The organism is Pseudoalteromonas luteoviolacea (assembly GCF_001750165.1).
In the GTDB taxonomy this organism is placed as follows: Bacteria; Pseudomonadota; Gammaproteobacteria; order Enterobacterales; family Alteromonadaceae; genus Pseudoalteromonas; species Pseudoalteromonas luteoviolacea_G.
In genome coordinates this window covers 760,687-876,029 of sequence record NZ_CP015411.1, presented here as the reverse complement: position 1 = coordinate 876,029, position 115,343 = coordinate 760,687, and the positions used below count along the sequence as shown (strand labels likewise).

Here is a 115,343-nt window from a genome sequence, read left to right as displayed (position 1 = left end):
AGCGCAAAAGCTCTGACACTAACCCAACAAGGTATCAGCGAAAACAAACAACAGCAGTATGCGCTTGAGCAAGAAGGCACGCAGCTTAACCGCCGTAAACACAAGTTACAAAAGCTGCTTGCCGCACAGTTAAAAAGTGCCTATGTTACTGGCAGCCATGACTATTCTAAAATGCTGCTCAACCAACAAAAAACCGCAGCACTTGAGCGCACAATTAGCTACTACGACTACTTTAACAAAGCAAGGATACAACAGTTAGAAGATCTAAAAATGGTCTTTGTTAAGCTAGAAGAAAACCAGCAAGCGCTGGTCAAGTCGCAGCAACAACTCATTGCACTCCTTGAGCAACAGCAGATCAGACAAAATGATTTACAGCTTGCGCAAAAGCAGCGTCAAACACATTTAGGCAAGCTGAATGATAAACTGCTAAAAACACAGTCAGCCATTGCTTACTTAGAAGAAAACGAAACCACCTTAAAAACCACCTTAGAAGCCCTCGCTGAAGTACAATCACCTTCAGAAGAAGTATTTATTGCCAAATTAGACGGTCTGCAACGGCTCAAAGGAAAATTGGCATGGCCACTCAAAGGCAAAATCAAAAAACAATTTGGCCAACGTAAGCACGTGGGTATGAATTGGAAAGGCGTTATGATTGCCGGTAAAACAGGCACTGAAGTCAACAGTGTCGCGCCAGGTCATGTTGTATATGCTGATTGGCTAAACGGTTTTGGTTGGGTCATTGTGCTTGATCATGGTAAGGGGTTTATGAGCCTATATGGCCATGCGCAAACTTTGCTAAAAGATGTGGGTGACCATGTAAATCCAGGTGATGCAATTGCGTTAGTTGGACAAAGCGGCGGACAACAAAATCCTGGGCTATACTTTGAAATACGGCATAAAGGAAGCGCTGTGAATCCAGTTAAATGGTGCAGATCAAGTTAAATGAATAACCTATGCTGCCCCGTCACTAGGAGCAGCATATGAAATTTTTTGTCTCTATTTCCCCGCCCTGTAACCTAAAGCGCGCGATGACCTGCCTATGCGCATTATTTCTTATATCACTGTTCTTTCATGTTCAAGCTAAGCAAATTAGTCATGCACATATGGAAGAGATCCTCTATCACATTCAAACGTATTATGTAGAAGAAGTACCTACCTCGCACATTAAACAACATAATTTCAATGAATTGTTTGAGCAATTAGATCCCTATTCAAAATATTTAAATGAACACGAATTGGAAACTTTATTCAGTGCAACCAATGGTCGCTACACGGGTATTGGTATTGAAGTTGAAGAAATAGAAAATCGTATTGTCATCGTCGATACATTGCCGGGTTCACCTGCTGAGCAAGCTGGTATTGAGGGGGGTGATAAACTCGTCGCGGTGAACACCCATGATGTCACCAATAAAAGTATCTCTGAAGTTTCCAAATTATTACGAGAAGCAAAGCTGTCGATTATTCATATAACTGTAGAACGCGAGGAAGCACATGTAACACTCGCTCTTAGACGGCAAGAGATCACCCTTGAGAGTGTCACCAGTAAATTACTCAAAGGAGACATCGGGTATATTTCCATCTCATCATTTAATAACCACAGTTATCATGACGTCGCCAGACACATTAATATGCTGTTTGCACATAGTGGGCTCACGCTAAAAGGCCTAGTGATTGATTTAAGAGATAATCCAGGCGGCACACTGAATAGCGCGGTGGCTATTTCAGATTTATTTTTACAAAGTGGCGTCATAGTAACTACCAAAGGGCGCTTTTTTGACGCTAATCAAAAGTTTTACGCAGTACAAGGGGATATATTGAATGGCGCTCCCATCATGGTTCTAATCAATAGTCAGTCAGCATCCGCTGCCGAAATTTTAGCTGGCGCATTGCAAGACAATAAGCGTGCTCTAATTTTAGGACAAGGGTCATTTGGTAAAGGCTCGGTGCAATCCCTGATCCCCATAGGAAATGGCACGAGTGCGCTAAAGCTCACTACAGCACGCTACTATACTCCATCAGGGCAGTCTATTGAGGGCACAGGCATAAAGCCTGATATTGAGTACAGTAAAAACACGCTCTCAAGTCTAAATAAAACAGCTATAATGAGCACAGATAAAGCTGATAAGGACTTGTATGCTCGGCTTGAAAAACACTGGCAGGCTGCTCGCCAATTGGTGGTAAAACAGCAACCTACAGTAAATTAAAAGATCATAAAGGCGCTTTTATCAGTATACAAAACATGCTAGCTTAAATGATAAAAGCGTCGTTATATAAACGGCTCATATAACACATAATAAAATTATAATTTAACTCGTGCGCTTAAAAAAAATTGCTTTGATGATATTGTGGTTATTTGCATTTGCTTGCAATGCGAAGCAGATTGCCATAGTCATTGATGACATCGGAAATCACCAAAGAGACCTGGAGTTGCTCAACTTACCTGGTGAGGTCACTTATGCGCTACTCCCTCACACGCCCTTTTCGCAGCATTTTGCTTATCAAGCAGCTTTAAAAAAGAAAGAGTTGATCCTGCACATCCCAATGCAGTCACTGGATAACAAGGCTCTCGGTCCTGGTGGCTTAACACTCGATATGCAAAAGTGGCAGCTACAAAAAACACTTGGCCATGCGCTCTCTAGCCTCCCCCATGTTAAAGGTGTAAACAACCACATGGGCTCAGCCTTGACACAGCATGATGAACCGATGAAGTGGACGATGGAGGTACTTAAAAAGCGCTCGCTATACTTCTTAGACAGCCGTACTACGCCTTATAGCCAAGCACAGACAATGGCAAACTTATATGGTGTAAATAATATTGCTAGACATGTTTTTATAGATAATGAACTTGAAAGTTCGCAGTTAGAAATACAATTAAACCAGCTCAAGACCATTGCAACTGAGCAAGGATATGCCATAGGCATTGCTCACCCATATCCACAAACACAGCAGTTTTTGACGCATGCTTTGCGCGAATTACAACTCCAAGGGTTTGAGCTCGTAACGCTTTCAACGCTCGTAGAAAATAAATATGTACGCTTGGCTGCATTGCAAAAACCTGCACCTCATACACGTAAGCGACATGAATAGACAGGGACTTTATTGATCCAGACACAGGAAAACCAGAGCATTTTCAGTTATACCTACTAATAAGCTTCACTGATAGGAAAAGACTATGCTGCACACTGTTGAACAGTTAATGACTCCAGATCCATTGGCAGTTAAAACGTCACATACATTACACGATGCGCACAACTTAATGCGGGAGAAAAACATTCGACATATCCCAGTGATTGATGACGATGGTCATTTAGTCGGCATGTTAACGCAGAAGATAATGATCGCTAAAGTGATGAAAATTTTAGCAACCTATGGGAATTTAGCCTTAGAACGAAAAGAAAAACAAGAAAAGGTCTGTGATGTCATGGCGGAAGATTTCGCCAGTGTAACACCACAACAAAACCTCAATGAAGTGGTTACTTACTTTGTTGATAACCGCCACGGTTGCATGCCTGTGGTAGATGATAACAATAAACTGTTAGGAATATTAACTTCATCAGATTTTGTGCGTCTTGCCGCTGCACTGCTTTCCTAAAGTCTACTTTATAGTAAAAAAGCCTCTGTGTTAGAGGCTTTTTCAAATTCAATTACGCTTTGGCAATTAATGTGCGAGCAACTGTTCGCATACCCATTGTTGTGGCGCCAGATGCCCACTGCGAACCCGCATTATTCTGAAAGCTTGCCGCAAGGTCAATGTGCACCCAACCTTTACCTTCATTAGGCACAAAACGAGATAGGAAACCTGCTGCATTAGAAGCACCACCAAAACCACCGCCTTTTTGAGCACGACTATTGGCTGTATCTGCGTATGCTGAAGGACAATTATTCTGGTGCCACTTTTCAAGTGGTAGTGGCCACCCTGCCTCAAATTCTTCGCTGGCAAATTGCTGCACTTCACTCACCAGCTCTTTGTCTAGACCAAATAATGCATTGTACTCTTGACCAACTGCCATCAGTGCAGCACCTGTCAATGTTGCAGCATCAATGATCAACGGAGCCCCCGTTTCGCCTGCCGCCATTAGGCCATCTGCCAGTACTAAACGACCTTCCGCATCCGTGTTAACAATCTCAACGGTCGTACCGTTTTTATATGTTAAAATATCACCCAGTTTGTATGCATGGCCTGAGATCAGGTTTTCTGCACAACATAAGAACAACTTAATACGCTTATCAATACCACGTTGGATTGCCAATGCAAGACCAGCTGTTACTGTCGCAGCACCGCCCATATCACATTTCATTGTCAACATGCCTTCACTTGGCTTAATCGAGTAGCCACCGGAATCAAATGTAATGCCTTTGCCCACTAATGCCGCGCTCACAGGCGCATCTTCGTCACCTGTTGGGTTGAAGTCTAGCTCAAGGAGAACAGGTGCTCTCTCGCTACCACGACCAACTTCATGGATACCAATCCATTGATGCTCCAATAATGCTTCACCTTTGATAATTTGATAACTCACATGCTCTGGCGCCAAAGACTGAATAAACTCAGCCGCTTTACCTGCAAGGCTCTCTGGATAAATGTCTTCTGCAGTACCATTGATCATTTGGCGCATCCAAGTCGCAGCCTGCTTTAATGCTTGTAGTTCATTTAAATCTGATTGTGCATTTTCCACAAAAGTGACTGGATCTAGTTGCTTTGGACTAACAAAACCTTGGTAAAATGCCCATTGAGACTCTGTACACCACGCCTCACCATTTAACGCTACCGCGGGGATCCCCTGTTGTGCTAGGCTACGAGCCGCTTTTTGAATATGCTTAAGGGTTTCTTGTTCGGTTAAATGAATGGTTGCACCCAGCTCATCAAAAGACAGCGATGCATTATTGCCCCAATGTGTTGCTGGAGCCTGTTCACTTAAGCGAACAATAAATTTATCAGACATGTAGGTTTTCACTCTTACGCTTGTATTTGCTATTGAGTGTACACTAGCACTTTCTTAGCCCCAAAACGAATGCGACTAAACTATGAAATTTTCATCCCAACTTCAAAGTGCCACCTTGCTAAAGCGTTATAAACGATTTTTAGTCGACCTACGTAGTAATGATGGTAAAGAGTTCACGGTGCACTGTGCTAACACAGGTAAAATGACTGGCTGTGCAGAAAGCGGTTTTAAAGCCTACTACTCCACCAGCGACAATGAAAAACGTAAGTATCCACACTCACTAGAACTCACACAAGATAGCCAAGGCCACCTTATCTGCGTCAACACAGCTATGGCAAACAAGGTGGCCTATGAAGCAATTGAACATAACAGTATTCAACAACTGAGTGGCTACAAGGCCATCAGCAGTGAAGTAAAATATGGCAACGAGAATAGCCGCATTGATATCTTGCTCTCAAGCGACGATAAGCCTGAATGCTATGTCGAAGTAAAGTCCGTCACGCTTCTTGAAGAGGGAAAAGGGTACTTTCCTGATGCGGAAACTGTACGAGGTCAAAAGCATCTTAGAGAATTGATCCATATAAAACATCAAGGTAAGCGTGCCGTGCTATTATTTATAGTTATGCATAACGGCATTGACTCAGTTCAAGCGGCTGCGCATATTGACAAAAAATATGCTCAATTGTTGGCACAAGCGAGAACAGAAGGGGTGGAAATATATGCATATAAAGCACATGTGACACCCGAAGAAGTGAAAGTAATTGAGCAAGTATCTGTATTTGATACTTGAAAAAAAAAACTTCACCCTCATATATCTGCCGTTAAAAACCTCATCCCAACGGCTTGTTTTATAACAGGGACAATGCAAAAAGTGTTTGCTAAGGGTTGAAGATTTTGCTATTTATAGCCGCCGGCGTTAGCTGGGGTTGTTTATTAAGGATTTAGGAGAATGCTATGCCAGACCAGAAAAAACTAGGGTTATTGGCTCAGGCCGGTTTAGAACCTTACCAAGAAAAGCCGGGCGAAGAATACATGGGCGAGGCACAGCTAGCTCATTTTAAAAGAATATTAGAAGCGTGGCGCAACGACCTTCGTAATGAAGTCGATCGCACCATGACCCACATGCAAGATGAAGCGGCAAATTTCCCTGATCCCGTTGACCGTGCAGCGCAAGAAGAAGAGTTTTCACTTGAATTGCGTACACGTGACCGTGAGCGTAAGCTGATCAAGAAAATTGAAAAGACACTACAGTTAATCGAAGAAGACGACTTTGGTTTTTGTAATTCATGTGGCATCGAGATTGGTATCCGCCGCTTGGAAGCACGTCCAACTGCAGATTTGTGTGTTGACTGTAAAACGCTTGCTGAGATCAAAGAAAAGCAACAAGGTCGAGGTTAATCCGAGTATTAAACCTGTGCAATCGATAGGTTAAACTCATCAGTTATGCAGACCCCAAAGACATCATACCCAGAGCAAACGAACTTACCCGCTCTGGGTACACCACCCATTTATCGCGGACGTTTTGCTCCATCCCCTTCTGGCTCACTTCACTTTGGCTCTTTGATAGCGGCACTTGCAAGTTACATTGATGCAAAGGCGCACCATGGTCAATGGTTAGTCCGGATGGAAGATATCGATACCCCTCGTGTAGTTCTGGGGGCAGCAGATGAAATCCTGACAACACTAGAAGCCTATGGTTTGTTTTGGGACGAAAAAGTCGTCTATCAAAGCCAAAGACATCACTTGTACCAAGAGGTACTAGCAGAGCTCACATCTGCTGGAAATGTATATCCCTGTATCTGTACACGCAAGCAAATCAAACAACGGGGAGGTTTTTATGATAACCACTGCCGTAATTTGCAAAATCCGGTTGAGTCCAATGCGCTGCGTGTTAGGCAGAATTACCCTATTAATCAATTTAAAGATGGCTTACTGGGCAAGGTTTCAATACCTGAACAAATTGCGCAAGAAGATTATATTGTTAAACGTCGTGATGGATTATATGCCTATCAACTTGTGGTCGTTGTCGATGATATTGAGCAACAGATCAGCCATGTTGTTCGCGGTGCAGACTTACTAGAACCGACAGCAAGGCAGTTAAGTTTATTTAAACAGTTGCATCATACGCCTCCAAAATATTTACACGTACCACTGGCTGTCGCTGAACCTGGATTTAAACTGTCCAAACAAAACCATGCGCCCGCAATAGACAACAAAGCACCGCTACCAGCGCTCAAAGCTGCACTCTCATTTTTAGGCTTTGATAGTACTGAACTTAGTCACATAGACACCGTTGTAGATTTACTCAGTTGGGCAACCACTGTTTATCTGCAAACGAATCTACCTCAACATAGAGAGATTCAAGTGAATCAACTCAACGCGTCGGAATATCAATTTCAACCGTTATAAAAAAGTATACGTGCCACATTTTGACACCACACAGAAGTTTTCACCGCAATACAAACAACGCCATTAATTATCCGCAACACATTTGTTATTGCTATCAAGAAAATAAACGACTGGACTTTGCGATAATTCATATCGTTCGATTTGGTTGAAAATTTAATCGCTAATTCACCTTTGAAACTTCAATTTTAAGGCGTTTGAGTATATGATAGCGAGCCTTATTAATTCGCCTACGCTTTAGAAAAAATAAAGCAGTAAGCGAGATGAAAATATCAGTATAAATGATGCTACGGGTGGGGACTCAAAGTAGTTAGGAGAGTGGTTATTATTTCTAAAATATTCAAATTGTGTAGGCAAATTGTTGGTGCCAAGCAAACTTCGGGGACAGTCGAGGCAAAGTCAACGCCTCAAATCATCCCTCGCAGTGAGCACAACATCTCACGTAAACAATTTAGCCCCAATGCAATCAAAGTATTATATCGATTAAAAGACGGCGGCTATGACGCATATCTGGTCGGTGGTTGTATTCGGGATATTTTGTTAGGGATTGAACCAAAAGATTTTGATGTTGTAACAAATGCAACACCAGAGGAAGTAAAACGCCTATTTAGAAATTGTCGCCTAATTGGACGTCGATTCAGACTTGCCCACATTGTATTCGGACGTGAAGTCATCGAAGTTGCAACTATGCGCGGCCATCATCAATCGAGCCAAGGCGATGATCCAACCAGCAAAGCCAGTGAACAGGGCCAATTATTGCGTGATAATGTTTACGGCACAATTGAAGAAGATGCGCAGCGCCGCGACTTTTCAATCAATGCTTTGTACTACTCCGTCAATGACTTCGGCGTGCGTGATTTTGCCGGTGGCATCGAAGCCATCAAAGCCAGACGTATTGAGCTGATTGGAGACCCTGAAACACGCTATCGTGAAGATCCAGTCAGAATGCTGCGTGCAGTGCGCTTTGCAACAAAGCTTGACATGGAAATCGCACCGGCGACATTGACCCCCATTTCTGAGCTAGCTCCTTTACTTGGTAATATTCCGCCAGCAAGGCTATTTGAGGAGACCCTCAAGCTGTTCTTAGGTGGCAAAGCCGAAGCAAACTTCCTCATGCTCAGAGAGCTGGGACTGTTCAAACAACTTTTCCCAACCCTTGAAGAGATCCTTGAGCAAGACGAAAGCGAATTTGAAAGACGCTTTGTGCAACAAATGTTCGCCAATACTGATGCGCGCATTAACAACAACAAAAAAGTCACACCTGCGTTCATCTATGCTGCGCTGCTTTGGTTCCCATTGCGTAAGCGCGCCGCTCTACTGGAGCAACAAGGTGTGACTGAGTACGATGCATTCATGCAAGCGATTAGTCAGGTGCTCAGCGAAAATGCGCAAAGAGTCGCGGTACCAAAACGCTTTACGTTAGGTGCGAGAGATATATGGCACATTCAGCAACGTTTAGATAGACGCAGTGGACAACGTGCATATCGATTAAGCCTGCAACCTAAATTTAAAGCGTCATATGATTTCTTATTATTGCGTGTTGAGAGTGGTGAGTCTGATCAGCAACAACTGGCTGATTGGTGGACTGAATATCTCAAGCAAGATGTCAGCGGGCAAAAAGACATGGTGAAAAACCTGGGTCAAAAAGATCGCCCGAAGCGCAGATATCGTAATAAACCTCGTAGAAAGCCAAAACAAGATTCATGAATATAGTGTACATCGGGCTTGGGGCTAACTTAGTTGATCCTCAAGCACAACTCATTAAGGCGACCAATGCCTTAAGCACACATCCAGCGATTAAGTCGCTAGTTGTGTCTAGCTTTTACAGCTCAAAACCCATGGGCCCGCAAGATCAACCTGATTATGTAAATGCAGTTGCGAGATTTGAAACTGCATTAGAACCTGAAGCATTGTTAGACCAACTACAGGATATTGAACTACGTCAAGGTAGAGTGCGTAAAGACGAACGTTGGGGACCAAGAACCTTGGATTTAGATATTTTATTGTTTAACAATGAAACTATCTCCACTCCTCGTTTAACCGTGCCGCATTATGGTCTTTGTGATCGAGAGTTTGTTGTATTTCCCCTGTTGGAATTAGCACCTCAATTGGTACTCCCTAATGGCAGTACACTCAAGCAGATTGCGGATAAATTACCAAAAAATGGCCTAACTACTCTACCTAGCAAAGAAATAAAGGAGATACTTTAATGGCTAAAGTTTCAGTTTCAACCTTAGCAAAGAAAAAACAGCAAGGTGAAAAAATCACAGCGTTAACGGCTTATGATGCCAGCTTTGCGAAGCTTTTTTACGATAATGGCGTTGATGTCGTTTTAGTTGGTGATTCACTAGGCATGGTATTACAAGGCGGTGATGACACGCTGGCAGTGACAACAGATGATATTGCCTATCACACTCGCAGTGTCAGAGCTGGCACCAAAGAGTTATTTGTGATTGCTGATATGCCTTTTATGAGTTACTCCAACCCTGCGCAAGCTTGCGAAAATGCAGCTACTCTAATGCGCAGCGGCGCAAATATGGTCAAGCTAGAAGGCGGCACATGGCTTGTTGACTCGATCAAGCTACTGACTCAACAAGGCATTCCTGTTTGCGGTCATCTAGGTCTCACGCCACAGTCTGTTCATGTATTTGGCGGATTTAAAATACAAGGGCGCGAGGAAGAGCAAGCACTGCAAATGATTGCAGATGCTCAAGCGTTAGAGGCAGCTGGCGCTCAAATGCTAGTAATTGAATGTATTCCTTCTAGTCTGGCAAAACGAATTACTGACGCTGTAAATATCCCTGTCATTGGTATTGGTGCGGGTAAAGAAGTAGATGGTCAGATCTTAGTTATGCATGACCTGGTTGGCATATCTGCAGGTTATATCCCTAAATTCTCAAAGAACTACTTAGCCGAAACCGGAAACATGCCCGATGCGGTTAAAAAGTTTTGTGACGATGTTAAATCCGGCGCATTCCCAGGCAAAGATCACGAGTTTAATTAATGCAATCCATCACTGAAATAAAGTCATTACGAAGCCAAATAAAAGCTTGGCGTCAACAGGATCTCAGTATCGCATTTGTACCAACTATGGGCAATTTGCATCAAGGGCACTTTTCACTCGTTGAAAAGGCAAAAACCCTCGCAGACAAAGTTGTTGTCAGCATTTTTGTTAATCCGATGCAGTTTGGTCAAAATGAAGACTTAGATAGTTATCCTCGTACTCTAGTTCAAGATAAGCAAGGGCTTGCTGAATTGGGCACTGATATCGTTTTTACCCCCAGTGTAGAAACCATTTACCCGAATGGACTGGCAACACAAAGCTTTGTTGACGTGCCAGGTGTGTCTGAAGGCTATTGTGGCGGCAGTCGCAGTGGCCATTTCCGCGGTGTTGCCACGGTTGTTACCAAGTTATTTAACCTAGTACAACCTGACTTTGCCTGCTTTGGTGAAAAAGACTACCAGCAACTTCAAGTCATCAAGACCATGGTTCATGATTTATCAATGCCCATTGAAATCATTGGCGTGCCGACTCAAAGAGAAGTTTCTGGACTGGCGATGAGCTCACGTAACGGATATTTATCAGAGCAAGAAAAAGACATTGCAAAAGTCCTATATCAAGTTCTATCAAAAACAGCTCAGGCGCTTAAAGCGGGTGAGCGTGATTTTGATGCACTTGAAGCGCAAGCAAAAACAGCACTTGAACAAGCAGGCCTCAAACCTGATTATTTCTCTGTTGCGCACAGGTTCACATTACAGTCGCCAACACAAGGTGACAAAGACTTTGTCATTCTGGCGGCTGCATTTTTAGGTAAGGTTAGGCTGATAGACAATATACAAGTCGGTCAATAACTTTACTACAGCGCTCATTATGGGCGCTTTTTACTGCCTAATCTCTTCCACTGCCCCCATGACCAAAATCTATCATGAATACTTAACACGCAGCATTTTGTAAAAGTATGCTAAATTTAATCTGTATAAAAGATTAAAATAAGACACATTACTCTCTATCTGCTGACGAATAGGAACGACTATGAGATTTGCGCTGCCCCTTTTATTGCTTAGCTTAGTTGCTTGTAGTAATCAACAAAATTCACCGGAACTCAATCAGTGTGCTCAACAAAACTTCCAATGCGAACAGAACTGCTCAATGAGCTCGACAGAGCAAACGATGACAAGACAGATATGCAGTGGCGAATGCATTGAACGATACAATGCTTGTAAAGCACAAGCGGAAGAGCTAACAAAAATGCGCAGTGCTCGGTATTAAATTAACGACTCCAATTTAAATGAGCCATTATTAACAAAAAAGCCGCTCACTGAGCGGCCTTTTACCTCTATTCTTTAAGCTTAAAGCAGGCCTAGCTTCTTAAGTTCGCGGTTCGCCATCTTGCTTGTTAGCGGCACATAACCGTCTTTTTCTACAATCTTCTGACCTTCTTTAGAAAGTACCATCTTCAAAAATTCAGCTTCGATTGGAGAAAGTGGTTTGTTCGGATGCTTATTCACATAAACATAGAGAAAACGTGATAATGGATACTTACCAGTTGCAACGTTTTCTAATGTTGCATCTACAAAATTGTCGCCTTTTTTCGCTAACGGAACGGTACGAACACCTGACGTCTTGTAACCAATACCAGAATAACCAATTGCGTTTACGGATGAAGAGATTGACTGTACAACAGAGGCAGAACCAGGCTGCTCATTTACGTTATTTCTGAAGTCACCCTTACACAGTGCTTTTTTCTTAAAGTAACCATACGTGCCAGACACAGAGTTACGGCCGTAAAGCTGAATATCTTTAGCAGCCCAAGGACCATTTAGACCCACATCGCTCCAACGATCAACTTGCTTGTCACCACCGCATTTACGAGTTGAAGAGAAAATTGAATCAACTTGATCAATACGTAGGCCTTTGATTGGGTTGTCTTTATGAACAAATACAGCAAGCGCATCGATCGCTACACGCACTTCTGTCGGCTTATAGCCATAGCGCTTTTCAAACGCTTCAACTTCTTTCGACTTCATCTTACGGCTCATTGGGCCGAAGTTTGCTGTCGCTTCTGTTAAAGCTGGCGGAGCAGTAGAAGAGCCAGCCGCTTGAATTTGAATATTTACGTTAGGGTAAATACGCTTGTACTCCTCAGCCCAAAACGTCATCATGTTTGCTAGCGTATCTGAACCCACAGATGAAAAGTTACCTGAGATACCGCTGGTCTTATTGTACTCTTGTAAGTTTTTATCAAGCGCTGATACTTGCGTTGATACCAATGTTGTCACAGCCACACCCATTGCGGCAACTAAGCTTTTAAATTTCATTGGGGTCACTCCGATTGTTCGTCCCATTTGATTACCTGATGCTCATTGTGCGCTCAGTTAATTACAATAAAATTACCCTTAAATGACACTTTTATGACTTTCTTGCATTGTCATAAAAATGCGTTTTTCCTTCGGAAAGGAGAATGAAAAGCACGATCCCTCTCCCAACGTACTGCTGATTTCCAGATGAGAGTCATGGCGACTAAGCACATGTTTTGTGATTGCCAACCCCAAGCCTGAGCCACCTGTTTTTCTACTTCTCGCTTTATCAACCCGATAGAAGCGTTCAGTTAAACGATTGATATGCTCGGGCGCAATACCATCCCCATTGTCAGTCACAGAAAACGCTGGACGCTCACCTTCCAAATACCACTTAACCAAAATCTTTCCATTGGGCTTAGTATAGTGAACTGCATTAAACACTAAATTTGAAAACGCGCTTCGCAATTCATCAATACACCCTTTGATGTCCAAAGTTTCATCTACATCAAACTCAATTTCATGATACTTATCTTGATTGAGTGAAAGCGCTTCGGTTCGGATCAATTGCAGCATATTTGGCACATTCACCGCTTTATCATTACCCTGATCCCTGTCGCCTTCAATGCGCGATAAAGACAGTAGCTGGTTCACTAAACTGTCCATACGCTTACACTGCTCAATCATGGTTAAATGTGCTTTTTGCCACATCGCCGGCGGCGGCATATTGTCACCTTCCATCATCTCCAGATAGCCGGTCACCACAGTCAAAGGTGTACGCAACTCATGAGACACATTGGCAACAAAGTCTTTGCGCATCTGCTCAAGTTTTTTAAGCCTTGAAATGTCACGCACTACCATCATCAGCTGCTCAGCATAAGGCATGACGCGAAACTCTAAAACCCGCTCATCATTGTGTCCGCTTTCCAACTCTAATGGATCCGTGAAGTCATGATCTTGCATATATTTCACAAACTTGGGATCACGGATCAAATTATCTAAACGTTGGCCATGATCTGTCGGCCATTGCAAACCTAAGATTTTAAGTGCCAACTGATTACACCAAATAATACTGAGATCCTGTTGCATTACGATCACCGCATCAGGCACCGCCTCTGCGCCCTCCCGAAAACGGCGGATCAACGCCGCAAGTTCATTGCGCTTTTTACGATTACGGTGCTGAAGGTGATAGATCCCTTCGAAAATTTGCTCCCACGCGCCAGATCCTTCAGGTGGATTAAAGCTACGTTGATTAATCAACCAATCACTCAATTTATATAACTGCTTAAAATGCCAAAATAACAGCACCGTTGCGCCTAGGAATAACATGACAAAAGGCGCACCAAGCAGAATACCAATTAGGGTAAGCGGCAGAAAATACAAAAACAGGCGTTTTAATAACGCCTGTTTATCAATCACTCTATACATATAAAATGATCCTAAAGATTAAGCGCTAGGATAACGCTACCACAGCGCATAAATTAATGCTTTATACTTTACTAGAAAAACGATAGCCCGCACCACGAACAGTTTGGACTAACCTATCGTGACCAAGTGGTGCAATCGCTTTTCTTAGGCGACGAATATGTACATCAACCGTGCGGTCTTCTACATACACATTGGTGCCCCATACATGATCTAGCAACTGTTCTCGACTATAAACACGCTCAGGGTGAGTCATGAAAAAGTGCAACAGCCTAAACTCGGTTGGCCCCATTTCTAGTTCGTTACCTGCAGAGGTAACACGGTGTGAAATTGGATCCAATCTTAAACCATGTACCTCTATCGCTTCTTCTAGCGATGTCGGAGATACACGGCGCATTACCGCCTTAATCCTCGCCATAAGCTCCTTTGGAGAAAAAGGCTTAGTCACGTAGTCATCTGCACCTACTTCTAATCCTTTAACTTTGTCTTCCTCTTCACCACGAGCTGTTAGCATGATGATGGGGATCTGACGAGTATACTCACTTTGCTTAAACTTTTTCGCAATTTGGATACCACTACCGCCAGGTAACATCCAATCTAGGAGCACCATATCTGGGTATGGCTCTACCATGGCTGCAATCGCTGAATCATAGTCTTCCGCTTCAATTGCTTGAAAGCCATTTTGTTCTAACACAAACACCAACATTTCTCTGATTGGTGCTTCGTCATCAACTACTAGTACTCTACGTGACATTCCCATTTATCTCTTACGTTACCGAAGTCGGTTTCATTATTATGACTAAGTATGACAGTTTTATGAAAGTTTACCTGATAATATAACGTTAATTCATTTATCAGGAACATAGTTTCAATAAGTTAGATACAATTTGTTCCTATTTTATCTGCATTTAACGCCACTTAGCATCGAATAATGGTGTTTTTTTCGCAACAAATATTTAGATTAAAAAATTATGAAGATCGTGTAATTTCACAGGGGATCATAATTTTCCTAAGTCCACCGTGCAGAGATCACTTTCTTACCTAGTAGATCCTTCGAGGATCAGATCTATACGTACTTAAAAGGTAAGTGCTTATATTAATGAACACTAAGTGATTGATCTTTTGAAAATATGCCGGACAGAATGCATTAAAAAATACACATCATTGCGATCAAGTGCCGTCTTAGTTGGTAAAAAGTTGATCCCATAGATAGGCTGTTAGTAATTTAATGATCCGGTCGTTGTCGGTTAGTAAAATAACGATCCTGCTGACTGATCAATCACGTTAACGACTACCGCGGTAGAGATTACCTACACACCTAATTGCAAAAAAAAAGCCCCTTATGGGGTAATGCCGATCAGTTAAGAAATATTTTAATGATCAGTTGACTGATCTTTTCAAGGCTTCAAAATCCGATATCAGTATACTGGTATCGGATTTTTTAATGGAATTGTCAGAAGCACTTGCACGTACATCTATCTCTCGTCTCACTGAATTTAAAAGCTTGGCTGATGTTTTATTATACAAGCCTGTTTAGATTCCAATGGTGTAGCAACATTGCGTAAACGCAAGCTCCCAATGGATGCCATGATTTGGGCAGTCATTGGTATGTCCTTGTTCCGAACTGAATCCGTTCGTCAACTAATTAATAAGTTAGACATCGTCTTGCCTCAAGACGTGGACTATGTCGCCCGAAGTGCCGTCACTCAAGCTAGAAAAAAGCTAGGTAGCAATGTAGTACAAGATGTTTTTTACCGTACAGCCCAAACTTGGCATGAACGTGCGGAGCATCCACATTGGAATGGACTTAATATTTACGGTGTTGATGGTGTAGTTTGGCGAACGCCTGATAGCGCAGCAAACAGTGCGACCTTTGCTCGAACGGCCAATAAAGCCAGCTATGCTGGTTATCCGCAAGTCAGAATGGTCTGTTTAATGGAGTTAAGCAGTCATCTCATATTGGGGAGTGCCTTTGATAGTGTAAGTGAAAACGAGATGAACCTAGCGAGCAGGCTCATTAACCATATTCCAAATAACAGCTTGACGCTATTCGATAAGGGGTTTTATTCACTTGGCTTGCTACATGAATGGGAGCAAAAAGGGAGTAACACGCATTGGCTGCTCCCCCTCAAGAAAGGGACCCAGTATGAAGTGATTGATAGCTTAGGGAAGCAAGATAAGCTGGTTCGTTTGACAACGACGCCGCAGGCTAAGAAGAAGCGCCCTGACTTACCCGACTCTATAACCGTGAGATTATTGACAAGGCGAGTGAAAGGAAAAGAAGTGAGTGTACTCACATCAATGACGGATGCAATGGCATATCCAGCTTCGGAGATTGTAGATTTATATGCACACCGCTGGGAAATTGAAATGGGCTATCGAGAAATGAAGCAACATCTATTGGAAAGTCGATTCACCTTGCGCAGCAATTTACCGGAGCTAATTCACCAAGAGCTATGGGGCTTGTTACTGGCTTACAACCTTATCCGTTACAAAATGGTATTAATGGCTAAATCACTAAAAAGTGTTTACCCAAATCAACTTAGCTTTAGAGATGCCTCATCACATATCATCTACAAACTTACTCAAATGCCTATATATGCTCCAGGAAATGTGCCTAAAATCATCCTGGATATAGAAAGAAATGCGAGTCAGTTTAAGCTTGAAGGAAAACGGGAACGAAGTTACCCAAGGGTATTGAAGGTGTCTAAAAACCGATACCCAGTTGCTAAAAGTACAAACGCCGCTCACCTTAAGTGAACGGCATTACCCTTATGGGGCTTTTATTAAGTGTAATTTCTGGTTACTTAACTTTAGGTGCAAGTTCGCCTGAAAGGTATTTAACATGCATATCATCTAAAGAGATCGGCTTAATGTTAGAAGCTTGACCAGCTGTACCAAACGCTTCATAACGCGCAATACAAATCTCTGTCATTGCTTTTGTCGCTTCAGCTAAATATTTACGAGGATCAAAGTTCGCAGGGTTGTGCGCCAAATGACGACGAATTGCGCCCGTTGCAGCTAGACGTAAGTCGGTATCAATGTTGACTTTACGTACACCGTGCTTGATACCTTCAACGATTTGCTCAACTGGTACACCATAAGTTTCCGGGATCTCACCACCAAACTCATTAATAACGGCAAGCCATTCTTGAGGTACAGATGACGAGCCATGCATAACTAAATGCGTATCAGGAATACGTGCATGGATCTCTTTAATACGGTTAATCGCAAGAATATCACCTGTAGGTGGGCGAGTAAATTTATATGCACCGTGCGATGTACCACATGCAATCGCTAAAGCATCAACTCCCGTTTTTTTAACAAAGTCAGCAGCTTCTTCTGGATCAGTAAGTAGTTGGTCTTGTGTTAACTTACCTACAGCGCCAATGCCATCTTCTTCGCCTGCTTCACCAGTTTCTAGTGAACCTAATACACCTAGCTCACCTTCTACCGATACACCACATGCGTGTGCCATTTCTACAGTGCGACGAGTCACATCAACATTGTATTCGTAAGTAGATGGTGTTTTGCCATCATCAAGCAAAGAGCCATCCATCATGACTGATGAAAAACCTAATTGAATTGAACGCTGACATACCGCAGGAGATGTACCGTGATCTTGGTGCATAACAACTGGAATATGTGGCCATTCTTCAACAGCAGCTAAAATCATATGGCGAATAAAAGGGGCACCGGCATAGCTTCTAGCGCCCGCAGAACCTTGTACGATAACTGGGCTGTTTGTTCTGTCAGCCGCTTCCATAATCGCACGCATTTGCTCTTGGTTATTCACGTTAAAGGCAGGAACGCCGTATTCATTCTCAGCCGCATGATCGAGAAGTTGACGCATACTGATTAAAGCCATATTGCTTTTCTCCAATTTTTGATAGCACTTGGCTATCTATTTGAACGGGGTAGATTTAGTTTGGTTGCATCACAACCGCTATTAACTTAAACAAAGAGTGAGAGAGTGTTTAAGTTAATAGTTGGAGGCCAAACAGGCCCCCTTAAATTTTTATGCTTTTGCTCTTTGCTCTAGCATATCAACTGCCGGTAACTTTTTACCTTCCAAGAATTCTAGGAAAGCACCACCACCAGTTGAGATATACGATATTTCATCGCCAACGCCATATTTATCAATCGCAGCTAATGTGTCACCACCACCAGCAATTGAAAACGCTTTAGACTTGGCAATCGCATGTGCAATGGCTTCTGTACCATTACCAAATTGATCAAACTCAAAAACACCCACTGGGCCATTCCATACCACAGTGCCTGCTTGCTCGATGATTTTTGCTAACTCATTGGCCGTGTTAGGACCAATATCAAAAATCATATCATCGCTTTCAACTTCAGAGGCATCTTTAATCACTGCAACCGCTGTTTCTGAGAACTCTTTCCCCACAACCACATCTGTAGGTACTGGAATATCACCATCATTTGCTTGCGCTGCTGCACTAAGCTTCTGTGCTTCGGGGATTAGCTCCTCTTCATATAGAGACTTACCTACTGGGTTACCTGAAGCAGCAATAAATGTATTAGCAATACCGCCCCCCGTTACCAGCTGATCAACGACAGTTGACAGCGAATCAAGAACCGTTAATTTTGTAGATACTTTTGAGCCACCCACAATGGCAACCAATGGACGAGCAGGATTGTCGAGCGCTTTACCAAGTGCATCAAGTTCAGCTGCCAACAGTGGCCCTGCACATGCGACATCGGCATATAAGCCAACACCATGTGTTGAAGCTTGCGCTCGGTGTGCAGTACCAAATGCATCCATTACATAGATATCACACAAAGCAGCTAGCTGCTTAGAAAGTGCTTCGTCGTTTTTCTTCTCACCTTTATTAAAGCGTACATTTTCAAAAACAACCACTTCGTTATCAGCAACTTCAACGCCGTCAAGATAATCTGTAACGAGTCTTACATTTTGTTCAAGTACATCATTTAGGTAATCTACAACTGGTTGAAGTGAATACTGAGCATCGTATTCCCCTTCCGTTGGGCGACCTAGGTGCGACATAACCATAACTTTAGCGCCTTTTTCTAGGGCTAATTTAATGGTTGGCAAAGATGCTTTGATACGTGCATCAGACGTCACTTTTGCGTCTTTTACTGGCACGTTCAAATCTTCACGTATAAGCACGCGTTTGCCGTTTAAATCTAAATCCGCCATCTTGATGACTGACATGGACATCTCCTTAAAAGAACGATACTAAAATTAAGAGGCTTTCATCATTGCTATTGCGGTGTCGAGCATACGGTTTGCAAACCCCCACTCGTTATCACACCAAACTAACACCTTTACCAAGCGTTTATGGCTCACTCGAGTCTGGGTGCCATCAATAATACTGGAGTGAGGATCATGATTAAAATCAACCGATACCAATGGTTCTTCGGTGTAATCTAATATCCCATGTAGTCTGCCAGTCGCAGCCTGCTCCAATACTTGATTAACTTGTTCTAACGTGACATCACTTTGCAACGATACGCTTAGGTCCATTGCTGTCACATTAATTGTAGGTACTCTGACTGCAATTGCCTCAAAGCGACCGTGAAATTTAGGTAATATGCGCTCAATACCGCGCGCTAGTTTTGTGTCAACCGGAATTATCGATTGACTCGCCGCACGCGTACGCCTTAAGTCTTTATGATAAGCATCAATAACCTGCTGATCATGCATCGATGCATGGATGGTTGTAATAGCACCCGACTCAATCCCAAAAGCATCATCTAATACTTTAATGACAGGAACAATACAGTTTGTTGTACAAGAGCCGTTAGACACGACAGTATGAGCTGCTTTTAAATTATCTTCATTGATACCATAAACAATGGTCTCATCAACATCTGCATCGGCTGGGTGAGAAAACAGCACTTTTTTTGCACCTGCTGCGATGTGCGCAGCAGCATGTTGACGAGAGTGATAAACGCCAGTACATTCTAATACGATATCAATATCTAGCGCATGCCAAGGTAAATGGCTTGGGTCTTGCTCATTAAAAATTTGAATTTGTTGTCCGGCGACTTCAAGATAGGGTTTATTAAGGCTGACTGGAAATGCGAAGCGACCATGCGAGGTATCGTACTTCATTAAATGCGCGATCCCTTCAGGATCTGCCAACTCGTTGATAGCGACTATTTGAAATTCGTTGTGGCGCCCAGACTCAAAGAGGGCTCGGACAATATTGCGACCTATGCGACCAAAACCATTGATTGCCAGTTTGATTGTCATTAATTAGAAGACCCATTTTCTACATGCGATAAAGAAGTAACTCAGACTCCTTTGTAAAGATGGCGCTATTGTAATCGACCTTGAACAAATGTGTAAGTGATATGCAAAAATTTTTCTTTATATGAGGTAAATTGCCAAAAAAAGAATGTGAACTACGTAAATTTAAGCTAATTTGCGCAACGTAATGGCCTTTTGACTATCCAAGTGACTCACTTGTGCCAACAAAAGCTCAGCTGTAGCCAGTGCGTCACTCAATGCATTGTGATTTTGATAAGCAGGTAATCCGTACCGAGCTCGACAAGCAGGTAGGGTTAACTGATCTTCTCTTATTACTTCCTGCGCTCTAAGTAATCGTTTTTTCTCTAATTTCAAAGTATCAATCATAAATGTAGGCTTAGTTGATATGCCATATTGGATAAAATACTTTTGTAAAAACCCCCAATCTAGAGGTGCGTTGTGACACACCAGTGTTTTGGTGTCTAACAGCCTTGCCAGCACCGATAATATTGCGCCTAAATGCTCACCTTTCTCAGCAATCTCAGGCTCTGATATACCATGATAAATGGGGCTCTGTTCCAATTTCTGCACATCTTTGTTTATCTTGTATTGTGCCTTTTGAAGCGCTATTTGCCCATAATTTATCTCAACCCATGCAACAGAGACTATCTCATGCAAATTGGCATTAAGGCCGGTTAACTCCAGATCAACAACAACCAATTCACTATCTATCCAAAGCGGTTCATTTCGTTTTTTTATAAAGTTTGGAATGAGCCATTTCATCGTACTACAAACTGCCTCGCGCAAACTTAAACACACACGCTTGTTGAGCTTGCTTGATTAAATAAAAGGCTTCTTTTAACTGGTGTCTCTCTAAAGAACTTAAGTGCTCAGGGTTAATGCAATTTGGTGGCAACCCTAATTCCTCAATTTGTATTTTAAAACGCAATTGTGTCAAAAACCGCCAACAATCTTGCAAGTTATAAATGTCCTCTTTGCTTAAAACCGAAAAAGCTTTAAGGGCCTCTAAACGTGATTGCGTATTAGCTTTATTCACCCCACACTTTAGGGCATAAATACGGACAAGATCATTGACAATCGCTACTCCTCGCGTTTTTAAATCTAAATAGCCATGCTTGCTCTTGTGACGCTGTAATTTGAATTGCTGAAATAAGCCAATCGGTACGCTATTAGCACTGGTATCTGTTGCCATAGCGGCAAAAAAGATATCTTGCGTTTGTATGTTATTCAGCTGCGTATTGAGCGTTTGATAAAGTGATTGATCACCCATTATAAAACGACGGTCAAAGAAAATTTTACTATTGAGCATTGCCTGAGGTGTTGGCGTTTGAATCCAATTTTCAAAACGCGCAAGCCATTCATCGACGGTACCACGACACAACTCATTGCTCGCCATAATATTGCCAGGGCATGCTTTAATACCGCAGCGAACTAGATGTTCTGTAACAAACTCGCCTAAACCAGCAAAATATGCTCTTTGACTGGGCAATATGGTATTTGAAACAATCAAACCATTATCTTGATCTGAATGCAGAGTCTGTTCTTCTCGCGCTTGCGAACCGAAGCATATCCAACAAAAGCTGCACGGCGGCTCTCCTTGCTGCTGGATATATAACTCAGTTAATCGACTCGTCATGGCATCAGTTAAACCACTTAACAAAGTCCCTATAAAAGAAATGTCTTCAACCGTGTTTGAAAACCCTCTTAACAAAGCGGGAATTTCCTTGGCTAAATGCACCACTTCTTGATAACTATGTGCTTTATAAATTTGCCCAATTAACTGTACTGGATCGTGCTTTTGTTGGCGTAGTAAGTCTGTACTAGTCACCATACCCAAAGGCTCCCTCGCTTCATTGAGTACAGGCAAGTGGTGGATGTTATGTTTAAGCATCAAGTGTAATGCGGCGAAAGCGCGATTATTCTCAAAAATAAATTTAGGCCCATGCGTCATTACTTTTGTCACAGACACTTTAGGGTCAAGCTCTGCGGCCAAAACGCGGTTACGTAAGTCTCTGTCAGTAACGATACCTGACAGCTGACCATTTTCAGTAATGATGACCGACGATACCCCCGCTTTTTGCATGACTTTAGCCGCTTCAACAATACTGGATTGCGGTTCTATCGTGACCGCTTTTTTGCACATTAAAGTCGCTATTTTTCGCTCAGACCACCCCCGACCACGCTCTTTATAATGACTCGATAATAAACGCTTTTTATGAGCGCGAACAAAATGCTGTTCAAACTTAGGATACTCACGACGTAAATAATCGAAATCAACCTGTGCTAACAAAAATATAAGCCCACTTGTTTGCACTTCAAGGTGATTTTGAATATCTTCTCCTGTGAGTAATGATGGGTAACCAAAATAATCTCCTTCCCCTAGCCTTGTAACAACCTCCCCCGCATTGTCTACCAAATCAAACACGCCCGTTCGAACAAGATATAAATATTTCTGATTTGAGTGGAGTACTTCAGACTGGTTCAAAGTCGTAATGTAAACCACCTTGGTATGATTTACGAAGAAATGTGCACACGATACAGGTAGCTCACTAAAAGGGAGCTGTTCTGTAACAAAATTCAAAACGTCTGTTACCGCTGAATGAGAATGTGTCATTTAGTTGCCTCAAAAAGACAATAGCCCAGCAAAAGCTGGGCTATTTATTTACCTTAACAAGATTAATGTGCGTGCGCTTCACCAGACCCTTTAGGATTACGGATCCCATCTACCATGCGCTTAACCTCTTCTGGTGTATCGGCAGTTAATTTCATCACCACCGCGGCCACACCAAAGTTGACCAGCATACCAATGATACCGATACCCTCAGGTGAGATACCAAACAACCAATTTGCAGGGGCGTTCAGCTCTGGACTAACAAATTTAAAGTAAATAATGTACGCCGCGGTAAAGCCAATACCTGAGATCATGCCCGCAATGGCGCCCTCTTTATTCATACGTTTAGAGAAAATCCCCATAATGATCGCAGGGAAGAAACTCGCTGCCGCCAGACCAAAGGCAAATGCCACCACCGAAGCTACAAACCCTGGAGGATTGATACCAAAGTATGCAGAAATACCAATGGCCACCATCGCTGCGAGCCTTGCCGCCATGAGCTCTTGCTTATCACTGATATCTGGTTTGAGTGTGCGTTTGAGTAAATCATGCGACACCGATGTCGAGATAACCAGCAATAACCCAGCGGTTGTCGAAAGTGCAGCAGCAATGCCACCAGCAGCAACTAATGCAATGACCCAAGCCGGTAAATCAGCAATTTCTGGATTCGCCAATACCATAATATCACGGTCAATTTTGACTTCGTTTGTGCTTGCAGGGTCATCAATTTTGCCCGCAGAGTAGAACATTTTGCCATCACCATTTTTGTCATTGAAAGTGATTAGTCCTGTTCTTTCCCAATTTTTAACCCATTGTGGTGCTTCAGCATACGCGGTACCACTACCGTCTTTACCATTGATCGTATCAATCATATTGACACGCGCAAATGATGCAACAGCTGGTGCTGTCGTATACACAATCGCGATGAAGACTAATGTCCAAGCCGCTGAGATACGCGTATCTTTCACTTTTGGTACAGTGAAAAAACGGACGATAACATGCGGTAAACCTGCGGTGCCCACCATCAATGCAGCCGTAATGGCAAACACATCAATCATACTCTTGGACCCTTCAGTGTATTGGGCAAATCCGAGTTCGGTACTGAGTCCATCGAGTTTATCAAGTAAGTAAGTGTTTGAACCGTCGGCAAGCGTCGCACCAAATCCAGTTTGTGGTAATAAGTGTCCCGTCATCATCATCGAAATAAAGATAGCTGGCACCAAATAAGCAAACACTAACACACAGTACTGTGCAACTTGTGTATAGGTGATCCCTTTCATACCGCCTAACACGGCATAGAAGAAAACAATGACCATACCAATGTAAACACCGGTTTCAATATCAACCTCTAGGAAACGAGAGAAAACAACACCAACCCCCCGCATCTGCCCGGCAATGTATGTGAAGCAGATAAAGATCGCACATAAAATAGCCACAACCCGCGCGACCTGAGAGTAATATCTATCACCAATGAAATCAGGTACCGTAAATTTACCAAACTTACGTAAATACGGCGCAAGACATAGTGCTAGTAACACGTAACCACCAGTCCACCCCATCAGATACACACCGCCATCATATCCCGCAAAGGAGATAATACCCGCCATGGAAATAAACGATGCCGCACTCATCCAATCAGCTGCGGTTGCCATCCCATTGGCCACAGGAGGCACACCGCCACCCGCGACATAGAATTCGTTAGTTGATCCAGCACGCGCCCAAATGGCGATACCAATGTACAGAGCAAAACTGAGCCCTACGATTAAAAATGTAAACGATTGAACATCCATTATGCTGCTCCTTACTCATCTACGCCGTATTTTTTATCGAGCGCATCCATTTTTGATACGTAGACAAAAATCAAAGCAACAAATGTATAAATTGCACCTTGTTGTGAAAACCAAAAGCCCAACTTAAACCCAAAAAAACGTACTTCGTTCAGTACATCGACAAATAAAATGCCACATCCAAATGACACTACAAACCAAATTACTAGTAGCTTAAACATCAAGGCTAGATTTTCTGACCAATATGCTTTTGCTTGTTCTTCACTTTTAAAGGCCATGATTAACTCCCCGTTTAACGCATAGCATGTGTATGCGTTGGTATTAATTGACCTTTTGACTGTAGCAATGGCTTGTCTAGATTGAATTGAGACCTTAGTCGTAAACACAAGATTACGTTTACGTAAACTGCAAATTAAAACAACTTGAATATAATTAATAGATATTAAAATCAGATAGTTAACAACTATACTCGTATAATTTCATGCAAAATATTAACACTTCATACGGTATAAGACATTAGTCTAATTAGCACAATAAAATATCAATTTTTCTTAATATTCAGCGTATTATATTTCTCAACTGGCCCACTGGCTTATTAGAGCTAAGCCAGATAAGATTAACCTTCAAACCGATCATCGACTTTGATAACACAATCAATCACATCAACTAGGACTGACGATGACAGCTGCGCTTATTTTGGTTGCCTTAGGTTATATTGGCCTACTATTCTGGCTTGCCAATTGGGGAGATAAACATACGCCTTTGGCACAAAGAATCAGCCATCACCCTTTTGTGTACGCACTCGCGCTTGGGATTTACTGTACTTCTTGGACGTATTACGGTTCAGTCGGTACTGCAGCAGCCAGTAGCTGGCACTTTTTCCCCATTTTACTTGGCCCTGCTTTATTGTTTTTATTCGGCCATGGCTTCTTACGTAAACTGATTTTGGTAAGTAAAAAGCAAAATATCACCACCATCTCAGATTTTATCAGTGCCAGATACGGCAAACGACAAATGACCGCTGTTATGGTGACACTGATCGCTTTGCTTGCCACCATTCCCTACATCGCGTTGCAATTAAAAGCTCTTGCCAATAGTTTCGAGTTATTGCGCCAAAACGATGATATATCAGGTGCAATGCTCGCGCTCACAGGCACCCTGATGATGGCCTTATTTGCGATATTTTTTGGTGCAAGAAAAGTCGATGTCACTGAATATCGCTCAGGTCTGATGTTAGCAGTCGCATTTGAGTCAATCATTAAACTACTCGCATTAATCGCTGTGGCATATATTTCAGTTCAGGCGCTCGTTGCCCAAAGTGATACACAATCAGTTTGGTCTCATTGGCAACATTTTAATTTTGCCAACTTTAATTTTATTGGCCAAACCCTCATGGCTGGCGCTGCAATAATTTGTTTACCTAGGCAGTTTCATGTCACCGTGGTAGATAATCAAAATAGTAACCACTTAAATACTGCTAGATGGGCCTTTCCGTTATATTTAATACTCATTGCATTGATGATAATTCCTATCGCAAGTGCAGCCATTCATCCTAGCATTGGTCAAGGCATTGCCGCTGATAGCTTTGTATTAGGCCTACCCTTGAGTATTAACTATCCTGTTATCTCTACATTTGTTTTTATCGGTGGGCTTTCTGCGGCAACTGCAATGATTATAGTCGCGACACTTACGCTCAGTACCATGTTATCCAATGACATTGTTTTGCCTTTACTCTTAAAGCGGCGATTTAAAAAGAGCTTATTGACCAGTAACTACAAATCTCAAATTCTCTTAGTCAGACGCTTTATTATTGCTGCAATTTTGCTCCTCGCTTACCTGTATCAACAATGGATTGGGCATGGCGCGGCACTCGCCAGTATGGGGCTAGTCGCGTTTTCTCTGGTAACACAGCTACTGCCAGCCATTGTAGGCGGGTTGTATTGGCGGAAAGGTCATGCTTATGGCGTCTACGCAGGCTTACTTGCGGGGCTCATATGTTGGGCCTTGTTTTTATTAATGCCAATAGTGTCTGCACCTGAGTTGCTGGATTATCAAACCCAACAGTCTATCGTTACTCGCGGAACCTTGCTGGCATTACTCGCTAATATCAGTTGCTACATTAGTTTCTCATTGGGGGCAAATGAGCGCCTTATAGATAAATTGCAAGCAACGGCTTTTGTCCGGCCCAAAGAACAAGCAGCATTGGCGAAAAAGCTAAATAAAGAAGTAAAAGCGTCGGTGTATGACTTCAAAGTACTGTTGCAAACCTTTTTAGGGATTCAACGAAGCCAGCAGTTACTGGGTCACTATGCACTCAATGAAGATATAGATGAAAACAATGCCACACCAACTCCTGACTTTATTAGCTTTTGCGAACGTGCCCTCACAGGTGTGCTCGGAGCGTCATCTGCACAAGCGTTAATCCATGCCGTTTCTTCTGGTAAACAAATGGCCTTTGAAGAAGTAGTCACTTTTTTCGACGAAACCACACAGGCCCTGCAATTTAACCAAAACTTATTATTTACCTCATTGGAAAACCTCAGTCACGGTATTTCCGTTGTTGATAGAGATCTCAAATTAGTCGCATGGAATAAACGCTACAATGAGATGTTTGAATACCCACAAGGCTATTTACAAGTCGGTCAAGATATTGAAGATATTATTAGATATAACGCACAACGTGGAGAGTGTGGACCTGGCACGTTGGAAAAATTAGTTGAAAAGCGAGTACAACACCTTCGAAACGGCACACCTCATCACTATATTAGACACAGAGAAAATGGCCAAGTATTTGAAATGACTGGAAACCCTTTGCCTGGAGGAGGGTTTGTGACGAGCTTTTCCGATATCACCATGCATATGGCAACCCAGAATGCATTAGAAGAAATAAATATGGACTTGGAAAACCGCATTGAGGCAAGAACATTGGAAATTCGAGCTATCAATCGAGACCTCAAGTCACAAATCGCGACCCGTGAAAAAATAGAGCAAGACCTTGTCAGCGCAAAAAAAGAAGCTGAACGGGCAAATGACAGTAAAACTCGATTTTTAGCACTGGCCAGTCACGATATTTTACAGCCACTCAATGCCGCAAGACTTTATCTTGGTGCCATCGATGAACAGAAGCTACCAGAAAGCGAAAAAAGTAACCTTAACAAATTAGGCGATAGCCTAGATTCGACAGTTCACCTTATGTCATCGCTACTCGACATTGCCAAATTAGAACAAGGCGCAATGCAACCAACCCCTAAGCACTTTAATTTAAATGATGTTATCAAACCATTAGTGAATGAATATACGTTACTTTGCCAAGATAAAGGGCTTACACTCAAAGTTCGTAACACCGATCACACCGTACACAGCGACATAACTTATCTACGTCGAGTCATCCAAAACTTGGTCTCCAATGCGGTGAAATATACCGAGACTGGTACTGTACTGATTGCATGCCGCAAACGTGCGCACAGCCTACGCATTGAAGTATGGGATACAGGGCCGGGGATCTCACCTTATGAGCAAGATAAGATTTTCAATGACTTTTATCGAATAGAAGCTGGTGATAACCGTGGTGTTGGGCTGGGTCTTGGCGTAGTCAAACGTCTTTGTGATTTAATGAGTATTCCATTGACCATGCACTCCAAACTCACAGTGGGCAGCCGCTTTTTTATCGAGGTGCCTCTAGGTGAGCCACAACAGGTGCAAGCTGATAATGCCGTCGTACCATCGAGAAACAAAAGAAACTTATCGGTTATTGCAATTGATGATGATCCCAATAACTTAGCCGCCATGTCTAGTCTATTGAAAAAATGGCAACTTCAACATCAAGTATTTTCGCAGGTTGATGAGGTATTGGCACATGCCAAGTCCAACCAAGCCCCAGATATTTTATTGGTCGACTATCAACTGGATACGGATTGCGATGGGGTTATGTTGATTCAAAAACTCAGAGAGATTTGGCGACATGATTTACCGGCAGTGTTAATCACCGCAGTACGTGAGCAAACTTTAAAATCACAGGTAAAAGCGCAGCAAATTCATTACCTAACCAAACCTTTAAAACCAGCGAAACTCAAAGCTCTATTAAATCATTCGCAAGGTGTTAGCTAAAGCGCTAACTTAATTTGGTCGCGGCCTGCAGCTTTGGCTTGATATACTGCTTGATCTGCGGCCTTTAAAGATTGACTAAATGGCATATTCACGTTGACACTTGCCACCCCGATGCTCACGGTAAAGTGGATCACTTCGTCTTCATAATCTACGGCTAACGCCGCAGCTTTCTCTTTTAGACGCTGTGCAACATTCATGGCTAACGACACTTCGGTTTCTGGCAGTAGAATAATAAACTCCTCTCCCCCAAAGCGACACACACAATCCTCTGTACGCACTAACGTATTGCAACAAGACGCAAATTGCTTCAATACTTCATCACCACCATCATGACCATACTTATCATTGATAGATTTAAACCTATCTAAGTCAATCATCAATAAGCTTAAAGGTCTATCCGCTCGTTGATGACGGCTCATCTCACTCCGTGCATAATCCATCAAATAGCGACGGTTCTTAAGCCCCGTCAGAACATCTTGAAATGCCATTTCGGTTAGTCTCTGCTGCATTTGCCATAACTCATGCACAAGCAAACGACGACTACAGCAATCCGCAATCAATTCTGCTGCAACAACTTCCCACTGCAACCAATCTCGAGGCTCAAAACGTCCTTCACAACACACAACACCAATCGCTAAACCATTCTGAAAGATTGCAGTATCCAGTAAGGCACTGATCTGCTGAGGCACCAAATAGCCCTCTGTAAACTCACTGGTTCTAGAGTCCGTCATTGCATTACTTGCTGAAATTGTTTCTCCATTGATGATTGCACGGAAATAATTAGGGTAGTCTTGTACTTTTAGCTCGGGTAATGGGCCGGTGATAAGTCCACTCCAGTCGGTGTTAGCGAAATTAATGAGCTTTCCCGGCGCTGCTGCTTCGTCAAAAAGCCACACAGACACACGGCTAACATTTAACAGTGCTTTTGCTTCAAACAATATGTCTGATAAAAACTGTTGATGGCCAACAGAAACGTCAACCTCTTTTGATAAGACTCTTCTGAGCCTTTGTGTTACATGTGTCAGTTCATTATGCCTATTATTAGGCATATCACCTTCATACTCTTTTACATCAACAGCCAATGTTATCACCCAAATGCGTCTAGTTTATACACCCGTTACCTGTACTAGGTTACTTCTTACCCTGTGTAGCCCGCGTTAAAACAATTCAAAAATCGGTCAATTGCCTAACAAGATACTCAACGTCAGCATAACCATTGGCTACTTCTAATATTAATAATACGCCGATAAGCTAAAAAAGCACTCTATTTATCCCATTTAAGGGACTCGTGTTGAGATAAAATATTATAAGTTGATCTAACTTATTAGTTGGGCGAGCTTTGAAATGCGATAGTGGCTCTATGACTTATCACTTTTCTTTTTAACAACATATAATTATGTTGCCTTCTAATAAAAAAGGAGCCTGTAGGCTCCTTTTTTTAATTGGTTAAATATTTACTCAAATACTTTTTTAATACTGGATCATGTTGAGCCATTTCTCTTTGCTCTTTCAAAATATCATTAAGCATTTGGTAAGAAGTCAAAGGGTTTGCCAATACAACCCGAAAAACAACGGTAGGTTGATTATCGTATTGCTTCGGAGTCAAGCGAGTTCTGGAGACAAATGAGCGTCCAGTTTCACGCTGTCTTTTTTGCATACTGGCTGTGAGTCGATTTAAAGCAGCAAAAATATCCAGCTTTTCTTGTTCATTCGCAACTTGCAATGCCTGCTTTACTTCTCGTGGTACATAGCGATATGTCAGCAAACATAGCTCAGGTTGAGAGATAAGCTCAAAATCATCTTGTTCTGAAATTAAGTTTGCAAAGTAGTGCGCTTTTTCAATGCTATGATCAATGAGCATTTCGTACCCTTTACGACCAATTACTTGAAGACATGCATGCACTAACATCGCCATACCAGGACGACTGCCCTCAAGAGTATGACTGCCCAAATCTTTTGACCCTTTACGCAATATATATTCCGCGTGATGTTCTATCACATCTGTGGCAGTCGGGTCTTTAAACAGCACAATGCCCGCCCCCATAGGAACGTACATTTGCTTGTGCGCATCGATAGTCACTGAATCCGCTTTTTCAATACCAGACAGAAGGTGTCTATAAGTATTTGAAAGTAATGTCGCACCGCCCCATGCCGCATCCACATGGAAATGGCAACCTAGCTCTTCGCACAGAGCAGCCATCTCACTTAACGGATCAATACTGCCCGTTTCAGTAGTGCCAGCGACGCCAACAATAGCCATTACTTTAATGCCTTTGGCCTCAAGTTCAACAGCAGTATCACGCATAGCCTGCATGTCAACTTTATTGTCTTGGTCAGTTTTGATTGCGATGAAATTATCACGCCCAATGCCCAGTACGTCAGCCGCCTTACCTAAAGAATAGTGGCCACGTTCTGAAACTAAAACGGCTAATCCTTTGTAACCATAATGCATCATTGCTGCAAACATCCCTTGGGAAGAGATGCCTTTAAAGTCACCATCCGGTTTCAATAAACGGTTTCGTGCTATCCACAACGCCGTAATATTCGCAATTGTGCCACCGGAACAGAATGCTCCGAGTGCATTCTTAGCACTGTGCATCCATTTTTGATAAAAGTCTTCGTCTTTACCATATGTCAAATGGTGCATCATACCCAATACTTGCCGTTCAAGAGGTGTAAACGCTTTCGACGTTTCAATCTTTACTAAGTTCTGATTGAGTCCAACCATGAGTTTAGATAACGGCAATAAAAAGTGTGGTAATGCCGATGTCATGTGGCCAATAAAACTTGGAGATGCAGTATGGACAGAGTGGGCAACTAGTTGCTCCATAATATCTTGAGCATAGTCAGATACAAACTTAGGCTCTTCAGGGATCGCCGCATCCTGAAAATCTTTCTCTATCTCATGTAGGGGTTTTTCAATCGCTGCAATATTTTCGTTCAAAAAACCCGCTAGATTATGAGAGATCTCTTGTTCAATTTTACTGAGTGTAGAGCCAGGTGCTTCCGGTACGGTAAATATTCGCATCAAGCTTTCTTCAGAAGCGACTGCACAACGCTTTGGACCCATTATTATTCCCAATCAAAAATAGAGTAGATAAGTGCTGACACTTTGACATCTAGCCCGACAGACACATCTACCTTACTAATTTATTACGAAATCACTAACTCTACTTTAAAGTTGTCGGAAAGTCTTTAAGTGCGGCATAAAAAAATAACCTTGTGCGCTATTTTCTCCATAAACCACCGAAATAAAAGTTTTTCGGAACAAAAAACATGCACAGCCTCCTAAAAACTTTGTAAACTCTGCATCAAAGATATAAAATTTGTCATATTATTTAACGAACAAGCAACCGGAACTGCAACAATGAATAAATGGAACTTTGCTCACCGCACCTTGTCCTTAACATGGGTGCTCGTTGGCTTCTTAATTTTCGTCATATCTCTCGCGGGATATGTATATTACACCTACCAAAGTAGTAAAGCTGTCATTATGGATGACATTGACAATAAACTGCGAATTGCGGCCCATAGCGCGAATTTATTTGTCGGCCCATCGTATCATGATAACTTAGCCGATTTATCGACTGCTGAGTTTAAAACCCAAAGCGAACAGCTTACTAAATTGGCACAATCGGTTGGTGTTGAATACATATATGCCATGATTTACGACTCGCCACATGTGCGCTTTACCGCTTCTAGCTACACTATTGACGATGTTGCCAGAGGGCACTTAACCCAATTTAAAGATATTTACGAAGAAGCGACAACCAGTAATAAAGGAGCCTTTCGTTCAACAACGGAGGTGTTTGAAATATCCACAGATAAATGGGGACACTTTAAAACCATTTTCGTCCCACATATTACACCTAATGGTCAAATTTACCTAACAGGCGCGGATATCACGATTTCTCACATAGAAAGCCAATTGCAGGATAACGTTACCCAAGCAGCCCTATCAGCGAGCTTTTTCTTTTGTATCGCTTTGCTGGTTGCGGGAACCTATATACTCGTTTATCGCCGCACCCTGACGACCGATGCACGTACAGGATTTGCAAATCGCTTAGCCTTGGAACAAGACTTAGCCAATGCGAAAAGAGCACACTTAAGCCTTGCGATTATTTCAATTTGCGAGTTAGAAGAGATTATCAGTTTTTACGGTGCTGGCGTTGGCGATAAAGTCATTCAAAACGTGATGCGCTATTTCCAAAACTTAACAACGCCTTTTAAAGTCTATCGATTGGCCACCTCTAAATTAGTTTTATTGTGTGACACGCCCAATGGAGAACACTACCTCAACAACTTAATCTCTGAGTTCCCCTTTTCAAGACCTATTCTCAATGAACCCCTGTTGTACATTCAACTCAAAGCTGGCATTGCCCGCGGCAATAAAGGCTTATTACTTGAAAATGCCTTTATCGCCTGTCGACAGGCGCAACAACTGCATCAAACAACGTATATTTATGGGCAGCAAACACAAAAAACTAAACTGCTTCAGGAGTCTAATTTAGCCATCGCAAAGACTGTGCAAAGCGCCTTTGACCAACACAGAATCATTCCCTATTTCACGCCCAGAGCACGTATCGAAGATCAAAAAATCGTGCAATACCATTGTGCGCCAAGGGTACTGACTGAGCAAGGTGTAATATTAAAGTCACAAGCATTTGGCGAAGTGATCAAGCACTCTCGTCTCAACTCGCAATTGACAAAACAAATGCTAGAACTGTGTGTCGCACAATTTAGAAAAACAAGTGTCGCTTGGAGCCTAGCACTCACCCCTCAAGACTTGCGAGACCCGCAAATGATGGAATGTATAACCCAAGCTATCAATCGCTACCCCCAGCCAAACCTCATCACATTCGAATTAGATGAGCAAGCACTGATCAGTCAGTTTAATGATATGACCGCAATCATCAGTATACTGCGCGCCAAAGGCGTCAATATTTTAGTGAATTCACGTAATAGCGGCCTCCTTACCATTAGCAGAGTACTCAAAATGTCCATTAATGCTGTCAAATTAGATGAAAAGTTGATTGAGCAGTTAGCTGATAATCCGCAAGTCAAAGGACTCATTAAACATATAGGGGAACAGTGTAAAAACAGCCAGATTGCGCTGATTGTTTCTGGGATTAAATGCAAAGCACAATTAGATCAGCTGTCTGATACTCATATTACTTTGTTTGAAGGTGATCATATTGGCGCCGCAGCGCCACACATTAAAGATAGTCCCACACGCACAGTGCTGAATGAGACATAGTTGACATTTTAAGAGCGTGATAAAGACACAACTAAGCGAGTACTGGATTGGCCACTTGCCCAGTACTTGCGCTCAAATGGCGTGACTGCCTGTTCACTTTCATATGTTTCGCACACAGCATCAACGCCTGCTAGGTGCAAAGCTCGAGCAAACTCTTCTACATAAGTAGACCAATTACTGCGTACCTCTAATATACCGCCAAGCTTTACAATAAATGGAAATACCGCTGCACCATGCCAACGTCTCTGAATATGCTTTGCTTTGGGCCATGGGTTAGGGTAAAGAAGATAATGATGGCTTGGCTGCCAATCCGCTTCGCATGCTAAGCGCCAAAAGTCATTAAGATCTGCCTGCACTAAAATATATTGTCCATGCTCACCTTGCTTATATTCTACGTCATGTTTATCTAGCCTATGGGATGATTTATCAATACCTATTACCAAGGCTTCAGGGTGACGCTGTGCTAGATTGGCAGTACTTTCGCCAACCCCGCAGCAGGAGTCCAATATAATCGGGCCTGAAAAAGCCAGAACTTTCTCGTTGACCTCATTAAATGCTTGTAAAGTGTGTTCAGCAATGGGCTTTTTGAACTCTGCATTGAGGTGCTTTAGAACTATTTCATCTAGCTTTTCATGCAATCCAGTCTGGTTTGTCGTGATACTTCGAGAGTTTGCGTCAGCCATGTTACTCGTCAAATTACTTGTGAATGGGCCAATTTTAGAAGCTTAGAAAGCAAAGTAAATAGTACTTATATAAAATTGGTCTGATATGGTGAAATAAAAGCAGGCCGCACAGCGAAAGAAAAGTTTCAGTTGAGTTAAGGGCAAAAAATTATATACCCGATTAAGCAGCGCATTGATCATTGAACTACATTTCTCTCAACTTACAATGTGCTGCTATAGCATAGATCTTAATCAGTTTTTACAAATCAAAATATTTATCACATTAGAGATGTAACAATGACCACAATTGCTGTATCTATTTCCTTTTTATTAATCTCATAATATAAGGAGCTTGCATGATATGAAAAGTCATCATGCCTTAAATTTTTACCATTCACCGCATATACTTTGTCAAATGGCGTATCAGCACTTGATAAGTCAAACCCTCTATCTAACTCTGATGTGTTCATATCTAAAGCACTTACTGTCGGTATAAAAGTAGGTGTCAAGTTTCTGTCTTGTAAGTTACTTTTGATAACGGTTAAAGATGAGTTCTCCTTGGCTTCGTTATCAAACTCATGATCAAGTTCAGCACCAGACATTGCGTACGAACCCGGTGCATTATCAAAAACATGTGTTGTGTAATAATGTGGTATTTTGTAATTTTGATAAATATTTTTTGATTGTACAGAGTAATTTGTATCACCATACGGCTCAAAATCGACTTTGAACTCTATTAGCTCTGTACCCGAAGGGAGCCCCTTACTATCTCCTGTATAACTACCGTTTGAAAATGCCACATTACGAGTTAATGCAGAGTAAGGGGTATTTGCAAGTCTTGTATAATAGCTTCCAGCCTGATCTCCTGTTACCAATAATTTGGCCGCGACTCCGTCAGTTAACTGTTCTAACAATTCCGATATTTGAGCTTCGCTTTTTTCACATGCAGGAATATGCTGACAAAATGCAATTTGCGATAACCGCTTTTGCACTCGTCTAAAGTTTTCAGTTAGAGAGTAAGGTATGTTGGCACCTTTATGTGGGGCATCAAATGAAATAAAATTATAAATATTATGCTGCCCCCCTTCTTCCTCTAAAAAGTTAATCATTTGCTTTCCGATCAACCCACCATAGCTAAAGCCGATTAAACTTGAATGATAATCCCCTTCTTGAAAGTGCTCTTTGACATAATTAAAAAAGTCAGCAGTGATAGTATAATCGCCATTTTTAGGCGATAAAAAAACAATATCCTTACCACTATCAAGCAAACTCTTAAAGATTGGCGAAAGCGTGTTATTGTTCCAGTATGAATATAACTTATCATGACCAAAAACAGGTGTTTGCGAACCAAAAGTGATATCAGCACCGGATATAAAATAAACAGGCTTATCAAATTTATTGTCTTTTGACGTTATGATGCTAGCATCCATAGTTCTTTCAACCGCACAATTAAATATGAGATCTCTCCATTCAGGATCGTTCTCAATACTGCATTGGTGCGTGATATTGCTTTCATCTGCTGCTGTTGGGCCAAAATGAGGCGTTCTCACGTCGAGAGCTACAATCTCATATTTATTAGAGTCTTTGTGGTAAAGGATTGTTCTGTAATTATCCCATAAATCTACATCAATCCATTCTTCAAAAAGTGTGTAGTGTTTCAGTGGATATCCATCAATGGTGGATGAGGTGGCTTGGAAACTCAGTAAGCCCATGATAATTGTTAATATTATATGCTTCTTCAACGTAAATTCCTTATAAATAAAAAACATTAGATACTGTAATTAAATATCGCCCCACATTTAATGTCTCAGATATCATACCCAAACTACAACATAACAAATATAAATTAAAAAAACATGCTTTATACACCAATTAAAAACCAATCAAAAAAACACAGTTTATTTATAAAAACAAAATTATATAAATTAATTAAAAACCAGAAAATAAAATAAAGAAATGAAAAATATAAATTTTTAAGAAAAGAGAAATGATATGAATCACCTAATGCGGCATATAGTTTGACAGTATAAACATCAAACTAAAAACCGCCCTATTATGGGCGGTGCTTTTAAACTGGATTTAGTGTCTTAAACCTACACCACGCTTAATCAGTGTCAGCGCTATCGTAAATAGCACTGTAATAAAACCAATAAGCACACTGAATGCAACGTAAATGTTGACGTCCGATACACCTAAGAAACCATACCTGAACGCGTTAACCATATAAATGATTGGGTTTATTTGCGATACCCCTTGCCAAAACTCAGGGAGCAATTGAATCGAGTAAAATACCCCACCCAAATACGTCAACGGCGTTAGCACAAAAGTCGGGATAATACTGATATCATCAAAACTGTTTGCATAGACTGCATTGATCAATCCCCCCAATGCGAACACCGCTGAGGTGAGCACGACAGTGGCCACAATCACCGCAATATTATGGATTTGAATATCCACAAAGAACAAACTGACCAAGCTTACAATTAAGCCCACCAGCATGCCTCGGGCCATGCCGCCCCCCATATAACCGAGTACAATCACATAGTTAGGCACGGGCGCAACCAGCAGCTCTTCAATGCTCTTTTGAAACTTCGTTGAGTAAAAGCTGGACGCCACATTTGAATAGGAGTTGGTGATCACCGACATCATAATAAGACCCGGCACAATAAACTCCATATAGCCAAAGCCACCCATTTCACCAATGCGCGACCCAATCAAACTACCAAAAATAATAAAGTAGAGCGTCATTGTAATGGCTGGCGGCACTAAGGTCTGCACCCAAATGCGTAAAAAGCGTATGCACTCTTTAATCCAAATACTTTTCAGTGCAACTCGGTATTTTAATATGCTCATTGCTTGCGCCCCTGCTCTAATAACCCCACAAATAGCTCCTCTAAGCGATTCGCTTTATTACGCATACTTAACACTGTATTGCCCTGCTCGCTCAATTGCGCAAAGACTCCGCTAAGCCCTTGTGACTTCTCCACTTCGACTTCAAGCGTGTGATCATCAATCAAGGTAAACTGATATCCTGACAGCGACACAGGCTTGATGGGAGCTTGCAAATCTAGGATAAAGGTTTCTTTATCTAGTTTTGCTAACAGCGCTTTTATCGTGGTGTTCTCAACAATAACCCCTTTGTCGATAATGCCGATATTACGACACAATAACTCAGCTTCCTCTAAGTAGTGGGTCGTTAAGATAATGGTGACGCCTTGGCTGTTAATTTCACGCAAGAAATCCCACATCGAGCGTCTTAGTTCTATATCCACACCGGCCGTGGGCTCATCCAATATTAATAGCTTTGGTTCATGCATCAGTGCACGGGCAATCATTAAGCGGCGTTTCATACCACCAGATAAGGTACGTGCTTGTTTATCTTTTTTATCAAACAGCCCTAGTTGTTTAAGGTATTTCTCGGCGCGCTGATGCGCAACTTGACGAGGCACGCCATAGTAACCCGCTTGATTCACCAGAATTTGGTTAAGCGTTTCGAACTGGCTAAAATTAAATTCCTGAGGAACTAAACCGAGCTCAGATTTCGCATCTTCTAATGCAGTATCAATAGAGTAGCCAAAAACACTGACCTCACCTTCGGTCTTATTCACCAAAGAGGCAATCACCCCAATCGTTGTCGACTTGCCCGCCCCATTGGGGCCAAGCAATGCGAAGAAATCCCCTTCTTGCACCTCTAAATCTATGCCCTTCACGGCTTCAACACCGTTTTTATAGACTTTCTTTAAGCCTTTTATACTTAATGCAGTTGTCATGTATTTCGGAGCCCCAATCCCCATAATGTGTTTTCAAACAATTTAGTCGCCATATCCCCAGCGTTTTGCCAGATTATGTTCGATATTTAGATGGTCTAAAATCCGTGCCACCATAAAATCAACCAAATCCTCGATTGACTGTGGTTGATGATAAAAGCCTGGTGCAGCAGGCATGATAGTGACGCCCAATTGGCTCAGCTTAAGCATATTTTCTAAATGGATCGGGCTAAATGGCGTCTCTCGTGGTACCAATATTAACTGCCCACGCTCTTTGATCACCACATCCGCTGCACGCTCAAGTAAGTTATCTGATGCGCCCAATGCAATCGCTGACACACTTCCAGCACTGCAAGGACACACCACCATTTTTTTCGGGGCGGCAGAACCGGATGCTACAGGGCTAAACCAGTTGTCTTTCCCAAAGACTTGAATTTGGCCTTTCTTGGCATTACACAACGCACTGAGCTGTTCAGTGGCTTTGGCTTCATTACCAGAGAGTTTTACATTGGACTCAGTATCCAGTACCACGCGTGCAGCGCTGGAGATAAGCACGAAAACTTGATAATCAAGTGCGACCAAAACTTCTAGCAAACGCAGACCATATGGCGCACCAGATGCGCCACTAAACGCTAACGTAATAGGATCTTTAAATTGTGACATATGTTTATGACATTACCTTTTTAAGCTCGGCAGTAAGGGCATCATGAATGCCATTAAACCCACCGTTACTCATAATTAAAATATGCTGATTTGGCTTGGCCTGCGAAGTGACGTACTTAATAATATCATCTGTACTCGCAAAACATTGGCGACCCGCTTTTTGTGCCGCTTCTTTTAAAGACCATGAAAGGCCTTGTGGTTCATAAACCAAGGCTTTATCAGCGTTGCCAAGCGCATTCATTAACGTATCTTGATGTACACCCATTTTCATGGTGTTTGAGCGCGGCTCCAAAATAGCAATGATTTCATCACTGCCCACTTTGGCACGAAGTCCCGCAAGCGTCGTTTCTATTGCAGTTGGATGATGCGCAAAGTCATCATACACACTCACGCCGCCAATTTCGGCTTTAAGTTCCATACGGCGTTTTGGCGATTTGAAAGTTTGCAGTGCTTCGATACTTACCTCAACAGGGATCCCGACATGACGCGCAGCTGCAATGGCCATAATGGCATTTTTCACATTGTGCTCACCAATGGCAGACCAGTTTACCTCACCAACTTCTTTGCCCTCTAGCAGCACGTTAAAGCGGCTGCCATCTGGCACGGTTAATTGATACGACCAATCCCCACCTAACGATTCTTTTTGACTCCAAAAACCACGCGCTAATACCTCATTTATTGCACTATCTTGTGCGGGATAAATCGCTTTTCCCTGCCCTGGCAGGGTTCTGATCAAATGGTGGAACTGGGTTTGGATGGCATTTAAGTCAGCAAAGATATCCGCATGATCAAACTCGAGGTTATTAAGAATTAACGTGCGCGGTAAGTAGTGAACAAACTTGCTACGCTTGTCGAAAAAAGCGGTATCATACTCATCGGCTTCGATAACAAAAAATGGCGTATCGGTGACTCGTGCTGATAAACCAAAATTTTGCACAATGCCACCGATTAAAAAGCCGGGCTTAAGGCCCGCATATTCCAGCAGCCAAGCTAACATGCTGGCCGTGGTGGTTTTACCATGCGTGCCAGCAACAGCGAGTACCCAAGCATCTTGCAATACATGCTGTTTTAACCACTCAGGCCCTGATGTATACGGCAGACCTTTCTCTAAGACATACTCGACACAAGGGTTGCCACGACTCATTGCATTGCCTATCACAACCACATCCGGTCTTGGCTCTAACTGAGCCGGATCATAGCCTTGCGTTAACTCAATACCCAAAGACTCAAGTTGGGTACTCATTGGCGGGTAAACGTTTTGGTCTGAGCCTGTGACTTTATGGCCCAAAGATTGTGCAATGGCTGCAATGCCCCCCATAAAGGTGCCGCAGATCCCAAGAATATGAATATGCATAAGTTCAGCTAGTTATGAAAATTGCCCTTAGAGTAACATACTCCAATGAGCCTAGGCTGACTTTGTACGCAAAACACTTTTGCACAGACAAAAAAATACCAGCCTGTTGACTGGTATTTTTAATCAGTATTTAACTCAGTACAGACTTAAGCAACACCATATTGGTCACGGTACGCTTTCACTGCCGCTAAATGCTCAGACGCACTACCTTGTTGCTCTAGGTAAGTAATCAAATCAGCAAGCTTAACAATCGACACCACTTCCGTGCCAAAGTCACGCTCTACTTCTTGAATTGCAGAAAGCTCACCTTTACCTTTTTCTTGACGGTCAAGGGCAATCAATACACCAGCTAAGTCTGCTTCATTCGCCTTAATGATTTCCATTGACTCACGGATTGCAGTACCTGCGGTGATCACATCATCAACCAACATAATACGGCCTTTGAGCTCAGAGCCAACCAGGTTTCCGCCTTCACCGTGCTGCTTTTTCTCTTTACGGTTAAAGCAGTAAGGTACGTCTTTATCATGGTGATCAGCCAGTGCAACTGCAGTTGTTGTCGCAATTGGAATACCTTTATAGGCTGGGCCAAATAACACGTCATAGGCAATGCCTGCATCTTCAAGTGCCGCAGCATAAAAACGACCTAAACGCGCAAGGTCGCGACCCGTGTTAAATAAGCCAGCATTAAAGAAGTAAGGACTAGTACGACCTGATTTAAGCGTAAACTCACCAAACTTTAGTACCTGCTTTTCCAGCGCAAATTCAATAAAATCTTTTTGATACTGTTTCATAACTCACCTAATGTTTACGCTAATGCTTGTTTTTGAATATCGATGATCTCGCGAATTGAATGCTTAGCGAGTGCCAGCAACTCGTCAAGTTCTTCGAATGAGAAAGGTTCGCCCTCAGCAGTACCTTGAACTTCAATCAGCTTGCCAGTTTCAGTCATGATCACGTTCATGTCAGTCTCTGCTTCTGAATCTTCAAGGTATTCTAAATCACTGATCGCTTCACCGTTATATACGCCAACAGAAATCGCGGCAATCATGAACTTAAGTGGATTTGCATTGATCATGCCTTTTGCACGCATGTGCGTCAGAGCGTCAACCAAAGCCACACAAGCACCACTGATTGATGCTGTACGTGTACCACCGTCTGCTTGCAGTACATCGCAGTCAATTGTAATGGTGTTTTCACCTAACGCCGATAGATCAACCGCAGCTCGTAAAGCGCGCGCGATAAGGCGTTGAATTTCCATCGTACGACCACCTTGCTTGCCTTTTGCAGCTTCGCGGCCATTACGAGTGTGAGTAGAGCGAGGAAGCATGCCATACTCTGCAGTGATCCAACCTTTACCTTGTCCTTTCATAAAACGCGGTACGCCCGCTTCCACAGTAGCTGTACACAGCACTTTTGTATTGCCAAACTCTACAAGCACGGAACCTTCAGCATGCATTGTATAGTTACGGGTAAATGTTACAGGTCTAATCTGATTTGCAGTTCTTTCGCTTGGACGCATCCACGTTCCCCTATCATCAAAGTTTCGCAATATTATAAAGGGATCCTTTGCGCTATGCCACGCAATACCAAAAGAAATCTTAGCTTTACCTATCGAGCAGCGTTTTTCTTAGGCTATAATGGCCACGCAAACTTAATTAAATAGGAACTTTATATGATCCATAGTATGACCGCCTACGCTCGAAAAGAGGTAAAAGGCGATTGGGGCACTGGGGTTTGGGAGATCCGCTCAGTCAATCAACGTTATCTCGAGACATTTATCCGCGCGCCGGAGCAATTCAGGGCATTAGAGCCAGTAGTACGTGAACGCCTTCGCAAGCAACTGCAACGAGGCAAAGTAGAAGTCTATTTAAAATTTGCAGCAAATCCAGCGCATGTTGGTCAGCTGTCTATTAACGAAACCCTAGCCAAACAAATCTTAGAAAACGCTAAGTGGGTGCAATCTATCAGTGGTGGCGACATCAACCCAACAGAGATCCTACGCTGGCCAGGCGTTATGGAAGCTGAAGAAGTCGATTTAGATGAAGTAAACAGTGCATTACTTGCCGGTTTTGACGAAGTCGTACAAGACTTTAAAGCGGCAAGAGCATCTGAAGGTGCAAACCTTGAGAGCATGATCACCACTCGCCTAGACAGTATTCTTGAACAAGTCGACGTTGTTGAAAGCCACATGCCAGAAGTAACTAAATGGCAGCGTGACAAGCTCACACAAAAACTAGAAGAGCTACAAACGGACATCGATGAATCACGCTTAGAGCAAGAGCTGATTTACCTTGCACAAAAGCAAGACGTTGCCGAAGAACTAGACCGCTTAAAATCTCACGTCAAAGAGACGCATAAAATCTTGAAAAAAGGTGGCGCATGCGGCCGTCGTTTAGACTTTATGATGCAAGAGTTTAATCGTGAGTCGAACACACTTGCCTCTAAGTCTATCAATGCTGAGATCACCAATGCCGCGGTAGAACTAAAAGTTCTGATTGAGCAAATGCGTGAGCAGATCCAGAATATTGAATAATGTTTCAGGCTGTTTCTGAGCGTTAAAATAGCCTTTAAAATCTGGTTGTTATAAGTTTTACGTGTTTCAACCTGTTGCCCCGAGTTGCTCTTTGTTAAGCAAAAGTGGTGACAGGAATGGTGACAGATTTTTCAAAATCTGAAAATCGTCCTAAAATTATAGGAATCTGTCACCATTTCTCACATAAGAGTTTGAAATGACAGTAAATATCACAGTTCAAAAAATCAAAAGCCTTATTAAAAATCAAGCTGTTGGAAAATATGCAGTAGGGAATGGCCTATACTTTCGCGTCAGTGCTGAAGGGAGTGTTTTTTTCATTGTTCGTTATATGAGCCACGGTAAACGCAAAGAAATGACTTTAGGTAAATACCCAGACATTTCTTTAGTTGAAGCCAAACTCAAAGCCGCACAAATTAAAGTCGATCTTAATAATGATGGTGTTGACCCTTTAGAAGAACGAAAGCGCCTCGATAACGAAACTTTAAAAACCGTCAATGATCTTGCCGAAGACTGGCTGCAAGAATGCGAAAAGCGTTTGAAAAGCGTTTAAAGCACCCAAATATCCCCAGACGTATTTATACCAAAGATCTCGCCCCTTATTTTGGTGGGTTAGCAATTGAAAAAGTAAACCCTAGAGATATTCGCGGCGCGATACAACGCATTGCACAAAGTGACCGCCCAAGCATTGCAAATGACGCGCTCATGTACTGCAAGCAGCTATTCAGACACGCAATTAAGCTAGATTTACGCACCTCAAACCCAGCTGAAGCATTTAACGTGTCAGATGCGGGCGGTGTAGAGCAAAGCCGTAGCCGCGCCCTATCACTTGAAGAACTAGAGAAAGTGTATCAATGCCTGCGGGAAAACTCTGACCAATTTACCCGCGACAACTATTTAGCCTTTTCGCTGCTGCTGTGTTTAGGTGTCAGAAAAGGCGAACTGATCGCCGCAAAGTGGGCTGAGTTTGATCTTAAAGAAGCGCTTTGGCATATCCCACAGGAGCGCAGCAAAACAGGCCGAGGCATCACCGTTCCATTAAGCCCCATCGTCATTGAATGGCTCAAAGAGTTGCAAATACGTGCGTTTGGCTCTGACTATGTTTTTCCAAACCGCAGAGCCAGCAAACGTTTTGGGCATATCAGCCCCGACACACTCAATGCCGCCATTCAAAAGCTATTCCGTAAGGACAAAATGCCCGTGCCCCACTTTACCGTTCACAACCTGCGCCGCACCTGTCGAAGCCTACTTGCAAGCAATGGTGTAGCTGGCCATATCGCCGAACGATGCTTAAATCATAAGCTGAAAGGGGTTGAAGGCATCTATGATAGATATGATTATTTGGATGAGCGAAGGGAAGCATTAGAAATGATTGCAAAAAATATAGAGCTTCTAGCAGTATAAAATGAAACTTGACGGTCAGTTCTCCTGACCGTAACTGTCATGTCATAGTAAACTTACTTCAATTGGGCTTATCCACCATCGCATCAAGTTGAGCCACAGTGTTATATAGTCCTGTATGAGTTTCATTAATAATTGAATTTAATGACTCTCTTAGTTCTTTATATTTATCACTAGTCTCAAAATCAGTTGCGGTTAAATGAGTAAAAAGGTTGTAAGGCTTATCTTTGGTAGGTGACTCGTTGAGATAGAATCCTTCAAAATCTGGATTATGTACAACAGTTTTAACGCGACCATTTGTTGTATCAGCCAATTCACGAATATTTAAGTTGATTGTCCACATCCCATTTGCGGCGCCGTCTTTTCTTACCTTAGTATCAAGATCATGAACAGCAATTGCGTTTGCATTGAATTGGTTGAATATCTTGATAAAGGTGGGGATATTTGCTTTTCCTCTACAATTGATAACACAGTAACTTCCTTCCAAACCAGTCTTTTCGATTATATATTGATACGCTAAATACTCGGTATCTCCCTCAACTAATATTGCATGAGGATAGAAAAAGAACTCATTAACTGTGGGACAGCATCGGTTTAACATTTTTAGATTGTCTTTTTCATTATCGTCAAACTTGGCTTTGTCTGTTTGAAAGTAGTAAACCCCCTGCTGGGTGTTTGAAACCTTGATCAGGGTTGTATGATCTTGTGTGAGGTCTATAAATATAGGAGAATGCGTAGTGCATATAACTTGCCATCCAGCCAAATCAGCTAAAGTGTATATTGCTTTTCTTGCCGAACGAATTATAGACGGGTGTAAATTAATTTCTGGTTCATCAATCAACAGTACTTTTGGGGTTTCACCTCGTATTAATTTTTTTCCTTTTTTAAACAAGCCTTCACTACATAATGCATTTATCGCTGACCATAAAAATGCTCTCTTCAACCCTGTTCCTTGATGTTCTAAAGAGGATGGATGGTTGCTTGTTTTAACGAAGAACTTACTACCATCTTTGATCGCATCTTCGGCTTTAAACTTACCTACTCCTGTTTCAAAACTAACGGTTGTGCCCTCAAATAGCTTATTCAACTCTAATTCAATTTTTCCACTTAGTTGGCCTATGCTACCAGCCAGCTCTTTATCCACCTCTTTGGCTAACTTTTCAATTTCAGAAACAATGCCAGCCACCTTACTTTTATCATCTTTTAATTGCTGAGCTGCATTTTTTGACGCCAGATCTTTCACTACTTTTTCGAGTGCATCATAACCATCATTTGGATTTAACCTGATTGGTGTCGGTAGCCTACTTTGAAGTAAAGTATCCCATCCTCCTGCACCACCTTTTTTCCAATCCATAGTCTTGCTACTAAAGCTATATTTAGCGCCATTTTCTTCAGGTGTTTCCCAACGTATCTGAAATTTCGCGCAGTCTCCAAACTCAGGATCATTTTGTAAAAACCACTCTTGCCCTAAAGTATCTATATCGTCCTGCGTAACATCGGTGAATATCCCTGTAATGATAATTGGAGTGCTTGGATCACGGCCATGAAAATAATCCAAACTCAACGCTCCTCCCATTGAAACATAAGACTCATAAGCATCCAAAATAGTTGATTTGCAGCTGTTATTCGGGCCGACTAAAACAACTATGTTATCGATAAGAATTTTGATCTCATCTTTAATACCTTTGAAGTTTGAGATTAATAGCGCTGATAATTTCATAAAGTATCCTTTTAACGGATTTTCAATAGAAAGACATTCAAGGAACGCTTTGTCTTTCTGAAATAAGTCCAAAATAGGCTCTGGAACAGAGTAGATTAAAACTATGTAACTAACTGATTAGAATAGTAAGATCGCCTTCCAGTAACTACTTTGTTTTACTGGAAGGCTGACCATAATTTTAGTTACTATGGCGTATACTCAGTATGATGACATCGTGGACAAGGCGGTAATCTATCGTCGTGATCATCCAACGTAACTTGCTCACCACAGTTTTTGCAGGTGTAAGTACCTGTTCCGGGCTTTTCACCAGTTGTAGACATAAATAGTCTCCTTAATAATCCCTGATTGTAAGGTAACTACGCTTGCCTAGGCGGGATAAGGCAAGTACCAACATTTTGATACTGCTATTTAGAGCTGGAATAATTTAGTCTAAAATTCCATCTTGCGTGAGTTGTAAAATTCTGTCAATGATGAATTTATATAATAATTTCAATACCACATAAACAAAAGCACGAAAGATATTCACTTGCATTTCTGTACCTTTGAGTAAAATAATCACAACCAATACTTTTTAACTTACCGCTATGTGACCAAAACCTAGAAGTGTGCAGTTTTGACAAGAAAGCATCGCGATTCAGCTTGAGCTTTTCCAGTCAACCAAGAGGCTCAACCTCTCCGAAACCTACGAAGCGATTCCAAAAGATGTGTCGCCGAATGACCCGCTGATCACATGGATCAACGACGGTGTGGCAGAGTCAGTAGAAAGACCATTTACGATTGATGGCAAAGGATTTATTGCTGAGATCTCACCCGCTAATTTTAAGAACAAGAAAAGTAAAAAATTTCGAAGCCATTTCCCGCATTTAAGAGAAGCACGTATTGAATATGCGATTATTTCAATGGCTTCAAAACAAGCGATGCAAATTCAATCTGACGGCGAAAATAACAAAGTGTTTTATCTCAAGACAACCTACTATCAAATCCAAAAAGAAATGATCAACGCCATCAACAAAGTCGAAAACAAAACACTGAAGCCGAACGATTGCCCTTACAACACTTCTAGCATACGTGAAGCATTAGAGATACTAAAACGTACTGATATCGCCGTGCGTAATGAGAGCGGCGAAAACCTGTATATTTTTAACCGTATCAAAGACATTGTTCTGGTCAATTCCAGCCGGACACTTTTCTTAAAGAATTTTCATACTCTATTGGTGACTGATCGTTATTAGCTGAGTGCAGTCTTTCTAGGTTGTAATCTTTCATATATCCAGCAACATCATTTTTCATGTGCTCACGAGTTGGTTGAGCCACTTTTAGTAACCAATCATGTTTCAAGCTACCAAAGAACCTTTCAACAACAGCATATCCCAACACGCTCCCACATCGCCCATGCTTGCTCGCATACCAAACTGCTTTAACAGGTGACGGTGTCGCTTACTCGTATACTGAGACCCTCTGTCAGAATGAAACACCAAACCTTTGGCTGGTTTTCTCACGTTATAAGCTTTAATCATGGCTTTCATCACTAAATCCGTCGTCATGCGCTTATCAATATTCCAGCCAACAATCCGACGGGAATATAAATCCATTACAACAGCAAGGTACATCCAGCCCTCACCTGTTTTCAGGTACGTAATGTCGCCAGCCCAAACTTGATTCGGTGCCACCGGGTTAAAGTTCTGGTTAAGCAAATTATCTGCAACGGCATCAGAGTGCTTACGCTTGGTTGTCACTTTATAAGCTACACGTTGTTTAACAACTAAGTTGAGCTTCGTCATTAATTTTCTAGTTTTATAGCGCGTTATTTTAAAACCTTCTTTGCGTAAGTTATTACATAACTCACGGTAGCCTAAGCTCTCTCTGCTGCGTTTAAACAGTGCTTTGGCTCTGCGATAAAGATGTAACTCTTCTGCCGCTATAAGCTTCGCTGGACGCGCCAGCCATGCATAATAGCTTGAGCGACTCACCTTCATAGCTGAGCATAATTTAATGACTCGATAACCTTGGCTATTTTTTTTGATGAACTGGTATTTTACTTCATTTCTCTCGCAAAGAAGGCGCTGGCCTTTTTTAAGATCTCTTTCTTCATTTTGAGATCTTTGTTTTCTTTTCTTAAACGCTTTAACTCTGCGCGCTCATCTTCGCTTAGCGAATTACCAGCCTGTTGCTCTTCGAGTTTAGCTTTCCAATTATAAATAAGCTTGGTGGTGATCCCTAAAGAGGCTGCCGCCTCTGAAACTGAATAGCCTTGCTCGGTTACCAAAGCAACGGCTTCTTGCTTAAACTCGGTTGTATAAGATTTATTTTTACGTTTTGTCATTTAACACCTCAATATTTGGACATTGTCCTTTATTAAAGTGTCCGGCTCAATTAAACCAGTTCACAAAGCCAAGCTCAATACCAAGATGACATAGAGCAAGCAGAGCAAGATATAAAAGCTCAAGCCGAAGAAGAAATAAAACGCGCCAGTGAAGAACTCAGACGCAAGCAAGAAGCCTTTCAGCGGCAACAAAGCCAACAACAATCGAACAACAACTCAGACCAGTCACAATTTGATTCTACGGGGTTAGATCCGCGCAAATTCGAGGACGCTTGCTCAATTCTTGGCGTTCATGCTGGCAACAGTCTAGTCGAGTTTAAAAAAGCTTATCGTCATTTATCAAACTTATTTCATCCCGACAAACTAGATAAGTTTGACGGGATTTTAAAACAACAGGCGAAAGAAAACGCCAAACTCATTAACATTGCATGGGAGACGATTCAGAAGAAGTTGAAGTAGTACTGAACTGATTTCTAAAGGAGATAAACGAATGCTAGTAAAACGCTCACTTACACTGCTTTGCTTACTGACTGTAGTTTTGACAATGACTGGGTGCTCAACACCAACCCCGTACAAGGTAAGCTCTCAGTATGATTCCATCACCTTGTATTACCAAAAGCAGCAAGCCTCAGAAGATTTACCCACCTTGGTGTCTGAAGACAATAGCCGCTGGTATGGTCGAGATATTGGCTCAAATCGCTACAAATACACCTTAAATAAATCAGTCTCAGGGCAGTGCTTTAAGCTCATGCCAAAAGATGACCCTTATGGCAAACCTATTCACAGGTGCATTAAAAACCCACTACCAAATCAACATGCAAAATTGATTGCTGAAAAGTCTGAAATAGAGCAAAAAATTGCACACTACCAAAAGCAATACCCCAGTGATATACAGAGTTTATTAAGGTCACTTAATAGAAACCCTGCGTATCAAAATAATCGTTGCATGCTGATAGCTGCCCAAAGCACACCCCAACGGCCGCGTACTATTTGTGACGATCCTGACGCCTTACAAAAAGCTCAGATCTCATGCCTTGCACCACTAGGTTCAAAGGCTTGTCAATATGCACTTAAGGAAGAGAGAAAACGCAAAGGTAAAAGAGCAAGCAAGACGGAGTTATTCTTAGCTGGTAATGCGTGTAGCTCAATGATCAGCCAACGCATATCCGGTGGTGAAATAGGTCTCGGATTAGTTGAAAGCGCAGCCGATGCAATCGGAGACGGGCAAGGAGGTTTTTTTGATGGGCTCAGTGCATTACTTGAGAGTGCAGCAATGGCAACGCGTATCGCTTCAGCATACAGTTGCTTTGATGGTCTGATGCCTAGTTGTGAAGGTAAAATCGAACGGTGGAAAGAACAAGTCAGAACCATCCAACAAAAGCCCTATAAACTGCGTGATCAATGCAAATATATAGCCAAAAGGCTCAGCGAATCACAGCAAAAGTTTGCGCATGTGAAAGCAAGTATAAGGAAGTTAGAAAAGCAGCTCGATAACAACAGAAAGCAAAGGGCTGAGCTTGAACAAGATTCAATATTACTGGTACTAAAAAGCACCGATTCTCTTTAGTAATTTTGTCCCAGTCATTAAAAATGAGCTATCGATAATGTAAGTTATCGATAGCTCCAATCCGCCAGTTATAGTCATCATATATGGACTACAAAATACCAATAGGTTGCAAAATCAGTAAACAAAGGATGTATGATTTGAGCCTGTTTACTAACTGACCATTTGACTTTGACCAATTTCTGATACAATAGAAGTAGACTTATTTTTTAAGAGTAGACAGTATGACTATTACTCTCCACGGTAACCTTGCCGAGCTTGTACAAACTGAAGCTAACAACTCAGGATTTCAGTCGCCTGAAGATCTTATCTTCGAGGCGGTTTCAGAGTACGTAAAAAAGCGCATCGATTTGGGTATTGAACAAGGTCTTCAAGATGTCGCTAGTGGTGATATGGTTGAACTTGACGCTGGCAACATCTCACAGATACTTTCTAAACCTGCATCTCAATGGTAAAAGTACTATTAACCCGCAAAGCCAAAACCGACCTTGAATCGATCGAATGTTTTATAGCTGAAGACAACCCAGCCAGAGCCAGAAGTTTTTGTGAAGAGTTCTTGCACAGAGCAGTTGAAAACTTAGCTACATTCCCTTGCTCTCACCCGCTCTATAACAAAGAAAAGAATATCAGGCGCTTTGTTTACCGAGACTACAACTTGTACTATCAATACGATACATCAAAAGACAGTGTTTATATCCTACATATACTCCACGCCTCGGTATTTCAAAATATGCTGTTGCGTAATAAACGATGAGGCAAGTTATATTAACTTATCAAGTAATACCGTACTTTAATAGATTTATGAGTTCGTCATACTGCCAAGAAATGATCATAAATTTTGCGCGAATTTCATCCTCTACCTTCGGGTTTAAACCTACTTTTTTACGTTCCTTTTCAGCCCAAAATTCATATGCTAACTGAACACTTTCAGAATGTAACCCCCAGTCAACATTAAAATCCCTTTCCCAAAAAACATGCATTAAATCTTTACGATATAATCGCACTAAATTACTGTCATTTAATACTAATATTGAAAAGTGCTCACTTATCTTTCTGTGAATTTCTTGGTCATTATGTAACACAAAAATTGCATCTTCCACCTGCTGAATACTGCTATCGGATGTAACGTTTTCAGCCATGCTTTTTAGTGATATTAGTAGGCTTATATTCTTGTACCGTTCATGCCTTAAAAGCTCTATAAATCTATTGTATTCTGCTAATCGACCATCATAGCTTTTTTGCTCTAGTTGGCTTGGTGCTATAAGGTAGTAAGTAATCACCGATGGAATTACAGTTCCCAGCACTGTTAAAATAAGTAAAATAAGGTGCTTTTTTATCTTATCAGTCCGAGCTATTTGATTTTCACTACCCACATTTTTACCTTTTTATACTACAAACTAAATACCTACCATAAACATCTCTATTTTCCTTTTCAAAATATACAACCAATCCTTTTAAATCTTTTTTATCACAGTGTTTTTCGCAAGATAGTCGCATAACCTCCTTTTCTTTTTTACCATCAATATAGTATTCAACCAGAACCGTATTATCTGTTCTTTTTTCAATAATTTTACCTTTCATCAAGCTCTCATTAATTATTTTCTGTTCACTTTAAATAAGCTTAGTGCCTTTTACTAGCTGAGGCTTTTTGATTCCCATCAATAAACCAAATATCTGATGCTTGTCCATATTCAGCAAGAAATTCCCTACGAACTTTTTGAACATCAGCATACTTTTTCCCGATACCACCTACATCCATAATCAGAAATATACCTAAATCAGTATCGTCCGCTCTTTTATATATTTCGAGCTGTTTTTCATAGCCATGCACTAAAGTTGTGTTCGTGGATAACTTTACTTCAACTACGACTTTTGAGTCGTAACCTTGTGACATTTTGAAATCAACAGGACCATTACCTGAGTCAGCTTCAGGAGTGAGATCTAGATTGTTCGCTTTACAGTAGCTATATGCAACTGCAAACAATAGTCTTTGAGATGCTTTTTCTTTTCTTGGTTTACCATTTTCATCCCATAATTCCTTCCAAAGCCCTTTATGTTCAACAAGCTCCTGAAACTGCTCCAATATCTTATGTACAACTTCAATCACTTCTTTTGAAGTTAATTTTCGACCTGAATAGTTAGAAAGATCAAAGGGGTGTGATTGCGATACCGACTTCAGTAATTCGGTCCAAAAAGCCTCACCATTTCTATCACTACTAAAATCATAAGGTGTTGGAGATACCTCTCGAATCATATCCATAACTTGCTGAAATGCTTCTTTGCTTCTCAATGCCGATTTTTTAATTGTTCTTTTTGCTTTTTTGACATGTTAGCCCAAATTTCACCAACATGATTATTTACTCTCTCTCTAAGCTCTTCATTTTCTCTCACAACTCTAGAAATATCACTCCAGTCAGATGCAATTGGTAAATCCCTAACAATATCATTTGGAACAAATAGCAAAGGCTGACTTGAGTAAGGGTTTTCAACCAAGTCATATACTGTGTTTTCAACTTTAAATTGTTTTGTAGGCAACTGTAATGATTTATTGATGGTCTGTGAAAACTTAACCAGATCATGAATTATTATATTTGTAGTCATGTCACTAATTCTGTCTGGGCCTATTCCTTCTTCAAACAATGCCAGAGCCATGAATAAATCAACATCTTCCACACCTAAAGAAACTATCTGACGAGCAGTTTCCAAAGTAGTTGAAATCAGGTCTTTCCCAAAACCTGAGCCTCTAACACTGGTTCCATAGCCTAGACAAGTCCAGCTTACCTCTGAGAATTTAAAAAGCCTCTTTGCATTTCGCCAAGCTATATCATTCTCTTCTTTCGATACTGACAAAAGCTTTATTATTTGACTAAATCTCTGCCTGTATGACTGAGCTGCACCATCACTCACCTCGATATGACTACTTTCCTCTAAAAGCAATGGGTCAATAAAAACCAACGTGTCGGTATTCAACAATACATTTACAACTCCCAGCTTATCCAGCGTAGCTAAATCAATGTTAAACTGTGTAGATATTGTGGCTGGACTTTTAATTTTACCCATATTATTCCCTTCAAATTAATATCAGCTCATGGGCAGTGAGCTAAGAGTCCACAAAACCAAGAACTGGCTGGAAAGTATCTTTTCACTTTTAAGCCGCTAGTTTGAACACCGCGAGTTGGAAAATAAAAATGTTACTTTTTGTACAAAAAGTAACATGGGGATTAATTGGTTCATTTAAAGACCAGTTAGTTGAATAAATTTAACTTATTTACCAACTCATTTTTAATATAGGTAGCCACAGGCACTAGCCCCGCCTTTTTCTTGATGGTTGCAAGCTCTGACGGCGTAAACCTTAAACCAACTAACTCTGATTGTTTTTCCGCAGCGGGTTTTGCTGTTCTACCACTGGTTTTTACTGATGATTGCTGATGTATCAAATTAGATAGTGTGTTTTTGTTACTAAGTTTGATGTTTGTCAGGCTATTTTTTTGACTCATTTTTAGGGAGGATTAAAGAATAAATGGCGTCGAATTGCTTACTCACTTCCCTATATTGAAACTTGGCAAGTGGTGATGCCGCTTGAAGCCGTGAGATTGATTTTCTGGATTTAAAGATCTCATCAAATACCTTGGAGAACTTCAGTGGTAGTACCGGAATATCTCAACCAAACTTTTCATGCACAAGCGTTTGAATATGTTTAAAACTTTCGCACTCATACCAGCTTTTACCTTTGTCGCGGTAAGTTTTTTGCAGTTTGGTTGCCACCACAAGAACATTTTTGTTGAGGTGCAAAACTTCAGCAAGCGTATTTAATCACGCCAGTATAGATTTGTACTCATCATAGATGGGTATGATCACCCAGTCCGATTGCGCAACAGCTGTACTTATACTTAATGCGCCGTTTGAAAGTGCCCCAGCAAGATCGAAGACCATATCTATATGCTCAGGTATCATAGGAAAAGGCTCATTGAGATCAACGGCCATAAACTGATCTTCAGGTAATATTTCATCATAAATATGGTATGGCTCATTTGTTCCTAACGCAAAACCGTGGTCGTGAACGATATTGGTTGAGATTGGAGACTTCCCCGCCCCTCATTTTGTGGTATAGACAGTTACTTTCATAAACTTGTGTTATCAATTAAATCTATCAAACTGATTGTACTGATATTTTAAAATAATCAAATTTACTTTGTTATTTCGCGTTACTCGAAATAATCGATTTAACTCAGTCACTCTATTAAATTGATTTACCGTGTTTTTTCTCGTAACTATCTTGAGATTGACGAAGTGTACCGAGCTTTACTTTAGCTTGGTTAATTCGCATTTCATGGAGCTGTGTATCGTCTAAGAGTTTTTGTTCACTGGCTTTTTTCAAATCGCTATCACTAAAACTCATGATGGCCTTTTCTAGGCTAGTTGAAATGACTTTGTGCGCCTGTTCGAGTTCTTGTGTAGAACCCAAACGCTCAGCCCATTCTTTATCTTTGAATAGGTCAAGACTCAGTTCAATATTGCGCTTTTCCTTCATTACGGTGTGATAGGCATTAATTCGCGAAACCAGCTCATCATCTTTTGGCCGATAAATTGAATCTTGCTCTTTGGCTTCCATACATTACTATCTATATTGACTGATATATGAACAGTTTGAACCCTGAATCTTAAAATTTCAACTTTGTCAGGTATAGCAAGAAGGGAATAGAGCTTAAATATGGCGCATCCGTTTACTCCACAAATATGTGATATGGCCGATAGCATGGGTATATGCCTTTATCAGCGTTTTTCTCAAGCTGAAGCCGCTCTTTTCTTGCATTGCACTATTGAAGCGCTCACAGAGTTACAGAAGCAGCATAAAATTGAGTATATCCAAGTTAACGAAGATCTTACTGAATTTTTCGGCTTTCAACTTTTGGAGTACTTAGCACAACAAATCCAACCCTGTAATGAACCACCACAACTAAACACACCTGATAAAATCATTTGCGTAAAGGAAGTGCAGCGCCTAACTGACCTCTCTCGTACAACCATTTGGCGACTAGAACGTGCAGGGAAGTTCCCCGCAAGGGTGCCGCTTACAGGTAGCCGTATTGGCTGGCGTCATAGTGATGTTCAAGATTGGATCAAAAGAAAGGAATAAATTATCTCACCAGTTCGACTTTTAACTTGATATATTACTATATTCAGGCTAATTGTTAGAGTGTATAGCTGAAGCTTCAAGGACAAAGGAATGAGATACACATTAATAGTTATTTGTTGTTTTTTATTTGGATGTTCACATACCAATCATTCTATTCAAGCAACTTTGTATAAAGAAACTTCAACTGACAGCGACACTTATGATTTTATACAATTTTCAGGAAATCCCATTTTTGTTGACAGCAATAGCGTTTTCGAAGTCCGAATAGAAGAGATCATGCCTGGGTGGATACATCAAGGCGTCGTACAAAATGCGCCTCTTGAACAACACAACCAAAACCCTGATTGTGATGATAGTGATGATAGTGATGATAGTGATGATGGACCTTGCTTTTATAACTCTTGGGATGACAATATAGCAGATCAATTATACGGCAAAGAGTTGTGGATAGTCTCCAAAATAGAGAGTATCAACAAAAATGATATACTCGAACGAAATAGTAAAGTTTACTTTAATGCTACCAACGTCAAGTTAAATTCCTTTTCCTTTAAGCCGATACCTCTCGACATTGAAGAGCTTAACTTGTTTTCTCATTCATCTGATAGTGCTTACCGATTAACTATTAAAGTGTATGAAGTTCAAGGTTTCAACATAAAAAAAGAAGCATTAAAAGCATATGATAACAATCCAGGAATCTCCGGTTTGCTAATTTCTGGATGGGAAGTTATCAAGAATACCTTTGGAGCTCTAGTAGGAGAAGTTATAGAGAACCAATGGAAAGAGAGAAAAGAAGAAGAGCAGTTTATAGAAAGGTTGCTTCTCGAGAATGGTGCTGTTATTGAGTTTCAAGGAGTAATGCAAATTTTAAGAAAGAAGGATGAATTAAGAAAAACAGGACCTGTTGGTAAAATAGAACAATATTTACTTTATGACCCATACAAATCTGCAGATTTTAATAGCTCCTTTAGTTCAATCAACACCTATCAAGCAGCTTTAGCCGAGCTAGAGAAGACAGTCGATCTCAATATCAAAAATGTAAAACGAACATATTTGAAATTTACAGTTCAACAAAGCCTAGAAGTTGTTCCTCCACTTGCTGTAATCCCATTAGAAGGACAAACTGAGGCCATTAAATTTTTAAAACGAGTTAAACGTGACTAGTTTAAAATAATCGTAATCATACCATGTACTTTAAACACGTTGACCTTAGGAATTTATTAGTGAAAATCTAAGGTATATAAAAAACAATCAAAAGTTGGTAGTATAACTTTGGAATATAGAGTAATTCGACACAGGGTTAACCGTAAAACAATGGTGGCAGGAGTGGTGGCAGAAGCCCTTTTTTACTAGTAAAAACCAAAGATAACCAACTGTAATTTAAAGATTTCTATTTCACACTCAAGAAGCAGATCCAGAATATTGAGTAAGACTCACTAGCGCTCGCAAAAACTTTTAAAACATTGAAAAACCTCGCTTTATAGCGGGGTTTTGTTTTTATCGTTCCGTATTTTTTCATCCTGTTTCATCTAATTGGTGAGTATTTATCACTGCTAGTCTCAAACTACTGATGAGTACAAGAGGTGAAAAAATACCAAATTTAACAGTTAAACAAGTCAACATGCTTGCCAAAGGCAAGCCAAGTAAAACACCGATGGAAACGGTTTGTATTCGTCGTCCCGAAGCGTGGCGACCCTGATTGGTCTTTGGGATATACCTGTAACGAAAATTCGGGCAGCTGACATTGGCTGAAGCGCGTGGTGAGGCTGAAACGATCAGAGCCATGCTAAGAGATAGCACTGCTGCTGTATCATTGAGCTCTCTCACTCAGCATAGCGTAACGAGCCATTTCAAGATATGTATGTCAATAAACTACGAAAACGATTAAAAAGGCCTGATATTCCGAAAAGTAAATATGACAACAATGTAGCCAGATTTATTGGTCACCTTAACGTTGAGCAGGTTAGTGCGTTCCGCATTCGAGATATCCTAAATATTATTACCGATAGAGGGCTGTAACTCCTCCAGAGCTGCAAACTGGTTTAATGGTAATTTTTATCCCACAACACGCGATCATTTTGATGGTTTTTACCGACGTTGGACGATTATCAAGTTTATTCATGGTAAATCAGAATCAGAAAAATTTGAAAATTGAGGTGCGGTTTCTTGATATAAAAATAACTTTAATTCTTTTTATAATTGATTTAGACTAGCAAATAATTAAGGGTTGCTTCATATCCTTTCTTCCCACAAGAAAAGATCAGTAGGTCATGAAGTAATAGGTGAACAACCTAAATCATAGTTTTATAAATCATTGCATAATGCACACGTCAGTTGCAGATAACGCTTTTAGAGTGGGACAGTAAATGCGTTATTGGTTGTAAAGACGGAGACAGTTATGCCCTTTTACTTATCCCCAAAAGTATTTTCAAATCAAGCCAAAGTTCTTGTTAAACACTGGCCTTTTAAGCCAATAAAAATTTCAGCTGCGCGGAACTTACTTTCACAGTTATATGGTTATAAAAATGATCACCACTATCGAAAGGTGCTAATGACTGCGCATGCTACGTCATTAGCACCCTGCTCAGAGGAAATAGTTCAATCTCATTACAGAGAGTGGATACAGCGTTTTGCAAAGTTAGGTGCGATGAATGAGATTCAAGCACGCCAACTCATGCATATGCTTTGGCCTGCGTATTTAAATCCCAACTATTCACTCACAACGAAGATGTATCATGCATTATTTCGATTTAACGGGCATTGTACTGACTTTCTTAACGATGAAATTAAGAATGTAGAGATTAAATATGATTTTGATGATACTCCAGCCATTGGGGATGCCATTCAGGCAATGGGGATTCCGCATACAGAAGTAGGATTAATTAGGGTAAATGATAAAAATGTAGACTTAAATTTCCGACTTAATGACGGAGACAAAGTTTCCGTTTACTCCTCTTCTGCTGAGTATACGAACTCAAATATGCCCTGGAAACCAAATGGTGAACTGACATTTTTATTAGATGTCCATTTAGGTGGACTTGCTCGTTACTTGAGAATGGCCGGATTCAATTGCTTGTTTGAAAACCATGACCATGGTGATTCGGTATTGGCGGAAGTCGCTTCAGTTGGTGAGTATATTTTATTGACCCGCGATAAAGGCTTGTTAAAACATAGTAAAGTTAAATACGGTCGCTGGGTAAGAGCAGTAAAGCCGATTGAGCAATTTAGAGAAATAGTTAAACACTATCATTTAGCTGATCACTTCAATCCTTTATCACGCTGTATTAAATGTAATGGCACTATCACTACCGTTAAAAAAGAAGAAATTAAAACAAAAGTACCTAAAAAGGTCTATGTCAATAATATAACTTTTAGTCAATGTGCTAAATGTGAGCAAGTTTATTGGCAAGGTGGGCATTTTGGCAAAATACAAAAAATATTAACTGATGTGAAAAATAGGGGCTTGTAAATGAACTTAACTACATCACCTGTGCATTATCATATTAAACAGAACGCAATTTTGTCTAAATTAGCTCATCATTATAACGGCAATAGTGGTACTCATTCTCAAAAAGAACTACAAAAGCTACATGATGCGATACTACTGGAATCTACAGAGCGATGCCTTGCAGAACCAAACTTCTCGTTAGATGGAGATATCATACCTGGCGGTCAGTGGCTCATGAACAAGTTTAGATGTAAAAAATCAGCTCATCAAATGTTTGATATTATTGCCTCGTCTGAAAGAAAGTTATTTAAGCCAAATCGATGCTACATTTGCAAGCAACTATATCAATCTGTTCATCATCATTATCACCGTCTATGTAATGAGTGTTCATCCTTTAACTTTCAACGCAGAAGTGATAAAGCAGATCTAAATGGACGAATTGCTTTATTAACAGGGGGAAGAGTCAAAATTGGTTTTCAAATCGCGTTGAAGCTATTACGTGCTGGTGCGAAAGTGATTGTAACTAGTCGCTTTAAGTACGATACTGCAAGACGCTATATGTTAGAACATGACTATGAAGATTGGGCAGATAACTTAATTATCTACGGCCTTGACTTAAAACACATTCCTTCAGTGGAATCTTTTATTGAATATATAGTTGAACGTTATGATAAGCTCGATATTCTTATCAATAATGCTGCGCAAACAATAAAAAAGCCTCAGAGTTACTATCAAGAAATGGCCAAGCGAGAAAACGCCCTTATAGAATGTGTTGATCGCAATTTACTCAGTCACTTCCATGATCCTCAGTTAGAAAGTGAGAGCCATCATTGGTTAACTTATTCTAGAGTATCAAAGCCCAGTGTCATTGATAGCACTATGCTTGATGAGTTTTCCGAGCCAGTCGATATATCACCTCAGAATAGTTGGACAAAAACAGCAGTAAATATAGATACACTTGAATTTTTAGAAACGCAAACTATTAATACAACCGCTCCGTTTTTACTTTGCTCTAAACTAAAAATCCTGCTTCAAAAATCTAGCTTGGAAAGAAAGTTCATAATCAATATATCGGCGATGGAAGGACAATTTAATCGAAAAAATAAAACTCACCGCCACCCCCATACAAATATGGCAAAAGCGGCGCTAAATATGATGACAAGAACAATCGCATCTGATTACGTAAAACAAGATATATACGTCAATAGTGTTGATACTGGGTGGGTAACTCAGGAAAACCCCTTACCAATTAAATCACGTAATCGAGCTATAGGTGTTGTCCCCCCTTTAGACTGTATTGACGGGGCTGCCAGAGTATTGGCTCCAATTTTTGAAACTATTAATGGAGCTACTCCTACTTATGGACGATTTTTAAAAGATTATCATGAATGCGCATGGTAATAATAAAATCATCAATTCATTAGACAAGGTAACAATGAATAATGATGCTCGCGGTGAATGTTGATCATAGAGATGGTTTTGCGTGTGTTGCAGATGTTTCTTTTGATTACAGGCAAGACAAACTTAAAAGCGCTCTTATATCAGCAAAGTTTCTAACGTAAAAGAATATGAAGCTGGAGCTTCTATCTTAGAAAGTTGCCCTTTATTGCTACCCTATTGAATGAACATTGCCTAAAACCAAACATGATTGTCATCCGACGGTCGCTTGCATTTATAGTAATAAACACTGCGACTCAAACCAGCTACGTCACAAGCAAATGCAACACTTACCTCAAATCTCGCACATAAATGCTCGACCCAAGCTCTGCGTCTACTCGTTTTTACAGCTTTTTTGAGATGATTTCCTCGAGCATTGAGTGTTTTAAACTGAGAGTCGCAAACCTATCTTTTAGCTTGCGATTTTCATCTTCAAGCTCTTTTAAACGTTTTACATCAGAGGCTTCCATCCCACCATATTTAGAACGCCACTTATAAAATGTACTTTGACCAACACCATGTTTACGGCATATTTCCGGTACAGGCACACCTGATTCAGCTTCTTTGATCATGCCGACGATCTGTGTTTCAGTGAACTTACTTTTTCGCATCGTAAAATTTCCTTCTTATATTGATAGAAATTCTACTTATGAACTGTTTCAGTTTATGGGGGAGTTACACCATGGCAGGGAGATACAGGTTACCAACTATATTAAGAAAAGTTGATAGCTTATGTCGCCAGAAATGGGGATTTTTGGAAAACGAGATAATTATGTACCTCGTTTTGAATAGCATTGAAATTATGACTATTTCATTAAATACACGTCATCCCATGTAAGATAAGGATCCCAATCCGGACCTAAATATGCAATACGACTATCTCTTTCAATTTGATAAATATTACTCCACTTATGGGGTTCAACGGATACTAATGTACCATCTACCAGCCTGATTGAAATGACTTGAGTTTCATTTGAAGTCGGTTGCAAAGGGTGGCCTATTAAATGCACATCGGTCAACTCTTGCTCACCAACCGAATACTCACTCCACTGAATTTTCTCGCCAAGTTGATATTCAGGGAAATTCAACAGGTTTCCCCAATAAAACACATAATCCATTTTTTTGTTGTCTATATTTACGTCCTTCAATATGCAGCAAGATTTAATAGGGGTCTGATGATCAATTTCATCATATTGATTTTTAGTGTAATAGTGAAGATTTAGATAATTAGCCATTCGTTGATAGGTTTTCTTATCCCAACAATGGCGCTCCAAGAAAAATAACCTTCTAAGGTTTACCCATTCTGAATAACGTGAGAATCGTGCCTGTAAGATCCTGTCCATATCACTAAGGTTACACTTTGGATCGCTAAAGGGTGGCTTTCTAACCATTGTCTGAATAGTACGCCAGACACTGTGAGTAGGAACAGCTTCCGTATTTTTCTTACTTAAGTATGCCTGACTGACCATGTCTTTAAAAAAACGATTTTCGTAATCTTCAACAGGTATCATATCGCTTGTAATAAACGGTTCTCCAATAGTGCCATAAGGTAATGACCTTATCTTGTCACCTGCTAGCTCAATTATTTTGTTTGCTTTAATGTGAATAAGTGTCTTAGGAGCATAATTACTACAGTTTTTACAATGAGATAATGAGCGCCCCATGACAAATAACTCATCAAAGTATTCTTCTCCCCTATTGATGTCACCCCAATAAATATGATCACCCACTTTGTAGGTTGGATAATTAACAATATTACCCCACTCGAAGGCTATATCTGTAGCAAAGCGCTCATCACATTGATCACACTGAGTAATTTCCTTCTCTAGGGTGGCGAAAGATTTCACTTCAAGCATTAAAGCAGATTGTTCAGCTCCTTTATATATACAGTCTTTTTCTCGCCATATATTTTGAACCAGTGTTTTGAAGTCTTCATTAGAAAACAATGGCAAATAGCCAAATAATAATTTTCCAAATATATTATCAGTGATGCAAGAATTCAATAAATCAGCTAGTTTCGGGTGGTTATATGGGTCAAGTGTATTTTTTATAATACCTTTAATTTCATCTTCTTTTTGACCATGCAAATTTCTAAATTTCTTCCTTTTTCTTTCGCTGAATTCAATATTAATACCGTCGGTGTAATCCGTACTATACATTAAATCACAATTAGTATGGTTACCAGGGTCAATAAGGGAAATTCCGTCTATGTATATATCATATTGCTTATCATTTAATATATCTTGCGCTTGTTCTAGGTAATATGGGAAATCATGCAAAAACTCATACGCATAAGCAATCGCTTTTTTATCTGGTGCTTTTGTACAACCAAAAACTTCAATATCATAATCAAAAAATCGACCTAAACCCTTTTCCATAGCCTTGGCGGTTGTTAGCTCATTAAATAGTGAAATGACGCTTCCCTCTATGATTTTACCGCACCAAATATTCCGGTACTCATCACTAGTACGGCCGTTTTCATCTTCATACATTCCCCACTTAAATGGTTTAAATAGAACATAGTTATTAAATACAGCTAGAACCCAATCAGAATATGTCGAGTATGAAAACTGCGAATGATTACTAAGATAGTCTTTTAACCATTTTTTCTCACCGATGTAAACAAACCCTAATTGTTCATATTCTTCTAAATTCTTAATGCGTCTTTTTATTTCATCATTACTTTTTTCAGACAGCTCTTCTTCACAGAATGATAATTGCCGCTGTATTTTACATAACTCCCAATATTCATCAGCAGGGATGCACTTTCGGATGAGGTGGCTAAAAGGCCCTTCTATTTCACAAGATAACTTCATTTTCAACTATTTTAATTACCAGATTAAAAACCTTCCCAGTATAAATTCACTGGTATACAAATTGATTGCACATGCTGTGCGATGTTTCATAACAGAGTATATTTTTCTTACCCTTAAATAAAGGAATGATTAACGCATGTTATTCATAATCAGGACTATATCAACCCCCTTCATTTTTTTCTGAATAACCAAATATACTGATTTTTATTACTAACCTTTAAAGTGCAATGTATTTTAATGCTCTTACTTTAACTGACTATGATAATAATCCAATACATTCAACTTAATTGATCGCTATGCTTGAGTAATCCTTGCACTTTGAATTTTCAAAGGAAGTACCCGCCCCTGCAGATCATCTGTTTGATAACTTAGATCCAAGTAACAATTAAATAGATATGCTAATTTTACCCCACAAGATCAACGTTACGATGTTAAGCTAGGGGAATGGATAATACTATCCCAGTTGAATTCCGAGTTTGATAATGACTTTAATATCATGTGGAGTGGCGCTGGGGCAGGTAATTTCTTTATTGAACCCGCAAAACTAAAAGCGTTGGATTTTTCACGAGTGTGGTACAACTGGGACTGTAGTTAAACCCTGCTTGCTTGTTTGTCACCTTCGCTTCCATGAGCTTATATTCTTAAAATTATATAAGTTTATTATTCATTCCAAGTGGCGGATGTTTTGGTGCATAAAGCCTTAAACCCACCATGGCATCAAAGCTCACTACCCTTTAATTTCATTGATATAAGAGCCACAACCTATAGTCAGACCCAAAACATTGATTAATAATTAGGTAAATCCAAATTATTGATAAACGCCTAGCATTGCTGGACTTTTTTATACAAATACAAACCAAAATACATGCATGAACCTGTCACGCAACCTGCTTAGTAGCTCAATTCAAATTCAAAATAGCCTGTCGTTTAAAGCGTTCTCACCAAAAGCACATATAAATATTTAAATTGAGAAAACTTACAGCTGACAAAGCTTAAGTACTCAAGCAAAAACAAACACTTAACATTTAAAGCTTTGCAGCTGTCTGCCAATATGTTCTACAAACTACTCAATAGATAAAATAGTTCATAAAAAGATTTTTAAATCATAAATTTATTCAATTCGATTCAATTCGATTCAATTCGATTCAATTGCGAAATTAAACTGTTTAAACAACATATTAGAAAGCAATTTAATAAGGAGATAGCAATATGAAAAAAGCATTCATCAACTCAGTTATATTCACTCTACTGGTATTTTTTATCAACCTAAACGCACATGCAGATGACTATATTACTTGCCATAGCTGTTCATCTATTACCTCAATGCAGAGTAAAGCAAGAGCATATATTTTTGACCGAACAAATGGAGATGGTATGTCCTCGGCCTACACCATTCACCTTGTCAGTGTACCGCATGGATTAGCAGGGTCATTCTACGTAACGTCTAGACCTCAATTGGATCGGTTTGGCGAACTGGAAACCATTGTCACAGCCAGTAGGTCTTCAACTCCACAATCTTTAATAGACCAAGCAAAGCGCGCACAATCTTATATGCACCTAGCCAAAAAGACGCGTGTCCCCATTTCTAGCGGCTATCGCTCTGCTTGGGAATTAGCGCAGAATAGCAGTAGTAGAGACAGGTTTGATGACTGGGCTGCACAAAATGACTCTCTTAAATACTGGTCTGCGCAACTAATCTCTATTTTTGGTGGCTTATTTTATGATCCTGTTGCAGGAATTGAGCTACTATTTGAATTTGAAGATGGCTCACAACTGATCATGAAAGCAGCCACTTTGAGATCGGGCACTAAACTACGCTTATCTTACACTAGACATAGTGCGATAGATTCTGATGGCAATCGTATTCCAGATGCTGGGTCATCTATTGAAGGTACGTATCAGTTTTCATCGCAGTATAAGCTAGAGCAATATATACAAAAAGCAGCAGAGTATGGTATTCGGTTAAGAGTTATACAAACAGGAGTGAGGGGAAGAGTAATAATTACCCCAATTGACAGGACTTAAAATATGTTAGAAATGCTTAGAAATGGTGAACTACACCTCATATCCGTGGCTTTTTTTGTGCAAGTTTTCGTTTGCCTTGCCATAAACTACTTCGTCGCACACAAATTCCGATATAGCAAAGTATTAGCGATTATCACGGCAATTATGCCACTTATTAATACCTACGCGACTTGTGTATATATCGCTTTAGCAATATTTCATTCTAGGCACCCAAAAGTAACAAATAGCGAGAGCTAGTTCACCGTGTAACCAAGCCCACTATCGGCTTGGTTTTTTAATTCATACCCCTAATATTAATTGTCAGACTGTCCATACAACTTAACGATTCAATCGACCTAGTCTGACAAAAATTTAAAAAACGCCGTTATCCACCTCTTCACCAAGAAAAGCCAATGCGCTTATCTAGCAAGTTAACAAATTGCACCTTTTCCCTTTCTTACGCTTTTATGAACCTTTTTATGTCGATATAACAAACAATCAGTAAATTAATTCATAAATTCGCAATTTTCTTATCCTTAATTAATAATTTGAGTAGGCAAATTTGATATTCCAAGGATTCGGAGTACACAACTTTCTTGGGTAACAATATGAACTTGAGTAAAAAGCTTTATTTATCCTTTGGTTGCCTCATTGCACTGATGGTTTTTTCCAGTACAGTGGTTTGGTTTAAAGTCTCGACTGAGACTGCAAGAGCATTTGAAGTCAAAGGTGATGACCTGCCTGGTATGATCTTGTACAACCGACTGCTTCATTTAGAGTATCAGCTCAATAATATAGCACTTGAATACCTCAATGGTGATGTGAGCAAAGTTGGGCAATTCAACCAGCTGTTTGAACGATTCAAGTCCACGCAAAAAGAATTATATGGATACGAGTCAGCGAAGCAATCAGACAGGGACAAAATGGCCCGTATCATGGAACTGGCTGAAAAGTTTCACCGAGATGTCAATAACGAAATTTTTGCCAAGTATGACCCTCGCTCCTACGAACAAGTCAAAAAGCGGGTAGACAAACTCGATGCAGAGATGGGACAACCTCTGGAGGATTTACTCGACTCATTAAAGGAACAGGAATTTAATGACGCTTTGAAATCGTCCGATCTGCAAGAGTCGTTAAATGACGATTTACCCGGTGTGAGATACTACCTAGAACTGGTCGATGAAGGCGGAGACATGATTGCCGCTATCATCTCCCACACAACGGGTGCACCTGCTGCTGAAGCGGACTTTAACGATGATGCACAGAGCTTTCGACATTACCTAAATTTATTAAAGCCACTTGAACAAAAGCCTAACGAATTGCGTGATATCGCACGTATCGAAGAGATGTTTGCGACCATTCAAAGTGAAGCAAAAGAGATTTTTCGAACCTACGACTCGACTGCGTACGTTAAGGCCCAACAAAAGCTTGCCGAGCTCACCTCTAACCAAATGGTAGAATTGTCTGAAATCCTTGAAGTTTCAAGCGAAGAAGAAAAAGATGACGCCACTAAAGCGCTTGACCTCTTAGTTGAAGGGCTTAACACCACTTTGGTGATCATCATCCTTATTACACTCGTTGCGGCCATCATAGCCATCGCGGTTGCTTTTGTGATCAGTCGCTCAATTGTGACCCGTTTGAGTCAAGTGCTCACCATCGCTGAAGGGATCAGTGAGGGGGATATCTCAAGACCACTGCTCACACATCAAGGGAAAGATGAAATTGACAGCTTAGCTGAGGCCACCAATAAGATGTCTAATTCACTCAACTCATTGCTACAAGCCATTAGTAACGTTGTTAATGACGTTAAAACGTCCAGTGATGACATAGCCGAAACAAACAATCAAATCGCGTCACGCAGTCAAGCATCTGCCGACCAGTCTACACAAGTTGCTACTGCCATTGAGCAAATGAGCGCAACCGTTTCAGAAGTTGCTTCACAAAGTCAGGTTGCCGCCAGTCATGCTGATGGCGCGCGAAACCTCGCATCAGAAGGTGGCTCAACCGTAACAGCCACGGTGGATAAAATTAAATCGGCGTCAAATGAAGTACAAGATACTGCTGAAAATGTAACGCACCTAGGTGAGTTAAGTAGCCAAATTGGCAATGTTATTGGTGTAATTGGCAGTATTGCTGAACAAACTAACTTGCTGGCGCTCAATGCTGCTATTGAAGCCGCCCGCGCAGGCGAGCAAGGGCGCGGTTTTGCCGTGGTTGCTGATGAAGTAAGAACACTCGCCGAGCGCACCTCAAAAGCAACAGAAGAAGTCGTCAGTACTGTACAATCAATTCAATCTCAGACAGAACACGCTGTAAAATCCATGGAAAATAGCGTCGCTCAAGTAAACCACAGTGTATCTATGGCAGAAGATGCTGGAACACAGCTTGAGGGTATCGTTACCGGTGCGAGTGAAATCGCTTCGATGATCCAATCAATTGCTACTGCAACGGAAGAGCAATCAGTGGTTGCAAGCGAAATGGCACGTGATATTTCACAAATAGAGCAATCAAGCCAAAGTTCACTGCAAGATACGCAAGTTGCCGCACATTCGGCGCAAGAGCTGAACAAGCAAGCCGAAGAGTTAGCTGTTTTAGTGAGCCGATTCAGGTTGCGAGGATAGCCAAACTGGTAACTCGGCGCACAAAGATTTAAAATAGGGCTTTTTACGGGAAGTAACGGGCTCTATTACTCCCTTTTGCGTATACAAAGGTTTCACTATGACAATGACTCGCGGTAATTTGTTTATTTTGTCTGCACCGTCAGGGGCAGGTAAATCAAGCCTGATCAAAGCTCTATTGGATAAACAAGCCAATATAAAAGTTTCAGTCTCACACACAACTCGCTCTCCTCGCCCAGGCGAAAACAACGGCGAACATTATCACTTCGTAACTGTTGAAGCGTTTAAAGCACTGATTGAGAAGGGTGATTTCTTCGAGTGGGCTCAGGTATTTGAAAATTACTACGGGACGTCAAAACAAGCCATTGAAGACCAATTAAACAATGGTATTGACGTATTCTTAGACATAGATTGGCAAGGCGCGAGACAGGTAAGATCATTAATGCCTGAAGTCAAAACCATATTCATCTTACCGCCTTCTCAAAGCGAGTTAGAGCAGCGCTTGAATAATCGTGGTCAAGACTCTCAAGAAGTCATTGCAGCAAGAATGTCTGAAGCAAAATCAGAAAGCAGCCACTATGATGAATTTGACTATGTTATTGTGAACGATGATTTTGAAACAGCACTGACTGAGCTGGAACATATTGTTGTCGCAGCTAGGCTACAAACGAAAGCACAGCAAGCTCGTCACAAGGCATTAATTGCAGAATTGCTTGCGGATTAATCTCCTTAAATTAAGCGATAGGTGCTTAATCACGATAAATTTTAACCATTCACTTGGCGAAGTAGTCTGTTTCAAGTAAACTAGCCCTTTGCTAAATGTATAATTTTTTGGAGTGCTTCGATGGCTCGCGTAACTGTAGAAGATGCAGTAGATAAAATTGGTAACCGTTTCGATTTAATCCTTGTTGCAGCGCGTCGCGCTCGTCAGATTTCTGTTGGTGGCAAAGATCCTATGGTTGAGGCTGAAAATGATAAGCCTACCGTTATCGCGCTACGTGAAATTGAAGAAGGTCTTGTAACTACAGACTCTCTTGACATGATCGACCGTGAAGAGCAGCAAAACCAAGAGGCCGCTGAGCTTGCAGCAGTAGCAGCCATTGTTGGTGGTAACCGCTAAAATAAACTTCTAGACGGCTCTAGGAGCCAAATCTAGAGAAAGTTTGATATAACGCCAGCGCAAAGCTGGCGTTTTTTTTCGTTATATTGCAAAAGCATCGTGCCTTTGCGTTGGCTTCCGAGCCAATTCATCGTATATTCAATAATAACTATCTATTAACTTCACTGGAACATTGGAGTGTGAATGTATCTATTTGAAGGCCTCAAGAAAAAAATCTCAGAGTACCTAGCACCTGAAGACGTTGAACTGGTACAAAAAGCCTATGTTGTCGCACGCGAAGCGCATGAAGGTCAAACGCGTTCAAGCGGTGAGCCCTATATCACTCACCCTGTCGAAGTGACACAGATACTGGCTAGCATGAAGTTAGACCACGAAACGCTCATGGCCGCATTAATGCATGATGTCATTGAGGATACTGATTTTAGTCAGACAGATCTGGCTGAGATATTCGGGGAAACTGTTGCAGAACTCGTCGCGGGCGTCAGTAAGTTAGATAAACTTGATTTTAAAGATAAAAAAGAGTTTCAAGCGGAAAACTATCGCAAGATGATCATGGCAATGACGCAAGATATCCGTGTCATTCTCATAAAACTTGCGGACAGAACACATAACATGCGCACTCTAGGCTTTTTAAGGCCGGAAAAGCGCCGCAGAATTGCCAGAGAGACACTCGAGATATTCGCACCAATTGCCAATCGTCTAGGTATCCATGATATCAAAAATGAACTAGAAGACTTGGGCTTTCAAGCGCTTTACCCGATGCGTCATCGTGCACTAAAATCGGAAGTCGCCAAAGCGCGTGGTAACCGCAAAGAAGTGATCAGTAATATTCAGACTGAGATAGAGTCTCGCTTAGAAGAAAGCGGGATCGCCGCTTCCGTTAAAGGACGAGAAAAGCACTTATATAGTATTTATAAAAAAATGCTTAATAAAGAGCTGTTATTCAATGAAGTCATGGATATTTATGCGTTTAGAATTAATGTCGATAACATAGATACCTGTTACCGAGTACTTGGCGTCGCGCACAATCTATATAAACCGATTGAAACACGCTTTAAAGACTATATCGCCGTCCCCAAAACCAATGGTTATCAATCGTTACATACTTCATTAGTCGGCCCACATGGTATCCCTGTCGAAATTCAAATTAGAACACATGATATGGACCATATGGCCGATAAAGGGGTAGCTGCGCACTGGATGTACAAAAAATCTGGTGACGGTGCCGGCCATACCGCTCAGCAGCGCGCTCGTCAGTGGATGCAAAGCTTGCTAGAACTGCAACAAAGTGCAGGTTCATCTTTTGAGTTTGTGGAAAACGTAAAGACTGAACTCTTCCCAGAAGAGATTTACGTATTTACCCCAGATGGGCGAATTGTAGAGCTCCCCATGGGCGCAACTGCAGTAGACTTTGCTTATGCGGTACATACTGATGTTGGTAATACCTGTGTTGGAGCGAGGGTTAACCGCAAACCTTATCCGTTAAGTAAAGCACTTGATACCGGACAAACCGTCGAAGTTATTACCAGCTCTGGCGCACACCCCAACGCAACTTGGTTAAACTTCATTGTCACTGGTAAAGCTAGGTTAGGTGTTCGCAACTACCTCAAGAGCCAGCACCAAGAAGAATCAATCCAACTAGGTAGACGCCTTTTAGATTCTGCTCTTGGAGAGCAAAAGCTTGACGATATTCCGACAGAACAGATTGAACGAGTTTTAGAAGAGCATGATCTAAATACCCTGTTAGAGCTACTTGTTGAGATTGGTAACGGCAACATCATGAGTGTGCTCATAGCTAAACGGCTACTCCAAGCTGATGACGGACTTGAAAGTCTCGCCAAACAAGCTAAAGCTGCGATCATTGGGACTGAAGGTATGCTGGTTACTTACGCTAAATGTTGTCGTCCTGTACCTGGTGATGCCATTGCTGCTTATGTTAGCCAAGGTAAAGGCTTGATGGTACACCGACAAGAATGTCGCAACATCAAAGGCTGGGAAGGTGAACGCGCTAAATACTGTGTTGTCAAATGGGAAGACAATCCAGAAAAAGAGTACATTGCAGCACTGAGAGTTGAGATCATCAACCATCAAGGTGCACTTGCTAAACTAACCAATGTCGTTGCCAGTGCGCAGGCTAATATTGTTGAGATAGCCACAGAAGAAAAAGAAAGTAATTTGTATATTATTGATTTAGGCGTGACTGTGAAAGACAGAATTCACGTAGCAAATATTATGCGCAAAATCCGTGTTATGCCAGATGTTCAACGCGTATATAGAAAGCGCTAAAGGAAGTTATTATGAACAAAGCGATCATTTCAACCGATCAAGCACCAGCTGCAATCGGTACTTATAATCAAGCGATCAAGGTAGGGACCGCTGTATACCTGTCTGGTCAGATCCCCCTGTTACCAGACACAATGGAAGTTATCTCTGAAGACTTTGCAGAACAAACACATCAAGTGTTTAAAAACCTCACAGCCGTATGTGAAGCCGCAGGCGGGCAACTACAAGATATGGTAAAAGTAAATATTTTCATGACCGATCTAAGCAACTTTGCCACAGTCAATGAAATAATGAGCCAATACTTTAAAACCCCTTACCCTGCTCGTGCTGCAATCGGCGTAAAAGAGCTGCCCAAAAATGTACAAATTGAAATTGATGGTATTATGGAACTACCCTCAATGAATTAGTACACACCATTTAAAAGGGCCTAATCTCTAGGCCTTTTAAATTATTTTATTGCGCGCTTTACAAAATCTAGTAAAAATCTCTTTAAATTAGCTCTTCAACTTTGATCTTAACCGCTTGACTACATACTATTAAATAAGCAAGCTGATATCACAAAACATAAATTAACACTTACTTTGCCAGCCAATTTAAAGACACTGCATTAGGGTAGTGAGGATTGGAATTAATTTGTTTTTTGGCTGTCATACTAACAACAGGATAGAAACCGCTGGGGCAAACCTGCTTTGTTTCCACAGCGTACAAAAAGGGTAAGGTTTAATGCGAGCTCTGTTGCAGAGTCGCTCGGTCTATAAGGAATAGTCTGTGTTTAAAGTCACAAAAAATGGCCAAATTTTAATGGATGTTGCAACTGCTACACCACCTAGTCAGGCGTTTATTGTCGAAGCGCTGGAATGTTCTCCCTATGCCGATTGCGAAGTAGATCATGACTCTATTGCCGCCTATTTTCAAAGTGAAGCCGCAGATCAGCAACTCTTGGTTGCAAAGCAAAAGCACGCGCAATTACAGATCTCAATTTCTGAAGATAAAATGCAAGCTACGGCTACACTAACTACAGCACAAGGTGGTAGCCTTATCAGTCTTGATCAAGCAAAAAAAATCATTATCAAATCAGGTGTGTGCAGAGGCTATAAACAAGCATTACTGGAAAAGCTGCTAGCAAAGCAATTTGACGAACTACCAGGCTCCCGACATACAGGTATTATCGCCCAAGGCCGTCCTCCTGAAAATGGCCTACCAGCCAAGCTTATATCGCATGTTTTGACACTAAAAGAGCGTTTAAAGCAGCCTAAATTAAGAGAGGACGGTACTGTAGACATGCGTGATTTTGGCGCGCTCTCAAGTGTCTCACCTGGGACACTACTCATTACCCAGCGCCCCGCCACTCCCGGCAAAGAGGGTTTCACAGTAACTGGGGATAGCATTACACCAGTCCCAGGTGAGTCGTTTCAACTGATTGCAGGTGAAGGCACTGAAATCTCACCAACCAATCCACTAGAGCTAATTTCAACCATTGCAGGCTGCCCCTCAGATATTCAAAATGGTATGCGAGTCGACGACATATTTACCATTGCAGATGTGAATGTGAAGTCTGGTCATATTGAATTTAGCGGCAGTGTGATTGTCACCCATAACGTCGAACCCGGCATGAAAGTCAAAGCCAGTGGCGACATTACTATTATGGGCACAGTCGAGTCTGGCGAAATTATCAGCGAAGGAAGTATCGAAGTACGCGGCGGCGTCATTGGTCACCTTGATCACAGCGACAATGATCAAAGTTTAACCTGCAAACTCATTGCCAAAGGTAATATTAATATAGTCCACGGCCAGTACACTTATTTAGAAGCCCGTAATATCTACATTCAAAAACAAGCAAACCACTGTGATATCAAGGCACTCAGAACAGTTCGCGTTGGCTTAGAAGACAATCCTCGGGGTAAATTAATTGGCGGAACCGTATTTGATGCACAATCTGTTACTGCTGGTGAAATAGGCAGCCCTTCAGGTGCAACTATGTCCGTATTCCTTGCTAATTCTGGAGTAGAAATAACCAACAAAACTGACCAATGTATTAGAGAGTTGGGGGAAACAGATGAACAATTGGAAAACTTACAAAAAGCGGTAGAAAAAGCAGATCAGCTTAAAGATGTTGAAAGAAAGAAAACGTTGATGGCAAAGATCAGTGCCACACAAACACATTATTGCCAACAAGCTGAAGCACTCGAAAATAAACTCAGCGAATTAGACCATACTTTGCATGAGTTACTTGGAGGCACACAGTTACAAGCAACCTCAGCACTCCATTCAGGCGTAGAGATACATATTTTTGACAAAACTTATACGACCAACCGGAGTTACCCACCTTGCACAGCAAAATTGGCAGATGGGCAAATAGAAATAGAATTTAAAATTTAGAGGGGAACCTCCCCTCTTGAATCAATTAAAGTACGCCTTCAATATCTTGCTTAAGCGCTTCTGGCCATACACCCACTTGAACTTGCGCAATGTGCTGCTTTTGCAATAACAGCATCACTAAACGAGATTGACCTATACCACCGCCGATGGTCTGAGGTAACTCACCTGCCAACAACGCTTTATGCCAATCAAATTCAAGTCTCTCTTGCGCATCACTTATTTGCAGTTGATGTGCCAGAGATTCAGGAGATACTCGGATCCCCATTGATGAAATCTCAAACGCATCCTCTAAAGCTGGGTTCCAAACAATGATATCTCCGTTTAAACCTTGATACTTGTTACACGTAGCAGTCGACCAGTCATCGTAATCAGGCGCACGTACATCGTGGATCTTGCCATCCGCCAACTCACCACCAATACCAATTAAAAATACTGCACCATACTCTTGTGCAATCGCCTTTTCACGCTGTTTTGCAGTAAAATCTGGATACATTGCGCGCAGTTCTTCAGCATGAACAAAAGTGATGCGCTCAGGTAAAAATGATTCAATATCATATTCTTGTAAAATTACTCGCTCTGTGTGCTTAATGCATCTATATAAGGTTTGTACTGTTTCTTTAAGCGTTTCAAGACTTCTCTGTGTATCTGCGCAAATCACTTTTTCCCAATCCCATTGATCAACAAAAACTGAGTGAATAGGCGATAAACGGTCCTCATCTGGGCGCAGTGCTTTCATGTGAGTGTATAACCCCTCACCCACCTCAAAACCATAATCTCCCAACGTTTTACGCTTCCACTTCGCTAAAGAGTGGACAACTTCAAATTCACTATCAGCTAATGTCTTAACTTTAACCGATACTGCTTTTTCCGTGCCACTCAAGTTGTCTTGAATACCATCACCCACCTTGGCAAGTATAGGCGCTTGCACTTCGACTAAGCCTAGCTGCTCCGTTAGCTGCGCTGAGAAAACGCTTTTAACGCGTGCGATTTGATGTTGTGTTTTTAAGTATTGTGATTTCATGTTGCTCCCCATTCCAAACTGTCGATGATTTATTGTGTATTAATTACTTGATATATCCATCGTCAACAAATTTCGAAAAAAATTCAACATTCAAAAGCAAAAATACCCAATAACAACTTCAATCAATAAAAAATCAAGGTTATATTTATGGAAACAATAATTTTAGGTAAAAATAAGCATGGAAAATTATCAAATCGATAATCTCGATAAATCCATCTTGCACGCACTTATGAATGATGCAAGAACACCTTATGCTGAATTAGCCAAACGTTTCTCAGTGAGCGCTGGCACAATTCATGTCAGAGTTGAAAAAATGAAGCAAGCAGGGATCATTGAAGGAACTAAAGTATGTATTAATACTAAAAAGCTTGGTTATGACGTGTGTTGTTTCATTGGTATAAATCTCAAACATGCAAGAGATTATCAAGATACAATTGCTCAATTAAAAACGTTTGAGGAGGTCGTAGAGGCTTATTATACAACGGGAAATTACAGCATATTTATCAAAGTATTGAGCAGCTCAATGGACCATTTACATGATGTGCTTGTTAACAAAATACAGTCTATTGAAGCCATTCAATCAACCGAGACGCTGATTTCTCTGCAAGCACCGATAATGAGAGAAATCCAACCATAAAAAAGCCTAACAGATCAACTCAAATAGGTGTGTACTTATACAGTAATAATTTTGATACAATACGACGTAATATTGTATTTAAGAGCAGTCCTTGATGAAAGAAAATCGCTTTCAGCGCGTAAAACGAATATTGGAACAACGCCAAACGGATTTGACTGTGTGCCTCGATGAAGTCCACAAACACCATAATTTATCTGCAATCGTTAGAACAGCTGATGCCGTGGGCTGTCACTATGTTCATGCTGTTTGGCCTCAAGATCAAAGACGCTTAACCAATAACACCTCTGGTGGTAGTAAAAACTGGGTTGATACTCAAATGCATGATGATATCGACCAAGCAGTTGCAAAAATTCGTAAACAAAACCCTGGGATCCAATTGCTTGCTACAAATTTGAGTGATACTGCCGTTGACTTTAGAGAAATCGATTACACCAAACCAACAGCGGTGATAGTTGGCCAAGAACGCTTGGGTATTTCTGATAGAGCGCTTGAACATGCAGATCAACATATCGTTATTCCCATGGCAGGCATGGTGCAATCTTTGAATGTATCGGTTGCCGCTGCACTCATTCTTTATGAGGCACAAAGGCAAAGAGAAGATGCAGGCATGTATCAGCGCAAAGATATGTTAGATCCCAAAGTAAAACACACACTGCTGTTTGAAGGGTGCCACCCAATTATCGCCAATCGATGCAATGAAAAAGGCCTCCCTTACCCTGAACTTGATGAAGAAGGTGAGATCATTGCTGACGAAACGTTCTGGAATACGTTGAAATTTAGTAAAAAGTAAGGATATTTATGTCTAGCCCTAATTTAGCTAATTACCCAATTACAGACTTAAAAGGTGTTGGCCCTAAAGCCGCTGAACGATTGGCTAAATTAGGTATTGCAAGTGTTCAAGATATGCTTTTTCACTTGCCACTTCGATATGAAGACAGAGCGAAGACATACTCTATCGCCACATTAATGCCACATATGCACGTCAGTGTAGAGGGTGAGATAGAGCAGTCAAATATCACATTTGGTAAACGCCGTATGCTTATGTGCCAGATCAATGACGGCACAGGTCGGCTTACCTTGCGCTTTTTTAACTTCTCTGCAGCACAAAAAAATGCCATGCAACCTGGTAAAATTATGCGCTGCTTTGGTGAAGCTCGTCGTGGTCGGGTTGGCCTCGAAATGGCGCATCCAGAATATAGCATTAAAGATGCAATGCAAGAAACTAGCGCCATCGAAGATACGCTCACTCCCGTCTACCCAACCACTGAAGGACTCAAACAGCTCAGCATACGCGCCATTGCACAGCAGGCAGTGCGGTTGCTGCACAAATATGATATTGAAGATCATCTACCAGCTCAGTTCAGACCAAATCAACTGAGCCTAAAAGATGCGCTTTTGCTACTTCATACACCACCGCAGGATGTCGATTTGAGTCAATTAGAGTTAGGTCAACACCCAGCTCAACAACGTCTTGCTTTTGAAGAGCTGCTAGCACAAAACTTGAGTCTCTTAAAACTCAGACAAAAAAGCCAAGCAGTGAAAGCTGTTGCATTACCGCCAACAAACCCAATTGAAGCTGACTTTTTAGCACAATTACCATTTAAGCCCACCAATGCACAAAGCAGAGTTGTTAGTGAGATAAAACAAGATTTACAAAAACCAGAGCCCATGTTGCGCCTTGTGCAAGGGGATGTGGGTTCTGGTAAAACGTTAGTAGCGGCACTGAGTGCTCTAACAGCAATCTCACAAGGCTATCAAGTTGCATTGATGGCACCAACAGAGATTTTATCAGAGCAACACGCGCTCAATTTTACTAACTGGTTCTCAGCATTAAACATTGAAACCTGTTGGCTTGGAGGGAAAACCAAAGGCAAAGAACGGAAAGAAACTCTGGCAAAGATAGCATCAGGGCAAGCCCAAATGGTCGTCGGTACCCACGCACTCTTTCAAGAACAGGTTAACTTTTCTAACCTTGCCCTCATTATTATCGATGAACAACATAGATTTGGCGTACACCAGCGGCTATCGCTCAGAGAAAAGGGCAAATTTGATGATTGCTACCCTCATCAATTGGTCATGACGGCCACCCCTATTCCGCGAACACTTGCCATGACAGCATATGCTGACTTGGAAACTTCGGTGATCGATGAACTGCCGCCGGGAAGGACCCCCATTACCACGGTAGCTGTGCCTGATACTCGCCGAGATGAAGTGATTAAACGCGTTAAAAGTGCCTGTATTGAGCAAAATAGACAAGTATATTGGGTGTGTACATTGATTGATGAGTCAGAAGTACTTCAATGCCAAGCAGCAGAAGATACCGCGCAACAGCTCACCGAGTTGTTACCTGAGCTAAAGGTTGCGCTCGTGCACGGCCGCATGAAAGCCCAAGAGAAGCAGCAGATAATGGCTGATTTTAAGTCTGGCAATTACCACGTACTCGTTGCCACGACCGTAATAGAGGTCGGCGTGGACGTTCCAAATGCCAGCTTAATTATAATCGAAAACCCTGAACGTCTTGGACTTGCTCAATTACACCAACTCAGGGGACGTGTTGGACGTGGCGCAATTGCATCACACTGCTTACTCCTATATCACGCACCGCTGTCCCATACGGCACAAAAAAGACTTGGCGTGCTCAGAGACAGTAATGACGGTTTTATAATCGCTGAAAAAGACTTAGAGATCAGAGGACCTGGTGAAGTACTCGGTACTAAGCAAACTGGATTGGTGGATTTAAAAATTGCTGATTTAACACGCGATAAGCACATGCTCCCCAGTATACGAGGTATCGCATTTTCATTATTAAATCAGCACCAAGCGTGCGTGGATCCGCTGATTATTCGTTGGATGGGAAATAGAAGTGAATTCGCTATGGCTTAACTAAATATGTCATTACTCTCTATCACTTCAATCTGATAACCATCAGGATCTGATACAAAAAAGAACCTCGCTACTAAGTCATTCTGCTTATACAGCGTCTTAATGTCGGCTGGTGTATAACCTTTCAGCCGTGCTTTTTCCCATATTTCTTTAATTCCATAGGTGCTAAAGGCTAAATGACCATAACCGTCACCTAAATGATAGCGTTCAACTCTATCAAAGTTATAGGTCAGCTCTAGTTCAAAGTCACTTTCTTGATTAGCTAAATAAGTTAGAGAAAAGCCCTCAAACTCAATACGCCTAACGACCTCTAATCCAAACACTTCGTGATAGAATTGGATAGAACGTTTCAGGTCTTGTACTCGGATCATTGAATGTATCAGCTTAGCCAATGGAGCCTCCTATATGTGCGAACTATACGCATCTCAAACACCGGAATTATACCAAGTCACTAAAAAGTCGATTCGCGTACAAGGCGTCGTCACGAGCTTGGCGTTGGAAAACAAAGTTTGGCAAATACTTGAAGAAATAGCGGACCGAGAGCAAATCAGTTTGGCTCACTTTATTTCGACTCTCTACCAAGAGTCTATTGAAAAACATGGCCACGTTAATAACCTTGCATCTCTACTAAGGATCTCTTGCCTTACTTATTTGCAGCATTTTACTGCCTGAATAACTAAAAGTGGTAGTAACCAATTACTACAAAAGGCTTTACAAAAAATTTTTGTAACCCTTTCACATTGCAAGTAAAGACTATAGACTTGTCTACCAAATATTTTACCCTTTAAGCACTTTAGCCATGAAATCTCAATTTGGTAGGCGCGCCTTTACCCATATGGAACTATATAGCCTATTTAATGGCTACATTTACGGTGACGAAAAGCTAAAACGAGAGCAGCCCAAACACTGGCATTTTTGGCTGCCAATATTGGCATATTACACTGGTGCATACAGTGATGAGTTAGGTAATTTAACTTTAAATGACATCACAAAGGTTGATTCGGTTCATGCTTTTAGCTTCCATACCCATGGGAAAATTCAGCCTAGAGTCGTACCAATCCACAATGCACTTTGGCATGCTGGGTTAGAGCAATATATTCAATTTGTAAAAGACTCAGGCCATAACCGTCTGCTATTTGATCTCCCCTCTAAATCGAATCGCTACAGTGAAAAAGTACGAATATGGTTCTCAGGAGAAGGTGAGCGATTAGGTTACTTACAAAAATGTGGCCTACCTAATATTGATCAACAAGGCCTAAAAACAGCAATTAGCAGTTTGAGATTAAACTTCGAACAACAAATATACATCTCGGCAATTCAACTGGGGAATCGGTCTGCAATGAGTTACTTACTTGGCTTGAAAGAAAGTGGGTGTATAGTTGAAGCACCTGATATGAGCTTGTTAGTTCGAGTCGTAAAGCCAATCAGGGTTATAAATAATAATGTAACGTGGCAAAGATTTGTAGAGCGCCATTAAGCAGTGATACTCAGCAGATCCATTGAGGATCTGCCTACTTAAATTAAACTTTATAAAGATTTGATATACTGAGTAAATTCGTTTCCAAGCGTCTCATCTTTCATTGCATACTGAACGATAGCTTTTAAATAACCTAGTTTATCTCCACAATCATGAGATACGCCACTCATGTGAAATGCTTCTACTACTTCTGTCTCCATTAGCATATCTATGGCATCTGTTAGTTGTATCTCACTGCCAGCACCGACAGGTGTCCTTTCCAAAAGAGTCCAAATTTTACTAGGCAGTACATAACGACCAACAACGGCTAAGTTTGATGGCGACTCATCCTGATTAGGCTTCTCAACCATAGACTTTATCGCTGTACTTTGCCCTGGTAACAAATCAACACCGTTGATATCAGCAATACCATATTTGCTGACATCTTCATACGGCACTGGCTCCAGCATGATTTGGCTATTACCATTTTCTTGGAAGCGTTTAACCATTGCAGCTAAGTTTTCGCTGCGTTGATCCGCGCTGTACTCATCCAAAATAACATCAGGAAGTACAACAATAAAGTTATCATCTCCGACTATTGGCTTCGCGCACAAGACTGCATGACCAAGACCCTTGGCTTCGCCCTGCCTAACATGCATTATTGTCACGTCTTCTGGACAAATAGAGCGGATTTCATCTAATAGTTTTCTCTTCACTCGCTTTTCTAGCGTAGCTTCTAACTCAAAGCTTGTGTCAAAGTGGTTTTCAATTGCATTCTTTGAAGAGTGAGTTACCAAAACAATTTCTTTCACACCAGCAGATACGCACTCCTTTACGATGTATTGGATAAGCGGTTTATCTACAACCGGTAACATTTCCTTTGGGATTGCTTTTGTTGCTGGCAACATGCGAGTACCCAGACCCGCAACAGGGATAACTGCTTTCATATATGTTCGCTATTGAATTATAACTTTTAAGGTAAAACTTAATTTTATCTTACTTGGCAATTCAGTGAAATATTTAAAGTAAAATAAAAACTTAATCGAATTGCTAGTATTAAATAGGGGTCCTAAAGACCCCTATTTATCAATTTAAGTTCATTTCTTGAATAATTTCATGTGCTATAGGTGGAGTCGTGCTCACGGGCTTTTCATGTTTATTTGCCTTGAGCTGCCCTTTTCGATGCTTTAACGACGCATCTAATTTTTTTGCTGCGTTAGCGATGGCCGGATACATAACGTCATTTTCTCCTTTAACCGATATCCGAGATCCCGCATAGTTAGTACTTATTTCGGTGTAGAATTTTTTATGCTCTTTACTAATGATAATATCGAGCGCTAACAATGAAGGAAAGTGATTAGCAATTTTTGAAAACTTTTCTTGTACATGCTGTTTCACTGCATCTGTCATGTCTACATGATGACCAGAAAGATTAATCTTCATAGGATCTTCCTTTTTTTATTTACCCTATAAATAAGTATTGGAGCATACCTTCCAATTCTCAAGGGGAAATTTAAGAAAATTGTCATGATGTGGTTATCATTTTGATTTAGGTCATCTTAATATGACACTAAAAAAGAGGGCAGAAGACAAAGGGCTCGCGGCTACATTTTACAGTGAGGGCTTCTCCCTATTCACAAAAAGAGCAGCTAAAGCGTTAAAACCTATGATTATAAATACTTTATCTAGTTAAATTTCATTTGGTGTAAATTTTCGATATTAAAAAAGCCCCCAATTTGGGAGCTTTTCATTAAAGCTAGAATTGAATTACAAACCAGCTCTTTTCTTAATCTCTGCAATAAGTGGCGAGGCACCATGTCCATTGCTTTCAGCCCAAGCAATGTCAGCACCATCCGATAGTGCACTTTTTGGTAGACCTTTGACAATTAATTTACCAGTCTCAACTGCATTACTTGCAATAGCATGGCGAAGAATATTATTGCCATTACACTGGATTGAACCAAAGATATTACGTACTTTCACACGTGAACTTTTAAGCGCTTTGCGAACACGCCCTTTATCATCCACTGCGATATACTCGCATAATGTGATAGCTAATTGATCGTTTGCTTTAGTCTCAGAACTAAAAGAAAACGCGCCCAAACCAATACAAACACTTAACAAAACAGGTACAAATTTCATTGCCAATTCACCTAGCACTTTTTTATTACATAAGGACAAACACTATTGTAGCAACACACACAACTGTTAGCAACAAAGTCATAATCCTTTATTCAAAGTTACGAACTTATAACGATATTTATTTCTGTCATCAGGCTCATGAACTTCGCTTTCGATTTCTACCCAATTACCTACAGACGTATGGTCTGGAAATCGCGTATCCCCTTCAACATCCAATTCGATGTATGTTAAATACAACCTTGAACATAATGGTAGAAACTGATTGTAAATATTTCCACCTCCAATGATCATAACCTCGTCTATTTTATCTACCAAAGCAAGTGCTTCATCAGTAGAAGATGCAACTTCAATACCTTCGGCCTGATACTCTGCATTTCTTGTAATTACAATATTTCTTCTACCAGGTAACGGACGACCAATTGATTCAAATGTTTTTCGGCCCATGATAACAGGCTTGCCTAGCGTTATTTTTTTGAAATGTTGTAGATCGGCAGGCAAGTGCCAAGGCATTTTATTGTCATCCCCTATCACTCTCCCTTTTGCCATCGCTGCTATCATTGATATAACCACAATTCTCTCCAATAATAATTTTGTATTAAAAAAGGGCCAAACGGCCCTTTATTATCTTTCGTAGATAACTTCTACATCGTAGTCATCTTCATCCCAGTCATCCCAATCATCATTCTCTTGAGTTGCCTGACGATGATAAGTGTCCCACTTAAACTCAACCTCTTCTTGTTGGTCCTCGTCAAACTTGTCTCTTGGCAAGGTGTCTAACAGGCCTTGGATATCGTAACATAATTGCTGAGTATTAAATTTATTCGCTGCTGATATGCGGTAAACTTCTTTTGCATCTAATTCTTGAGCAATGCGTTCACACACATCTTCTAGTTCGTCTTCTGCGAGTAAATCAATTTTGTTTAATACCAACCAACGTGGCTTTTCCGCAAGCTTGGGGCTGTACTGATGTAATTCATTGATAATAGCAAATGCGTTGTCTACTGGGTCTGTGCCATCAATTGGCATCACATCTACAACATGTAATAACACTCTACAACGCTCTAAATGCTTCAAGAAGCGAATACCCAAACCTGCACCATCTGATGCGCCTTCAATCAAACCAGGAATGTCGGCAATAACAAACGATTTATTCGCTTCAGGTCTTACAACCCCAAGATTCGGGACTAGTGTAGTAAACGGATAATCAGCAACTTTTGGCTTTGCCGCTGATACGCTGCGAATGAAGGTTGATTTCCCAGCATTAGGTAAACCAAGTAAGCCAACGTCAGCTAAAAGCATCAGCTCAAGCTTTAAGTTTCTCACCTCACCTGGTGTCCCAAGTGTTTTCTGCCTTGGCGCACGATTAGTACTAGATTTAAACCGCGTGTTGCCCAGGCCATGATAACCGCCTTTAGCAACAAGTAGCTTTTGCCCATGGCGAGTTAAGTCACCCAAACTTTCTTGAGTATCTACATCAGTAACGCGGGTGCCAACAGGCACTTTCAATACCAAATCAACGCCTTTTTTACCGGTACAGTTACGACCTTGACCATTTGTACCACGCTCAGCTCTGTGGAATCGCTCAAACTGATAGTCAATTAAAGTATTGAGGTTTTCATCGGCCTCTAAAAATACGCTGCCGCCGTCGCCACCATCACCGCCATCTGGACCACCATCTGGGACAAATTTCTCTCGACGGAACGAAACAACACCGCTTCCTCCATCGCCGGCTTCAGCACGGATCTCTACTTCATCGACAAACTTCATGGTTACTCTCTTACTGGATTAGAATAGCAACAGCTATTATAGCAAGGTACGCTTAGCTGCTGATCAATAATATGTAGCTATAAAAACAAAAAACCCCGCCTAAGCGGGGTTTTTATAAATCTTTACCGATTACTCAGCAACGATGCTAACGTATTTACGGTTTAAAGGACCTTTAGTTTCGAAAACTACTTTACCATCCGCTTTTGCGAAGATAGTGTGGTCTTTACCGATACCTGCGTTAGAACCAGCGTGGAACTTAGTACCACGTTGACGAACAAGGATGTTACCCGCTAGAACTGATTCGCCACCGAAACGCTTAACACCTAGGCGTTTACTTTCTGAATCGCGACCGTTACGAGTACTACCAGCTGCCTTCTTATGTGCCATCTTTCTGTACCTCTAAAAATTAAGCGCTAATGCCAGTGATTTTAACTTCAGTGAACCACTGACGGTGGCCCATCTGCTTACGAGAATGCTTACGACGTCTGAACTTAACAATCTTAATTTTCTCGCCACGACCGTGAGAAACAACCTCAGCTGTTACTTTACCGCCATTTACGAATGGTGCACCGATCTCGATCTTTTCACCATCAGCAACTAGAAGTACTGAATCAAATTCAATTGATGCACCAGTCTCAACGTCTAGCTTCTCTAGACGAATTGTTTGACCTTCAGTCACACGGTGCTGTTTACCACCACTTTGGAAAACCGCGTACATAATTAACTCCGTTGTGCGCCCTCAAATCGACGCAACTTAATATTCTTCAATAGGGCGCGAAGTTTACGCTAATGTAGAACTTCACGCAATACCCTAAAGACAAAATAATGAATAAAAATTGGCTTGTTTGAGAGCATTAATTCATTTTTGCCTATTCTAGCTAAAAAGTTCGCATTGCTAAACTATTTTTTACCGCTAAAACTTCTTACCTAAATACTTGACAGTTCATAACAGTACACTAAGTGAACACGAAAATGACTAGTATTTAATCCAACTATTATTTTTTTAACTATCAGCACGTATTAAATTCGAGTCGACTGGAATTTTAATGTACAATCTGCGGCGTTTATCTCTAACTGGGGCTTTAGCACGGTATACTATGGATATTAAGACTATCCAATCATTGATTGAGCAGGACATGCTCTCTGTGAATCAACTTATTTTTGAACAAATGCAATCTGACGTTGCATTGGTAAATCAATTGGGTCTGTATATTGTTAATAGTGGTGGCAAACGGGTAAGGCCAATGCTAACACTGCTTGTTGCCAAGGCACTTGAAGCTGAGCAACAAAATAAACATATCACCTTAGCTACCATCATTGAGTTTATTCATACTGCAACCTTGCTACATGATGACGTCGTCGATGAGTCAATTCTAAGACGTGGAGAGCCCACGGCTAATGCTGAATTTGGTAATGCCGCAAGTGTACTTGTTGGAGATTTCATTTACACACGTTCCTTTCAGTTGATGGTTGGACTCAACAACATGGAAGTAATGCAAATATTGGCAGATGCGACCAATATTATTGCTGAAGGTGAGGTACTGCAATTAATGAATTGTAACGACCCTGACACCACTGAACAGAGTTATATGCAGGTCATTTACAGCAAGACTGCCAAATTATTCGAAGCAGCCACTTTGCTACCTGCGGTTGTCTCAGAACAGCCTGAAAGTATTAAAGAAGCATTAAAGCTTTACGGTATGCACTTAGGTACAGCATTCCAACTGGTTGACGATGTACTTGATTACAGTGCCAATGCAGAATTACTAGGCAAAAACATTGGTGATGACTTAGCGGAAGGTAAACCAACATTACCACTAATTTACGCGATGAAGTCCGGCACTGAAGCGCAAGTCACTCAAATTAGAGAAGCTATAGAGTCAGGTAACGGCATAGACAATTTATCTGATATATTGCAAACACTTGAAGAAACTCAAGCGCTGCAAAAAACAATGACAAAAGCTCAGCAAGAGTCTGAAAAAGCAATAGCGCAACTTGCATGTTTGAGCGACTCTGCCTTTAAAAATGCACTCATTGCCCTAGCGAAACTATCAGTAGATAGAGACTACTAAAAATAAAAAAAGCTGCCTAGGCAGCTTTTTTATTTCTCTGGAGGTCTATAACCTTCAATTTCAACTTCTTTGTTTTCAAACAAAAAGCCGACCATTTGCTCTTCTAGAAGTTGGCGGTGATCAGGGTCCATCATATTCAAGTGCTTTTCATTAATTAGCATTGTTTGCTTATGTTGCCACTGCTGCCAAGCTTCTTTAGAAATATTATTGAAGATACGCTCGCCCACTTCACCTGGATATAATTGAAAGTCCAAACCAGGCGCTTCTTTGTTTAATTTCTGACAAAAAACTGTACGTGCCATTTTCTCACCTATTCTCTATCTTTTTGATGAGAACAGTTTACCCCATTGTCTTTAATACTTTAACTAACTTTTTCGTTGGCGCCGCAAGTCCTACTTCAGGAGGTTGGTTAATGTCGTACCACAACAGCTGATTGTCATGCACACAATCAGGTATTTGCTGTAATTCAACACAGACTGGATTAATTGTTAGTTCAAAATGAGTGAATATATGTACAAATGGCTCTAACGTATACGTCGCGGTATCTATTCCCTGCTGAACTAAAAAAGCTTCTAGCTCAACTAAGTTTGCAAACTCAAAAAAGCCGAATAACCCGCCCCAAATGCCGCTATTAGGGCGCTTTTCCATCAATACCTGATTGTCCACCTTTACCATTAGGTGATATGCAGACTTTTTCGGTTTTTCTTTTTTAGGTTTTGAATTTGGAAATTCTTTTACTCGATTATTTTTATAAGCCAAGCATTTATCAACAAGCGGACAAGCCTCACATTGAAATCTTGAACGCGAACATAGGCTTGCGCCCAAGTCCATCATGGCTTGGTTAAATTCTCGCACATCTCCAGAGGGGGTAACCGCATTGGTCAGTTCCCATAAGTGATTCTCAACTTTTTTAACCCCATACCAACCTTCAACCATAAAAAAGCGTGCCAACACCCGTTTCACATTACCATCGAGGATAGAGTGATGTTGACCTAAAGCGAGCGATAATACAGCACCAGCCGTTGAGCGCCCAATGCCAGGCAAGTCAACAACTTGTTCAAAAGTTTCAGGAAACTGTCCCTTATACTTATCACGTATAATTTTAGCCGTTTTATGAAGGTTTCTAGCCCTCGCGTAATACCCTAACCCAGTCCAATGATGCAGCACTTCATCTTCATCTGCATTCGCTAAATCTATGACTGTCGGAAAACGAGACATAAAACGTTCAAAATAGGGGATCACAGTTACAACTTGCGTTTGCTGCAACATTACTTCGGACACCCACACTTTATAAGGGGTCTTATCTATTTGCCACGGCAGTGTTTTTCTACCATGAAGGTGGTACCAATCCACAACTTGCGCTGCGAACCAATTTGCTGTTTGACGGTCAACGGGCATCTTTATTCTCAATCTACTAGCTACAGGCGCCAGTGTAAGAAGGTTTTTAAAAACGTCAAGCTCTTGTACTTATCGACGTGAACAGGGATAATATGCGCCCAATTTTTACACCGCAGATGATGACAATGAACGAATCGAGTAAACAAGCACTAGAGCAGGCTGAACAAGAAGGTAAATACATCCGTAAGGTCCGCAGCTTTGTAAAACGTGAAGGTCGCCTAACTAAAGGCCAAGCAGCAGCGCTAGAAAAGTGCTGGCCCACTCTTGGACTTGAGCATAGCCAAGGCCTACTCAACTTCAATGAAGTATTTGGCAATGACAACGATGTAGTTGTAGAAATTGGTTTTGGTATGGGTAAGTCGCTAGTTGAAATGGCTAAGAATAACCCTGACCAAAACTTTATCGGTATTGAAGTTCACCGCCCAGGTGTTGGCGCATGTCTTATGGAAGCTGATGAGCATGGTCTGACAAATCTGCGTGTTTTTGAGCACGATGCAGTAGAAGTATTAGCCGATTGCATCCCCGATAGCAGCTTAAGTAAATTACAGCTGTTCTTTCCAGATCCATGGCATAAAAAGCGTCACCACAAGCGCCGTATTGTACAGCCAGAGTTTGCACAAAAGATCCGTGCCAAACTAAAAGTTGGTGGTGTATTCCATATGGCAACTGACTGGGAAAACTACGCAGAACATATGTTAGAGGTAATGCAACAAGCAGAGGGTTATAACAATCAGTCTGAAAATAATGACTATGTACCTAGGCCTGATTTTAGACCACTTACGAAATTTGAACAGCGTGGGCACAGACTAGGTCACGGCGTATGGGACCTCATGTTCGAACGCACAGCTTAACTATCTGTGAGGGGCTCCAACAGCCCCTTTAACTTCATACCTACACCAGCTAACTACCTGAGACCAATGATGCAAAAACTATCGAACCCTAGCTTACTTTTACTCCGCAATGAAGAAGAACTCCTTGGCGAAAAAGTGCTTGTTATTAATCATAGTGACGATGGTTTTTTGCCTGAATTAACCAGCATTAATTCCGCATCTCAAATTTACGCATTCAGTTATAACTTCGCTGATCATCTTGCAGCTTCCAAGCATCAAAACGTGACTAGCTTTGTCGGTCATAGTTTACCTAGTATCGATAATTTGGACTTAATCATTTATTACTACCCTAAGTCTAAACCTGAGGCCAACATGATGTTATCTAACATACGAGCGAGCCTTGGTAAAACAACACGTTTACTCGTTGTGGGGGAAAATAAAGGTGGTGTTAAATCGGTTGAAAAGCAACTAAAACCCTATGCCCATGCAAGTTATAAACTGGATAGTGCCAAACATTGTATTCTGTATGAGTTTAATGAACTTATTGAAGAAGAGCACTTTGATATTGCTGATTATCATCAGATATTTAACGTCAAAGTCGCAGCTCAAAGCTTCGAGGCAGTCAGTGTACCGGGCGTATTTAACCATGGTAAGCTAGACGCCGGGACTGAGCTACTGCTTAACAACCTCTCGATTCCACATAACGGTAACGTACTAGATTTTGGTTGTGGTGCGGGTTTGATTGCTACGTTCATGCTCAACGAGCGACCTAACTTATCATTATTCTGTTTAGACGTCAGTGCACTTGCACTTTATGCCAGTGAGCAAACGCTAAAAATGAATGGTCATGCTGGACACTTCATATTAAGTGATGGTTTAGGACAAGTTACGGAAAAGTTTGATGCAATTGTCAGTAATCCACCATTTCATACTGGGTTAAATACCGACTACAGCATAGCAGAAACATTTTTAGCAAATGCCAAGCATATGATGAAAAAAGGAGCTAGTTTGCAAATTGTTGCAAATAGCTTTTTGAAATATCCACCTATCATAGAGCAACATTTTAAGCACTTTAAAACTGACACGAAAAATACCAAGTTTGCTGTATATCAGGCACAGACGGTTTAAAATCTCTTGTTAGTTATCAGCTAAAAGTAGCTTCAGACTCATAGCCAGCAGCGAGATATAGGGATTTGTCCGCTTTTTTGTTAACTTACTTAACTAAGCTGCTAAACTAAGGTTAGCTGTTAAGAGGTCTACCTATGAGCGCGCAATGGGAAAACACGCAACAAAAACAAGTATAAGAAAAGTTTTGATAAGTGCTGTTATGTTAGTAACAGCTTTGTCGCTCTCTCTTTCCATTTCAATTTCTACTTATCTCGACGTCAAAGAGCAGAAAAAATTGATAGTCAACAAACTGCAAATGATTGCTGAGATCATTGCATTCAATGCTCAGATCACGCTGATTTTTGACGATAGAAAAACTGAAGAAAAACGGCTCAAATCGTTTAATAAAGTTGAGTTAGTCAAAAATATCCACATCTATGCCATTGATGATGTGACCAATAAACCGGTTTTTTTTACTAGTTATAACGCCAGCAAGACACCGCCTGTACCACTTAAGGTCAATGATATAGAAGCCCTTAAAGTACCAAAAGTATCAGCTGACTACGTCGAGCTTATCATTCCAGTGGAATATGAAGGAAAAGTTGAGGGGTATGTCTATGTAAGAGGCGGACTAGAGCGATTATCTCAGTATATTAATCAAAAAATACTGGTCGACATTGCACTCACATTGATCGTGCTTATTTTAGTGTTGTTTGTTGCACGTGCGATTCAAAAAAGAATTGCAAACCCAATTGATTCATTGTCACTCATGTTGCAGGACGTTTCAAAAAATCACAATTACTCTGCAAGAGCAACAAAAAGTGACATTGAAGAGGTTAACATGCTCGCCAACAACCTCAATATCATGCTCGCCCGTACGCAAAATCAACTCGCACGACACCAAGCAGATAAACTCGAAATAAAGCAACTAAATCAAAATCTTGAAGAAAAAGTAAATCAACGCACCATTGCTTTACGAGAAGCTAATCAGGAGCTTCTCAACACGTTAGAGCGAATGCATCAATACCAAAATCAAATTGTCGAAAATGAAAAAATGGCCTCGCTTGGTCAAATGGTTGCGGGTGTTGCTCATGAAGTAAATACCCCCATTGGTTTAGGTGTTACAGGTTCTACGCTGTTAAGAGACAAACTTGCCGACATCAATGCAGCATTTGAGCAAAAAACATTGACATCCAAACAGCTAGAGCGCTTTATACATGACGGTATTGAAAACCTAGATTTAATTTATCGAAACTTAAATCGCGCAGCAGAACTGATATCCAGCTTTAAAAAAGTCGCAGTAAGCCAAGATGTAGAAGTCAGCTCAGAAGTCAATATCAATAAATTATTCAATGCAATTGTCAGCAGTATGCGTGCCGAGATCGATATTAAAAATGTGGTATGGCAACTATCTTGCCCAGAGCAACTCACGGTAAAGACTAAGGCAGGTTTACTACAGCAAGTATTTGAACAACTTTTATCTAACTCCCTTATCCATGGCTTTTTAGACCTCAAAGATAATCAAATTCATATCCATGTAGAGCAAAAAAACCAAAGCCTAGAAATAATCTATCAAGACAATGGTATCGGTGTATCAAACGCCGTCAAAAAACGAATTTTTGACCCGTTCGTCACAACTAAACGCGGCGAGGGTGGCAGCGGCCTCGGCATGCACCTTGTTTACAATTTGATCACTCAAGCTTTAGGGGGAACTATAACCCTGTCTGATGATAATAAAAAAGGTACTGAATTTATTATAACTTTGCCTCTAAAAGGGGTAATTTAATGAAAATAATGTACCTAATAGCTGCATTTATTTTTATTTTTTGTAGTTTAAACGTTGATGCAAAATCGCCACATGAAATTCGTTCCGCTTTTTTATACCAAATGGCAAAGTTAATCGACTTTCCAGAGCAAAAAAATAAACAAGTAACCAGATTTTGTTTTTATGATTTAAATCATGGACCAGGCGCTATTTTAAATAAAAATAATAACTTAAAAATACGGGGTAAACCGATAGATATAATAAAAGTAAACCTTTCTGACCCTTTTAGGGAACTTTCTAAGCGCTGTGATATCACATACATTGATGAAACAATGGAAGATGATATAATATCTTCTTGGACCGATACAATTACCTTAAATATGGTGACTGTAGGCGAAAGTATCGAATTTCTGGAAGGGGGTGGGATTGCTTCCTTGGTCCAAGAAGGGAGTAAAATTCGGTTATATATTAACAGACAAGAAGTTGCACAACATAACTTTAAAGTGCTCTCTAGGCTACTCGCAGTTTCTAAGTTCTATCCTGACTGATTTTACTTGTTAACAATTGAATATACTCCTATAATCGTTAACATTCGGTTTTATTATATAACACCGAAGTTTTTGTAAATAAAACATTCCGAAAAGGTTAATTAATAATGCAAACGCCAGTCATTCTAATTGTTGAGGATGAAGACGTAACTCGACTGAACCTCGTTAGTTTATTTGAAGCCGAAGGTCATAAGGTAATTGAAGCCATTGATGGCGATGATATGCATGAAAAATTGACAGCAAACGACGATGTCAACTGTGTAATCATGGATATAAACCTTCCTGGTAGAAACGGCCTTATTTTGGCTCGTGAGTTACGCCAGAAAAAAAATGTAGGCTTAATTTTCTTAACAGGTCGTGATAACGATGTCGATAGAATATTAGGTTTAGAGATCGGTGCAGACGACTACGTCACGAAACCGTTCAACCCTCGTGAACTTACTATTCGAGTACGTAATCTTATTTCACGTACAGGATCAACACCTGAAGAGTCAACTATCGACAGTAACGGTGTAATCACGTTCAATGGATGGGAATTAGACGAAAATAGTCGCTGTTTAACGTCACCAACAGGTGAATCTAAGCGTCTACCTAAAGGCGAGTACAGAGCACTTCGTTTAATGCTTGACTCTCCAGGTCGTATTTTCAGCCGTGAACAACTTATTAAGCACATGACAGGCCGTGAGCTGCGCGCTAACGACCGTACCGTTGATGTGACTATCCGTCGTATTCGTAAGCACTTCGAAACCGACAACAATACACCTGAACTTATCAGCACAATTCATGGTGAAGGTTATCGCTTCATTGGCAAGATCGATAACACTCAACCATAGTTCGCTAAGAGTTTTCAGCGAGTTTTGCAATTAATGAGTGAAGGGCTAACTGCCCTTCTCTTATTAATTCCTCTAAATCTGCCACCCACAACCTTCGCTTCTCTTCGTCTACTTCAGTACACTCAGTTTCCATTACTTTTGCATGCTGCTGAACAGTTTTGAGCCCCACTGAACCGGCTGCGCCTTTTAATTTGTGTGCCACAGATCCGTACTCAGCTATATCGCCCTCTAGATTAGCTGCTTTCAATTCGTCACAGTATGTTGGATTTAGTTTCGCAAATAGCTCACAACTGCGCTTAAACGTATCAACACCCATAGATGCAACAAAATCAGTGATAGTCTCTATATCGAGTAAATCACGTTCTATATCTAGTACCTCAATCGAACTGTGTTGCTGGGCGCTCGCTTCTTCTTTGATGCTATCGATACCAAATAACTCAGCGAGCATTTTATCCAATTTAGTCGTATTGATAGGCTTAGCAAGTGCTCCTTGAATACTGATCCCTTGTAGTTCTTGCTCGGCACTGCGCACATTCGCGGTTAGCGCAACTATCGGTAAACTATCAAAATGGCTGTCCTCACGGATCTGCCTTGCAACCTCATCACCATTTAAATCGGGTAACTGCATATCCAGCAAGATAAGATCTAAATCATCTTCGGTTTGAACAAGAGATAGTGCATCTTCACCAGTTTCAGCCCATATGACTTCGTGACCACGTTGCTCAAGTAAATTTGTTGCAATCTCAGCATTCAACGGGACATCTTCAACAAGTAAAATGTATAACTCCCTACCTGCATAACTTTGCTGACTAGGTGCGGTACACAGTTCTAATGGTATTTCTACATCAAAGCGGCTCCCCTGGCCTGGCATGCTACTGACTGCAATTTTGCCTTTCATCGCCAATACGAGCGCCTTTGTCACCGCAAGTCCAATACCAGATCCAATCGCATTGTTACCTTCAGCATCAGGCGCTTTATAGTACATATCAAAAATTTTATCTTGCTGCTCTGATGAGATCCCTACGCCAGTATCTAGGATACTCATAGAAAGCCAAGGCCCGCATTCACGGTTTTCTCTGCGACACTCTAAAGTAACACTGCCTTTATGCGTGAACTTAACTGCATTATTTATCAGATTCCAAAGTACCTGACGCAAACGCGTCGGATCCAGCAATGCATGTATATCTAGTACACCAGAACGTTGAATTTTGAATTCCAGCCCTTTTTGGTCAGCAATCAAATCTGAAAAATTCACTACATCATTAATAAAGTCAGATACATTAATACTGTCTGTCGCAATGTCTAACTGCTCGCGGTCAATCTTATCTAAATCTATAATATCATTGAATATGTTACCCAGCGTCTCCGCGCTTGAAAATACCGTGTTACACCAACTTTTTTGCTGTTGCGTCAACTCGGTATCCAGTAACATGCGGGTTAATCCCACAATACCGTTAAGTGGTGTTCGAAGTTCATGGCTTAAGGTGGCAATAAATTTCCCTTTATCTTTATAAGCGGTTTCAAGTGCTTGCTCAGCTTCTTTACGGCTAGTGATATCACGACCAAAAGCCAGTAACCCAATGTACTCGCCTTCATTATTGATAAAGGGTAACTTGCGCATTTCAAACCAGCGGTTTTCATCTTGTACTGGATACTCTACATCTAAAGAGAGTGTCTGCTGAGTTGCGCTAACTTGTGTATCTGTTTCTAATACTCTAGGCACAGCTTGATCGATGAAAATTTCATCTGCGGTTTTACCAATCAATCCCTCGCTGTCAATTCCAATTACCTGCTCGAATTTTTTATTACATCCAGCAAACACACCATGTTCATCTCGGTAATAAAATAAATCAGGGGATGAATCGACTATAGAACGTAGCAACATACTTTGTTGAGCAAGCTCCTGCTCAGCTTTGCGACGCTCGGTTATTTCATTTCGTAGCTCAGCAATTGCACGATGCTTCGCATGCAAGGCCATTTTACGCTCATCAATTTCATTATTGAGGCGATTAATATTGTCTTTAAGCGTTTGGTTAAGCAATTTTTCTTGCTGAGTTGCTGATTCTAAATACTCTTTTGAACTCTCCAACTGCCGGATCGCAAACACAGCAACCGATATCAGTAATGGTGAGGTCAAGGCTGCGAAAACGACAACTGAAAGTACATTTACCAAAGTGACAGAACCAAGCGCCACATAAAAAAACATACAAGACAAAACCAAAGACGCAACCAATACCAATGTATAAGCAATTGCCCCAGCTTTACGTTCACCGTATTTTCGAACCAAGTTAGAAAGAATTCGAGCCCAAGACCCAAATGAAGAATCAAGCATAATAATAGTCACCTTGTTAACGCCGCTATTATACCTCAGCTGAGCACATATGCGAGCGACCAAGCACTGTAACTTTATTGAAAAATCTCAAACTTTTAAATTGACTACCGTTTAAAGTACCCACAATAAAAATGTGATAATGTATCAAATCTTGCACATTACATGACTTTTTCTTTATTCAGTATGAGAATATCAACAGAAAAAAAACTCGAATTAGTGTAATATAAAAGCATTTCTGAGGTCGTGATTAAAGAGAGTTTAAATGCCAACTTCAATGCCAGACATTGCGAACAGTGCTGCTGCGCTGAAAACCGGAACTTTAGACTGGGTAGGAATGGGAGATATTGAATTACCATTTCAATTTGCCAGCAAAGGACTAAATGATATTCCAGTCACTGCTAAAGCTGATACATATGTAAGCTTAGATAAGCCAGATGCCAAAGGCATACATATGTCTAGGCTTTACCTAGCCTTAGACAAACTTTCATGTGAACAGTCTTTATCACCAGAAACACTGACTGCCTTATTAGATCAATTCATAACCACGCATGAAGGCTTAAGCAACTCAGCCAAAGTAATCATTAAATTTGATCTACCTCTTCGCCGTGCGTCACTGCTTAGTGGCAAACAAGGCTGGAAAAGCTACCCAGTAACCATCACAGCCTCTCTAGAAGAGCAAAAACTCAGTATCGAGCTTGCTGTTGATGTCACTTATTCATCAACATGCCCTTGTTCTGCGGCATTAGCAAGACAACTTATTCAAAATGCCTTCGAAGAAAAGTTTGCCGGACAACCTCTAGATCATGAAAGTGTACATGCATGGCTTGGGACAACGGAAGGCATAGTAGCCACACCTCATTCCCAGCGTTCTATTGCAAATATCAAGGTGCAGTTACCGAAGGGTGCTCAAGAATTCGATATTAAAGGGTTGATAGACGTTGCAGAGCAAGAATTACAAACACCAGTTCAAGCTGCGGTAAAACGTGAAGACGAGCAAGAGTTTGCAAGATTAAACGGACAAAACTTAATGTTTTGTGAAGATGCGGCAAGAAAGCTGAAAACACTTTTAAACCAACAAGACTTTGCCGACTTTTACGTCAAGATCAACCACTATGAATCTCTTCACGCTCATGATGCCGTTGCCTACGCAGTTAAAGGGATCACTGGCGGCTACAAAGCATAAAAGACTTTTTAAGCGCTAAATAATATTTAGCGCCCGCCTTCTAATCACTTCCGGCACATTCTTTGCTTATAAATTACCAAAGTCAATTTGTTGTCGTGGAGTGATTTATGGAGTTAACACTTTTAGCTATTTTAGCGCTTGTAGTTATTGCCTCTATCGTAATTTCTAAATATACCGACGTGGGTGGCAACCCTTATCCGTTTAACCGTAAAGATTCTGTTTTTACGACTGTAGAAGCCTCATTTTTACAACTCCTCGAGCGAGCTGTAGGTGATAGGTATAAAATTGTTAGCCGTGTAAAATTAGTCGATGTCATTGAATGTAAACCTGGCTTATCGAAAAAAGCTCGACGTTCCGCTATTACAAAAGCACAAAACAAACAGCTAGACTATGTTTTGGTTGATAAAAGTACACTTAATATAGTGGCTGCTGTAGATTTGGTAAATAACGCCAACAAAAATGGCCACAAAGCTCAAAAAGACTGGTTTGTTAGTGGTGCACTTGAATCTGCTGGGATCCCTCATATCCGAATGAAGATAAAATCAGGATACAAAAGCCCAGAAGTTCGCGCGGCTATCTTATTCAAGTTAGGCCAAAAACCTGACAAAACAAAGCCTGTACGCAATCGCAACAACAAACCTGCCGTGCTATCACCATCACAAGCTAAGGCACTTGCAGAAATCTAACAATACACTTGCTGCTTGAGTTTATCAGCAGCAAGCTCTACAGTTTTACCGACGAAATAATGCTTTCAAAATAAGAATGTATATAATAAGCAGTATCTAAAATACAAAGAGATGAATTATGAAAATTGGCATTATCGGTGCTATGGAGCAAGAAGTTACGATTTTACGTGACACAATGCAATCACCTAAAACTCTGACTAAAGGTGGATTCACATTTTACACTGGCGAGCTTGGTGGCCACGAAGTAACACTGGTTCAATCAGGTATTGGTAAAGTTGCGGCAACAGTTGCGACCACATTGCTTATCGATAACTTTACACCAGACTGCGTGATTAACACTGGCTCTGCAGGCGGGTTTGAGCCATCACTCAACGTAGGTGACGTGGTGATTTCTAGCGAAGTACGTCATCATGATGTAGATGTAACTGCATTTGGATATGAAATTGGCCAAGTACCACAAATGCCAGCAGGCTTTGAAGCACACCCTGCACTAATCAAAGCGTCTGAAGCAAGTATTCATGCCGTCGGTGATATTCAAACAATGGTAGGCCAAATTTGTACTGGTGATTCTTTCATGTGTGATCCTGTGCGCATTGAAAAAACTCGTCAAGATTTCCCCAACATGTTAGCGGTTGAAATGGAAGGCGCTGCGATTGCACAAGCATGTCACGTGCTCAACACACCATTTGTTGTGATCCGCTCGTTATCAGACATTGCAGGAAAAGAGTCTCCACAATCATTTGATGAATATTTAGAAGTCGCTTCGGTCAACTCATCAAAATTAGTAGTGGCTTTACTTGAAAACCTACAACAGGTAAGTCTGTAAGTGACACTGAGCTTCTTGCAAGCCCAAGAGGGCTTGCTTATCTTCTGCCTAGCCTTGATATGTGCATTTAGCCTGAAACTGTCAAAGCTCTATCACCCCAATACAATCTTTTCTCTGCTCACCAGTAATTTAGCTAAACGGGTCGTAAGTAAAAAAAACTCTGACGCTCAACATTTCCTTTCAGGTACGCTTGCTTGCTTTTTACCGACAATTACCGTGGTTGTTTTGCTTTATTTCTTATCCTATATTTCTTTCTATCCGCAATGGTTTGGCGGTTTAATCTTATTTTTGTGCTTGGATACTCACTTTGAAACACGTGCTCAGCGAATCGCAAAACTCCTATCTCAAGGCCAAAAAGGCTCTGCAAAGCAACTGCTAAAAAGCATTGTAATTAGAGATACTGATAAGTTATCTGAGGTCGGGATCATTAAAGCTTGCTTAGACTCACTTGCCCTTAATACGGTACGTCATTTTTATCTTATTACGATTTTTTATGTTGCAGCAGGCCCCTATTTCGCACTTACCTATAAACTTTTGTTACTTTGCGATCAGAGCTGGCGTCAACAGTTAGGCGCAAATCATCCATTTATGCGCCCAGTGCAGCGCTCAATATATATACTCGAATGGCTTCCATTGCGAGGCTTTGTATTAATCATGGCACTCACACAAAATTTAGCTAAAACAAAGCACTACCTAAAACACTATGCACAGCACTATATAAATAAAAATTCAGGCTGGATAATGGCATTGTTTGCAGCCAATTTACATGTACAACTTGCAGGACCAAGGTTTTACATCAGCGAACGTTTTGACAACATCAGGATAGGTAGTGATAGGCAGCCTGAACTTGAAGATATTCAGCACATGCTAAAGCTATTAGGCAGTATGAGACTATTTTGGTTAGGTTTAACTGTGTTAATTTGGTTTGCGCTTAACTTAATATAGCCAAATAGCAACTGCTACTTGGCTATCAAGTTTGGCGATTAGTTTACCGTTACTTTAGCAAATTTACGCTTGCCAACTTGGTAAATTTCTGTGGTACCTTTAGACACTTCTAATTTAGTGTCAGTGATTTTCTCTTCACCGTTAAGCTTTACTGCACCTTGTTTGATCATGCGCATCGCTTCTGAAGTACTTGCTACAAGGCCAGCCTCTTTTAATAAGTTAGCAATAAAAGTTGTGTCACCTTCGATGCTAATTGATACTTCAGGAATATCATCAGGTAGAGCGTTCTTTTGGAAGCGCTTGATAAAGTCTTGATGCGCAGCTTGTGCGTCATCTTCACTGTGGAAACGAGCAATCATCTCTTTGGCAAAGTCAATTTTAATATCACGTGGGTTACGACCCGCAGTAACTTCTTCTCTCAACCCGTCAATTTCTGATAATGACTTAGCACTTAGCAGCTCATAGTAACGCCACATTAAGTCATCCGAAATAGACATCACCTTACCGAACATTTCTGTTGGTGCATCCGTAATACCAATATAGTTACCCAATGACTTAGACATTTTTTGCACGCCATCAGTTCCCTCTAACAGAGGCATCATCAGAACTGTTTGCGGCTTTTGCCCTTCTTCTTTTTGTAACTCTCTGCCCATCAATAGATTAAAGCGTTGATCAGTACCACCAAGCTCAACATCCGCCTCCAAAGCAACAGAATCCCACCCTTGAACTAATGGATATAAGAATTCGTGTATTGCAATTGCTTGGCCGCCAGCATAACGCTTTTTAAAATCATCACGCTCTAGCATACGAGCAACAGTTTGACGTGATGCAAGCTTAATCATGTCCGCACTGCTTAATTTCTCCATCCACTGAGAATTAAACGCAACCGTTGTTTTGGCTGGATCAAGGATTTTAAATACTTGCTCTTTATAGGTTTCTGCGTTGGCAAGTACGTCTTCACGGGTAAGCGGCTTACGAGTGACATTTTTTCCCGTAGGGTCACCAATCATTCCTGTGAAATCACCAATTAAGAAAATGACCTCATGACCTAAATCTTGGAAAGTTTTTAATTTATTAATTAGTACTGTGTGGCCTAAATGCAAATCAGGCGCTGTTGGATCAAATCCAGCTTTAATACGCAGCTTTTTACCTGACTTTAACTTCTCTTTCAGTTCATCTTCAATCAATATGTCTTCTGCACCGCGCTTAATTTCAGCAAATGCAGTTTCAATGTCCACCATTATCACTCCAACACAATATTCAGTTTATCGCTCGATTCTAGCCTATATTGCACGGAGTTTAAATGCACAAAATACTGGTATTAACGCTTTATTACGTATATGCTGCACTATTATTCATAAAATTTCTTGACAGCGAAAAAGGCACGTTATGGTACCTGCAGTAAATAAGCTTCCCAAAAAACACAAAATGCTTATTGTCGGCTTGTTAGCTGCAATGGTTGGGATAGCCTTGCTGCCCTCAGAAAAAGCCACTGCATCTAAAGATCATAAAGATGATGCATTAGAAGTTGGCAAGCGCTATGAACTTCCAATTAAAGTTGAAGAACAACAACCAGAACTGCTGACGACTTTAAGCGAAGCAGTTGAAGAAACAAAAGAACAAGAAAATACAGTTACTTATGATTATGCAGACCACAAAGTTCGCGCCGGTGACAGTCTCGCCGTTTTATTTAAACGGGCGGGTTACTCAGCACAGACATTGCATAATTTAGTCAATACCAATGAAGAGACCCGCAAGCTAACAAAGATCCATCCGGGTGAAACTCTCAGCTTTGCGAACGACACACAAGGGAATCTTGCACAACTTAAATATGTGCTTTCCAAAACCGATACGCTTTATGTTACTCGCACTGAAGATGGTAAATATGCAACTCAGATTACCAGCAAAGAAATTGAAACACGCGAAAAAACAGCCGGTGGTAAGATACGCTCAAGCTTTTGGACTGCGGGCATCTCTGCTGGGTTGACGCAAAGACAAATAATGAACTTTGCTAATATTTTTGGTTGGGATGTTGACTTTGCCAATGACATTCGTGAAGGTGATACCTTTACTTTGGTCTATGAGTCTCACTATGTTGATGGTGAGGAGATTGGTAATGGAAAGATCATTGCCGCAGAGTTTATGAACCAAGGCGACCGCTATACGGCAATCAGGCACACCAATGGTGAGTTTTATACACCCGAGGGCCGTAGCATGAAAAAAGCCTTCTTACGTGCACCAGTTAACTTTAAATATATTAGTTCTAATTTCAACCCGCGTAGATTACACCCTGTGACCAAACAAGTGCGCCCACACCGAGGTATCGATTATGCCGCTAAAGTAGGCACCCCAGTCGTTGCTGCGGGTAATGGCCGAGTAACAAAAGCAGGCTTTAACCGCCTCAACGGTAATTACGTCTTTATTGAACACGGCAGCCAGTACACAACTAAATATCTTCACTTGCATAAACTACATGTAAAAACAGGGCAAAAAGTTAAGCAGGGGCATAAAATAGGTACAGTTGGTGCAACAGGGCGTGTCACAGGACCACATTTACACTATGAGTTTTTGGTAGACGGTACACATCGCAACCCAAGAACAGTTAAACTGCCTAAATCGTTATCGCTACCAAAGCAAGAACTTGCAAAGTTCAAACCGCTAGCAGATCAGATGTTGGTACGATTGGAGCGCAAACGTGAGTTAATGCTTGCTCTAAATGACAAATAGACAAAATTCAAGCACAAAAAAGGCGAGGTTTTCCTCGCCTTTTTTATTGCCAATTACTAACTGCCAACAATTTCAAGTTTTAAAAACTCTTCTAATGCCTGCGGGTTAGCGGCCAGAGGCTGAAGCTGTAACCCTAGCTGCATGAAACTTGTATTTTCAGGGAACTGCATGCTCACCTCTAGTGAAGACAACCCTGCGATGAATGATTGAATCGCTTGCTTCGCCTTGTCGCTTGCAGGCACATTTTCCATTTGCATCGCTAACATCGCCTTTAATTGCTCGTGATTAAGTCCATTTTTTTGTAATTCTCCGTCAACAAGTGCTTTTAACTCACCTTCATTTTTCAAGGAAAAGGACATATCAACTGGCTGTAAAGCCTGCATAGTGGTGATCATTTTACTCTGCATTTGCAATTCAGCTTCCAGAGTCATCTCACCTTGATCATGCATTTGTTGAATATCACGCTGAAGCTCCATAAATTCTCGGCTGTTTGTCAGCGCTATATTCATACCAAAGCTCATCACTTGTTCTGCCGACATATCCAGTGCAAATTGACTATCACCGCTAGACTCATCATATCGCATGGAAGAAATGAGGTTATATTTCGCATTCGATAATATAGACGGTATCACCTCAACAGAGTTGGCTTTAAACTCAGGGGCCAATGACAAACCATGAACCTGAAGTTCAGTCAAAGGGCTTATCTTGCCTTCTTCATAGCCTTTCAAAGAAAACCTATCAATTTCTACCAACCCTTGAGCTGTTGCCTGTTCCTTAAATGAAATTTGTTCCAACACTATCGTATTGCTCAATAGGCTGTAATCTACAGTTTGATAACTCACGGTTAAGCCTGTTTGCTCAGAAAACTGTTGTATCTGCTTTTCAACTACTTCGCTTGCAGTTTTATTTGCATACCAGTTTACACCTGCCACGCCGCCTGCAACAGCAAGAGCAACGCCTGTGAGAGCCGCTTTATTCATAGTAATTCCTTAAAATAGCGCTTGTAATGCATCGTTTAAGCTGGAAACACCAATGACTTCCATCCCTTCGATATCTTCTTTAGGTTTATTAGCGACTGGTACAATAGCACGTTTAAAGCCATGTTTGGCAGCTTCTCGAAGCCTTTCTTGACCACTTGGCACAGGGCGTATCTCCCCCCCGAGACCAACCTCACCAAATACCACTAGTTGTTTATCTAACGCATAATTTTTAAAACTGGATACTAGAGCTGTGATCAAAGCCAAATCTGCACTGGTTTCATTCACTTTTACACCGCCAACTACATTGACAAAAACATCCTGATCAGCAACCTGTAAGCCGCCATGACGATGTAGGACCGCCAACAACATCGCAAGCCGGTTTTGCTCTAGACCAACTGTCACACGCCGAGGATTTGCTAACTGAGAATAATCAACCAGCGCTTGAACCTCTACCAGCAATGGCCGAGTTCCCTCCCAAATCACCATAACCAACGAACCGGGTGTTTGCTCTTCACCTCGGTTTAGGAAAATAGCCGAAGGGTTATTAACTTCTTTGAGTCCCTGCCCTGTCATCGCAAAGACACCCAGCTCATTGACAGCGCCAAAGCGGTTTTTATTGCCACGTAACGTTCTAAAACGGCTATCACTACTCCCTTCAAGTAAAATAGAGCAATCAATACAATGCTCTAACACTTTAGGACCAGCAAGAGTGCCGTCTTTAGTCACATGACCTACCATGATGATCGCAACTTGGTTTTGTTTTGCGAAACGCGTGAGGTAAGCAGCACTTTCTCGCACCTGTGACACACTCCCTGGTGCTGATTGGACATCCGTCATATGCATCACCTGAATAGAGTCAATCACCATGATGGCAGGCTTTTCCCGCAGCGCTAGTTGGCAAATCGTTTCGACATTGGTCTCAGCAAGTGTCTTTAACTTGTCTGTTGGCAACCCCAATCGCTTTGCACGCATAGCAACCTGTTGTAATGACTCTTCACCGGTGACATATAATGTTGGCATAGATTGCGCGAGCAAACACATCGTTTGCAATAACAGTGTACTTTTACCCGCGCCTGGCTCACCGCCGATCAAAATGGCACTTCCAGGGACAACTCCTCCCCCTAGCACACGGTCAAACTCTTTGAACCCAGTTGAAAATCTTGGTAAAGATTCTAGATTAACTTCGTCTAATGTCTGTATTTTTGCTTCGACAACGCCAGCGTAACCCGTTGTTCCTGCACTGCGTGGCGCAGCTTTTACAGAAGGTACACGAAACTCTGTTACGGTGTTCCAAGCTTTACATTCAGAACATTGCCCTTGCCAACGAGCAAATTCCGCTCCACAATCACTACATACAAATGCGGTTTTCTTTTTTCCCATATATATCAAGGCATAGTTATTGCTTAAATGGAAAACCCAGTTAAGCTACAAGTTAATAATGTAGCTATACTGACATAAAATTGGCGAAGGCTGAAATAATAACAATGAGACATTGTCTGCGGACAAACTGCGAAAAGCTATGAGTGAAGATAAATTAGAACTACATCAAGACCTTATTAATGACCTAAAAGGAGATTTAGGCGATCCAAATTTTGATTTTATCTTCAAACAAAAGACCGCACATCTCACTAAACCCGATCAATTCTTATTAAAAATGGAAATGACGCGCTTATCTCAACCAGTAGCGCGCTTCATTGATTTGCGTGGTCAAGTCTCTGGTGATGTAAAACCATATGAACATAATGGCAAGCAACACTTTATGGATGATCTCGCTATCAGTGTTTTCGAGCGAGAAGTAGCCCAACATGGTGACTACACCATGGCCGTTTATGAGGCTGTCATGCACACCGACAATAATTACAAGGTGATGCAAAAACAAGCTCAGGATCAAGATGACACTGAACCTTTAGTCGTTTTTGAGCACGAAGCACAACTTATTCGGTTTGCTTCTTATGAAAGCCGAATTGAAGAGCGCATGAACTACTCTATCAAAATTACGGTTGAGTTAAAAAGCGGTACCACAATTCAAGCAAGTACTTCTGACATCTCATTGAGCGGCGCAAAAATTAAACTGGGAAAAGCCTATAACGTCTACCCTAAAAATGTCATCACACTGCGTTTAGTCGGATTAGAACAAGATTTTGAACTAGGTTTGAAAGAAGGGATTCAATACGAAGTTGTCGCCGTTGAAGAGTCAAACTCTGATTATAATTATGTTCGCTTAAAGCGCACCTTTGTAGAGAATAACTCTGGATTTGACGAGTTTTTAGAAAGCTTCATCCATGGTAATAAACGACGCTATAAAATTAACTTAGACAACACCATGGATGCTGTTGTTTGCAAAGGGTACGAGCAGTATTACCTTCCCAGAGTCAGCTCTCTTTTTGTATTCTTCAGTCGACTTAATAACCTACTTCTACCCAGTATGGTGCTCACCAATGAGAACAATGCTTTCATCAATTATTACTTTGAAGACGAACGTAAAGCATCGTGTTTGTACAGTGTTTTCAATAACAAACGGCTACAAAAGTTACTCTTGCAGTCCGCTCCTGTAAAAGAGGCATATTGCTATACATTCACACACTCTAATGGTGGAAAAATTTATTTTTACTCTGCATTTGATTGGGAGCTAGAACAAAAGCCCGAGATAAAGAACTTATTTTTGGGTTTTGGTAGCGAAAAAGATAGCTGGCGTGTATTTAAAGTACAGTTAATGCCGAGCCACCATGAAGATGCGTTTATTCCATTATCACTCCCAAAAAGTGCGGGCAAAAATGTTGAAAAACTTAATAAGCGTCCCCCACCTCGTGCACAAGGCCTCATTGAGCCTGTGCATCACTTAATGTTACTGACAGAAATAACGACGTCAGAGCTTAAGTCACATTGCAATCAGTTGTCCTACCCTCAAGAGAGCATCAATCGCCTCAAGGAGTTTGGTCATGGCAAATCCAAAAATCCTCCACCTTTGGAAAAAGTCGCTTTAGAGTATGTCAATTTAAGATCGCATAAACGCTTTTTATACCGTACAGCAGTTACCTTAAATATCTCTGATAACCTGTCTGTGAACGGCAATACCCGTGATTTCTCTGTCATGGGCCTGCAGATTGAAGTTGACAATGCCATGGATATTACAAAAGGAGACTTAGTCACGATTGACTTGCCTGATCTGCAAAAAATAACTAAGCAACATGTTTTATCGGGCTTAAGATATGAAATCATGGCCGTAAGCAAATCCAAAACCATAATAAATTTAAAAGTAAAACAAGTCGCTGGTGCCACACATACCGCAATGGAGTTCTTCACAGCACTGATAGATAACAATAAAGACAAACTTCAGCCAAGCGAAGAGGCCCCTAAAATACCAGGCCTATCCACTGCGCTGAGAAATATGGTGACTAAGAGCATTTGTCAATTGCCGCTCTACCTTCATAAAAAAGCATCACACATGGAGGTTGGAGCGGTAGGCCATGGCTTGTACCCATCTCCCCTTCATAATATCCTGTTACCGCATCTAACAACTCACAACGGCCTAGAGCTGCTATTTCCTGATAAACTTTTCCCCACCAACTATGTTGCAGAGCCTTTAACTGACTTGCTAAAAGAAAAGTCCAGACAAGATAAGCCTCTGAGATTTACACTCTTCATTCACTTTGATGAAAAACAAATCAATGAGCAAAACCATGGCGTTAAATCACAGTGTATCCCTTTTGGTGAACCGATAGAGCAACTATTTTTATTTGCTAAAAAAGCACTCAAAAATGGGATTCTGTTTATCTGTCACCTCTATGTCTCAAAAACAGGCCGTCCTGATATGGACCACTTAGCCAATGAGTTACGCTATGTCAGTCATTATGCTTTGCATAAAGCCAAGGGCCTAGAGGAAGCGCTTTGGTCGGTTAACGGTGTATGTGATGTTGTAGATGTGACTGATGTAATGATGCCTGTATTGGGGTTAGAGGCGCACTTGATTGAAAGAATGCAACTGCGTAAAAAGGAGTGGCTCACTAAGCACTTTTAGTCAGCCACTAAAGTGACCTTAATTTAAACCAGCGAATAGCGTCAGCGCAGCCACTAAAAACAAATAAAATAAAACATTACGTTTTACCAAGCGCATCATACAGGCTGCTTCATAAGTGCAGCCAAAATACTGTTGTTCAATTTGCTCAGCTGACAATGCCGTTTCTGTCACTACTTGGCGATTACAAGTTTTAAAGTCCAATAAATACTTCAACCAACTGCCAGTTCCTTTCGAAAAGTTACCAATAATAAGATAACCGAAACCAGCCAAACGCGCAGGAAGCCAATTAAGACAGTGAAACAGCACGTCAAAGCGACCACGGTGGGGCGTCATTAGTTCAATGCATTTTTGTTCAGCTTGAGATGGTTCACCGTTAACATCATCTTTGAGCACTTCTACGACAGCACGTGTTGCCGCATACATGATGGCACCAGGTGCACCAAGCACAACGAACCAAAACATTACTGCACAGTAGTGTGTAAAATTAATCCATGCCAACGTTTGACCAAAAGTTTCTCCATTTGGCTCATCTTCCGTTTTAGTTTGACCCATTTGCAATGCGTACAAAGTTGCTGCTTCTTTGTCATCTCTGGCCAAAGCATTAAGATAACCTTTATACGATTGACGATACTTGGCACAACCAAAACACACCAATAAAACAACAACATTTAATGCTATCTGCCACAGTACAAAATCAGACAGGTTATAAACAAGCGCGACCAACAGTGCCGGTAACATAAGCCATGACATAGCGCCAATGCTAGTCTTAAATAACCAGTTGCCTGCGCTTTTTTGGTAGCTCCAAGTTTGGTATTGAGCCAAATAATAATCAATTTGCCAACGAGATGATTTGGCACCCAAGCGCTCAATTATCAATGCCACTAATATCGAAATTAATATCATGTTTTTACTCTATTACTCTTAATTCACGTTGTAATAAACCTAAATAGTGTTGCCAATCAAAAGCATCACCAGGATCTGTCTTACGCGTTGGCGCAATATCACAATGACCAACAATACGCTGAGGCGTTATTTTTGGAAATCGTTTAATAATGGATTTACTCACTGCCACTAAGGCATTGTACTGGGCTTGTGTATAAGAGGTGTGATCCGTTCCTTCAAGTTCAATACCAATACTAAAATCATTACACCTTTGCCGACCATCAAAGCTTGAAACCCCAGCATGCCATGCCCGTTTTGAGAATGGGACATATTGCAAAACCTCTCCATTTCGACGAATAAAACAATGAGCAGACACACGAACGCCCTCTAAAGACGCAAAGCTTTCATGGGCGTGACAATCAATCTTCCCCATAAAAAGGTCATCAACGTAAGAAGTTCCAAATTGACCCGCTGGCAACGAAATATTATGAATGACCAGTAAATTGACATCATCGCTATTAGGTCGCTCATCACAGTGAGGTGAATAACGATGATTGGCATAACTTAGCCATTGCTGTTGATTTTCCATATAAAAAATTAGCTTTAGATTGTATCTCGCCTACCATATCAAGAATTAACCCGAAGCTCTATTGCAAATTTATTTTGAGAAAGAACGCATACTTTTGTTAAAGAAAATTGTTTCATTGCGTTAATCACAGTAGAATTTAAGATAGTAAAAACAATGATGATCTACCTATGCAACCAGAACTTATTTCGCAACTTGTTAAAAGTGCTCTCGATGAAGACCTTAACCATCAATCCGCTGCACAAGGTGATATTACCGCAGCATTGATCCCTGAACACCAGCAAGCCTACGCTTATGTGATTACCAGAGAAGACTGTGTATTTTGTGGTAAAGACCTTATTTTAGAAGTATTCAAGCAAGTAGATCCCAGTGTTGAAGTCACGGTTTTAGCCAATGATGGTGACAAACTGAGCGCAAATTCACGTATTTTCACTGCAAAAGGCTCTGCAAGAGCAATTTTAACTGCTGAGCGCACGGCCCTTAACTTCGTCCAAACTCTCTCAGGCACAGCCACAACAACAGCGCACTATGTACAAGTGTTGGATGGCAGCCAAACACAATTGCTCGATACGAGAAAAACAATCCCTGGTTTGAGAGCATTGCAAAAGTACGCCGTCACTTGTGGTGGTGGTAAAAACCATCGTATTGGCTTATTTGATGCTTTTCTCATTAAAGAGAACCACATTGCCGCTTGCGGTGGTATTGCCAATGCCGTTGCACAAGCGAAAAACACTCATCCCGATAAGCCTGTTGAAGTAGAAGTTGAGAGCCTTGATGAGCTAGAACAAGCGTTAAATGCTGGCAGCGATATCATTATGCTAGATAATTTTACCGTTGAAGACATTCAAAACGCCGTTAGACTAACCTCAGGTAGAGCAAAGTTAGAAGTCTCGGGTAATATGACATTAGATATTTTGGCACAATATGCACAAGCTGGTGTTGATTATATATCAAGCGGCGCTTTAACTAAGCACGTACAAAGCATCGATTTGTCGATGCGATTTGAATAATATAGTCGCGCTTGTAATCTAAATGTAACTAAATGTGCACTTTTTATATTGACATTTATTTACAAAGCATTTTTAATAAAAAAGAATTAAATTAATGATTTAGATTAATTCTTTTTTAGTTAGAAAGGCGCATATTAAAAATGTATAGCCGATTTAGATGAATAATCGGTGATCATTGCCATAAGAAATAATTTAAAAAATCCTGGTGTAAGTGTATACGGCCACCGGGTCTAACATCCCTTAGGAGACACATCATGACGCAACAACGACAGGGTGGTTTTACCCTTATCGAATTAATGATTGTGATTGCAATCATCGGTATTTTGGCAGCAGTAGCCCTTCCAGCTTACACAGATTACGTAAATCGAGCAAAAGCCTCTGAATTACTTGCAGCTTCGAGCATGCCTAAAGCATGTATCGAAGAAAGAGCCCAATTGGGTACGTCACCTGCTACTTGCGACGACGGTTTTGCGGCAAGCCAGTATGTAAGTGGTTTAACAGTAAGCGCCGCGGGTGCAATTACAATTACTAGTACTGGCGATATCACTGGTATCTCAATGGTTCTTACACCATCAGCAGCTGACAACGCATCCGCAGAGGCTTCTGATTTCGCCTCAGACAAAGCGTTCTCAGTAACTAAATGGACATGTACAGCAACCATTTCAGGTACTGCAAAAGGGAATTGGTTACCAGGTACATGTACAGCGACAGCTGCTACACCTTAATAGACTGATAAAGAAGGAACAGAGTATTGCTCTGTTCCTTTTTACGTGAATATACTCTATGGCACTCTCCTCTAAAGAAAGTACAACCAAAATAGATACATTTGTCTGGGTTGGCGTCAGCGCTCGAGGCAAAAAACTCGAAGGCGAAATGACGGGCACCAGTGTTGCACTGGTCAAAGCGCAACTTCGAAAACAAGGCATTACTCCCTCAAAAGTAAAACGTAAACCTAAACCATTATTCGGTTTTAAAAGCGTACAAAAAATAACTCCTAAAGATATTTCTATTGTTACCAGACAAATTGCGACTATGCTAACCGCTGGCGTATCTCTGGTGCAGTCTCTTGATATGATTGCCTCTGGTGCAAAAAATAAAAGCGTGAGTAAACTCATTGGCTCCATCGCTGATGAAGTAAAAGCCGGTCAACCCTTAGCAAGAAGCCTACGCTCACATCCTCGCTACTTTGATGATTTATATTGCGATCTGATTGAGTCTGGCGAGCAATCAGGTGCACTAGATAGAATTTTTGATCGAGTCGCTTTGTATAAAGAAAAAGCCGAAGCACTTAAATCTAAGATTAAAAAAGCAATGTTTTACCCCATTGCGGTGATCACTGTCGCGCTCATTGTTACCTCAATCCTTCTTATTTTTGTAGTACCCCAATTTGAAGATATTTTTGCTGGTTTTGGTGCTGAACTCCCTGCATTTACACGACTCGTGATATCAATATCAGAGTTTATGCAAGAGTATTGGTGGATAATGCTGCTGATTATCGGTGGTGGTGGCTATGTCTATAAAGAATTATTGATCCGTAATGACAATGTTAAACACGCAAATGATCGCTTAATTTTAAGGTTGCCAGTCGTTGGTGAGATTTTAAAAAAAGCGGCTGTAGCAAGGTATGCCCGTACACTATCCACTACTTTTGCTGCTGGCGTCCCGTTAGTTGATGCACTCGATTCTGCAGCTGGCGCTTCTGGTAATATCATTTATAAAAATGCCATCTTAGATATCAAAGGGGAAGTAAGCTCAGGTAACCAAATGAACTGGGCAATGCGTAACTCAAAAATCTTTCCTGATATGGTTGTTCAAATGGTAGCAATTGGTGAAGAGTCTGGTGCACTAGACAGTATGTTAGCCAAAGTAGCCAGTATATACGAACAAGAAGTTGATGATGCTGTTGATGGCCTATCTACGCTGCTTGAGCCACTCATTATGGCCATACTTGGCGTTTTAGTTGGTGGGTTAATCGTGGCGATGTACTTACCCATATTTCAACTTGGTAACGTTATTTAACCTAACTCATTTTTTACAATAATAAGAGCAGTGCAATGCAAGATGTCTGGCATTTAATGCAGCAACAACCGTGGTTTTTTCTATTGTCAGTGGGCTTAACGAGCGCCTGTATCGGCAGTTTTTTAAATGTTGTGATTTATCGTTTACCTAAAATGATGGAAAACGAGTGGAAAACTGAGTGTAAAATCATACTTGGACAACACGAGCAAGGCTCAGATCAAACAGCACCTTGCCCAAGTACGTTTAACTTAGTCACACCTCGCTCGACTTGCCCGAGCTGTAATACGCAAATAAAAGCACATCATAATATTCCCATTTTGAGTTGGCTCCTGCTCAAAGGCCGTTGCGCGTACTGTAGTGCCTCTATTTCAGTAAAATACCCTTGTATAGAAATGCTTACCGCCGCTGCATCTTTATGGGTAGCGTGGCATTTTGGCGCAACGTTGACAGCGCTTCTGTATATTGTGATGACTTGGGGTTTAATTGCGCTTATATTTATTGATATAGACAAAATGTTACTCCCAGATCAACTCACACAACCTATGCTTTGGCTAGCACTGCTCAGCGCGGTACTTGGGCTTACCATAACCGTAGAATCCGCCATTTGGGGAGCTGTCGCAGGCTACCTGAGTTTGTGGAGTGTTTATTGGCTGTTTAAATTACTCACAGGCAAAGAAGGCATGGGTTATGGTGATTTCAAGCTTTTGGCTATTTTTGGCGCGTTACTAGGCTGGCAAGCACTGATCACGATTATTTTACTTTCTAGTGTAGTTGGCGCGGTAATTGGCAGCATTCAACTTGCAGTACAAGGAAAAGACAAGGCTACGCCTATTCCCTTCGGCCCTTATTTGGCGATTGCTGGTTGGCTATGCTTGTTCTATGGTGATGCGTTAGAAGTATGGTATTTTAATTTATTAGGGGTATAAGCATGTCATCCTGGATTTTAGGCCTTACAGGAGGCATTGGTGCGGGGAAAACCGCCGCAACATATTACTTTGAAAGTATGGGCATTAAGGTAGTCGATGCAGATATTGTTGCACGGGAAGTCGTCATGCCAGGTTCTGTGGGATTAAATAGTATCATCGCGCACTTTGGTGACGAGCTATTAACTCCAGAAGGTACACTCAATCGTGCTAAGTTGCGTAGTATTATTTTTAACGATGAATCTCAAAAAACCTGGCTCAATGAATTACTTCACCCACTTATACGGGAGCAACTTTTAGCGCAATTATCCCAGTCAACTAGCCCATATTCCATATTGTGCGCGCCACTACTCTTTGAAAATAATTTACAGCGATATTGCAATAAAACATTGCTAATTGATGTGCCCAAAGAAGTACAAATCAGGCGCACCAGTGAGCGCGATAAAGTACCTCAAGAACAAGTAAAGAATATTATTGCTGCGCAAATGAGCCGGGAAGATAAGTTCCTGAAAGCGGACTATATTATTGACAATAATAGACCGTTAGCTGAAGTCCAATTAGATCTGAGTAAATTACATCACGTTTTTTTAAACGCGGCCAAAGCCATTTGACGCTTTATTTCTTGAATTTTATATTAATCTCAAGAATGATTAGATATGCTCCGTCAAATAAGCACATTTGCTATTTATTTGCTACATTAATGTAAGCTGTTGAAGTATTAAAGGACATCATGGAACATCACTCTCCGTTACTGAGAAAATTCATTACCTTAGGTCGGGTTACGCCGGATCAGATAAAGGCTAAGCAAACCGAAGCAACGACCACGGCTGAATTGATATGCCTGTGTAGTGGCATGTCTGGCCAAGAGCTTGCCGAGCAATGCCTTGATTTATTTCGAGTACCTTACTTTGATCTGAATGGATTTGATGTTGAAAACGTTCCCAAAGATTTGATCAAAGAAAAGCTGATCCGACAGCACTACTTATTGCCCCTTGTTAAAAAAGATCGCAAGCTATTTATCGCAACATCCGATCCCACCGATTATGGGGCATTCGAAAACTTCGAATTTAGTACCGGTCTACAATGTGAAATCGTAGTTGTCGATCACAAGTTGCTTGAACAAAAAATAGATCAGCTATTTGACTCAAGCTCAGGTTTATCCCTCAGCGAAGATGAATTCAAGGAATTTGCCAGCCTCGATGTAGAAGATGAACCACAAACACAGCAACAAGATGAAGAAAAAGACGATGCACCTATCATTGTCTACATCAATAAAATCTTGATGGACGCCATTAAAAAAGGGGCATCAGATTTACACTTTGAGCCCTATGAAAAGAAGTACCGTGTCCGTTTTCGTATTGATGGCATTTTGCATGAGATGGCCAGCCCTCCTAATACGTTAGCGAGCCGACTATCTGCGCGAATTAAAGTCATGTCTCACCTAGACATCGCTGAAAAACGTAAACCCCAAGATGGGCGTATCAAGCTCAAAATATCAGAGCGAAAAAGTATCGATTTTCGTGTCAGTACACTCCCGACTATGTGGGGTGAGAAAATCGTAATGCGAATACTCGACTCATCAGCTGCTAAGTTAGGCATCGATGTCTTAGGTTATGAACCAGAACAAAAAGACTTGTATTTAAATGCGCTTGAGCAACCTCAGGGAATGATTTTAGTTACAGGTCCAACAGGATCTGGTAAAACGGTTTCACTCTATACAGGTCTTAATATTTTAAATAAACCTGAGCGAAATATCAGTACCGCAGAAGATCCTGTTGAAATAAATCTTGAAGGGATCAACCAAGTTCAAATCAATACTAAGGCAGATATGACCTTTGCAAATGCACTTAAAGCATTTTTACGTCAAGATCCGGATGTGGTGATGGTTGGTGAGATCAGGGACCTCGAAACTGCCGAAATCTCTATCAAAGCAGCCCAAACTGGTCACTTAGTTATGAGTACTCTGCATACAAATTCAGCACCTGAAACTCTGACACGACTGCTAAATATGGGCGTGCCTGCATACAATGTCGCAAGCTCGGTGAGTTTAATTATTGCTCAGCGCCTCGCGCGAAGGTTGTGTCCAAAATGCAAAGAACCGGAAGAGTTGCCAAAAGAAGAGCTGCTCAAACAAGGCTTCACAGAAGAACAAGTTAAGGACTTAACGTTGTACTCCCCTAAAGGCTGTGATCACTGCACGGACGGATATAAAGGCCGTGTCGGTGTATACGAAGTAGTTAAGATCACCCCTGAGATGTCACATAAAATAATGGAGGGTGCAAACTCTCTGGAGATCGCAGCACTTGCTGATAAGCTTGGCTTTGACAACTTACGCAAATCAGGTCTCAAAAAAGCAGCCGCGGGAGTCACCTCACTGGCCGAAATTAACCGCGTTACAAATTACTAATTCGACTTCAGCTCACTGGTATAGTTTGCCGCAAAGCAGTAAACTATACCGCTCTATAACACAGTGAGAATCCATTATGCCAACAGCTGTCCAATGCCCAACATGCCAAAAAGAGGTGATCTGGTCGGCACAAAGCCCACACCGTCCATTTTGCTCCAAACGTTGTCAACTGATAGATTTGGGTGAGTGGTCGGAAGAAAACAATAAGATCTCAAGCCCCGTGCAAAGTGCTGACTTAGCCCAACCTGATCCGCAAGCACTGATTGAAGATATAGAGGCTATGCTTGCCAAGAACGAAGATGACTTTTTCAAGTAGCACATTGCGAATTAAACAATTTATATAGTGTTTTCATGTGCTCATGCACTTGCCAATCTTGGCAGTAAAGGTAGTAATCTACGCTTGGTAAGTGCTCGGTTATTTCAATAAAATCCACTTCAGACGCGTATTTGCTCCTCATCGATTGTGGTACTATCGCAAACCCCATACCCGCAGCCACCAAAGACAACGTCGTTGACTTGGTTTTAACCTCTTGGATCACGTTCATTTGCGCTTTTGCCTGCGTGAATACCGTTTCTATTTTTTCATGCAATTTTGGCTGCAATGCCTTAGGGTAGTGAATAAATGGTTTGCCACAGAACGTTTTTATCGATGTACTTTTCTCCTCTATTTGCCATTGCTTTGGACAAGCAAAAACATAGTGTTCGCTGGAGAGATAATGAATATCACTCTTTGATAGTTCAGAGTCAAACAAACGAATAACCGCACCATGTAACTGCCCAGACTGACAGCGGGCCACTAACTCGGCACTCGTTCCCTCTTCTAGTATCACATTTAATTTAGATGAGAGATCAGACAAGACAGCCATTTTATTCGCCACTAATGCTTCAAACGCAAGGCCTATGCAGCCCAACTTGATAGGCCGTTGTATGCCAGTTTGAAAGCTTTGAACACATTCCCCCAACTCTGTATGAGCCGCAAGCACCCGCTGCGCTTTGGCAACGAACAGAATGCCAAACGGTGTTAGGCTCACTGATCGCGTCGAGCGTTCAAAAAGCGCCATCCCCAGATGATTTTCAATCTGCCTGATCTGTTGGCTTAATGGGGGCTGCGACATGTGTAACTTCAAGGCCGCACGGCTGAAACTCAGCTCTTGAGCAACGGTTACCACATAGTGCAATTTTTTTATATCCATCCAATTTATATTCATTACATATAAATCAATCAGTTTTTATATTTGTTATTAATTTAGGCACATTGTAACTTAACTGCAAGCTTTATCAGCAGGAGTCATAACAATGAAAACATTAGTATTTTTACTGCTTATCTGTATAAGTAGCACACTCAAAGCCGAAATCGTCAAATTTCCTTTTCACTCAAAAGCGCTAGAGAACAGTTTAATCGGCACAAAAAGTACCCGTGATATACACATATATTTACCCGATGGCTACCATGATAGCGACAAACGTTATCCTGTATTGTATATGCTTGGAGCCTACAGCTGGCCTATCAAATACAGCGAACGTATTGAGCCGATGCTAGAAAACCACAAAAAGAATGGTCACAGCATGGAGATGATCATTGTCATGCTTGAAGGTAACACACCGCTTAGAGGCAGCTTCTATGTGAACTCTCAAGTACATGGCAACTTTAGTGATTATGTGATTAAAGAAGTACTCCCCTGGGTAGACCGTACTTATCGCACCAAAGCACAGCCTGAACATCGCGGTATTACTGGATTTTCAATGGGAGGCACGGGTGCACTTAGGTTTGCTGCAAAGCATCCAGATCTATTCGGCCATGTTTATGCACTCAGCCCAGGCATGTTTGACGAAAAGGGGATGGCAAAGTCATATTTGACTTCAAAGGAGGCCATCAAACGCTATCAAGCTTTCAAACAAAAATTAGCGGAAGCGAAGGATCCCAAAGCCGTTATGGATGCAGAGTTTGCTTCTTTCCAAGGACGTGAAATTTGGAATAATGGCCAAGCAAATAGCTATAGTGCATACCTTATGGCCTATGCAGGTGCATTTGCAGGTCAGCCAGATC

109 protein-coding genes and 3 pseudogenes (2 of these 112 only partly in view) are annotated in these 115,343 nt (G+C 41.1%); 61 read left to right on the top strand and 51 right to left on the bottom strand.

What is annotated here, in order from left to right:
* The 4 genes from S4054249_RS03670 to S4054249_RS03655 form a co-directional block, all read left to right on the top strand.
* Positions 1–942 carry the 3' portion of a murein hydrolase activator EnvC family protein gene (locus tag S4054249_RS03670; protein ID WP_046357023.1) on the top strand. It extends 204 nt beyond the left edge of the window, so 942 of the gene's 1,146 nt are visible here — the last part of the coding sequence; its start codon lies beyond the left edge, outside the window; it ends in the stop codon at positions 940–942.
* A 38-nt stretch (positions 943–980) separates the two neighbouring features.
* Positions 981–2,204, top strand: coding sequence for a S41 family peptidase (locus S4054249_RS03665; RefSeq protein ID WP_145924974.1), 1,224 nt, complete (start codon positions 981–983; stop codon positions 2,202–2,204).
* A gap of 133 nt (positions 2,205–2,337) precedes the next feature.
* Positions 2,338–3,087: a divergent polysaccharide deacetylase family protein gene (locus tag S4054249_RS03660; RefSeq protein ID WP_046357047.1), complete on the top strand. Its 750-nt coding sequence runs from the start codon at positions 2,338–2,340 to the stop codon at positions 3,085–3,087.
* 85 nt (positions 3,088–3,172) lie between these two features.
* Entirely contained in the window at positions 3,173–3,592 is a 420-nt protein-coding gene (locus S4054249_RS03655; RefSeq protein WP_046357024.1) for a CBS domain-containing protein, read from the top strand.
* A gap of 52 nt (positions 3,593–3,644) precedes the next feature.
* Here the strand turns inward: S4054249_RS03655 and pepB are convergent, their stop codons facing one another.
* Complete coding sequence (gene pepB / locus S4054249_RS03650) at positions 3,645–4,940, bottom strand: aminopeptidase PepB (RefSeq protein WP_046357025.1); 1,296 nt, start codon at positions 4,938–4,940, stop codon at positions 3,645–3,647.
* 82 nt (positions 4,941–5,022) lie between these two features.
* Here pepB and sfsA point away from each other — a divergent pair, with 82 nt between their 5' ends.
* From sfsA to S4054249_RS03610, 8 genes are all read left to right on the top strand, one after another.
* Positions 5,023–5,730 carry a DNA/RNA nuclease SfsA gene (gene sfsA, locus S4054249_RS03645; protein WP_046357026.1) on the top strand — a complete coding sequence of 236 codons (708 nt, stop codon included), beginning with the start codon at positions 5,023–5,025 and terminating at the stop codon, positions 5,728–5,730.
* Between the two features lie 164 nt (positions 5,731–5,894).
* Positions 5,895–6,338, top strand: a complete 444-nt coding sequence (gene dksA, locus S4054249_RS03640) for an RNA polymerase-binding protein DksA (RefSeq protein WP_046357027.1) — start codon at positions 5,895–5,897, stop codon at positions 6,336–6,338.
* 45 nt (positions 6,339–6,383) lie between these two features.
* Positions 6,384–7,349 (top strand): tRNA glutamyl-Q(34) synthetase GluQRS, encoded by a 966-nt coding sequence (gluQRS, locus tag S4054249_RS03635; protein ID WP_080928396.1) that lies wholly within the window; start codon positions 6,384–6,386, stop codon positions 7,347–7,349.
* A 342-nt stretch (positions 7,350–7,691) separates the two neighbouring features.
* Positions 7,692–9,053 carry a polynucleotide adenylyltransferase PcnB gene (gene pcnB, locus S4054249_RS03630; protein WP_046357049.1) on the top strand — a complete coding sequence of 454 codons (1,362 nt, stop codon included), beginning with the start codon at positions 7,692–7,694 and terminating at the stop codon, positions 9,051–9,053.
* On the top strand, positions 9,050–9,556 hold the full coding sequence (gene folK / locus S4054249_RS03625) for a 2-amino-4-hydroxy-6-hydroxymethyldihydropteridine diphosphokinase (protein ID WP_046357028.1): 507 nt from the start codon (positions 9,050–9,052) through the stop codon (positions 9,554–9,556). Before pcnB ends, folK begins: the two co-directional genes overlap by 4 nt.
* Positions 9,556–10,350: a 3-methyl-2-oxobutanoate hydroxymethyltransferase gene (panB, locus tag S4054249_RS03620; protein ID WP_046357029.1), complete on the top strand. Its 795-nt coding sequence runs from the start codon at positions 9,556–9,558 to the stop codon at positions 10,348–10,350. The genes folK and panB overlap by 1 nt, the downstream gene beginning before the upstream one ends.
* Complete coding sequence (panC, locus tag S4054249_RS03615; protein ID WP_046357030.1) at positions 10,350–11,198, top strand: pantoate--beta-alanine ligase; 849 nt, start codon at positions 10,350–10,352, stop codon at positions 11,196–11,198. The genes panB and panC overlap by 1 nt, the downstream gene beginning before the upstream one ends.
* A 181-nt stretch (positions 11,199–11,379) precedes the next feature.
* Positions 11,380–11,616 (top strand): hypothetical protein, encoded by a 237-nt coding sequence (locus S4054249_RS03610; RefSeq protein ID WP_046357031.1) that lies wholly within the window; start codon positions 11,380–11,382, stop codon positions 11,614–11,616.
* Between the two features lie 80 nt (positions 11,617–11,696).
* Here S4054249_RS03610 and S4054249_RS03605 read toward each other — a convergent pair whose 3' ends face one another.
* The 3 genes from S4054249_RS03605 to phoB form a co-directional block, all read right to left on the bottom strand.
* Entirely contained in the window at positions 11,697–12,665 is a 969-nt protein-coding gene (locus S4054249_RS03605) for a PstS family phosphate ABC transporter substrate-binding protein (RefSeq protein ID WP_039611897.1), read from the bottom strand.
* A gap of 78 nt (positions 12,666–12,743) precedes the next feature.
* Positions 12,744–14,072 (bottom strand): phosphate regulon sensor histidine kinase PhoR, encoded by a 1,329-nt coding sequence (phoR, locus tag S4054249_RS03600; RefSeq protein ID WP_046357032.1) that lies wholly within the window; start codon positions 14,070–14,072, stop codon positions 12,744–12,746.
* 61 nt (positions 14,073–14,133) lie between these two features.
* Positions 14,134–14,823 carry a phosphate regulon transcriptional regulator PhoB gene (phoB, locus tag S4054249_RS03595; RefSeq protein ID WP_023399796.1) on the bottom strand — a complete coding sequence of 230 codons (690 nt, stop codon included), beginning with the start codon at positions 14,821–14,823 and terminating at the stop codon, positions 14,134–14,136.
* Between the two features lie 690 nt (positions 14,824–15,513).
* Between phoB and S4054249_RS03590 the strand changes: the two are divergent.
* Positions 15,514–16,829, top strand: a pseudogene (locus S4054249_RS03590) (IS4 family transposase).
* Positions 16,830–16,872: 43 nt separating this feature from the next.
* On the opposite strand, the gene fba reads toward S4054249_RS03590, so the two are convergent.
* From fba to S4054249_RS03555, 7 genes are all read right to left on the bottom strand, one after another.
* Positions 16,873–17,937 (bottom strand): class II fructose-bisphosphate aldolase, encoded by a 1,065-nt coding sequence (gene fba, locus S4054249_RS03585; RefSeq protein WP_046354184.1) that lies wholly within the window; start codon positions 17,935–17,937, stop codon positions 16,873–16,875.
* Positions 17,938–18,087: 150 nt separating this feature from the next.
* Positions 18,088–19,266 (bottom strand): phosphoglycerate kinase, encoded by a 1,179-nt coding sequence (locus S4054249_RS03580; protein WP_046354185.1) that lies wholly within the window; start codon positions 19,264–19,266, stop codon positions 18,088–18,090.
* A gap of 30 nt (positions 19,267–19,296) precedes the next feature.
* Positions 19,297–20,310, bottom strand: a complete 1,014-nt coding sequence (epd, locus tag S4054249_RS03575; protein ID WP_046354186.1) for an erythrose-4-phosphate dehydrogenase — start codon at positions 20,308–20,310, stop codon at positions 19,297–19,299.
* A gap of 162 nt (positions 20,311–20,472) precedes the next feature.
* Entirely contained in the window at positions 20,473–21,090 is a 618-nt protein-coding gene (locus S4054249_RS03570) for a 3'-5' exonuclease (protein WP_046354187.1), read from the bottom strand.
* 4 nt (positions 21,091–21,094) lie between these two features.
* Positions 21,095–22,942 (bottom strand): DUF294 nucleotidyltransferase-like domain-containing protein, encoded by a 1,848-nt coding sequence (locus S4054249_RS03565; protein ID WP_046354188.1) that lies wholly within the window; start codon positions 22,940–22,942, stop codon positions 21,095–21,097.
* A 62-nt stretch (positions 22,943–23,004) separates the two neighbouring features.
* Complete coding sequence (locus S4054249_RS03560) at positions 23,005–24,729, bottom strand: sodium:solute symporter family protein (RefSeq protein WP_046354189.1); 1,725 nt, start codon at positions 24,727–24,729, stop codon at positions 23,005–23,007.
* An 11-nt stretch (positions 24,730–24,740) separates the two neighbouring features.
* Positions 24,741–25,004 carry a DUF4212 domain-containing protein gene (locus S4054249_RS03555; protein WP_039611905.1) on the bottom strand — a complete coding sequence of 88 codons (264 nt, stop codon included), beginning with the start codon at positions 25,002–25,004 and terminating at the stop codon, positions 24,741–24,743.
* 400 nt (positions 25,005–25,404) lie between these two features.
* Between S4054249_RS03555 and S4054249_RS03550 the strand changes: the two genes are divergently transcribed.
* Positions 25,405–28,833, top strand: coding sequence for a PAS domain-containing hybrid sensor histidine kinase/response regulator (locus S4054249_RS03550; protein ID WP_046354190.1), 3,429 nt, complete (start codon positions 25,405–25,407; stop codon positions 28,831–28,833).
* Here the strand turns inward: S4054249_RS03550 and S4054249_RS03545 are convergent.
* Both S4054249_RS03545 and panP read right to left on the bottom strand, forming a co-directional pair.
* The gene (locus S4054249_RS03545; protein WP_230851794.1) at positions 28,830–29,915 is read right to left on the bottom strand and encodes a sensor domain-containing diguanylate cyclase; all 1,086 of its coding nucleotides are present in this window, start codon (positions 29,913–29,915) and stop codon (positions 28,830–28,832) included. The genes S4054249_RS03550 and S4054249_RS03545 overlap by 4 nt on opposite strands.
* A 356-nt stretch (positions 29,916–30,271) precedes the next feature.
* Positions 30,272–31,903, bottom strand: coding sequence for a pyridoxal-dependent aspartate 1-decarboxylase PanP (gene panP / locus S4054249_RS03540; RefSeq protein ID WP_046354191.1), 1,632 nt, complete (start codon positions 31,901–31,903; stop codon positions 30,272–30,274).
* A gap of 297 nt (positions 31,904–32,200) precedes the next feature.
* On the opposite strand from panP, the gene S4054249_RS03535 reads away from it, so the two are divergent.
* Complete coding sequence (locus tag S4054249_RS03535; RefSeq protein WP_052960827.1) at positions 32,201–34,090, top strand: EAL domain-containing protein; 1,890 nt, start codon at positions 32,201–32,203, stop codon at positions 34,088–34,090.
* Positions 34,091–34,098: 8 nt separating this feature from the next.
* Here S4054249_RS03535 and trmB (S4054249_RS03530) read toward each other — a convergent pair whose 3' ends face one another.
* From trmB (S4054249_RS03530) to rph, 8 genes are all read right to left on the bottom strand, one after another.
* Entirely contained in the window at positions 34,099–34,773 is a 675-nt protein-coding gene (gene trmB / locus S4054249_RS03530; RefSeq protein ID WP_046354193.1) for a tRNA (guanine(46)-N(7))-methyltransferase TrmB, read from the bottom strand.
* 257 nt (positions 34,774–35,030) lie between these two features.
* Positions 35,031–36,494, bottom strand: a complete 1,464-nt coding sequence (locus S4054249_RS03525; RefSeq protein WP_046354194.1) for a hypothetical protein — start codon at positions 36,492–36,494, stop codon at positions 35,031–35,033.
* Positions 36,495–36,831: 337 nt separating this feature from the next.
* Positions 36,832–37,599 (bottom strand): ABC transporter permease, encoded by a 768-nt coding sequence (locus tag S4054249_RS03520; protein ID WP_046354203.1) that lies wholly within the window; start codon positions 37,597–37,599, stop codon positions 36,832–36,834.
* A gap of 2 nt (positions 37,600–37,601) precedes the next feature.
* Positions 37,602–38,522, bottom strand: coding sequence for an ABC transporter ATP-binding protein (locus S4054249_RS03515; protein WP_046354195.1), 921 nt, complete (start codon positions 38,520–38,522; stop codon positions 37,602–37,604).
* 42 nt (positions 38,523–38,564) lie between these two features.
* Positions 38,565–39,182, bottom strand: coding sequence for a flavin prenyltransferase UbiX (locus tag S4054249_RS03510; RefSeq protein WP_046354196.1), 618 nt, complete (start codon positions 39,180–39,182; stop codon positions 38,565–38,567).
* 4 nt (positions 39,183–39,186) lie between these two features.
* A complete protein-coding gene (gene mpl / locus S4054249_RS03505; RefSeq protein WP_046354197.1) occupies positions 39,187–40,536 on the bottom strand; it encodes a UDP-N-acetylmuramate:L-alanyl-gamma-D-glutamyl-meso-diaminopimelate ligase in 1,350 nt (449 codons plus the stop codon).
* Positions 40,537–40,682: 146 nt separating this feature from the next.
* Entirely contained in the window at positions 40,683–41,327 is a 645-nt protein-coding gene (gene pyrE, locus S4054249_RS03500) for an orotate phosphoribosyltransferase (RefSeq protein WP_046354198.1), read from the bottom strand.
* A gap of 14 nt (positions 41,328–41,341) precedes the next feature.
* Entirely contained in the window at positions 41,342–42,055 is a 714-nt protein-coding gene (gene rph, locus S4054249_RS03495; protein WP_023399777.1) for a ribonuclease PH, read from the bottom strand.
* Between the two features lie 153 nt (positions 42,056–42,208).
* Here rph and S4054249_RS03490 point away from each other — a divergent pair, with 153 nt between their 5' ends.
* The 3 genes from S4054249_RS03490 (at position 42,209) to S4054249_RS03485 (ending at position 44,470) form a co-directional block, all read left to right on the top strand.
* A complete protein-coding gene (locus tag S4054249_RS03490) occupies positions 42,209–43,069 on the top strand; it encodes a YicC/YloC family endoribonuclease (RefSeq protein WP_046354199.1) in 861 nt (286 codons plus the stop codon).
* A gap of 196 nt (positions 43,070–43,265) precedes the next feature.
* The gene (locus S4054249_RS27225) at positions 43,266–43,619 is read left to right on the top strand and encodes an Arm DNA-binding domain-containing protein (RefSeq protein ID WP_331245527.1); all 354 of its coding nucleotides are present in this window, start codon (positions 43,266–43,268) and stop codon (positions 43,617–43,619) included.
* Positions 43,592–44,470 (top strand): tyrosine-type recombinase/integrase, encoded by an 879-nt coding sequence (locus tag S4054249_RS03485; RefSeq protein WP_331245528.1) that lies wholly within the window; start codon positions 43,592–43,594, stop codon positions 44,468–44,470. The genes S4054249_RS27225 and S4054249_RS03485 overlap by 28 nt, the downstream gene beginning before the upstream one ends.
* A 58-nt stretch (positions 44,471–44,528) precedes the next feature.
* On the opposite strand, the gene S4054249_RS03480 is transcribed toward S4054249_RS03485, so the two are convergent.
* Positions 44,529–46,187, bottom strand: a complete 1,659-nt coding sequence (locus S4054249_RS03480) for an ATP-dependent nuclease (protein ID WP_046354200.1) — start codon at positions 46,185–46,187, stop codon at positions 44,529–44,531.
* Positions 46,188–46,372: 185 nt separating this feature from the next.
* Entirely contained in the window at positions 46,373–46,507 is a 135-nt protein-coding gene (locus S4054249_RS25810) for a zinc ribbon-containing protein (protein ID WP_080928258.1), read from the bottom strand.
* Between the two features lie 426 nt (positions 46,508–46,933).
* On the opposite strand from S4054249_RS25810, the gene S4054249_RS26265 reads away from it, so the two are divergent.
* Positions 46,934–47,419: a hypothetical protein gene (locus S4054249_RS26265; RefSeq protein WP_046354201.1), complete on the top strand. Its 486-nt coding sequence runs from the start codon at positions 46,934–46,936 to the stop codon at positions 47,417–47,419.
* On the opposite strand, the pseudogene S4054249_RS03475 reads toward S4054249_RS26265, so the two are convergent.
* Positions 47,355–48,510: pseudogene (locus tag S4054249_RS03475) on the bottom strand (IS3 family transposase). The gene S4054249_RS26265 and the pseudogene S4054249_RS03475 overlap by 65 nt on opposite strands.
* A 90-nt stretch (positions 48,511–48,600) precedes the next feature.
* On the opposite strand from S4054249_RS03475, the gene S4054249_RS27265 reads away from it, so the two are divergent.
* The 4 genes from S4054249_RS27265 (at position 48,601) to S4054249_RS03455 (ending at position 50,828) form a co-directional block, all read left to right on the top strand.
* Entirely contained in the window at positions 48,601–48,969 is a 369-nt protein-coding gene (locus tag S4054249_RS27265; RefSeq protein WP_080928257.1) for a J domain-containing protein, read from the top strand.
* A gap of 31 nt (positions 48,970–49,000) precedes the next feature.
* A complete protein-coding gene (locus S4054249_RS03465) occupies positions 49,001–50,077 on the top strand; it encodes a hypothetical protein (protein ID WP_046354173.1) in 1,077 nt (358 codons plus the stop codon).
* Positions 50,078–50,298: 221 nt separating this feature from the next.
* Positions 50,299–50,529, top strand: a complete 231-nt coding sequence (locus tag S4054249_RS03460) for a hypothetical protein (RefSeq protein ID WP_046354172.1) — start codon at positions 50,299–50,301, stop codon at positions 50,527–50,529.
* Entirely contained in the window at positions 50,523–50,828 is a 306-nt protein-coding gene (locus S4054249_RS03455; protein ID WP_046354171.1) for a type II toxin-antitoxin system RelE/ParE family toxin, read from the top strand. Before S4054249_RS03460 ends, S4054249_RS03455 begins: the two co-directional genes overlap by 7 nt.
* Before the next feature lie 19 nt (positions 50,829–50,847).
* Here S4054249_RS03455 and S4054249_RS03450 read toward each other — a convergent pair whose 3' ends face one another.
* From S4054249_RS03450 to S4054249_RS03430, 7 genes are all read right to left on the bottom strand, one after another.
* Positions 50,848–51,447 carry a hypothetical protein gene (locus tag S4054249_RS03450; RefSeq protein ID WP_046354170.1) on the bottom strand — a complete coding sequence of 200 codons (600 nt, stop codon included), beginning with the start codon at positions 51,445–51,447 and terminating at the stop codon, positions 50,848–50,850.
* A gap of 4 nt (positions 51,448–51,451) precedes the next feature.
* The gene (locus tag S4054249_RS03445) at positions 51,452–51,655 is read right to left on the bottom strand and encodes a hypothetical protein (protein ID WP_046354169.1); all 204 of its coding nucleotides are present in this window, start codon (positions 51,653–51,655) and stop codon (positions 51,452–51,454) included.
* Between the two features lie 40 nt (positions 51,656–51,695).
* Complete coding sequence (locus tag S4054249_RS26800; RefSeq protein WP_196764512.1) at positions 51,696–52,334, bottom strand: hypothetical protein; 639 nt, start codon at positions 52,332–52,334, stop codon at positions 51,696–51,698.
* A gap of 26 nt (positions 52,335–52,360) precedes the next feature.
* Positions 52,361–53,134 carry a hypothetical protein gene (locus S4054249_RS26795; protein WP_196764513.1) on the bottom strand — a complete coding sequence of 258 codons (774 nt, stop codon included), beginning with the start codon at positions 53,132–53,134 and terminating at the stop codon, positions 52,361–52,363.
* A 185-nt stretch (positions 53,135–53,319) separates the two neighbouring features.
* Entirely contained in the window at positions 53,320–53,571 is a 252-nt protein-coding gene (locus S4054249_RS03435; RefSeq protein WP_046354168.1) for a hypothetical protein, read from the bottom strand.
* A 316-nt stretch (positions 53,572–53,887) separates the two neighbouring features.
* The gene (locus tag S4054249_RS26490) at positions 53,888–54,058 is read right to left on the bottom strand and encodes a hypothetical protein (RefSeq protein ID WP_155401327.1); all 171 of its coding nucleotides are present in this window, start codon (positions 54,056–54,058) and stop codon (positions 53,888–53,890) included.
* Between the two features lie 256 nt (positions 54,059–54,314).
* Positions 54,315–54,686 (bottom strand): hypothetical protein, encoded by a 372-nt coding sequence (locus S4054249_RS03430; RefSeq protein WP_046354167.1) that lies wholly within the window; start codon positions 54,684–54,686, stop codon positions 54,315–54,317.
* 99 nt (positions 54,687–54,785) lie between these two features.
* On the opposite strand from S4054249_RS03430, the gene S4054249_RS25800 reads away from it, so the two are divergent.
* The 5 genes from S4054249_RS25800 to S4054249_RS03410 all read left to right on the top strand — a co-directional run bounded on the left by S4054249_RS25800 (position 54,786) and on the right by S4054249_RS03410 (position 60,057).
* The gene (locus S4054249_RS25800; protein WP_080928256.1) at positions 54,786–55,211 is read left to right on the top strand and encodes a helix-turn-helix transcriptional regulator; all 426 of its coding nucleotides are present in this window, start codon (positions 54,786–54,788) and stop codon (positions 55,209–55,211) included.
* A gap of 90 nt (positions 55,212–55,301) precedes the next feature.
* Positions 55,302–56,372, top strand: coding sequence for a hypothetical protein (locus S4054249_RS03420; protein WP_046354166.1), 1,071 nt, complete (start codon positions 55,302–55,304; stop codon positions 56,370–56,372).
* Positions 56,373–56,778: 406 nt separating this feature from the next.
* Positions 56,779–56,907, top strand: coding sequence for a hypothetical protein (locus S4054249_RS27130; protein WP_256370542.1), 129 nt, complete (start codon positions 56,779–56,781; stop codon positions 56,905–56,907).
* Between the two features lie 699 nt (positions 56,908–57,606).
* Complete coding sequence (locus tag S4054249_RS03415; RefSeq protein ID WP_052960825.1) at positions 57,607–58,677, top strand: Mut7-C RNAse domain-containing protein; 1,071 nt, start codon at positions 57,607–57,609, stop codon at positions 58,675–58,677.
* Complete coding sequence (locus S4054249_RS03410) at positions 58,678–60,057, top strand: SDR family NAD(P)-dependent oxidoreductase (protein ID WP_052960824.1); 1,380 nt, start codon at positions 58,678–58,680, stop codon at positions 60,055–60,057.
* A gap of 439 nt (positions 60,058–60,496) precedes the next feature.
* Here S4054249_RS03410 and S4054249_RS03405 read toward each other — a convergent pair.
* Both S4054249_RS03405 and S4054249_RS03400 read right to left on the bottom strand, forming a co-directional pair.
* Positions 60,497–60,704 (bottom strand): annotated as a pseudogene (locus S4054249_RS03405) (transposase); the annotation flags it as partial.
* 195 nt (positions 60,705–60,899) lie between these two features.
* Positions 60,900–62,909 (bottom strand): hypothetical protein, encoded by a 2,010-nt coding sequence (locus tag S4054249_RS03400; RefSeq protein WP_046356839.1) that lies wholly within the window; start codon positions 62,907–62,909, stop codon positions 60,900–60,902.
* A gap of 448 nt (positions 62,910–63,357) precedes the next feature.
* Between S4054249_RS03400 and S4054249_RS27260 the strand changes: the two genes are divergently transcribed.
* The 8 genes from S4054249_RS27260 to S4054249_RS03365 all read left to right on the top strand — a co-directional run bounded on the left by S4054249_RS27260 (position 63,358) and on the right by S4054249_RS03365 (position 73,313).
* Positions 63,358–63,504, top strand: coding sequence for a DUF1963 domain-containing protein (locus S4054249_RS27260; protein ID WP_430522137.1), 147 nt, complete (start codon positions 63,358–63,360; stop codon positions 63,502–63,504).
* 614 nt (positions 63,505–64,118) lie between these two features.
* The gene (locus S4054249_RS03395) at positions 64,119–64,934 is read left to right on the top strand and encodes a hypothetical protein (RefSeq protein ID WP_046356840.1); all 816 of its coding nucleotides are present in this window, start codon (positions 64,119–64,121) and stop codon (positions 64,932–64,934) included.
* Positions 64,935–65,521: 587 nt separating this feature from the next.
* Positions 65,522–67,534 carry a methyl-accepting chemotaxis protein gene (locus S4054249_RS03390; RefSeq protein ID WP_046356841.1) on the top strand — a complete coding sequence of 671 codons (2,013 nt, stop codon included), beginning with the start codon at positions 65,522–65,524 and terminating at the stop codon, positions 67,532–67,534.
* Between the two features lie 97 nt (positions 67,535–67,631).
* Complete coding sequence (gene gmk, locus S4054249_RS03385; protein WP_046356842.1) at positions 67,632–68,255, top strand: guanylate kinase; 624 nt, start codon at positions 67,632–67,634, stop codon at positions 68,253–68,255.
* A 120-nt stretch (positions 68,256–68,375) separates the two neighbouring features.
* Positions 68,376–68,651, top strand: a complete 276-nt coding sequence (rpoZ, locus tag S4054249_RS03380) for a DNA-directed RNA polymerase subunit omega (protein WP_039611918.1) — start codon at positions 68,376–68,378, stop codon at positions 68,649–68,651.
* 183 nt (positions 68,652–68,834) lie between these two features.
* Complete coding sequence (gene spoT / locus S4054249_RS03375) at positions 68,835–70,937, top strand: bifunctional GTP diphosphokinase/guanosine-3',5'-bis pyrophosphate 3'-pyrophosphohydrolase (protein WP_046356843.1); 2,103 nt, start codon at positions 68,835–68,837, stop codon at positions 70,935–70,937.
* A gap of 11 nt (positions 70,938–70,948) precedes the next feature.
* The gene (locus tag S4054249_RS03370; RefSeq protein ID WP_046356844.1) at positions 70,949–71,341 is read left to right on the top strand and encodes a RidA family protein; all 393 of its coding nucleotides are present in this window, start codon (positions 70,949–70,951) and stop codon (positions 71,339–71,341) included.
* A gap of 361 nt (positions 71,342–71,702) precedes the next feature.
* A complete protein-coding gene (locus tag S4054249_RS03365) occupies positions 71,703–73,313 on the top strand; it encodes a DUF342 domain-containing protein (protein ID WP_046356845.1) in 1,611 nt (536 codons plus the stop codon).
* A gap of 25 nt (positions 73,314–73,338) precedes the next feature.
* Here S4054249_RS03365 and asnA read toward each other — a convergent pair whose 3' ends face one another.
* Complete coding sequence (gene asnA, locus S4054249_RS03360; RefSeq protein ID WP_046356846.1) at positions 73,339–74,334, bottom strand: aspartate--ammonia ligase; 996 nt, start codon at positions 74,332–74,334, stop codon at positions 73,339–73,341.
* Between the two features lie 178 nt (positions 74,335–74,512).
* On the opposite strand from asnA, the gene asnC reads away from it, so the two are divergent.
* From asnC to recG, 3 genes are all read left to right on the top strand, one after another.
* Positions 74,513–74,971 (top strand): transcriptional regulator AsnC, encoded by a 459-nt coding sequence (gene asnC / locus S4054249_RS03355; protein WP_046356847.1) that lies wholly within the window; start codon positions 74,513–74,515, stop codon positions 74,969–74,971.
* A 94-nt stretch (positions 74,972–75,065) separates the two neighbouring features.
* Positions 75,066–75,761, top strand: coding sequence for a tRNA (guanosine(18)-2'-O)-methyltransferase TrmH (gene trmH, locus S4054249_RS03350; protein WP_046356848.1), 696 nt, complete (start codon positions 75,066–75,068; stop codon positions 75,759–75,761).
* A gap of 8 nt (positions 75,762–75,769) precedes the next feature.
* On the top strand, positions 75,770–77,854 hold the full coding sequence (gene recG, locus S4054249_RS03345) for an ATP-dependent DNA helicase RecG (protein ID WP_046356849.1): 2,085 nt from the start codon (positions 75,770–75,772) through the stop codon (positions 77,852–77,854).
* Here recG and S4054249_RS03340 read toward each other — a convergent pair.
* Complete coding sequence (locus S4054249_RS03340) at positions 77,851–78,246, bottom strand: VOC family protein (RefSeq protein ID WP_046356850.1); 396 nt, start codon at positions 78,244–78,246, stop codon at positions 77,851–77,853. The two genes, recG and S4054249_RS03340, sit on opposite strands and share 4 nt — an antisense overlap.
* A 13-nt stretch (positions 78,247–78,259) precedes the next feature.
* On the opposite strand from S4054249_RS03340, the gene S4054249_RS03335 reads away from it, so the two are divergent.
* Both S4054249_RS03335 and S4054249_RS03330 read left to right on the top strand, forming a co-directional pair.
* On the top strand, positions 78,260–78,526 hold the full coding sequence (locus tag S4054249_RS03335; protein WP_046356851.1) for a ribbon-helix-helix domain-containing protein: 267 nt from the start codon (positions 78,260–78,262) through the stop codon (positions 78,524–78,526).
* Positions 78,527–78,653: 127 nt separating this feature from the next.
* Positions 78,654–79,331, top strand: coding sequence for a hypothetical protein (locus S4054249_RS03330; protein ID WP_167354829.1), 678 nt, complete (start codon positions 78,654–78,656; stop codon positions 79,329–79,331).
* 50 nt (positions 79,332–79,381) lie between these two features.
* On the opposite strand, the gene galU is transcribed toward S4054249_RS03330, so the two are convergent.
* The 7 genes from galU to rplU all read right to left on the bottom strand — a co-directional run bounded on the left by galU (position 79,382) and on the right by rplU (position 83,937).
* Positions 79,382–80,257: a UTP--glucose-1-phosphate uridylyltransferase GalU gene (gene galU, locus S4054249_RS03325; RefSeq protein WP_046356853.1), complete on the bottom strand. Its 876-nt coding sequence runs from the start codon at positions 80,255–80,257 to the stop codon at positions 79,382–79,384.
* A 139-nt stretch (positions 80,258–80,396) separates the two neighbouring features.
* Entirely contained in the window at positions 80,397–80,753 is a 357-nt protein-coding gene (gene hpf, locus S4054249_RS03320) for a ribosome hibernation-promoting factor, HPF/YfiA family (protein WP_046356854.1), read from the bottom strand.
* Positions 80,754–81,077: 324 nt separating this feature from the next.
* Positions 81,078–81,452: a DUF3718 domain-containing protein gene (locus tag S4054249_RS03315; protein ID WP_039611930.1), complete on the bottom strand. Its 375-nt coding sequence runs from the start codon at positions 81,450–81,452 to the stop codon at positions 81,078–81,080.
* 78 nt (positions 81,453–81,530) lie between these two features.
* On the bottom strand, positions 81,531–82,022 hold the full coding sequence (gene folA / locus S4054249_RS03310; protein ID WP_063881443.1) for a type 3 dihydrofolate reductase: 492 nt from the start codon (positions 82,020–82,022) through the stop codon (positions 81,531–81,533).
* 51 nt (positions 82,023–82,073) lie between these two features.
* A complete protein-coding gene (gene cgtA / locus S4054249_RS03305; RefSeq protein WP_046356856.1) occupies positions 82,074–83,219 on the bottom strand; it encodes an Obg family GTPase CgtA in 1,146 nt (381 codons plus the stop codon).
* 129 nt (positions 83,220–83,348) lie between these two features.
* Positions 83,349–83,606, bottom strand: coding sequence for a 50S ribosomal protein L27 (rpmA, locus tag S4054249_RS03300; protein ID WP_023399740.1), 258 nt, complete (start codon positions 83,604–83,606; stop codon positions 83,349–83,351).
* Between the two features lie 19 nt (positions 83,607–83,625).
* Positions 83,626–83,937, bottom strand: coding sequence for a 50S ribosomal protein L21 (rplU, locus tag S4054249_RS03295; RefSeq protein ID WP_023399739.1), 312 nt, complete (start codon positions 83,935–83,937; stop codon positions 83,626–83,628).
* A gap of 379 nt (positions 83,938–84,316) precedes the next feature.
* Here rplU and ispB point away from each other — a divergent pair, with 379 nt between their 5' ends.
* Positions 84,317–85,291 (top strand): octaprenyl diphosphate synthase, encoded by a 975-nt coding sequence (ispB, locus tag S4054249_RS03290; RefSeq protein WP_046356857.1) that lies wholly within the window; start codon positions 84,317–84,319, stop codon positions 85,289–85,291.
* A gap of 29 nt (positions 85,292–85,320) precedes the next feature.
* On the opposite strand, the gene S4054249_RS03285 is transcribed toward ispB, so the two are convergent.
* Positions 85,321–85,593 (bottom strand): oxidative damage protection protein, encoded by a 273-nt coding sequence (locus S4054249_RS03285; RefSeq protein ID WP_046356858.1) that lies wholly within the window; start codon positions 85,591–85,593, stop codon positions 85,321–85,323.
* A 37-nt stretch (positions 85,594–85,630) separates the two neighbouring features.
* Entirely contained in the window at positions 85,631–86,689 is a 1,059-nt protein-coding gene (gene mutY / locus S4054249_RS03280) for an A/G-specific adenine glycosylase (RefSeq protein ID WP_046356859.1), read from the bottom strand.
* A 125-nt stretch (positions 86,690–86,814) separates the two neighbouring features.
* On the opposite strand from mutY, the gene trmB (S4054249_RS03275) reads away from it, so the two are divergent.
* From trmB (S4054249_RS03275) to arcA, 5 genes are all read left to right on the top strand, one after another.
* Positions 86,815–87,540 (top strand): tRNA (guanosine(46)-N7)-methyltransferase TrmB, encoded by a 726-nt coding sequence (trmB, locus tag S4054249_RS03275; protein WP_046356924.1) that lies wholly within the window; start codon positions 86,815–86,817, stop codon positions 87,538–87,540.
* Between the two features lie 69 nt (positions 87,541–87,609).
* The gene (locus S4054249_RS03270) at positions 87,610–88,647 is read left to right on the top strand and encodes a methyltransferase (protein WP_046356860.1); all 1,038 of its coding nucleotides are present in this window, start codon (positions 87,610–87,612) and stop codon (positions 88,645–88,647) included.
* 145 nt (positions 88,648–88,792) lie between these two features.
* The gene (locus S4054249_RS03265) at positions 88,793–90,412 is read left to right on the top strand and encodes a sensor histidine kinase (RefSeq protein WP_046356861.1); all 1,620 of its coding nucleotides are present in this window, start codon (positions 88,793–88,795) and stop codon (positions 90,410–90,412) included.
* Positions 90,412–90,939: a YfiR family protein gene (locus S4054249_RS03260; RefSeq protein ID WP_046356862.1), complete on the top strand. Its 528-nt coding sequence runs from the start codon at positions 90,412–90,414 to the stop codon at positions 90,937–90,939. Before S4054249_RS03265 ends, S4054249_RS03260 begins: the two co-directional genes overlap by 1 nt.
* Before the next feature lie 107 nt (positions 90,940–91,046).
* The gene (arcA, locus tag S4054249_RS03255) at positions 91,047–91,772 is read left to right on the top strand and encodes a two-component system response regulator ArcA (protein ID WP_039611937.1); all 726 of its coding nucleotides are present in this window, start codon (positions 91,047–91,049) and stop codon (positions 91,770–91,772) included.
* A 4-nt stretch (positions 91,773–91,776) separates the two neighbouring features.
* Here the strand turns inward: arcA and arcB are convergent, their stop codons facing one another.
* Entirely contained in the window at positions 91,777–94,104 is a 2,328-nt protein-coding gene (arcB, locus tag S4054249_RS03250; RefSeq protein ID WP_046356863.1) for an aerobic respiration two-component sensor histidine kinase ArcB, read from the bottom strand.
* 262 nt (positions 94,105–94,366) lie between these two features.
* On the opposite strand from arcB, the gene folE2 reads away from it, so the two are divergent.
* The 4 genes from folE2 to S4054249_RS03230 all read left to right on the top strand — a co-directional run bounded on the left by folE2 (position 94,367) and on the right by S4054249_RS03230 (position 97,744).
* Positions 94,367–95,287 (top strand): GTP cyclohydrolase FolE2, encoded by a 921-nt coding sequence (gene folE2 / locus S4054249_RS03245; RefSeq protein WP_046356864.1) that lies wholly within the window; start codon positions 94,367–94,369, stop codon positions 95,285–95,287.
* A gap of 107 nt (positions 95,288–95,394) precedes the next feature.
* Positions 95,395–95,973, top strand: coding sequence for a DUF2726 domain-containing protein (locus S4054249_RS03240; RefSeq protein WP_046356865.1), 579 nt, complete (start codon positions 95,395–95,397; stop codon positions 95,971–95,973).
* Positions 95,974–96,091: 118 nt separating this feature from the next.
* Positions 96,092–96,799, top strand: a complete 708-nt coding sequence (gene mtnN / locus S4054249_RS03235; RefSeq protein ID WP_046356866.1) for a 5'-methylthioadenosine/S-adenosylhomocysteine nucleosidase — start codon at positions 96,092–96,094, stop codon at positions 96,797–96,799.
* Entirely contained in the window at positions 96,800–97,744 is a 945-nt protein-coding gene (locus tag S4054249_RS03230; RefSeq protein WP_046356867.1) for a cobalamin biosynthesis protein CobD/CbiB, read from the top strand.
* A gap of 38 nt (positions 97,745–97,782) precedes the next feature.
* Here the strand turns inward: S4054249_RS03230 and tyrS are convergent, their stop codons facing one another.
* Positions 97,783–98,982 carry a tyrosine--tRNA ligase gene (gene tyrS / locus S4054249_RS03225; protein WP_046356925.1) on the bottom strand — a complete coding sequence of 400 codons (1,200 nt, stop codon included), beginning with the start codon at positions 98,980–98,982 and terminating at the stop codon, positions 97,783–97,785.
* A gap of 151 nt (positions 98,983–99,133) precedes the next feature.
* Here tyrS and S4054249_RS03220 point away from each other — a divergent pair, with 151 nt between their 5' ends.
* A complete protein-coding gene (locus S4054249_RS03220; protein WP_046356868.1) occupies positions 99,134–100,471 on the top strand; it encodes a peptidoglycan DD-metalloendopeptidase family protein in 1,338 nt (445 codons plus the stop codon).
* 56 nt (positions 100,472–100,527) lie between these two features.
* On the opposite strand, the gene S4054249_RS03215 is transcribed toward S4054249_RS03220, so the two are convergent.
* Complete coding sequence (locus S4054249_RS03215; protein ID WP_046356869.1) at positions 100,528–101,451, bottom strand: hypothetical protein; 924 nt, start codon at positions 101,449–101,451, stop codon at positions 100,528–100,530.
* A gap of 9 nt (positions 101,452–101,460) precedes the next feature.
* Entirely contained in the window at positions 101,461–102,831 is a 1,371-nt protein-coding gene (gene radA / locus S4054249_RS03210) for a DNA repair protein RadA (RefSeq protein ID WP_039611945.1), read from the bottom strand.
* Positions 102,832–102,970: 139 nt separating this feature from the next.
* Here radA and S4054249_RS03205 point away from each other — a divergent pair, with 139 nt between their 5' ends.
* Entirely contained in the window at positions 102,971–105,469 is a 2,499-nt protein-coding gene (locus tag S4054249_RS03205) for a PilZ domain-containing protein (RefSeq protein ID WP_046356870.1), read from the top strand.
* 18 nt (positions 105,470–105,487) lie between these two features.
* Here the strand turns inward: S4054249_RS03205 and ampE are convergent, their stop codons facing one another.
* Both ampE and ampD read right to left on the bottom strand, forming a co-directional pair.
* Positions 105,488–106,372: a beta-lactamase regulator AmpE gene (gene ampE, locus S4054249_RS03200; protein ID WP_046356871.1), complete on the bottom strand. Its 885-nt coding sequence runs from the start codon at positions 106,370–106,372 to the stop codon at positions 105,488–105,490.
* Between the two features lie 4 nt (positions 106,373–106,376).
* A complete protein-coding gene (gene ampD / locus S4054249_RS03195) occupies positions 106,377–106,940 on the bottom strand; it encodes a 1,6-anhydro-N-acetylmuramyl-L-alanine amidase AmpD (protein ID WP_046356872.1) in 564 nt (187 codons plus the stop codon).
* A gap of 167 nt (positions 106,941–107,107) precedes the next feature.
* Between ampD and nadC the strand changes: the two genes are divergently transcribed.
* From nadC to yacG, 7 genes are all read left to right on the top strand, one after another.
* Positions 107,108–107,947, top strand: a complete 840-nt coding sequence (gene nadC / locus S4054249_RS03190; protein ID WP_046356873.1) for a carboxylating nicotinate-nucleotide diphosphorylase — start codon at positions 107,108–107,110, stop codon at positions 107,945–107,947.
* A gap of 254 nt (positions 107,948–108,201) precedes the next feature.
* Positions 108,202–108,672 carry a pilin gene (locus S4054249_RS03185; RefSeq protein ID WP_046356874.1) on the top strand — a complete coding sequence of 157 codons (471 nt, stop codon included), beginning with the start codon at positions 108,202–108,204 and terminating at the stop codon, positions 108,670–108,672.
* A gap of 58 nt (positions 108,673–108,730) precedes the next feature.
* A complete protein-coding gene (locus S4054249_RS03180; RefSeq protein WP_046356875.1) occupies positions 108,731–109,966 on the top strand; it encodes a type II secretion system F family protein in 1,236 nt (411 codons plus the stop codon).
* Positions 109,967–110,001: 35 nt separating this feature from the next.
* The gene (locus tag S4054249_RS03175; protein ID WP_046356876.1) at positions 110,002–110,892 is read left to right on the top strand and encodes a prepilin peptidase; all 891 of its coding nucleotides are present in this window, start codon (positions 110,002–110,004) and stop codon (positions 110,890–110,892) included.
* Positions 110,893–110,894: 2 nt separating this feature from the next.
* Entirely contained in the window at positions 110,895–111,500 is a 606-nt protein-coding gene (coaE, locus tag S4054249_RS03170; RefSeq protein WP_046356877.1) for a dephospho-CoA kinase, read from the top strand.
* A gap of 119 nt (positions 111,501–111,619) precedes the next feature.
* A complete protein-coding gene (gene pilB, locus S4054249_RS03165) occupies positions 111,620–113,296 on the top strand; it encodes a type IV-A pilus assembly ATPase PilB (RefSeq protein WP_046356878.1) in 1,677 nt (558 codons plus the stop codon).
* Positions 113,297–113,372: 76 nt separating this feature from the next.
* A complete protein-coding gene (yacG, locus tag S4054249_RS03160) occupies positions 113,373–113,612 on the top strand; it encodes a DNA gyrase inhibitor YacG (protein WP_046356879.1) in 240 nt (79 codons plus the stop codon).
* Here the strand turns inward: yacG and S4054249_RS03155 are convergent.
* The gene (locus tag S4054249_RS03155) at positions 113,605–114,489 is read right to left on the bottom strand and encodes a LysR family transcriptional regulator (RefSeq protein ID WP_046356880.1); all 885 of its coding nucleotides are present in this window, start codon (positions 114,487–114,489) and stop codon (positions 113,605–113,607) included. The two genes, yacG and S4054249_RS03155, sit on opposite strands and share 8 nt — an antisense overlap.
* 103 nt (positions 114,490–114,592) lie before the next feature.
* Between S4054249_RS03155 and S4054249_RS03150 the strand changes: the two genes are divergently transcribed.
* On the top strand, positions 114,593–115,343 hold the 5' portion of the coding sequence (locus S4054249_RS03150; protein ID WP_046356881.1) for an alpha/beta hydrolase. Its footprint extends 302 nt past the window's final position; 751 of the gene's 1,053 nt are visible here — the first part of the coding sequence; the start codon lies at positions 114,593–114,595; the stop codon falls past the right edge of the window.

Excerpts from the sequence above, each read along its gene's own strand:
- S4054249_RS03665 (WP_145924974.1), top strand. The coding sequence starts at position 981 with ATGAAATTTTTTGTCTCTATTTCCCCGCCCTGTAACCTAAAGCGCGCG.
- S4054249_RS03660 (WP_046357047.1), top strand. The coding sequence starts at position 2,338 with ATGATATTGTGGTTATTTGCATTTGCTTGCAATGCGAAGCAGATTGCC.
- S4054249_RS03655 (WP_046357024.1), top strand. The coding sequence starts at position 3,173 with ATGCTGCACACTGTTGAACAGTTAATGACTCCAGATCCATTGGCAGTT.
- pepB (WP_046357025.1), bottom strand. The coding sequence starts at position 4,940 with ATGTCTGATAAATTTATTGTTCGCTTAAGTGAACAGGCTCCAGCAACA.
- sfsA (WP_046357026.1), top strand. The coding sequence starts at position 5,023 with ATGAAATTTTCATCCCAACTTCAAAGTGCCACCTTGCTAAAGCGTTAT.
- dksA (WP_046357027.1), top strand. The coding sequence starts at position 5,895 with ATGCCAGACCAGAAAAAACTAGGGTTATTGGCTCAGGCCGGTTTAGAA.
- gluQRS (WP_080928396.1), top strand. The coding sequence starts at position 6,384 with ATGCAGACCCCAAAGACATCATACCCAGAGCAAACGAACTTACCCGCT.
- folK (WP_046357028.1), top strand. The coding sequence starts at position 9,050 with ATGAATATAGTGTACATCGGGCTTGGGGCTAACTTAGTTGATCCTCAA.
- panB (WP_046357029.1), top strand. The coding sequence starts at position 9,556 with ATGGCTAAAGTTTCAGTTTCAACCTTAGCAAAGAAAAAACAGCAAGGT.
- panC (WP_046357030.1), top strand. The coding sequence starts at position 10,350 with ATGCAATCCATCACTGAAATAAAGTCATTACGAAGCCAAATAAAAGCT.
- S4054249_RS03610 (WP_046357031.1), top strand. The coding sequence starts at position 11,380 with ATGAGATTTGCGCTGCCCCTTTTATTGCTTAGCTTAGTTGCTTGTAGT.
- S4054249_RS03605 (WP_039611897.1), bottom strand. The coding sequence starts at position 12,665 with ATGAAATTTAAAAGCTTAGTTGCCGCAATGGGTGTGGCTGTGACAACA.
- phoR (WP_046357032.1), bottom strand. The coding sequence starts at position 14,072 with ATGTATAGAGTGATTGATAAACAGGCGTTATTAAAACGCCTGTTTTTG.
- phoB (WP_023399796.1), bottom strand. The coding sequence starts at position 14,823 with ATGTCACGTAGAGTACTAGTAGTTGATGACGAAGCACCAATCAGAGAA.
- fba (WP_046354184.1), bottom strand. The coding sequence starts at position 17,937 with ATGGCTTTAATCAGTATGCGTCAACTTCTCGATCATGCGGCTGAGAAT.
- S4054249_RS03580 (WP_046354185.1), bottom strand. The coding sequence starts at position 19,266 with ATGTCAGTCATCAAGATGGCGGATTTAGATTTAAACGGCAAACGCGTG.
- epd (WP_046354186.1), bottom strand. The coding sequence starts at position 20,310 with ATGACAATCAAACTGGCAATCAATGGTTTTGGTCGCATAGGTCGCAAT.
- S4054249_RS03570 (WP_046354187.1), bottom strand. The coding sequence starts at position 21,090 with ATGAAATGGCTCATTCCAAACTTTATAAAAAAACGAAATGAACCGCTT.
- S4054249_RS03565 (WP_046354188.1), bottom strand. The coding sequence starts at position 22,942 with ATGACACATTCTCATTCAGCGGTAACAGACGTTTTGAATTTTGTTACA.
- S4054249_RS03560 (WP_046354189.1), bottom strand. The coding sequence starts at position 24,729 with ATGGATGTTCAATCGTTTACATTTTTAATCGTAGGGCTCAGTTTTGCT.
- S4054249_RS03555 (WP_039611905.1), bottom strand. The coding sequence starts at position 25,004 with ATGGCCTTTAAAAGTGAAGAACAAGCAAAAGCATATTGGTCAGAAAAT.
- S4054249_RS03550 (WP_046354190.1), top strand. The coding sequence starts at position 25,405 with ATGACAGCTGCGCTTATTTTGGTTGCCTTAGGTTATATTGGCCTACTA.
- panP (WP_046354191.1), bottom strand. The coding sequence starts at position 31,903 with ATGGGTCCAAAGCGTTGTGCAGTCGCTTCTGAAGAAAGCTTGATGCGA.
- S4054249_RS03535 (WP_052960827.1), top strand. The coding sequence starts at position 32,201 with ATGAATAAATGGAACTTTGCTCACCGCACCTTGTCCTTAACATGGGTG.
- trmB (WP_046354193.1), bottom strand. The coding sequence starts at position 34,773 with ATGGCTGACGCAAACTCTCGAAGTATCACGACAAACCAGACTGGATTG.
- S4054249_RS03515 (WP_046354195.1), bottom strand. The coding sequence starts at position 38,522 with ATGACAACTGCATTAAGTATAAAAGGCTTAAAGAAAGTCTATAAAAAC.
- S4054249_RS03510 (WP_046354196.1), bottom strand. The coding sequence starts at position 39,182 with ATGTCACAATTTAAAGATCCTATTACGTTAGCGTTTAGTGGCGCATCT.
- mpl (WP_046354197.1), bottom strand. The coding sequence starts at position 40,536 with ATGCATATTCATATTCTTGGGATCTGCGGCACCTTTATGGGGGGCATT.
- pyrE (WP_046354198.1), bottom strand. The coding sequence starts at position 41,327 with ATGAAACAGTATCAAAAAGATTTTATTGAATTTGCGCTGGAAAAGCAG.
- rph (WP_023399777.1), bottom strand. The coding sequence starts at position 42,055 with ATGCGTCCAAGCGAAAGAACTGCAAATCAGATTAGACCTGTAACATTT.
- S4054249_RS03490 (WP_046354199.1), top strand. The coding sequence starts at position 42,209 with ATGATCCATAGTATGACCGCCTACGCTCGAAAAGAGGTAAAAGGCGAT.
- S4054249_RS27225 (WP_331245527.1), top strand. The coding sequence starts at position 43,266 with ATGACAGTAAATATCACAGTTCAAAAAATCAAAAGCCTTATTAAAAAT.
- S4054249_RS03485 (WP_331245528.1), top strand. The coding sequence starts at position 43,592 with ATGCGAAAAGCGTTTGAAAAGCGTTTAAAGCACCCAAATATCCCCAGA.
- S4054249_RS03480 (WP_046354200.1), bottom strand. The coding sequence starts at position 46,187 with ATGAAATTATCAGCGCTATTAATCTCAAACTTCAAAGGTATTAAAGAT.
- S4054249_RS25810 (WP_080928258.1), bottom strand. The coding sequence starts at position 46,507 with ATGTCTACAACTGGTGAAAAGCCCGGAACAGGTACTTACACCTGCAAA.
- S4054249_RS03465 (WP_046354173.1), top strand. The coding sequence starts at position 49,001 with ATGCTAGTAAAACGCTCACTTACACTGCTTTGCTTACTGACTGTAGTT.
- S4054249_RS03460 (WP_046354172.1), top strand. The coding sequence starts at position 50,299 with ATGACTATTACTCTCCACGGTAACCTTGCCGAGCTTGTACAAACTGAA.
- S4054249_RS03455 (WP_046354171.1), top strand. The coding sequence starts at position 50,523 with ATGGTAAAAGTACTATTAACCCGCAAAGCCAAAACCGACCTTGAATCG.
- S4054249_RS03445 (WP_046354169.1), bottom strand. The coding sequence starts at position 51,655 with ATGAAAGGTAAAATTATTGAAAAAAGAACAGATAATACGGTTCTGGTT.
- S4054249_RS26800 (WP_196764512.1), bottom strand. The coding sequence starts at position 52,334 with ATGGATATGATTCGAGAGGTATCTCCAACACCTTATGATTTTAGTAGT.
- S4054249_RS26795 (WP_196764513.1), bottom strand. The coding sequence starts at position 53,134 with ATGGGTAAAATTAAAAGTCCAGCCACAATATCTACACAGTTTAACATT.
- S4054249_RS03435 (WP_046354168.1), bottom strand. The coding sequence starts at position 53,571 with ATGAGTCAAAAAAATAGCCTGACAAACATCAAACTTAGTAACAAAAAC.
- S4054249_RS26490 (WP_155401327.1), bottom strand. The coding sequence starts at position 54,058 with ATGGCCGTTGATCTCAATGAGCCTTTTCCTATGATACCTGAGCATATA.
- S4054249_RS03430 (WP_046354167.1), bottom strand. The coding sequence starts at position 54,686 with ATGGAAGCCAAAGAGCAAGATTCAATTTATCGGCCAAAAGATGATGAG.
- S4054249_RS25800 (WP_080928256.1), top strand. The coding sequence starts at position 54,786 with ATGGCGCATCCGTTTACTCCACAAATATGTGATATGGCCGATAGCATG.
- S4054249_RS03420 (WP_046354166.1), top strand. The coding sequence starts at position 55,302 with ATGAGATACACATTAATAGTTATTTGTTGTTTTTTATTTGGATGTTCA.
- S4054249_RS27130 (WP_256370542.1), top strand. The coding sequence starts at position 56,779 with ATGAGTACAAGAGGTGAAAAAATACCAAATTTAACAGTTAAACAAGTC.
- S4054249_RS03415 (WP_052960825.1), top strand. The coding sequence starts at position 57,607 with ATGCCCTTTTACTTATCCCCAAAAGTATTTTCAAATCAAGCCAAAGTT.
- S4054249_RS03410 (WP_052960824.1), top strand. The coding sequence starts at position 58,678 with ATGAACTTAACTACATCACCTGTGCATTATCATATTAAACAGAACGCA.
- S4054249_RS03400 (WP_046356839.1), bottom strand. The coding sequence starts at position 62,909 with ATGAAGTTATCTTGTGAAATAGAAGGGCCTTTTAGCCACCTCATCCGA.
- S4054249_RS03395 (WP_046356840.1), top strand. The coding sequence starts at position 64,119 with ATGAAAAAAGCATTCATCAACTCAGTTATATTCACTCTACTGGTATTT.
- S4054249_RS03390 (WP_046356841.1), top strand. The coding sequence starts at position 65,522 with ATGAACTTGAGTAAAAAGCTTTATTTATCCTTTGGTTGCCTCATTGCA.
- gmk (WP_046356842.1), top strand. The coding sequence starts at position 67,632 with ATGACAATGACTCGCGGTAATTTGTTTATTTTGTCTGCACCGTCAGGG.
- rpoZ (WP_039611918.1), top strand. The coding sequence starts at position 68,376 with ATGGCTCGCGTAACTGTAGAAGATGCAGTAGATAAAATTGGTAACCGT.
- spoT (WP_046356843.1), top strand. The coding sequence starts at position 68,835 with ATGTATCTATTTGAAGGCCTCAAGAAAAAAATCTCAGAGTACCTAGCA.
- S4054249_RS03370 (WP_046356844.1), top strand. The coding sequence starts at position 70,949 with ATGAACAAAGCGATCATTTCAACCGATCAAGCACCAGCTGCAATCGGT.
- asnA (WP_046356846.1), bottom strand. The coding sequence starts at position 74,334 with ATGAAATCACAATACTTAAAAACACAACATCAAATCGCACGCGTTAAA.
- asnC (WP_046356847.1), top strand. The coding sequence starts at position 74,513 with ATGGAAAATTATCAAATCGATAATCTCGATAAATCCATCTTGCACGCA.
- trmH (WP_046356848.1), top strand. The coding sequence starts at position 75,066 with ATGAAAGAAAATCGCTTTCAGCGCGTAAAACGAATATTGGAACAACGC.
- recG (WP_046356849.1), top strand. The coding sequence starts at position 75,770 with ATGTCTAGCCCTAATTTAGCTAATTACCCAATTACAGACTTAAAAGGT.
- S4054249_RS03335 (WP_046356851.1), top strand. The coding sequence starts at position 78,260 with ATGTGCGAACTATACGCATCTCAAACACCGGAATTATACCAAGTCACT.
- S4054249_RS03330 (WP_167354829.1), top strand. The coding sequence starts at position 78,654 with ATGAAATCTCAATTTGGTAGGCGCGCCTTTACCCATATGGAACTATAT.
- galU (WP_046356853.1), bottom strand. The coding sequence starts at position 80,257 with ATGAAAGCAGTTATCCCTGTTGCGGGTCTGGGTACTCGCATGTTGCCA.
- hpf (WP_046356854.1), bottom strand. The coding sequence starts at position 80,753 with ATGAAGATTAATCTTTCTGGTCATCATGTAGACATGACAGATGCAGTG.
- S4054249_RS03315 (WP_039611930.1), bottom strand. The coding sequence starts at position 81,452 with ATGAAATTTGTACCTGTTTTGTTAAGTGTTTGTATTGGTTTGGGCGCG.
- cgtA (WP_046356856.1), bottom strand. The coding sequence starts at position 83,219 with ATGAAGTTTGTCGATGAAGTAGAGATCCGTGCTGAAGCCGGCGATGGA.
- rpmA (WP_023399740.1), bottom strand. The coding sequence starts at position 83,606 with ATGGCACATAAGAAGGCAGCTGGTAGTACTCGTAACGGTCGCGATTCA.
- rplU (WP_023399739.1), bottom strand. The coding sequence starts at position 83,937 with ATGTACGCGGTTTTCCAAAGTGGTGGTAAACAGCACCGTGTGACTGAA.
- ispB (WP_046356857.1), top strand. The coding sequence starts at position 84,317 with ATGGATATTAAGACTATCCAATCATTGATTGAGCAGGACATGCTCTCT.
- S4054249_RS03285 (WP_046356858.1), bottom strand. The coding sequence starts at position 85,593 with ATGGCACGTACAGTTTTTTGTCAGAAATTAAACAAAGAAGCGCCTGGT.
- mutY (WP_046356859.1), bottom strand. The coding sequence starts at position 86,689 with ATGCCCGTTGACCGTCAAACAGCAAATTGGTTCGCAGCGCAAGTTGTG.
- trmB (WP_046356924.1), top strand. The coding sequence starts at position 86,815 with ATGAACGAATCGAGTAAACAAGCACTAGAGCAGGCTGAACAAGAAGGT.
- S4054249_RS03270 (WP_046356860.1), top strand. The coding sequence starts at position 87,610 with ATGCAAAAACTATCGAACCCTAGCTTACTTTTACTCCGCAATGAAGAA.
- S4054249_RS03265 (WP_046356861.1), top strand. The coding sequence starts at position 88,793 with ATGGGAAAACACGCAACAAAAACAAGTATAAGAAAAGTTTTGATAAGT.
- S4054249_RS03260 (WP_046356862.1), top strand. The coding sequence starts at position 90,412 with ATGAAAATAATGTACCTAATAGCTGCATTTATTTTTATTTTTTGTAGT.
- arcA (WP_039611937.1), top strand. The coding sequence starts at position 91,047 with ATGCAAACGCCAGTCATTCTAATTGTTGAGGATGAAGACGTAACTCGA.
- arcB (WP_046356863.1), bottom strand. The coding sequence starts at position 94,104 with ATGCTTGATTCTTCATTTGGGTCTTGGGCTCGAATTCTTTCTAACTTG.
- folE2 (WP_046356864.1), top strand. The coding sequence starts at position 94,367 with ATGCCAACTTCAATGCCAGACATTGCGAACAGTGCTGCTGCGCTGAAA.
- S4054249_RS03240 (WP_046356865.1), top strand. The coding sequence starts at position 95,395 with ATGGAGTTAACACTTTTAGCTATTTTAGCGCTTGTAGTTATTGCCTCT.
- mtnN (WP_046356866.1), top strand. The coding sequence starts at position 96,092 with ATGAAAATTGGCATTATCGGTGCTATGGAGCAAGAAGTTACGATTTTA.
- S4054249_RS03220 (WP_046356868.1), top strand. The coding sequence starts at position 99,134 with ATGGTACCTGCAGTAAATAAGCTTCCCAAAAAACACAAAATGCTTATT.
- S4054249_RS03215 (WP_046356869.1), bottom strand. The coding sequence starts at position 101,451 with ATGAATAAAGCGGCTCTCACAGGCGTTGCTCTTGCTGTTGCAGGCGGC.
- radA (WP_039611945.1), bottom strand. The coding sequence starts at position 102,831 with ATGGGAAAAAAGAAAACCGCATTTGTATGTAGTGATTGTGGAGCGGAA.
- S4054249_RS03205 (WP_046356870.1), top strand. The coding sequence starts at position 102,971 with ATGAGTGAAGATAAATTAGAACTACATCAAGACCTTATTAATGACCTA.
- ampE (WP_046356871.1), bottom strand. The coding sequence starts at position 106,372 with ATGATATTAATTTCGATATTAGTGGCATTGATAATTGAGCGCTTGGGT.
- ampD (WP_046356872.1), bottom strand. The coding sequence starts at position 106,940 with ATGGAAAATCAACAGCAATGGCTAAGTTATGCCAATCATCGTTATTCA.
- nadC (WP_046356873.1), top strand. The coding sequence starts at position 107,108 with ATGCAACCAGAACTTATTTCGCAACTTGTTAAAAGTGCTCTCGATGAA.
- S4054249_RS03185 (WP_046356874.1), top strand. The coding sequence starts at position 108,202 with ATGACGCAACAACGACAGGGTGGTTTTACCCTTATCGAATTAATGATT.
- S4054249_RS03180 (WP_046356875.1), top strand. The coding sequence starts at position 108,731 with ATGGCACTCTCCTCTAAAGAAAGTACAACCAAAATAGATACATTTGTC.
- S4054249_RS03175 (WP_046356876.1), top strand. The coding sequence starts at position 110,002 with ATGCAAGATGTCTGGCATTTAATGCAGCAACAACCGTGGTTTTTTCTA.
- coaE (WP_046356877.1), top strand. The coding sequence starts at position 110,895 with ATGTCATCCTGGATTTTAGGCCTTACAGGAGGCATTGGTGCGGGGAAA.
- pilB (WP_046356878.1), top strand. The coding sequence starts at position 111,620 with ATGGAACATCACTCTCCGTTACTGAGAAAATTCATTACCTTAGGTCGG.
- yacG (WP_046356879.1), top strand. The coding sequence starts at position 113,373 with ATGCCAACAGCTGTCCAATGCCCAACATGCCAAAAAGAGGTGATCTGG.
- S4054249_RS03155 (WP_046356880.1), bottom strand. The coding sequence starts at position 114,489 with ATGGATATAAAAAAATTGCACTATGTGGTAACCGTTGCTCAAGAGCTG.